General features: G+C 72.1%; 82 protein-coding genes. 53 read left to right on the top strand and 29 right to left on the bottom strand.

Going from position 1 to position 84,065, the window contains the following annotated elements:
• Both ACWDY5_RS31615 and ACWDY5_RS31620 read right to left on the bottom strand, forming a co-directional pair.
• Positions 1 to 190, bottom strand: a 190-nt coding sequence (locus ACWDY5_RS31615) for a hypothetical protein (RefSeq protein WP_449725798.1), incomplete at its 3' end; no start/stop codon positions are given.
• A gap of 82 nt (positions 191 to 272) precedes the next feature.
• Entirely contained in the window at positions 273 to 1,097 is an 825-nt protein-coding gene (locus tag ACWDY5_RS31620; RefSeq protein WP_449725799.1) for an SDR family oxidoreductase, read from the bottom strand.
• Positions 1,098 to 1,153: 56 nt separating this feature from the next.
• Here ACWDY5_RS31620 and ACWDY5_RS31625 point away from each other — a divergent pair, with 56 nt between their 5' ends.
• Positions 1,154 to 1,480, top strand: a complete 327-nt coding sequence (locus ACWDY5_RS31625) for a winged helix-turn-helix transcriptional regulator (RefSeq protein ID WP_449725800.1) — start codon at positions 1,154 to 1,156, stop codon at positions 1,478 to 1,480.
• Here ACWDY5_RS31625 and ACWDY5_RS31630 read toward each other — a convergent pair.
• Together ACWDY5_RS31630 and ACWDY5_RS31635 are read right to left on the bottom strand one after the other, a co-directional pair.
• Positions 1,434 to 2,264: an alpha/beta fold hydrolase gene (locus tag ACWDY5_RS31630; RefSeq protein WP_449725801.1), complete on the bottom strand. Its 831-nt coding sequence runs from the start codon at positions 2,262 to 2,264 to the stop codon at positions 1,434 to 1,436. The genes ACWDY5_RS31625 and ACWDY5_RS31630 overlap by 47 nt on opposite strands.
• On the bottom strand, positions 2,261 to 2,587 hold the full coding sequence (locus ACWDY5_RS31635) for an acyl carrier protein (RefSeq protein ID WP_449725802.1): 327 nt from the start codon (positions 2,585 to 2,587) through the stop codon (positions 2,261 to 2,263). The genes ACWDY5_RS31630 and ACWDY5_RS31635 overlap by 4 nt, the downstream gene beginning before the upstream one ends.
• A gap of 235 nt (positions 2,588 to 2,822) precedes the next feature.
• Between ACWDY5_RS31635 and ACWDY5_RS31640 the strand changes: the two genes are divergently transcribed.
• The 4 genes from ACWDY5_RS31640 (at position 2,823) to ACWDY5_RS31655 (ending at position 6,455) form a co-directional block, all read left to right on the top strand.
• Positions 2,823 to 4,097, top strand: a complete 1,275-nt coding sequence (locus ACWDY5_RS31640) for a DUF6801 domain-containing protein (protein ID WP_449725803.1) — start codon at positions 2,823 to 2,825, stop codon at positions 4,095 to 4,097.
• A 77-nt stretch (positions 4,098 to 4,174) separates the two neighbouring features.
• Positions 4,175 to 4,813, top strand: coding sequence for a hypothetical protein (locus ACWDY5_RS31645; protein ID WP_449725804.1), 639 nt, complete (start codon positions 4,175 to 4,177; stop codon positions 4,811 to 4,813).
• 701 nt (positions 4,814 to 5,514) lie between these two features.
• Complete coding sequence (locus ACWDY5_RS31650; protein WP_449725805.1) at positions 5,515 to 5,952, top strand: hypothetical protein; 438 nt, start codon at positions 5,515 to 5,517, stop codon at positions 5,950 to 5,952.
• Positions 5,953 to 6,080: 128 nt separating this feature from the next.
• On the top strand, positions 6,081 to 6,455 hold the full coding sequence (locus ACWDY5_RS31655) for a phage tail protein (protein WP_283659060.1): 375 nt from the start codon (positions 6,081 to 6,083) through the stop codon (positions 6,453 to 6,455).
• Positions 6,456 to 6,459: 4 nt separating this feature from the next.
• Here the strand turns inward: ACWDY5_RS31655 and ACWDY5_RS31660 are convergent, their stop codons facing one another.
• Positions 6,460 to 7,641, bottom strand: a complete 1,182-nt coding sequence (locus ACWDY5_RS31660; protein ID WP_449725806.1) for a PucR family transcriptional regulator — start codon at positions 7,639 to 7,641, stop codon at positions 6,460 to 6,462.
• Positions 7,642 to 7,877: 236 nt separating this feature from the next.
• Between ACWDY5_RS31660 and ACWDY5_RS31665 the strand changes: the two genes are divergently transcribed.
• The 15 genes from ACWDY5_RS31665 (at position 7,878) to ACWDY5_RS31735 (ending at position 23,049) form a co-directional block, all read left to right on the top strand.
• On the top strand, positions 7,878 to 9,050 hold the full coding sequence (locus ACWDY5_RS31665; RefSeq protein ID WP_449725807.1) for a lipase family protein: 1,173 nt from the start codon (positions 7,878 to 7,880) through the stop codon (positions 9,048 to 9,050).
• Between the two features lie 48 nt (positions 9,051 to 9,098).
• On the top strand, positions 9,099 to 9,716 hold the full coding sequence (locus ACWDY5_RS31670; protein WP_449725808.1) for an ArsR/SmtB family transcription factor: 618 nt from the start codon (positions 9,099 to 9,101) through the stop codon (positions 9,714 to 9,716).
• Positions 9,716 to 10,435 carry an SRPBCC family protein gene (locus tag ACWDY5_RS31675; protein ID WP_449725809.1) on the top strand — a complete coding sequence of 240 codons (720 nt, stop codon included), beginning with the start codon at positions 9,716 to 9,718 and terminating at the stop codon, positions 10,433 to 10,435. Before ACWDY5_RS31670 ends, ACWDY5_RS31675 begins: the two co-directional genes overlap by 1 nt.
• 2 nt (positions 10,436 to 10,437) lie before the next feature.
• On the top strand, positions 10,438 to 11,214 hold the full coding sequence (locus ACWDY5_RS31680) for an IclR family transcriptional regulator (RefSeq protein WP_449725810.1): 777 nt from the start codon (positions 10,438 to 10,440) through the stop codon (positions 11,212 to 11,214).
• A gap of 51 nt (positions 11,215 to 11,265) precedes the next feature.
• Positions 11,266 to 12,441 (top strand): 4-hydroxybenzoate 3-monooxygenase, encoded by a 1,176-nt coding sequence (locus ACWDY5_RS31685; RefSeq protein ID WP_449725811.1) that lies wholly within the window; start codon positions 11,266 to 11,268, stop codon positions 12,439 to 12,441.
• 17 nt (positions 12,442 to 12,458) lie between these two features.
• Positions 12,459 to 13,199, top strand: coding sequence for a protocatechuate 3,4-dioxygenase subunit beta (pcaH, locus tag ACWDY5_RS31690; RefSeq protein WP_449725812.1), 741 nt, complete (start codon positions 12,459 to 12,461; stop codon positions 13,197 to 13,199).
• Positions 13,196 to 13,747: a protocatechuate 3,4-dioxygenase subunit alpha gene (gene pcaG, locus ACWDY5_RS31695; protein WP_449725813.1), complete on the top strand. Its 552-nt coding sequence runs from the start codon at positions 13,196 to 13,198 to the stop codon at positions 13,745 to 13,747. The genes pcaH and pcaG overlap by 4 nt, the downstream gene beginning before the upstream one ends.
• A complete protein-coding gene (locus ACWDY5_RS31700; protein WP_449725814.1) occupies positions 13,740 to 15,320 on the top strand; it encodes a lyase family protein in 1,581 nt (526 codons plus the stop codon). The genes pcaG and ACWDY5_RS31700 overlap by 8 nt, the downstream gene beginning before the upstream one ends.
• Complete coding sequence (pcaD, locus tag ACWDY5_RS31705) at positions 15,317 to 16,084, top strand: 3-oxoadipate enol-lactonase (protein ID WP_449725815.1); 768 nt, start codon at positions 15,317 to 15,319, stop codon at positions 16,082 to 16,084. Before ACWDY5_RS31700 ends, pcaD begins: the two co-directional genes overlap by 4 nt.
• 165 nt (positions 16,085 to 16,249) lie before the next feature.
• Positions 16,250 to 16,630, top strand: coding sequence for a 4-carboxymuconolactone decarboxylase (pcaC, locus tag ACWDY5_RS31710; protein ID WP_449725816.1), 381 nt, complete (start codon positions 16,250 to 16,252; stop codon positions 16,628 to 16,630).
• Positions 16,631 to 16,714: 84 nt separating this feature from the next.
• A complete protein-coding gene (locus ACWDY5_RS31715) occupies positions 16,715 to 19,006 on the top strand; it encodes a M64 family metallopeptidase (RefSeq protein WP_449725817.1) in 2,292 nt (763 codons plus the stop codon).
• Positions 19,007 to 19,104: 98 nt separating this feature from the next.
• Positions 19,105 to 20,016 carry a hypothetical protein gene (locus ACWDY5_RS31720; RefSeq protein ID WP_449725818.1) on the top strand — a complete coding sequence of 304 codons (912 nt, stop codon included), beginning with the start codon at positions 19,105 to 19,107 and terminating at the stop codon, positions 20,014 to 20,016.
• 50 nt (positions 20,017 to 20,066) lie between these two features.
• Complete coding sequence (locus ACWDY5_RS31725) at positions 20,067 to 21,002, top strand: 1-phosphofructokinase family hexose kinase (protein WP_449725819.1); 936 nt, start codon at positions 20,067 to 20,069, stop codon at positions 21,000 to 21,002.
• A complete protein-coding gene (surE, locus tag ACWDY5_RS31730) occupies positions 20,999 to 21,760 on the top strand; it encodes a 5'/3'-nucleotidase SurE (protein ID WP_449725820.1) in 762 nt (253 codons plus the stop codon). The genes ACWDY5_RS31725 and surE overlap by 4 nt, the downstream gene beginning before the upstream one ends.
• 89 nt (positions 21,761 to 21,849) lie before the next feature.
• On the top strand, positions 21,850 to 23,049 hold the full coding sequence (locus tag ACWDY5_RS31735) for a WD40 repeat domain-containing protein (RefSeq protein ID WP_449725821.1): 1,200 nt from the start codon (positions 21,850 to 21,852) through the stop codon (positions 23,047 to 23,049).
• 46 nt (positions 23,050 to 23,095) lie between these two features.
• Here ACWDY5_RS31735 and ACWDY5_RS31740 read toward each other — a convergent pair whose 3' ends face one another.
• The gene (locus ACWDY5_RS31740) at positions 23,096 to 26,059 is read right to left on the bottom strand and encodes an ATP-binding protein (protein ID WP_449725822.1); all 2,964 of its coding nucleotides are present in this window, start codon (positions 26,057 to 26,059) and stop codon (positions 23,096 to 23,098) included.
• Positions 26,060 to 26,123: 64 nt separating this feature from the next.
• Here ACWDY5_RS31740 and ACWDY5_RS31745 point away from each other — a divergent pair, with 64 nt between their 5' ends.
• The 6 genes from ACWDY5_RS31745 to ACWDY5_RS31770 all read left to right on the top strand — a co-directional run bounded on the left by ACWDY5_RS31745 (position 26,124) and on the right by ACWDY5_RS31770 (position 32,963).
• A complete protein-coding gene (locus ACWDY5_RS31745; protein WP_449725876.1) occupies positions 26,124 to 27,029 on the top strand; it encodes an NAD(P)-dependent oxidoreductase in 906 nt (301 codons plus the stop codon).
• 59 nt (positions 27,030 to 27,088) lie between these two features.
• Positions 27,089 to 28,033 (top strand): zinc-binding dehydrogenase, encoded by a 945-nt coding sequence (locus tag ACWDY5_RS31750; protein WP_449725823.1) that lies wholly within the window; start codon positions 27,089 to 27,091, stop codon positions 28,031 to 28,033.
• Complete coding sequence (locus ACWDY5_RS31755; RefSeq protein WP_449725824.1) at positions 28,030 to 28,899, top strand: LLM class flavin-dependent oxidoreductase; 870 nt, start codon at positions 28,030 to 28,032, stop codon at positions 28,897 to 28,899. Before ACWDY5_RS31750 ends, ACWDY5_RS31755 begins: the two co-directional genes overlap by 4 nt.
• 28 nt (positions 28,900 to 28,927) lie before the next feature.
• The gene (locus tag ACWDY5_RS31760; RefSeq protein ID WP_449725825.1) at positions 28,928 to 29,761 is read left to right on the top strand and encodes an SDR family oxidoreductase; all 834 of its coding nucleotides are present in this window, start codon (positions 28,928 to 28,930) and stop codon (positions 29,759 to 29,761) included.
• Positions 29,762 to 29,977: 216 nt separating this feature from the next.
• Entirely contained in the window at positions 29,978 to 30,607 is a 630-nt protein-coding gene (locus ACWDY5_RS31765; RefSeq protein WP_449725826.1) for a DUF4360 domain-containing protein, read from the top strand.
• Positions 30,608 to 30,761: 154 nt separating this feature from the next.
• Positions 30,762 to 32,963 carry a heavy metal translocating P-type ATPase gene (locus ACWDY5_RS31770; RefSeq protein WP_449725827.1) on the top strand — a complete coding sequence of 734 codons (2,202 nt, stop codon included), beginning with the start codon at positions 30,762 to 30,764 and terminating at the stop codon, positions 32,961 to 32,963.
• Here the strand turns inward: ACWDY5_RS31770 and ACWDY5_RS31775 are convergent.
• Complete coding sequence (locus tag ACWDY5_RS31775) at positions 32,957 to 33,958, bottom strand: LacI family DNA-binding transcriptional regulator (protein WP_449725828.1); 1,002 nt, start codon at positions 33,956 to 33,958, stop codon at positions 32,957 to 32,959. The two genes, ACWDY5_RS31770 and ACWDY5_RS31775, sit on opposite strands and share 7 nt — an antisense overlap.
• Before the next feature lie 131 nt (positions 33,959 to 34,089).
• On the opposite strand from ACWDY5_RS31775, the gene ACWDY5_RS31780 reads away from it, so the two are divergent.
• The 3 genes from ACWDY5_RS31780 to ACWDY5_RS31790 all read left to right on the top strand — a co-directional run bounded on the left by ACWDY5_RS31780 (position 34,090) and on the right by ACWDY5_RS31790 (position 39,754).
• On the top strand, positions 34,090 to 36,990 hold the full coding sequence (locus tag ACWDY5_RS31780) for a glycosyl hydrolase (RefSeq protein ID WP_449725829.1): 2,901 nt from the start codon (positions 34,090 to 34,092) through the stop codon (positions 36,988 to 36,990).
• Positions 36,991 to 37,174: 184 nt separating this feature from the next.
• Positions 37,175 to 38,407, top strand: coding sequence for an alginate lyase family protein (locus tag ACWDY5_RS31785; protein ID WP_449725830.1), 1,233 nt, complete (start codon positions 37,175 to 37,177; stop codon positions 38,405 to 38,407).
• Positions 38,408 to 38,575: 168 nt separating this feature from the next.
• The gene (locus ACWDY5_RS31790; RefSeq protein ID WP_449725831.1) at positions 38,576 to 39,754 is read left to right on the top strand and encodes a cytochrome P450; all 1,179 of its coding nucleotides are present in this window, start codon (positions 38,576 to 38,578) and stop codon (positions 39,752 to 39,754) included.
• On the opposite strand, the gene ACWDY5_RS31795 is transcribed toward ACWDY5_RS31790, so the two are convergent.
• Genes ACWDY5_RS31795 through ACWDY5_RS31815 form a run of 5 tightly spaced genes read right to left on the bottom strand, consistent with a single transcriptional unit; the run spans position 39,744 to position 46,371 of the window.
• The gene (locus ACWDY5_RS31795; RefSeq protein ID WP_449725832.1) at positions 39,744 to 43,229 is read right to left on the bottom strand and encodes a TM0106 family RecB-like putative nuclease; all 3,486 of its coding nucleotides are present in this window, start codon (positions 43,227 to 43,229) and stop codon (positions 39,744 to 39,746) included. The two genes, ACWDY5_RS31790 and ACWDY5_RS31795, sit on opposite strands and share 11 nt — an antisense overlap.
• A gap of 17 nt (positions 43,230 to 43,246) precedes the next feature.
• Complete coding sequence (locus ACWDY5_RS31800; RefSeq protein WP_449725833.1) at positions 43,247 to 43,489, bottom strand: hypothetical protein; 243 nt, start codon at positions 43,487 to 43,489, stop codon at positions 43,247 to 43,249.
• A gap of 34 nt (positions 43,490 to 43,523) precedes the next feature.
• On the bottom strand, positions 43,524 to 44,561 hold the full coding sequence (locus ACWDY5_RS31805; RefSeq protein ID WP_449725834.1) for an ABC transporter substrate-binding protein: 1,038 nt from the start codon (positions 44,559 to 44,561) through the stop codon (positions 43,524 to 43,526).
• Positions 44,558 to 45,340, bottom strand: coding sequence for an ABC transporter ATP-binding protein (locus ACWDY5_RS31810; protein ID WP_449725835.1), 783 nt, complete (start codon positions 45,338 to 45,340; stop codon positions 44,558 to 44,560). Before ACWDY5_RS31810 ends, ACWDY5_RS31805 begins: the two co-directional genes overlap by 4 nt.
• A complete protein-coding gene (locus tag ACWDY5_RS31815; RefSeq protein ID WP_449725836.1) occupies positions 45,337 to 46,371 on the bottom strand; it encodes a FecCD family ABC transporter permease in 1,035 nt (344 codons plus the stop codon). Before ACWDY5_RS31815 ends, ACWDY5_RS31810 begins: the two co-directional genes overlap by 4 nt.
• Before the next feature lie 342 nt (positions 46,372 to 46,713).
• On the opposite strand from ACWDY5_RS31815, the gene ACWDY5_RS31820 reads away from it, so the two are divergent.
• From ACWDY5_RS31820 to ACWDY5_RS31830, 3 genes are all read left to right on the top strand, one after another.
• Positions 46,714 to 47,640: an AraC family transcriptional regulator N-terminal domain-containing protein gene (locus ACWDY5_RS31820; protein ID WP_449725837.1), complete on the top strand. Its 927-nt coding sequence runs from the start codon at positions 46,714 to 46,716 to the stop codon at positions 47,638 to 47,640.
• 118 nt (positions 47,641 to 47,758) lie between these two features.
• Entirely contained in the window at positions 47,759 to 47,911 is a 153-nt protein-coding gene (locus ACWDY5_RS31825) for a hypothetical protein (RefSeq protein ID WP_449725838.1), read from the top strand.
• Positions 47,912 to 47,985: 74 nt separating this feature from the next.
• A complete protein-coding gene (locus ACWDY5_RS31830; protein WP_449725839.1) occupies positions 47,986 to 49,014 on the top strand; it encodes an aldo/keto reductase in 1,029 nt (342 codons plus the stop codon).
• A gap of 18 nt (positions 49,015 to 49,032) precedes the next feature.
• Here the strand turns inward: ACWDY5_RS31830 and ACWDY5_RS31835 are convergent, their stop codons facing one another.
• Both ACWDY5_RS31835 and ACWDY5_RS31840 read right to left on the bottom strand, forming a co-directional pair.
• Positions 49,033 to 49,830 (bottom strand): ArsR/SmtB family transcription factor, encoded by a 798-nt coding sequence (locus tag ACWDY5_RS31835; protein ID WP_449725840.1) that lies wholly within the window; start codon positions 49,828 to 49,830, stop codon positions 49,033 to 49,035.
• A gap of 80 nt (positions 49,831 to 49,910) precedes the next feature.
• On the bottom strand, positions 49,911 to 51,668 hold the full coding sequence (locus tag ACWDY5_RS31840) for a thiamine pyrophosphate-dependent enzyme (protein ID WP_449725841.1): 1,758 nt from the start codon (positions 51,666 to 51,668) through the stop codon (positions 49,911 to 49,913).
• Between the two features lie 51 nt (positions 51,669 to 51,719).
• Between ACWDY5_RS31840 and ACWDY5_RS31845 the strand changes: the two genes are divergently transcribed.
• Positions 51,720 to 51,956 (top strand): DUF6480 family protein, encoded by a 237-nt coding sequence (locus ACWDY5_RS31845; RefSeq protein WP_449725842.1) that lies wholly within the window; start codon positions 51,720 to 51,722, stop codon positions 51,954 to 51,956.
• A gap of 6 nt (positions 51,957 to 51,962) precedes the next feature.
• Here the strand turns inward: ACWDY5_RS31845 and ligD (ACWDY5_RS31850) are convergent, their stop codons facing one another.
• A complete protein-coding gene (gene ligD / locus ACWDY5_RS31850) occupies positions 51,963 to 52,883 on the bottom strand; it encodes a non-homologous end-joining DNA ligase (RefSeq protein ID WP_449725843.1) in 921 nt (306 codons plus the stop codon).
• Between the two features lie 128 nt (positions 52,884 to 53,011).
• Here ligD (ACWDY5_RS31850) and ACWDY5_RS31855 point away from each other — a divergent pair, with 128 nt between their 5' ends.
• From ACWDY5_RS31855 to ACWDY5_RS31865, 3 genes are read left to right on the top strand one after another with little or no spacing between them, the layout of a single operon-like run.
• The gene (locus ACWDY5_RS31855; protein WP_449725844.1) at positions 53,012 to 53,353 is read left to right on the top strand and encodes a YciI family protein; all 342 of its coding nucleotides are present in this window, start codon (positions 53,012 to 53,014) and stop codon (positions 53,351 to 53,353) included.
• A gap of 5 nt (positions 53,354 to 53,358) precedes the next feature.
• The gene (locus tag ACWDY5_RS31860; protein WP_449725845.1) at positions 53,359 to 54,627 is read left to right on the top strand and encodes an RNA polymerase sigma factor; all 1,269 of its coding nucleotides are present in this window, start codon (positions 53,359 to 53,361) and stop codon (positions 54,625 to 54,627) included.
• On the top strand, positions 54,617 to 55,261 hold the full coding sequence (locus ACWDY5_RS31865; protein WP_449725846.1) for a maleylpyruvate isomerase family mycothiol-dependent enzyme: 645 nt from the start codon (positions 54,617 to 54,619) through the stop codon (positions 55,259 to 55,261). Before ACWDY5_RS31860 ends, ACWDY5_RS31865 begins: the two co-directional genes overlap by 11 nt.
• Here the strand turns inward: ACWDY5_RS31865 and ACWDY5_RS31870 are convergent.
• Genes ACWDY5_RS31870 through ku form a run of 4 tightly spaced genes read right to left on the bottom strand, consistent with a single transcriptional unit; the run spans position 55,235 to position 60,366 of the window.
• Positions 55,235 to 57,229, bottom strand: coding sequence for an ATP-binding protein (locus tag ACWDY5_RS31870; RefSeq protein WP_449725847.1), 1,995 nt, complete (start codon positions 57,227 to 57,229; stop codon positions 55,235 to 55,237). The two genes, ACWDY5_RS31865 and ACWDY5_RS31870, sit on opposite strands and share 27 nt — an antisense overlap.
• Positions 57,216 to 57,941: a class I SAM-dependent methyltransferase gene (locus ACWDY5_RS31875; RefSeq protein ID WP_449725848.1), complete on the bottom strand. Its 726-nt coding sequence runs from the start codon at positions 57,939 to 57,941 to the stop codon at positions 57,216 to 57,218. The genes ACWDY5_RS31870 and ACWDY5_RS31875 overlap by 14 nt, the downstream gene beginning before the upstream one ends.
• A 10-nt stretch (positions 57,942 to 57,951) precedes the next feature.
• Positions 57,952 to 59,379 carry a non-homologous end-joining DNA ligase gene (gene ligD / locus ACWDY5_RS31880; RefSeq protein WP_449725849.1) on the bottom strand — a complete coding sequence of 476 codons (1,428 nt, stop codon included), beginning with the start codon at positions 59,377 to 59,379 and terminating at the stop codon, positions 57,952 to 57,954.
• A 3-nt stretch (positions 59,380 to 59,382) separates the two neighbouring features.
• Positions 59,383 to 60,366 carry a non-homologous end joining protein Ku gene (gene ku / locus ACWDY5_RS31885; protein WP_449725850.1) on the bottom strand — a complete coding sequence of 328 codons (984 nt, stop codon included), beginning with the start codon at positions 60,364 to 60,366 and terminating at the stop codon, positions 59,383 to 59,385.
• A gap of 93 nt (positions 60,367 to 60,459) precedes the next feature.
• On the opposite strand from ku, the gene ACWDY5_RS31890 reads away from it, so the two are divergent.
• Genes ACWDY5_RS31890 through ACWDY5_RS31910 form a run of 5 tightly spaced genes read left to right on the top strand, consistent with a single transcriptional unit; the run spans position 60,460 to position 63,491 of the window.
• On the top strand, positions 60,460 to 61,434 hold the full coding sequence (locus ACWDY5_RS31890; RefSeq protein ID WP_449725851.1) for a TIGR03557 family F420-dependent LLM class oxidoreductase: 975 nt from the start codon (positions 60,460 to 60,462) through the stop codon (positions 61,432 to 61,434).
• 12 nt (positions 61,435 to 61,446) lie between these two features.
• Positions 61,447 to 61,875, top strand: a complete 429-nt coding sequence (locus ACWDY5_RS31895) for a hypothetical protein (protein WP_449725852.1) — start codon at positions 61,447 to 61,449, stop codon at positions 61,873 to 61,875.
• Positions 61,872 to 62,531, top strand: coding sequence for a nucleotidyltransferase family protein (locus ACWDY5_RS31900; protein ID WP_449725853.1), 660 nt, complete (start codon positions 61,872 to 61,874; stop codon positions 62,529 to 62,531). Before ACWDY5_RS31895 ends, ACWDY5_RS31900 begins: the two co-directional genes overlap by 4 nt.
• Positions 62,503 to 62,760 (top strand): BON domain-containing protein, encoded by a 258-nt coding sequence (locus ACWDY5_RS31905; RefSeq protein ID WP_449725854.1) that lies wholly within the window; start codon positions 62,503 to 62,505, stop codon positions 62,758 to 62,760. The genes ACWDY5_RS31900 and ACWDY5_RS31905 overlap by 29 nt, the downstream gene beginning before the upstream one ends.
• The gene (locus ACWDY5_RS31910) at positions 62,757 to 63,491 is read left to right on the top strand and encodes a metallophosphoesterase family protein (protein ID WP_449725855.1); all 735 of its coding nucleotides are present in this window, start codon (positions 62,757 to 62,759) and stop codon (positions 63,489 to 63,491) included. Before ACWDY5_RS31905 ends, ACWDY5_RS31910 begins: the two co-directional genes overlap by 4 nt.
• Before the next feature lie 59 nt (positions 63,492 to 63,550).
• On the opposite strand, the gene ACWDY5_RS31915 is transcribed toward ACWDY5_RS31910, so the two are convergent.
• Complete coding sequence (locus tag ACWDY5_RS31915) at positions 63,551 to 64,645, bottom strand: acetate/propionate family kinase (RefSeq protein ID WP_449725856.1); 1,095 nt, start codon at positions 64,643 to 64,645, stop codon at positions 63,551 to 63,553.
• The gene (locus ACWDY5_RS31920) at positions 64,642 to 66,960 is read right to left on the bottom strand and encodes a phosphoketolase family protein (RefSeq protein WP_449725857.1); all 2,319 of its coding nucleotides are present in this window, start codon (positions 66,958 to 66,960) and stop codon (positions 64,642 to 64,644) included. Before ACWDY5_RS31920 ends, ACWDY5_RS31915 begins: the two co-directional genes overlap by 4 nt.
• A 103-nt stretch (positions 66,961 to 67,063) precedes the next feature.
• Between ACWDY5_RS31920 and ACWDY5_RS31925 the strand changes: the two genes are divergently transcribed.
• Positions 67,064 to 67,534, top strand: a complete 471-nt coding sequence (locus tag ACWDY5_RS31925; RefSeq protein WP_449725858.1) for an SRPBCC family protein — start codon at positions 67,064 to 67,066, stop codon at positions 67,532 to 67,534.
• Positions 67,535 to 67,634: 100 nt separating this feature from the next.
• Here ACWDY5_RS31925 and ACWDY5_RS31930 read toward each other — a convergent pair whose 3' ends face one another.
• On the bottom strand, positions 67,635 to 67,994 hold the full coding sequence (locus ACWDY5_RS31930) for a MerR family transcriptional regulator (protein WP_449725859.1): 360 nt from the start codon (positions 67,992 to 67,994) through the stop codon (positions 67,635 to 67,637).
• 52 nt (positions 67,995 to 68,046) lie between these two features.
• Between ACWDY5_RS31930 and ACWDY5_RS31935 the strand changes: the two genes are divergently transcribed.
• On the top strand, positions 68,047 to 68,904 hold the full coding sequence (locus ACWDY5_RS31935; protein ID WP_449725860.1) for a polysaccharide deacetylase family protein: 858 nt from the start codon (positions 68,047 to 68,049) through the stop codon (positions 68,902 to 68,904).
• Here the strand turns inward: ACWDY5_RS31935 and ACWDY5_RS31940 are convergent.
• The 5 genes from ACWDY5_RS31940 to ACWDY5_RS31960 are packed head-to-tail and all read right to left on the bottom strand — an operon-like array spanning position 68,901 to position 75,131.
• Positions 68,901 to 70,190: a UDP-glucose dehydrogenase family protein gene (locus tag ACWDY5_RS31940; protein ID WP_449725861.1), complete on the bottom strand. Its 1,290-nt coding sequence runs from the start codon at positions 70,188 to 70,190 to the stop codon at positions 68,901 to 68,903. The genes ACWDY5_RS31935 and ACWDY5_RS31940 overlap by 4 nt on opposite strands.
• The gene (locus tag ACWDY5_RS31945; RefSeq protein ID WP_449725862.1) at positions 70,172 to 71,104 is read right to left on the bottom strand and encodes a glycosyltransferase family 9 protein; all 933 of its coding nucleotides are present in this window, start codon (positions 71,102 to 71,104) and stop codon (positions 70,172 to 70,174) included. The genes ACWDY5_RS31940 and ACWDY5_RS31945 overlap by 19 nt, the downstream gene beginning before the upstream one ends.
• Positions 71,101 to 72,510 (bottom strand): glycosyltransferase family 2 protein, encoded by a 1,410-nt coding sequence (locus ACWDY5_RS31950; protein ID WP_449725863.1) that lies wholly within the window; start codon positions 72,508 to 72,510, stop codon positions 71,101 to 71,103. The genes ACWDY5_RS31945 and ACWDY5_RS31950 overlap by 4 nt, the downstream gene beginning before the upstream one ends.
• Complete coding sequence (locus ACWDY5_RS31955; RefSeq protein ID WP_449725864.1) at positions 72,507 to 74,144, bottom strand: carbamoyltransferase family protein; 1,638 nt, start codon at positions 74,142 to 74,144, stop codon at positions 72,507 to 72,509. The genes ACWDY5_RS31950 and ACWDY5_RS31955 overlap by 4 nt, the downstream gene beginning before the upstream one ends.
• 9 nt (positions 74,145 to 74,153) lie before the next feature.
• The gene (locus ACWDY5_RS31960) at positions 74,154 to 75,131 is read right to left on the bottom strand and encodes an NAD-dependent epimerase/dehydratase family protein (protein WP_449725865.1); all 978 of its coding nucleotides are present in this window, start codon (positions 75,129 to 75,131) and stop codon (positions 74,154 to 74,156) included.
• Positions 75,132 to 75,211: 80 nt separating this feature from the next.
• Here ACWDY5_RS31960 and ACWDY5_RS31965 point away from each other — a divergent pair, with 80 nt between their 5' ends.
• Both ACWDY5_RS31965 and ACWDY5_RS31970 read left to right on the top strand, forming a co-directional pair.
• Positions 75,212 to 76,156, top strand: coding sequence for a glycosyltransferase family 2 protein (locus ACWDY5_RS31965; RefSeq protein ID WP_449725866.1), 945 nt, complete (start codon positions 75,212 to 75,214; stop codon positions 76,154 to 76,156).
• Positions 76,129 to 76,359: a hypothetical protein gene (locus ACWDY5_RS31970; RefSeq protein ID WP_252480462.1), complete on the top strand. Its 231-nt coding sequence runs from the start codon at positions 76,129 to 76,131 to the stop codon at positions 76,357 to 76,359. Before ACWDY5_RS31965 ends, ACWDY5_RS31970 begins: the two co-directional genes overlap by 28 nt.
• A gap of 89 nt (positions 76,360 to 76,448) precedes the next feature.
• Here ACWDY5_RS31970 and ACWDY5_RS31975 read toward each other — a convergent pair whose 3' ends face one another.
• Complete coding sequence (locus ACWDY5_RS31975; protein ID WP_449725867.1) at positions 76,449 to 76,922, bottom strand: SRPBCC family protein; 474 nt, start codon at positions 76,920 to 76,922, stop codon at positions 76,449 to 76,451.
• A 135-nt stretch (positions 76,923 to 77,057) separates the two neighbouring features.
• Here ACWDY5_RS31975 and ACWDY5_RS31980 point away from each other — a divergent pair, with 135 nt between their 5' ends.
• Genes ACWDY5_RS31980 through ACWDY5_RS32010 form a run of 7 tightly spaced genes read left to right on the top strand, consistent with a single transcriptional unit; the run spans position 77,058 to position 83,413 of the window.
• Positions 77,058 to 77,606, top strand: a complete 549-nt coding sequence (locus ACWDY5_RS31980; RefSeq protein WP_449725868.1) for a D-glycero-alpha-D-manno-heptose-1,7-bisphosphate 7-phosphatase — start codon at positions 77,058 to 77,060, stop codon at positions 77,604 to 77,606.
• Positions 77,603 to 78,619, top strand: a complete 1,017-nt coding sequence (locus ACWDY5_RS31985) for a glycosyltransferase family 9 protein (protein WP_449725869.1) — start codon at positions 77,603 to 77,605, stop codon at positions 78,617 to 78,619. The genes ACWDY5_RS31980 and ACWDY5_RS31985 overlap by 4 nt, the downstream gene beginning before the upstream one ends.
• Positions 78,616 to 79,575, top strand: coding sequence for a glycosyltransferase (locus ACWDY5_RS31990; RefSeq protein WP_449725870.1), 960 nt, complete (start codon positions 78,616 to 78,618; stop codon positions 79,573 to 79,575). The genes ACWDY5_RS31985 and ACWDY5_RS31990 overlap by 4 nt, the downstream gene beginning before the upstream one ends.
• The gene (locus ACWDY5_RS31995; RefSeq protein ID WP_449725871.1) at positions 79,572 to 80,792 is read left to right on the top strand and encodes a glycosyltransferase; all 1,221 of its coding nucleotides are present in this window, start codon (positions 79,572 to 79,574) and stop codon (positions 80,790 to 80,792) included. Before ACWDY5_RS31990 ends, ACWDY5_RS31995 begins: the two co-directional genes overlap by 4 nt.
• On the top strand, positions 80,789 to 81,385 hold the full coding sequence (locus tag ACWDY5_RS32000; RefSeq protein WP_449725872.1) for a D-sedoheptulose-7-phosphate isomerase: 597 nt from the start codon (positions 80,789 to 80,791) through the stop codon (positions 81,383 to 81,385). The genes ACWDY5_RS31995 and ACWDY5_RS32000 overlap by 4 nt, the downstream gene beginning before the upstream one ends.
• Complete coding sequence (gene rfaE2 / locus ACWDY5_RS32005) at positions 81,382 to 82,704, top strand: D-glycero-beta-D-manno-heptose 1-phosphate adenylyltransferase (RefSeq protein WP_449725873.1); 1,323 nt, start codon at positions 81,382 to 81,384, stop codon at positions 82,702 to 82,704. Before ACWDY5_RS32000 ends, rfaE2 begins: the two co-directional genes overlap by 4 nt.
• Positions 82,705 to 82,717: 13 nt before the next feature.
• Entirely contained in the window at positions 82,718 to 83,413 is a 696-nt protein-coding gene (locus ACWDY5_RS32010) for an SDR family oxidoreductase (protein WP_449725874.1), read from the top strand.
• 30 nt (positions 83,414 to 83,443) lie between these two features.
• Here ACWDY5_RS32010 and ACWDY5_RS32015 read toward each other — a convergent pair whose 3' ends face one another.
• Entirely contained in the window at positions 83,444 to 83,845 is a 402-nt protein-coding gene (locus ACWDY5_RS32015) for a ChaB family protein (protein ID WP_449725875.1), read from the bottom strand.
• A 74-nt stretch (positions 83,846 to 83,919) separates the two neighbouring features.
• Between ACWDY5_RS32015 and ACWDY5_RS32020 the strand changes: the two genes are divergently transcribed.
• The coding region (locus ACWDY5_RS32020; RefSeq protein WP_449725877.1) for an aldehyde dehydrogenase family protein at positions 83,920 to 84,065 on the top strand (146 nt) is incomplete at its 3' end.

Below are 84,065 nucleotides of genomic sequence, written 5' to 3' on the forward strand. Positions count from 1 at the left end.
GGTCGAGCACCTCGTTCATCCGGCGGCACAGGTCCTCGGCCACCGCGATCTGGCTGCGCAGGCGTTCGGCCAGGTCGCGCATCAGGTAGTCCGAGGCCGGGACGGCCGCGTACCAGGTCGTACGGGGTCGTTCCGGCGGTGCCGCCACCGGCGGGCTGGGCCCGGCGATCGCGTGCGAGATCCACCACACGCGGCCTCAGGACCCGCCGGACAGGTGTCTCCCGCGGCGTGAGTTCTTGCACTTCGTGATCGCGGACCCGGCGCCGGGTGCCTCAGGCCGGGACGCCCAGCTCGGTCAGCCAGGTCTGGACGGTCCGGATCCCGGTGCCCAGCAAGGCCTCGCCGCCCTGGTCAGCCGGGAAGCTCGCGCCCGGCAGGGTGGCCAGCTCGGCGTAGGCGGCGGCGATCCCGGCCGCCGCGTCCGCGCCCATCAGCGGAGCCAGCAGCTCGGCGAAGCGCTCCGGGGTCAGCTGTTCATAGCGCACCGGCCGGCCGAGGTGCGCGGTGAAGCCCTCGGCCAGCTCGGCACCGGTCAGCGGCTGGCCCAGCTGGACCAGCTCGGGCGCGTTCGCGCCGGTCAGCGCGGCGACCGCGGCCTTGGCCACGTCCAGGTGGCTGGCCCAGGCGATGACCTGGTCGGCGCGGATCGGGTAGGCCAGCACGCTCTCGGCACGCAGCCGGTCCTGGATCGGTGGCAGTAGCAGGTTCTCCCGGAAGAACCGGGGTGCCAGCACGGTGACCCGCGCCCCGCCCGCGCGCAGCCGCGCGGCCAGCCCGTGCAGCGTGGCCATGCGGTCGGCCTGGGAGGGCGCCTCGGGCACACCGCCGCTGGTGGAGATCACCATCCGGCGCACTCCGGCGGCCAGCGCGGCCGTGCCGATCGCCTCCGTCCAGCGCGCGGGGGCCGCCGGGTCGGGGGTGACCGGCAGGTGCACAAAAGCGGCATCCACGCCGGCGTAGGCGCTGGTCAGCGCGGAGGCGTCGTCGAGACTGGCGAGGGCGCGGGTGAGCGGGCGGACGTCGTGGCCGTTGGCCTTGAGCAGCTCGGCGACGGGGCCGCCCTGAGCGCCGGTGGCGCCGTGTACGAGGAAGGTCATGCCCGCTATAGTTCCGATGGGGAACCAGTTTCCTCAAATGAACTAATGGAGTTTGGATGAGTGAGCCGGACCACACTTTGCCGGAGTGCCCGATCGCCCGGTTCCTGACCGTGCTGGAGGGACCGTGGGCCACGCTGGTGGTCCGCGAGCTGCTGGCGGGCCCTCGGCGGTTCACCGAGCTGCGCGCCGCGCTGCCCGGTATCAGCCCGAAGACCCTCTCCGCGCGGTTGAAGGGGCTGGAGCGGTCCAGGCTGCTCACCCGGACCGCCTACGCCGAGGTGCCGCCCCGGGTCGAGTACGAGCTGACCGAGTCGGGCTACCGGCTGCGGCCGGTGTTCACCGCGATGGCCGAGTGGGCGGAACGGGACCTGCCGGTGCGCTGAACGCGTGCTCGTTGAGCCACTCCAGCAGTAGCGCCTTGGTCAGCGGGGTGCGCTCGATCAGCACCGAGTGCTCCTGGTCCGGGATGACCACCGTGCGGCAGCGCGGCAGCAGCCCCTCCAGCCACGGCGCCTGCACCGCCAGGTCCGAGCGGTCGCCGTAGATGCCGAACACCGGCGCCTCGATCGCGGCCACGGTGGCCTCGTCGAGCACCTGGCTGGCCGGGATGTCCTCGGCGATCGTGGTGCTGTGCAACAACTTCGCCGCGCCCTTGGCCAGCCGCGCGGTGTGCGGGTTGTACTCGGTGGCGATCCAGGCCAGCGACTCCTCGCGCACCAGCTCTCGCTTGGCCCGGGCCAGGTTGGCCGCCATCTTCGGCCGCCACGGCTCCAGCGCCGGCTCGGACTCGATGAAGGCCAGGCTGGCCACCAGCTCTGGGTTCGCCGCGGCCAGGCCGAAGGCGACCGTGCCGCCGAAGGAGTTGCCGATCAGGTGCACCGGGCGGCGTACCTGCAACCGGTCCAGCAGGTGCCGCAGGTCGCCGACGAAGCGCTCCAGCTGGTAGCCGGTGGCCGGGCGGTGGCTGCGGCCGTGCCCGCGCAGGTCGTACATCAGCACCTCGTATCCGGCGGCGGCCAGCGCCGGACCGAGGGTGAAGTAGTAGCTGGCCAGGCTGTCGGTCAGGATGCCGTGCACGCACACCACCAGCGGCGCCTCCGGGCGGTCGCCCTTGGGCAGCATCCGCTGCACGTGCGTGTCCAGGCCGCACACGGTCAACAGGGTCACCGGCGCTGCTCCGTCCCGGCGGCGCGCAGCGCGGCCACGATGTAGTCGACCAGGTGCCCGACGGTCAGCCCGATCAGCGCGTCCAGGTCCAGCCCGGCCAGGAACGCGGCCAGGTTCACCGGCTCGCCGTAGCGGTCCCGCAGCGCGGTGGCCAGCTTGACCAGGTCGATGCTCTCCAGGTCCAGGTCGTCGTGGAACCGGCACCAGCGGCCGATGGCCACGTCCTCCAGGCCGTAGTGCGCCAGCAGGGTCCGGATCATCTCGACGACGTCGGCGAGCACCTCGTCGGAGTCCACCGCGACCGGTATCGCTACTTCGGGCATGGAAATAGGCCTTTCGAATCGGTTACGGGTCCGGCGGACGTTATTGCCGCATAATCAGGTGGGTCAACACCCAAACGTCGGGCCTTTTGTGTGTGCGCACTCGATGACAATCGCGATAATCATGGATTAGCGCCCGTTGACAAGAAAAAGAAGTCCGGAAAATTTCCCGTAACCAGCCTTCTCGAATGCCGTTGGGTGGGGTGAGCCAATCCCGTGCGATGAGGAGTCAATGAAGATGAACAATCGCAGCAGGCTTGCCGGGGCACTGGCCACGGTGACCGTCGGGGCGATGCTGACCGCCGCTGGCGTGCTGGCGGGCGCGGGCACCGGCGTGGCCGCACCCCCGGCGGAGCTGACCCTGGTGTACAGCTGCCCGTTCCCGTTGATCGGCGTGAAGGACATGTCGGTCAAGATCACCGTGGTCGGCCTGCCGGACAAGCCGGTGGCCGGTCAGCCCACCCCGGAGGTCGAGGTCACCGCGGTGGCCACCGTCCCGGCCGACGCCACCGCGGGGCTGAAGCTGGTCTCCGCGGCCACCATCGAGGGCAAGGCCACCGCCGACACCAAGCTCGACAACGCAGGGCTCGCCCTGGACCTCAAGGTGCCGATGACCGTCCCGAAGACCCCGATCCCGGACGCCGGGGCCTTCGACGTGGTGGCCAAGGGCAAGGCCCCGTCCTTCGCGCTGCCCAACCCGGGCCGCACCACGATCGACGTGGGTGACTTCCTGACCACGCTGACCCCGCTCAAGGCCGACGGCACGCCGACCGGCCTGGGCACCTTCGACTCGGCCTGCACGATCAAGAAGACCGAGCCGCCGCAGAAGATCAGGCTCTACGAGGTCGACGTGCTGCCGCCCGGCGGCGGGACCACCACCACGACCAGCAGCAGCACGACCAGCAGCACCACCCCGACCACCACGTCGAGCAGCACGACCAGCCCGACCAGCACCACCACCAGCAGCACGCAGCCGACCACCACAACGTCGAACCCGCCGTCGGACCTGGAGATCAGCTACGGGCTCAACGGCACGTCCCAGATCAAGAAGCTCGGCACCGCGGTCGTGCTCGGCCCCGGCAACTTCGACGCCAAGGTCAACCTGCAGTCGGGCGCGCTCTCCGGCGAGCTGTCCCTGCCCAAGACCAAGGCCAGCTTCAAGCTCTTCGGCTTCCTGCCCACCGAGTCCGTAGTGGAGCTGGTGCCCGAGGGCAAGACCGCCGGCACGTTCACCGGCGGCGTGGTCAAGTCGAACTCGAAGGTCACCATCAAGCTGCCCGACGTGCGGGTCTGGGGCATCCCGGTGGTCATCGGCGACACCTGCAAGACGACCAAGCCCTCGGACATCGCGCTGACCTCCGGGCCGAACTTCAACCCGATGGTCGGCGGCACCCTGACCGGCGACTACGAGATCGCCAAGTTCGCCGGTTGCGGCACCTTCATCACCGACGTGGTCAGCGCCGTGACTTCCGGCCCCGGCAACTCGATCACGCTCGACCTGAAGAAGAAGTAGCCCGACTCCCGGGTGCGGACGGCGTCGCCGCCAGCCCGTCCGCGCCCGGGTCCCAACCTAGCCTGCCGGAGACCGCCATGCGTGCCACCATCCACAGCCTGCTCGCGCTGCTCGTGCTGACCGCCTGCGGCAGCCCGGCCGCCGCGCCCGGTCACCCCGACGCCGACGCCCTGTCCAGGGCCATCACCACCGCCGCCGAGAAGCAGAAGTCCGTCGCGGTGGACCTCGATCTGGGGGTGACCGGCCGGGCCGCCTGCCGCCGGGACACCACCAGCGCCCGGTGCGAGCTGACCCAGCAAGGTGGTCAGCCGGTGACGTACGCGTTCCTGCCCGACGCGTCCTTCGTCCGGATCCCCGACGACCACCGCGCACCGGGCGCCAAGCCCTGGCTCCGCCTCTCCGGTGATGGCGCTGAGCTGGCCAAACCCATGGCCGAGGTGGCCGACCGGATCCGCGACCTGTCCGACCCGCGCAAGCTCATCCCGGCCGGGGCCACCCTCGCCACGGCACAAGCCTCACCCGAAGGTGTGCGCTACGAAGTTGCCGTGCCAGCCGGTCACAGGATCCAGTTGGTCCTGGACGGAAACGACCGGCCGGTGCGGGCGTCGATCGGAACCGTCTCGGCGAGCTACCGCGACTGGGGCGCCCCGGTTGTGGTGGACCCGCCGACCCCCGACCAGCTGGCCGAGTTCCCCCAGATCCCGGCCCAGAGATGACCAGGGAGTCCTATGCCGCTCACCAGTGGCGATGGCGGTTGACCGGTCTCGCCACCGTCCTGGCCACCACAGCCGTGGTGATCACCGCCGGCGCCGCACCCGCCGAGAAGAACGCACCACTGACCACCGATCCCGGCCAGGGGAGTGGCGCTGGTCAGGCAAGCCCGTGCCTGACCAGCGCGCTCCCCGCGACGCTCCCGGCAACCCAGCCTGTGTCCCCACAGCGCCAGGCACCACTGCCTGGTGACCGGCTGACGGCCCGGTCCGCCATCGAGCCGTCGGCCACACCCACCGCGCCGATCCCGGGGTCTCCGACGGCCCCGGGGTCGGCGCGCCCGCCGCAGCCGGCCGGGCAGTCCGCGCCGTCCGGCCCCGCCCGCACCGTCACAACCCCCAGGCCCGGTTCCGCGAGCAGTCCCGGTTCCACGGCCAGTCCTGGCCCCACGGCCAGTCCTGGCCCATCGGGCAGCCCTGCTCCCACGACCAGTTCCGCTCCACCACCAGTCACCAGCCCGCCGCCCAGCCCCTCGCCCGGCCCGAGCTCGAGCCAGGTCCCGAGCCAGGTCCCGAGCCCCGGCCCCTGTCCGCCCCCGCTGATCCCCGGCGCGTCCCCGGCCGCCGACATCGAGCTCCGCCACGACGTCCGCACCACCTCCCGGATCCGCAAGCTCGGCTCCGAGCTGACCACCGCCCCCGGCGTCATGCGGACCACGGTCAACCTCGGCTCCGGCAAGCTCACCGGCACCCTGGCCATCCCGCCGAGCAGGTCCTACTTCGTCGTGCTGGGCTTCGTGCCCTCCACCGCCACCGTCGAGTTCGAGCCGGTCGGCCCCGCGGCGGGCACGCTGCCCGGCGGCAAGCTGGACATCACGGTCAACCTGCGGCTGCGCCTGCGGGACGTCCGCCAGGCCGGCGTGCCCCTCGACGTCGGCCCCGACTGCCGCACCGAGGAGCCGATGGTCATCCGGCTGGTCGGGGACCTGCCGATCCTGCCGAACACCGACTACCGCTACACCTCGGTGTTCCGGATCCCGCCGTTCACCGGGTGCGGGGTGCGGGAGGACCTCAGCCCGCTGTTCTCCGGCCTGGTGTCAGGACCGGACAACCAACTGGTCACGACGTTGCGATTGCGGAACTGAGGTCGCTTTGTGCGCCACGTCACGGCGGCGTCACGCTCCGTCGTCGCATGCTGGGGGCACTGATCTTTGTCCAGGTGAGAGGGCACCCCATGCGCGCGTCGTCCGAACTGACCACTAGGCGTCCCCCGATGCCGTCCTATCGGTTCCGGGTGGCGGTGGACGGCGATGTGATGGCGTTTGTCCGGGTCACCGGCCTGCAGACCGGGCGAGAACCGCTGGGGGCACGGCGGCACAACGTCGACTTCACGCTCACCCGGGGGGTGTGCGCGGTGCGCGGCGAACTGTGGAACTGGCTGGGCACGGCTTGGGGCGACCGGGTGGCGGAGCGGGACCTGTCGATCAGCCTGACCAACGACCCCGGCCCCGAGCTGCTGGTCACCTGGCGGGTGCGCAGCGCCTTCCCGACCCGGATCGCCGCGCCCAGCTTCGACACCCGGCACGACCAGGTCGCCATCGCCGAGCTGACCATGTCCGCGGAGTCGATGAGCGTGGAGTACCACTGACCCCTCAGGGGTGCAGCAGCCGCTCCGCCCGCAGCGCCAGCTCCAGCGCCAGCCGCTGGTCCGGGTCGGTGAGCTGGTCGCCGAAGAGCCGTTCCAGCTGGTGCAACCGGTAGCGCACGGTCTGCGGGTGCACATCGAGGTCCGCGGCGATCTCCAGGGCGTTGCGGCGGCTGCTCAGCCAGGCCAGCAGGGTGTCGGCCAGGCGGCGGCGCTGCTTCGGGGTGAGGTCGTCCAGCGGGGTCAGGCAGCGCCGGGCCAGTTCGCCGATGAGGAACTCGTCGGCGAACAGGCACAGCGTGGGCAGCTCGTCGGCGCACCAGGTCACCGGCCGGTCCGGCAGCAGTTCGCGCTGCACCAGCCGCAGGGCCCGGCGCGCGCCACGCAGTGAGATCGCCGCCTCGGCCAGCGGCACCGGCAGGCCGACCGCGGCCCGCCAGCCGTTGAGGTTGCGGGCCAGGTCGCGCAGGTGCCGTTCCGGATCGGCGGTGACCAGGCAGGGCACCTCGCCCTCCAGGTCGACCAGCACCTCGGCGGCCAGCGCGGGCGGGCTGAGCGTGTGCTGGTCGCCGCGGGGTTCCAGGGCCACCGCGACCACGGTCTCCGGCACGGTCCAGCGGGCCGCCTCGGCGTGCTGGAGCAGCACCCGCCGGGAGGGCGGCGCCTCGGCCAGGATCAGCTCCAGCAGGCGGCGGCGCCTGCGTTCCCGGCTGCCCGCGGCCCTGCGCTGGGCCTCGGTGTAGCCGTCCACCGCCAGCGCGGACAGCTCCTCGACATAGGCGAAGATCGCCTCGGCGGCGGTGAACAGCAGCTCCGGCGGCGCGCCCATGCTCTGGCCGACCGCGGAGACGTGCCGCCAGGCCACCTTGCCGCCGACCCGGTACGCGGTCTGCAGGGCGTTCGCGCTGCGGCCTTCGTGGAACTCCACCATGCCCCGGTGGCGCAGGTAGCTGGCCCACTCGTCGCTGCGGAACTTCGGGTCGCCGAGGTGGTCGATGCAGTACAGGATCGCCTTCTCGATCGCCTCGACGATGACCGCCTCGTGCTCGCTGCCCAGCAGCGCCTCGTACTCCGGCACCGCGCGCCGGATCTCCTGGATCATGTCCGCGGTCATGCGCGCCACGTGCGGACGGAACGGGCGGGCGAACTCCTTGGGGATGGTCGACCAGAGCCGACTCGCCAGACGCATACCGTGTATTAGCTTGCGCGCCGCCAATTCTGTCAAATGTGAACATTTCTCTGTCGAGAGATGTCGCCTGATCGTGTGAGGTATTCGTGGTGAAGTGCGTATTTCCGAAGGCTGTTTTGTGAGGTGATGACAAAGAATAGTACTTCGGGCGCAGTGGGGTCAGTGGTAGTTTTGCGGAGTCGGCCAGCTGGCCAATTCCCTGTTTTCGCCAAGTCGTGCGGCTCGGAGGTCGAGCGATGTCACGTTCCATTCGCCGCGTTGTGCCGGCGTTGCTCAGCGCCCTGTTGCTGGCGGCGCTGCTGCCGCCAGTGGCCCTCGCGGAGGACAGCTTCTACCAGCCGCCGGATCCGTTGCCCCCGGGCGCGCCGGGCGACATCCTCCGCTCCCGGGTCTCGGACAACCCGCCGACCAGGGCGAAGGCCAAGGCCTGGCAGGTGATGTACCTGTCCACCAACGCGCTGGGCCAGCGGCACGCGGTGACCGGCACCGTGCTGGTGCCCAAGGACGTCGACGCCGGGACCGCGCCGGTGGTGGGCCTGGCGGTGGGCACGCACGGACCGGCCTTCCGCTGCACGCCGTCGCGGATGATCGACGTCGGCGCGCTCTACGAGCAGCCCGCGGTGACCGACCTGCTGACCCGCGGCTACGCGGTGGCCATCACCGACTACGAGGGCTACCGGCCGGAGCCGCGCACCACCTACACCGTCGGGCGCTCGATGGGCACGGCCGTGCTCGACGTGGTCCGGGCGGCGCTGCGGCTGCCGGGGACCGGGTTGTCCGCCAACGCCAAGGTCGCCCTGCGCGGCTACTCCCAGGGCGGCGGCGCGGCCATGTGGGCGGGGGAGCTGCAGCCGGCCTACGCCCCGGAGCTGAACCTGGTCGGTGTGGTCGGCGGCGGCGTCCCCGCGGACCTGATCCAGGTGGCGCTGCCGCTGGACGGCAAGCGCGGCTACGGCTTGCTGGCCACCGCGCTGATGGGCCTGGACCGGGCCTATCCGGAGCTGAAGCTGGATGACTACCTCAACGACAAGGGGCGGGCGGAGTACGCGCGGATGCAGCGCGAGGCCTGCACGGTGGAGCTGCTCACCTGGTACCCCAACGGCAGACTGGCCGACCACACCACGAAAAGCCCGGTGCTGACCCCGCCCTGGCTGGCCAGGGTCAGGGAGAACAAGCTGGGCGGCAACAAGATCCAGGTCCCGGTCTTCCAATACCACGGCGACCACGACGACCTGGTGTACCCGCCGCAGGCCAGGGAGCTCTTCGCCGCCTACTGCCGGCTGGGGGTCAACGCGCGCTGGCAGGGCTACCCCAGCGACCACATCACCCTGGTCTACACCGGCAACGAGGCCGCCCACCAGTTCCTCGCCGACCGGTTCGCCGGCAAGCCCGCCACCTCCGGGTGCTGATCACCGGGAGCCCTTGACAAAAAAATTTGTCCAAGCCACGATGGCCGCATGGATGAGGTTGCGGTGATCGAGGACGCGGCCGCGGCGGAGAGCAGTCTTGATCCGCTGCGGTCGCGTCTGCTCGCCGAGCTGGCCGAGCCGGGCTCGGCGAGCTCACTGGCCGCGCGGGTGGGCGTGGCCCGGCAGAAGATCAACTACCACCTGCGGGAACTGGAGAAGCACGGCCTGGTCGAACTGGTGGAGGAACGCCGCAAGGGCAACTTCACCGAGCGGGTGCTGCGCGCGACCGCCGCCTCCTACGTCATCTCGCCCGCCGCGCTGGGCGCGGTGCAGCCCGATCCGGCGCGCTCGCCGGACCAGCTCTCCGCGCGCTGGCTGCTCGCGCTGGCCGCCCGGCTGGTCCGCGACGTCGGCCACCTGATCACCGGCAGCCGCAAGGCTGGCAAACCGGTGGCCACCTACGCCCTGGACGGCGAGATCAGGTTCGCCTCGGCGGAGCGGCGGGCCGCCTTCGCCCGTGAGCTGGCCGCTGCGGTGGCCGGGCTGGTGGGCAAGTACCACGATGAGACAGCGGCGGGCGGCCGCACGCACCGGGTGCTGGTGGCCGTGCACCCGAGCGTGCGACCGGTGCTCGCCGAAGACGACAACACTGGCAAGGAGTCCTGATGGGACGGAAGTTCGAGCTGCGCAAGGAAGTCGAGCTGGCGGCCACCCCGCAACAGGTGTGGGACGCGATCGCGACCGGACCGGGCATGGAGGCCTGGTTCATGTCCCAGCCCGCGCCGGATGCGGGCGCCTGCGAGGTGTGGCAGCCGCCCGCGCACCTGTCCATCACCACGCCGGCCGGCCCGGACGGCTCCTTCCACGCCTTCGAGTACCTGATCGAGGCCAAGGACGGCGGCAGCACCGTGCTGCGGTTCGTGCACAGCGGATTCCTCGGTGATGACTGGGACGCCGAGTACGAGGGCCTGACCAGCCGCGGCTGGGACATGTACCTGCACACCCTGGCCGAGTACTTCCGGCACTTCGCCGGACGGCCCGCGGTCTACCTCACCGCCGAGGGGCCGGAGGCCTCGGCCAAGCCGGAGGCCTGGCCGGTGCTGCTGCGCGGCCTGGGCCTTGACCACGAACCGGCCCTGGGCGAGCGGGTGCGGCTGACCCCGGCCGGGCTGCCGCCGATCGAGGGCGTGGTGGACTGGGTGGAGGAGCCCGACGGCGACTTCCTCGCGGTGCGCACCGAGGACGGGCTGTACCGCTTCCACGGCCGCGCCGCGCTGGGCATGACCATCGCAGTCGGCCACCACGTCTACACCCCGGTCGACCGGGCCGCCGCCGACGAGGCGTGGGCGCGGTGGCTGCACGGGCTGTACCCGGCGCAGGGCTGAGCGTGGCCAACTCGCCCGCCGGGGAGTCCGTGCTGGCCAGAGTGGTGCGGATCTTCGAGACCTTCGGCTCGGACACCCCGGCGCTGCGGGTCTCGGAGATCGCCCGGCGGGCCGGCCTGCCCGTGCCCACCGCCTCCCGGCTGATCGAGGAGCTGGTCGGGCACGGCTGGCTGCACCGCGAACCCGACCGCAGCGTCCGGCTGGGCCTGCGGATCTGGGAGCTGGCCTCCAGGGCCTCGCCCGCGCTGAGCCTGCGCGAGGCGGCGATGCCGTTCCTGGAGGACCTGCAGGCGGTGGTCGGCCACCACACCCAGCTCGGCGTGCTGGAGGGCCGCGAAGTTTTGTTCGTGGAGCGGCTGTCCGCCCCGGGTGCGGTAGAGAATGTCATCCGAATCGCGGGGCGGCTGCCGCTGCACGTCAACTCGGCAGGGCTGGTGCTGCTGGCGCACGCCCCGGTGGAGCTGCAGGAGTCGGTGCTGGCCGCGCCGCTGCGCGCCTACACCCGGCGCACCATCACCGATCCGGCGCGGCTGCGCGCCTTCCTCGCCGACGTGCGGCGCGGCGGGTTCGCGCTCTGCCGTGGGTTCATCGACGACGGGGTCACCGGGATCGCGGCGCCGGTGCGCGGACCGGACGGCGAGGTGGCCGCGGCGCTGGCGGTGATCGTGCCGGACGACGCCGCGGTGCCCAGCCACCTGCCCGCGCTGCAAACCGCGGCGCGCGGTATTTCGCGCGCCCTGGGAGCGCCACTAGTGTCTCATTCAATGAAAGCGAGGTAGCTGTCCGCTGTTCGCGGCGGCCAAGGTGCGTCCACGGAGAAAGGGGAGTGGATGCGCACCCAGGTGGTCATCATCGGCGCCGGGCCGGCCGGTCTGCTGCTCTCGCACCTGCTCGGCCTGGACGGCGTGGACTCGGTGCTGATCGAACGGCAGAGCGCCGAGCACGTGCAGTCGCGCATCCGGGCCGGGATCCTGGAGGCGGGCACGGTCGAGGTGCTGCGCGAGGCCGGGGTCGGCGAGCGGCTGCGGGCAGAGGCGTTGCGGCACCGCGGCATCTACCTCCAGTGGCCCGGTCACCGGGAGCACGTGGACTTCGTCGACCTGGTCGGGCGCTCGGTGTCGGTGTACGGGCAGACCGAGGTCACCAAGGACCTGATGGCCGCGCGCGAGCACGCCGGCCGGCTGGCCTTCTACGGCGCGAGCCAGGTCGAGCTGCACGAGGTGGACGGCGAGGCGCCGCACGTGACCTTCGCCGACGCCGACGGGCGCCCGCGCCGGATCGACGCGGAGGTCATCGCGGGCTGCGACGGCCACCACGGGCCCAGCCGCCGCGCGCTGCCCTCGGCCCTGCGCGAGACCTGGACCAGGGACTACCCCTTCGCCTGGCTGGGCGTGCTGGCCGAGGTGCCGCCCTCGACCGACGAGCTGATCTACGCCTGGCACACCGACGGGTTCGCCATGCACAGCATGCGCTCCAGCACGGTCAGCCGGTTCTACCTCCAGGTCCGTCCCGGCGAGGACCTGGCGGAATGGCCGGACGAGCGGATCTGGACCGAGCTGGCCACCCGCCTCGGCGCCAGTGACGGCGGCTGGCAGCTGACCACCGGCCCGATCACCGAGAAGAGCGTGCTGCCGATGCGCAGCTTCGTGGCCACCCCGCTGCGGCACGGCCGCCTGTTCCTGGCCGGCGACGCCGGGCACATCGTGCCGCCCACCGGGGCCAAGGGCCTCAACCTGGCGGTGGCCGACGTGGTGCTGCTGCACCGCGCGCTGGTGGCCTGGCTGGTGGACGGCAAGCCAGGGCTGGCCGAGTCCTATTCGGACACCGCGCTGCGCCGGGTCTGGCGGTGCACCCACTTCTCCTGGTGGATGACCACCATGCTGCACCGGCACGGCGATGACTTCGACGCCCGCCTGCAACTCGCCCAGCTCGACGCGGTGCGCACCTCCACCGCGGCCGCCACCGAGCTGGCCCAGAACTACGCCGGTCTGCCGATCGGCTGCTGAGGTCAGAAGGGGAGACGATGTCGACCACCGAGGGGCGGCGGCTCGCGCTGCCGCGCTACCGCAGGGACGCGCCGGGCACCCACCCGCCGCTGGACAGCCCGGCCTACGGCTCCACCGCGCTGCGCCACCCGAAGCAACCCCTGGTCGTGCTGCCACACCGGCTGACCGAGGTGACCGGCCCGCTGCTCGGCCCGGGCCGCCTCGGCCCGCTGGACAACGACCTGACCCGCCAGCACCCCGGCCAGCCGCACGGCCAGCGGATCATCGTGCACGGGCGGCTGCTGGACGGCGACGGCAGACCGGTGCGCAACTCGCTGATCGAGCTGTGGCAGGCCAACGCGGCCGGGCGGTACAAGCACGTGCGGGACCGCTGGCCCGCGCCGGTGGACCCGAACTTCGACGGCACCGGCCGCACGCTGACCGATGACGAGGGCCGCTACGAGTTCACCACCATCAAGCCAGGCGCCTACCCGTGGAAGAACCACGACAACGCCTGGCGGCCGGCGCACATCCACTTCTCGGTGTTCGGCACCGCGTTCACCCAGCGGCTGGTCACCCAGATGTACTTCCCGGACGATCCGCTCTTCGGCCAGGACCCCATCTTCAACTCGGTGCCCGACGAACGCGCCCGGCAGCGCATGGTCTCCCGCTTCGACCTGGACCGCACCCGGCCGGACTGGGCGCTGGCCTTCGAGTTCGACATCGTGTTGCGCGGCAGCGACTCCTCGGTGTTCGAGGACGAGGAGGAGGACGAATGAGCACGCCCTCGCAGACCGTCGGCCCCTACCTCGCCCTCGGCCTGGAGTGGCCGGACGGCCCGGACGTGATTTCGCCGAATATGCCGGATGCGGTATGGTTGCGGGGCACGGTCAGGGACGGCGCGGGCGAGCCGGTCCCCGACGCGGTGATCGAGACCTGGCAGGCCGATGCGGACGGGCGCTTCAACCACCCGGCCGATCCCCGCGGCGCGGTGGCCTCGCCGGGGTTCCGCGGCTTCGGACGCTGCACCACGGCGGCCGACGGCAGCTATGGCATCCGCACGGTGGTGCCGGGGGCGGTGCCGGCCGAGGCTGGGCTGGTGCAGGCTCCGCACATCGACGTCTCCGTGCTGGCGCGCGGGTTGCTGCACCGGGTGGTGACCCGAATCTACTTCCCGGAACACGCTGAAATGCACCGGAGCGACCCGGTGCTGTGCTCGGTGCCGGAGCACCGGCGGGCCACGCTGATCGCCGAGCGGACCGGCGACGGCTACCGGTTCGACGTGCGGTTGCAGGGCGGACAGGAGACCGTGTTCTTCGATGTCTGACCTGTTCGACGGATTGTCGGCGGCCGGCCCGGTGCGAGCTGAGGTCGAGGACCGGGCCTGGCTGCGCGCCATGCTCGCCTTCGAGCGCGCCCTGGCCACCGCCCAGGCGGAGGTTGGGCTGCTCGCGCCGGAACACGCGGCGGCCATCGCGAGGGCGTGCGATCTGGCGGCCCGGGACCCGGTAACTCGGGACTCGGTGACTCGGGACTCGGTGACTCGGGACTCGGCGGCCCGGGACCCGGCGGCCCGGGACCCGGTGACTCGGGACTCGGCGGCCCAGGATCTGGCGGCCCGGGACCCGGCGCGCGATCCGGCCGCCCGGGGCCCTGTGGCGCGCGATCCAGTTGCCGGTGATCTGGCGGCTGGTGATGTGGCGGCCGGTGATCGGGTGGAGCTTGGCCCGGCGGAGATCGACCGCGTGGAGATCGACCCGGCCGAGATCGGCGCTGCGGCCACTGGCGTGGGCAACCCCGCCGCGCCACTGGTGCGCGCGCTCACCGTCCGCGTGGACGGGGCGGCGAGCCGGTACGTGCACCAGGGCGCCACCAGCCAGGACGTGCTGGACACCGCGGCCATGCTGGTGCTGCGCGGCGCCACCCGCGCGCTGCTGTCCACTGTGGACACCGCGGGGGCACGGGCCGCGGAGCTGGCGGCTGCCTACCGGGACACGCCGCAGGCTGGGCGGACGCTGGGGCAGCAGGCGTTGCCGGTGACCTTCGGGCTCACCGCGGCGACCTGGCTGTCCGCGCTGACGGCTGCCCGGGATCGGTTGCGCGGCTTGCGGTTCGCGGCTCAGCTGGGCGGTGCGGCGGGAACGCTCGCCTCGCTGGGGCCGGGTGGGCCTGCGGTGCTCGCCGCGCTGGCTCGCGAGCTGGCACTGGATGAGCCCGTGCTGCCCTGGCACACCGAGCGTTCCCGGCTGACCGCGGTCGCCGCCGCGTTCGGCGAGGTGGCCGGGGCGGCTGGGGGCATCGCGCGCACGATCATCCTGCTCGCGCAGACCGAGGTCGGCGAGGTGTTCGAGGAGGGGCCGCCGGGCAGTGGTGGGTCCTCGACGTTGCCGCACAAGCGGAATCCGGTGGCCGCGGTGCTGGCCGCCGGGGCGGCGGCGCAGGTGCCGGGGCTCGTCGCCACGGTGTTCGCGGTGCGGCCGCAGGAGTACCAGCGGGCGGCGGGGAACTGGCATGCCGAGTGGCGGCCGCTGACCGAGCTCGCCAGGGTGACCGGGTCGGCGGTGCACTGGGTGGCGGAGAGCCTGGCGCGGTTGCGGGTGGATCCGGGGCGGATGCGGGCGAACCTGGACCGCACCGGCGGGTTGTTGCTGGCCGAGCGGGTGACCTCGGCGCTGGTGGACGAGGTGGGGCGGCTCGTGGCGCATGACGCGGTCGCCCGGTGCGCCCGGCAGGCGGTGGCGGAGGGCGGGTTTGCCGCCATCCTGGCCGCGGATCCGGTGGTGGGGGAGCACCTGTCGGCGGAGCGGATCGCGGAGTTGCTGGATCCGGCGGGATATCTGGGCAGCGCCGGCTTGTTCGTGGACCGGGCGCTGGCGGCCTGGCAGGAGGAGGACAGGTGACGATCCTTCCCGCGTACACGGTGGCGGGGCCGGTGGCCGGGCCGCCGGTGGTGCTGTCCGGGTCGCTCGGCAGCGATCGCCGGATGTGGCGGCCGCAGGTGGCGGCGCTGGCCGCGGCCGGATACCGGGTGATCACTTATGACCACCGGGGGCATGGCGAGTCGCTGACGCCACCGGGGCCCTACGACCTGGCGGCGCTGGGCGCGGATGTGGCCGCGTTGCTGGACGAGCTGGACCTGCCGGACGCGCACTTCGCCGGGTTGTCGCTGGGTGGCATGGTGGGCATGTGGCTGGGGGCGTTCCGGCCGAAGCGGGTGCGCGGGCTGGTGTTGTGCTGCACCTCGGCCGAGCTGAACCCGCGCTCCGGCTGGGCGGACCGGGCCCGGCTGGTGCGCGCCGAGGGCACGGGCGCGGTGGCCGATGCGGTGGTCGGGCGCTGGCTCACCCCGGACTACGCGCGGCGGCATCCGGAGCTGGTGGCCGAGTTGCGCGCGATGGTGGCCGCGACGCCCGCCGAGGGGTATGCCGCCTGTTGCGGGGCGATCGAGCGGATGGACCTGCTGCCCGAGCTGCCGCGGATCACCGCGCCGACGCTGGTCATCTCCGGCGCGGACGACCCGGCCACCCCGCCCGAGCAGGGCCGCCTGATCGCCGACCGGATTCCGGGCGCGCGGTTCGAGGTGGTCGAGCACGCGGCGCACCTGGGCAGCCTGGAGCGGTCCGCGGAGTTCACCCGTCTGATCCTGGAACACCTAGTGTCGTGAGTCGGACGTGCGCCAGCGGTCTCGGCGGCCCAGCTTCCCGCCGACCGCACCGCGGGAAAGCCCACGTACAACCCGGTACGAGGGCCTCCCCTCGGCACGCCCGGCGGAAAGCTGGACCGCCGATACCGCCACCGCACGTCCGACTCACGACACCAGGAGGCCGTGATGACTGACCACCGCCACACCGAGGGCATGCGGGTGCGGCGCGAGGTGCTCGGCGACGCGCACGTGGACCGGGCGGTGGCGGGCACCACCGAGTTCACCGCGCCGTTCCAGGACTACATCACCGAGTCCGCCTGGGGTTCGGTGTGGACCAGGGACGGCCTGGACCGGCGCACCCGCAGCTGCCTCACCCTGGCCCTGCTCACCGCGCTCGGCCACCACGAGGAGCTGGCCCTGCACGTGCGCGCGGCCGTCCGCAACGGGCTCACCGCGGCCGAGATCGGCGAGGTGCTGCTGCACACCGGGGTCTACGCCGGGGTGCCCGCGGCCAACGCCGCCTACGCGGTGGCCCAGCGGGTGCTGCGGGAGATCGAGGAACCCTGACCGCGCGGTTGCGCCGAGTGGTCCACTCGGCCTACGACGGTTGGCACTGCGTGCACGCCAGGACCGCGATCTAGGCTCCGGGGCATGGTGAGACGAACCGCCGCGCTGCTGGGCGCGCTGGCCCTGGCCGCGAGTGTGCTGCTGGTCGCGGGCCCGGCCCAGGCCGAGGCCACCGCGCCGCCGGGCACCGTGGTGCCCGTGCAGGTCACCGGGGACGCGGCCAAGCGGTTCAACCTGGTGATCGTGCCGGACGGCTATGCCAGCGCCGACCTGCCGAAGTTCCGCGAGCACGTGGACAAGCACCTCAACGTGCTGTGGACGATCGAGCCGTTCAAGTCCTACCGCAGCTACCTCAACGTCTACACCGTCGAGATCGCCTCCCCGGAGTCCGGCGTGAGCTGCGACCCCGACATCGGCTCGCCGCGCCGCAACACCCCGCTGCGGATGGCCTTCTGGGGCGGCTGCAACCCCAGCGGCGTGCGCCGCCTGCTCACCGTGGACAGCACCGCGGTGAACAACTACGCCAACCTGGTTCCCGGCACCACCGCCGCCAACCGCCAGATCCTGGCCATCGCCAACAGCGACACCTACGGCGGCGCCGGCGGCACCTACGCCACCGCTTCCGGCGGCAACGCGCTGTCCGCGCTGATCACCCCGCACGAGCTGGGCCACTCCCTCGGCGGCCTGCAGGACGAGTACGACTACCTCAACCGAGGGGTCCGCGGCGGCACCTACACCGGCGGCGAACCCGACTCGGCGCACCACACCCTGCTCACCGAGGCGCAGATGCGTGAGCAGCGGAAGAAGTGGTGGCGCTGGCTGGGCGAGCCGAGTGACTCCGGCGGCGTGATCGGCCGGTTCGAGGCCGGGCTGTACCACAGCAAGGGCGTGTGGCGGCCCAGCAAGCACTCCATGATGAAGACCCTCGGCTACTACTTCGACCAGCCCACCCGCGAGGTCATGGTCCAGCGCCTGTCCGCCAAGACCAGCATCCTGCAGGACGGCACGCCCAGCACCGCACCCATCGGCGCGGACCGGATCGTCTGGGTCGAACCGCTGCACCCGGTCGGCCACAGCCTCGCGGTCAGCTGGACCCTGGACGGAAAACCGTTGTCCGCCAACGGTTCCCGCTCGGTGGACCTGTCGAAGCAGAACCTCGCGCCCGGCAAGCACACCCTGGTCGCCACCGTCACCGACCCCACCGAGTTCGTCCGCGACCCGGCCATCCGCGCCTCCACCGCGCTGACCCGCACCCGCACCTGGACCGTTGACACCAGCCTCAGCACCCCGCGCCCGCAGGTCCCGGCCGAGTTCGTCAGCAGCACCCCGACCGACCGGCCGGTCGGCGCCGCCGACGTGGTCTACGTGCAGACCACCCGCCCCGCCGCCCAGGAACCCGCGGTCAGCTGGACCCTGGACGGCCGCCCGGTGAGCACCTCGGCGGACAACCGCGACCTCAACCTCAAGTCCCTCAAGCTCACCCCCGGCCGCCACACCCTGACCGCGACCACCGGCACCGCCACCCGCACCTGGACCGTGGACGCCCAGACCCCGGCCACCAGCTTCGAGCTGTCCAAGCCGCTGCTCACCCGGACCTCGCCGGCCGGCGACCCGGAGTACGTCTTCAACGCGCCGTTCACCATGCGCCTGAAGGCCACCGACGACACCAAGGGCTTCGTCGTCCCCGAGTTCCGCACCAACGGCGACGGCTGGTTCAACTACTTCGGCTGGCCCACCGACGCCGGCGCCCCGTTCCGCTTCACCCCGGACGGCACCAACATCGACGACCTGGTCTACGGCAAGCTCGGCACCCCCCGGCTCTCCCCGTGGGACGAGGTGCCCCCCGGCTACGGCCGCCACACCATCGAGTACCGCGCCATCGACCCCGCAGGGAACACCGCCACCCCCGGCCGCTTCGCCGTCACCCTGCTCCGCCAGCCCCCGGCCTGCACCGCCAAGGTCACCGGCCACCACCTCGGCCCGCTGACCATCACCACCGGCGTCACCTGCCTGGAGCCGGCCACGGTCACCGGCCCGGTCACGGTCAAGCCCGGCGCGACCCTGGTGGCCACCGAGTCCACCATCACCGGCCCGGTGACCACCGAGGGCGCGGGCGGCGTGCACCTGCTGAACTCCACCATGACCGGCCCGGTCACCCTCACCGGCACCACCGGTGACGTGACCGTGGTCGGCGGCCGGATCGTGGGGCCGCTGCAGGTCGAGGGCTCCACGGCGACCGACCGCGGCCCGGTGCTGGCCGGGGTTCAGGTGATCGGCCCGGTGCGGTGCGGCGGGAACGCGGTCTCTCCGGACAACCTGGGCGCCCCGATCACCGGAACCGGTCCGGCGACGGGCCAGTGCGCGCCGCTGCGCTAGGGGTCACGTTCCGTTGGCGCGGTGTCCCGAAGGAGACTGCCCGCGGCACCTGACGGAGTGGTTCGCCGAGAGCCGATCCTGCCTAGACTTCCCAGGTCATGGGCAGTTCCCGCAGGGCCGTGCTCGCCGCCACGCTGGGCGTGACGCTCCTCCTCTCCTCGGTGCCCGCGACCGCCGCGCCACGGGACGACTCGCCGACCGTGGCGCAGGTCCTCGACGGCGTCTTCCACGCCAGTGACGAGGAGCTGATCAAGGAGCTGGAGATCTCCTGCGAACAGGGCGAGGCCGACGAACGCTTCTGCCGGATGGACCGCGGTGAGGTGCACGGCCTGCCCCGCCAGCTGAGGCGGGCCGCGGAGGAGTTCACCGACCTGTGCCGGGATCTCCCGGAGTGCTCCCGGTCCGGGGCGCAGCCGCGCACCAGCGCGGACATCGCCAAGGCGCTGCGCGCGATCACCACGGCGAGCAAGAGCCCGGCCGTGCGCAACCTCAGTTCCCGCGTGGGCGAGTTCGCCGACTTCGCGGGCCGGGTCACCACCGGCGGTGGCGCGCTCACCGCGAACACCGACCGGCTCAAGGAGTACGCCCGGACCGCCATCTACCTCGCCGCCAGCACCGTGCCGCCCCTGGGAGACCTGATCGGGCTGGCCGAGGCCGTTGCCGTGGGCGACGTCGAACAGGGCATCACCGCGGTGATCGGCCTGGCCGCCACCGCGATCGGACTCGCCTTTCCGCCCGCGGGCGCGGCCATCGCGGCCGGTGTGGCGATCTACGGGCTGGCCAAGTTCATGTGGAACTACTACCAGGCGAAGTTCCGCAACTGGTTCACCGATCCGGTTGGCGTCGTCAACCGGATGTTCAGCTCGGGCGCGGACATCCAGTGGACCGAGCACAAGGTCGGCGACCGCACCGCCAACGTGGTGTTCGCCAAGAGCAGCATCTTCTACGTCGAGAACAGCTCCGGCGTCCGGATGCCGGTGTTCGCGCCTTTCACGGTGGGCATCGTCTGAGCCCGTCACCCGGCTGAGTGACAGACCTGATCTCCGGGTAACCCGGGCGAGTGACCGGCACCGTAGTAGTCCTCGCGCCCTCGCCCCAGCTCACCGTCACCGTCGAAGCGCTCGACGGCGTCCCCGACATCCACCTGCACCCCGGCGGCCAAGGCGTCTGGCAGGCGCGGATGATGCGCTCGCTCGGGGCTGAGGTGGTGTTGTGCGCGACCGTCGGGGGCGAGACGGGGCAGGTGTCGCGGGGATTGCTCGACCAGGGTGCGGTGGAGCTGCGGTTGCGGGGGATCGCTGGGCGGAACGGGTGTTATATCCACGACCGGCGGAGCGGGGAGCGGGAGCCGGTGGTGGAGATGCCGGCGGATCCGCTGTCCCGGCACGAGCTCGACGACCTGTACGAGCTGACCCTGACCGAGGCCCTGGCAGCCGGAACCGCGCTGCTCAGCGGGCCCAGCGACGAACGGGTGGTGCCGCACGAGCTGTACCACCGGCTGGCCGCTGACCTGACCCGCAACGGGTGCCAGGTGGTGATCGACCTGGCCGGGGAGCGGTTGGCCACCGCGTTGCGGGGCGGGCCGACCTTCGTCAAGGTGAGTCATGAGGAGCTGATCGAGGACGGGCGGGCCGCCAGTGACGAGCTGACCGAGCTGGTCGCGGCGGCGCGCGAGATCGCCGGGCACGGGCCGAGGGCCGTGGTGGTGTCCAGGGCCGCGGAGCCCGCGCTGGCGTTGCTGGACGGAGAGCTGTGCACCGTGCACGTGCCGGCGCTGAACCCGGTGGAGACGCGGGGTGGCGGCGACTCGATGACCGCGGGGTTCACCGCGGAGCTGGCCAGAGGGGAGTCGCTGGCCTCGGCGTTGCGGGTGGGGGCGGCCGCGGGGGCGTTGAACATCGCCCGGCACGGGCTGGGCACCGGGAGCGGAGAGGCCATCGCCTCGCTGGCACAGCGGGTGGAGCTCCGGCCGTGGGACGAGAAAGGGAGCGGATGAGCGCGCAGACGGCACTGATCACCAATGACGACGGCATCCTGTCACCGGGGCTGGCCGCGCTGGCCGGACTGGCCGGGCGGAGCGGGCTGACCACCGTGGTCGCCGCACCGGCCAGCGAGGCCAGCGGCACCAGCGCCGGTTTGACCGCGGCGGAGGACCGGCGGCAGGTGGCGGTGCGGCAACGCAGCCTGGAAGGCCTGGACGTGCCGGGCTACGCGGTGGCCGGGCATCCGGGACTGATCGCGTTGCTGGCGGCCCAGGGCGCGTTCGGTGGGCGGCCCGATGTGGTGCTCTCCGGGGTCAACCGGGGCGCCAACGTCGGGCGCGCGGTGCTGCACTCCGGCACCGTCGGCGCGGCGCTGACCGCGGGGATCAACGGCATCCGGGCGCTGGCGGTGTCCCTGGACGTGGGGATGCGCGCGCCGGAGGAGCACCACTGGGAGACCGCGGTGGAGGTCGCGGGCACGGTGCTGAAGCTGTTGTGGGAGCTGCCGCCGGGCAGTGTGCTGAACCTGAACGTGCCCAACGTGCCGGTGGGCAGGCTGGGGCCGTTGCGGCGGGCGAGCCTGGCCGAGCACGGGACCGTGCAGTCGCGGGTGCGGCACCTCGACGGCGGCGGGCTGGAGCTGGTGACGGTGGAGGTCGAGGGGGAGATCGAGGCCGACAGCGATGTGGCGTTGCTGGCGCAGGGGTGTCCGACGGTGACGCCGCTGTGCTCGGTGGCCGAGGACGTGGGAGTGGTGCTGCCGCTGGACTGAGCCCGGGCGGCCGCAGCAGTCGATTCAGGATGAGCCTGTCTTGGCGGGACGTGGTGCCACTAGGGTGTTCGGGGTATCGCGGTCAGGGGGTGGCGCGGGTGGCCGAAGTCCCAGCAGGAGCCAGCGAAGAGACCGGCACGCCTGTTCCCGCCGGCTCACGGGTGGACAACCAGCTGACGGTGTCGGCGAAGACGGACCTGGTGGTGCAGGCGAACACCATTTCCGGGGGCGTCCATCATCATGGGTGGCGCAGCCCGCGCGTGCTGCTGATCGGCGCGGCCGCGGGCGCGGCGCTGCTGGTGGTCGCTCTGGTCATGGTGCGCTGGCTGACCGGCAGTGGCGCGCTGCCGCTGACCGGCAACCCGCTGGCGGCACCGGCCACGGCACGCGAGATCGGCATCCTGTCGGGTCACACCGCGATGATCACGGGGGCGAAGTTCAGCGGGAACGGTCAGGTCCTCGTTACGGCGAGTGCGGACAAGACCGTTCGGTTGTGGGACGCGCGGAACCACAAGGAGGCCGGCACACTCGCCACTGGCCACGTCAACGGGATGGCGGTGAGCCAGGACGGGCGCACCGTGGCGGTCGCGCCCTCTGGCCGCGGGGTGCAGTTCTGGGATGTGGCAGGCCGCGAGCAGCTCGGCGAGTCGCTCAGCGAGACCGAAGGTATGCGCGGGCTGCCGATCATGGCCATGACCGTGGAGTTCAGCCCGGACAGTCGTCTGCTGGCCGTCGGGGAGGTCAGCGGTCAGGTGCGGTTGTGGGACGCGGCCGGCCACCGGCGGGTGGGCAAGCCGCTCGTCGGTCACACCTCCGGCGTGCTCGCCATGGCGTTCAGCGCCGACGGTCGTGTGCTGGCGACCTCGAGCGGGGACAACACGGTGCGACTGTGGGACGTCACCAGCTACCAACAGCTCGGCCAGCTTCCCCTCGAGTCGCCCGGTTTTGTGCAAAGCCTGGCGTTCAGCCCTGACGGACGCGTCCTGGCCTGCGCGGTCTCGGGCCTCACCACGCAGTTCTGGGATGTGGCCAGCCGCCAACGGCTCGGCGAGCCCATCAACAACAGCGCCGTGAGCCTCGCGTTCAGCTCGGATGGCACCCGGCTGGTCACCGCGAGCGCGGGGCAGGGGGTGCAGTTGTGGGACGTGGCCAGCCGGGAACCGCGCGGTGATCCCATCGGGCCTGGCAGTGCGGTCACCAGCGTGTCGTACAGCCCGGTTGGGCAGACGCTCGCCACCGCGATGATGGACAACTCCGTGCGCTTGTGGGACATGGCCGGTCTGGGCTGATCAGCAAGAGCAGCACTGGCCACGCCGATGGGCACACAACTGACCTCTAACGGACCGTCAGCCGGGCGGTGACGCGGTCGACGTCGCCGCGTTCCGCCGGTGGCAGCGGCGCGCCGGTGGCGGCCCGGCGCGCGGCGGCCGAGGCGAGCAGTTCCGCGGCCCGATCGTGTTCTCCGGCAAGGGAATGGGCACCGGCCAGGCCTTCCTCGGCCAGGGCGATGGCCCGGGGGTCGCCGCTGGTCTCGGCGGCGGCGCGGGCCAAGGCGTGCAAGGACATCGCCTCGCCGGGGTGGCCGCGGAGTTCGGCGATGAAGCCCAGTTCGCTGTGCGCGAGGGCCACGCCGGGGGCGTAGTTCACCTGGCGGTGCCAGGCCAGCACGCCGGTGAGCAGGGTGTGCGCGGTGGCCAGGTCGCCGGTGCGGCGGGCGCCCAGGGCCAGGCCCAGCTCGGCGTGGATGACGCCGGCCTGGTAGCCGTGTTCGGCGGCCAGGCGGCGGGCCTGGCGGTGGCGGGACTCGGCGCGGGAGTGGTTGCCGGCGAGCAGGTCCAGGCGGGCCAGGCCGGTGAGCTGGTCGGCGGCGTCGGTCCAGAACTCGTTGGCCTGGGCCAGTTCCAGCGCGGCGGTGCGCAGTTCGGTGGCCAGCGCGTAGTCGCCGGTGATCTCGGCGACGGCGGAGCGGGCGTACCCGGCCAGCGAGCGGCCCCAGGTGTCGCCGAGGTCGGTGAACAGCTCCAGGGACTCGGTGGCCTGGGTGGTGGCGGTGGCCAGGTCGCCGCGCATGACCGCCTGGAGTGCGGTGGTGGCCAGGACCGCCGCGCGTAGCCACGGGTCCGCTGTGGACAGTTCGGCCAGGCGGGTGGCGCTGGCGGCCAGGTCGCCGCCGGTGTAGTTGAGCGAGAAGGCCTGGAACCAGGTGGCTTCCGCGTCCACTGTGGACTGTTCGGTCAGCTCGCGGCGAGCGTTCGGGTCCGCGCCGCCGCGGCGGAGCAGGGTGATGCCGGTCAGCCAGGCGGAGACCGTGTCCCGCAACGGGTGTTCGCCGGGCACGGACAGGGCGAGGCGGAGCTGGCGTTCGGCATCGCTCAGCCGGCCGCGCAGGTACCAGTACCAGGCCAGCGCCCGGACCAAGCGCAGCGCGCGGTCGGTGTCGGCGTTGTGCACCGCGGTGTCCAAGGCGCGGCGCAGGTTCGCCGACTCGCGGTCCAGGCGGGGCAGCCAGTCGCGCTGGCGGTGGTCGCGGAGCTGGGCGGCTTCGGCCAGGTCCAGGTAGTGGGTGAGGTGGCGGTCGCGGAGCTGGGGGAGCTCGCCGGCGTCGGTGAGGTGGGTGCGGGCGTAGTCGGCGATGGACTCCAGCAGCCGGTAGCGCGGGCCCTCGGCGACCAGGACCAGGGAGCGGTCCACCAGGCGGGCCAGCAGGTCGAGGATCTCCGGCTCGGTGAGCGGGTCGGCGGCGGAGACCGCTTCCGCGGCGGCCAGGGTGCAGCCCTCGGCGTGGATGGCCAGGCGGCGCAACAGGATCCGCTCCGGTTCGGTGAGCAGGTGCCAGCTCCAGTCGATCACCGCGCGCAGCGTGCGCTGCCGGGGCGGGGCGATCCGGCCACCGGTGGTGAGCAGCCGGAAACGGTCGTCCACTCTGGACAGCAGCTCGGCCAGGCCCAGCACCCGCAACCGGGGTGCGGCCAGTTCCAGGGCCAGGGGCAGGCCGTCCAGGCGCAGGCACAGCGCGGCCAGGGTGTCCGGGTCGGCGGTGCTGAGGTCGGCCCCGGCGGCCTCGGCGCGCTGGGTGAGCAGGCGGACCGCGTCGGCGGGGGCCAGTGGCGGCACCGCTTCCAGGCGTTCGCCGGGGACGCCGAGGGGTTCCCGGCTGGTGGCCAGCACGCGCAGCTCAGGGGCGGCGCGCAGCAGCCGGGCGATGAGACCGGCGGCCGGGGCGAGCACGTGTTCGCAGTTGTCCAGCACCAGCAGCAGCCGCTGGTCGCGCAGCGCGGTGGCCAGGTCGGCTCCGGGGTCGGCGCGGATGTGCAGGGCGCCGGCCACCGACTCGGCGAGCTCGGCCTGCCCGGCGGTGCCGGGGTGGCCGGACAGGTCGACCAGCCACGCCCCGTCCGGGAACCCCGGTCCCGCTTCGGCGGCGGCCAGCGCGAGGCTGGTCTTGCCGACGCCGCCGGGGCCGGTCAGCGTGACCAGGCGGTGCCTGGTGAGCAGGCCGCGGACCGCGCGCACGGCGTGCTCGCGGCCGACCAGCTCGGTGAGCGCGACAGGCAGGTTGCCGCGCGGGCGGACCGCCACCCGCAGTCCCGGGTCCTGACGCAGCATCGACTCGTGCAGCGCGGCCAGCTCCGGCCCCGGGTCCGCGCCCAGCTCCTCGGCCAGCCGCTCGCGCAGCCCGGCATAGGCGGTCAGCGCCTCGGCCTGCCGACCGGCCTGGTACAGCGCGCGCAGCTGCACCGCGCGCAGCCGCTCGCGCAGCGGATGCCGGGCCACCAGGTCACCGACGACCGCCAGGGCCTCGGCGGGCTCACCCAGCGCCAGCCGCGTCTCCCCGAGCAGCTCGACCGCTTCCAGGCGGCGTTCGGCCAGGCCGTGCGCCACCGGGCGGGCGAAGTCCTCGTCGGCGAACTCGGCGAAGGCCGGTCCCCGCCACAACTCCAGCGCGCTCACCAGCAGCTCGGCCCGCTCGCGCGGCGGCGCGTCCCCGGCCGCGGCCAGCAAGGCGGTGAAGCGGTCGGCGTCGGTGTCGGCGCGCAGCCGGTACCCGGCCGGACCGGACTCCACCAGGTCCCGGCCGATGGCCCGCCGCAGCCGGGAGACCTTGGTCTGCAACGCGCCCAGCGGGTTCGCCGGGACCGCGTCGCCCCACAGGTCCAGCACCAGCCGGTCCGCCGGAACCGGACGCCCGCCGCGGGCCAGCAGCGCCGCCAGCAGCAGGCGCACCTTCGCCTCCTGAACCGGCGCCGGTGCGCCCTCCGCCGTCCACGCGGTCAGCGGACCGAGCACCCCGAATCGCACCCCGACACCCTAACCGCCAGCGAACCGCCAGCAGACCGAAAGCGCAGGCGAGCACGCTGATCACATCAACCGCAGCGAGCAAGGAGTGATCATCGTGACCAGCAGCAAGACCCCGGTCAGCATCATCGGCCTCGGCCGCCTCGGCGCGGCCATCGCGGAGACCTTCCTGGCCGCCGGGCACCCCGTGACCGTGTGGAACCGCTCGCCGGCGAAGGCCGAGGCGCTGGCGGGCAAGGGAGCAACCGTGGCGGGCTCGGTCGCCGAGGCGGTGCGGGCCAGTCCGCTGGTGCTGACCGTGGTGCTCGACCACGCCGCCGTGCGCGACCTGCTCGACCCGGTCGCCGAGGACCTGCGCGGCCGGACCCTGCTCAACATCAGCTCCAGCGCCCCCGACGAGATCCGCGCGCTGGCCGGGTGGGCCGGCGGCCACGGCGCGGACTACCTGGACGGCGCGGTGATGGCCGTGCCGGCGGCCATCGGCACCCCGGACGCCCAGGTGCTCTACAGCGGCTCGCGCGCCGCCTTCGACCGCCTCGGCGCGCAGCTCGGCGTGCTCGGCGCGGCCCGCTACGTGGCCGAGGACCCCGGGGTGGCCGAGCTCTACAGCTACGCCCTGCTCAGCGCCGGGTACGGCACCATCTTCGGCTTCCTGCACGGCGCGGCCATGCTGGACTCCGCCGGGGTGCGCCCGACCGAGTTCCTGGGCATGGCGGTGCCCTGGCTCAACGGCATGATCGCCTTCCTCAGCGACCTGGCCAGGGAGGCCGAGACCAAGGACTACGCGGGCGGCGACTCCAGCCTGGAGATCAACCTGGCCGCGCTGGCCAACATCGTGGTCACCAGCCGCGCCGCCGGGGTCGATCCCGGGCTGCACGTGCCGCTGCTGGAGCTGGTGCGCGGCCTGGTCGAGCAGGGGCACGGCGCGGACAGCGCGTCCAGTGTGTTCGAAGTCATGCGCGCCAAGGGTTGACCTCCAGTTAGCTGGAGCTTGTTTGCTCAGGTGGTAGAACCTACTGAGGGGACAAGGACATGCGTGCGGTGTGGTTGCGGGAGTTCGGCGGGCCGGAGGTGCTCGCCCTCGGCGAGGCCCCTGATCCGGTGCCCGGCGAGGGCCAGGTGCTGATCGAGGTGGCCTACGCCAACATCACCTTCGTGGAAACCCAGTTCCGGGCGGGCGGGCAGAGCCCGTTCCGGGTGGAGCTGCCGGTCATCCCGGGCAACGGCGTCGGCGGCACGGTGCTGGCCACCGGCCCCGGCGTCGACCCGGGACTGGTGGGGGCCAAGGTGATCAGCAGCCTGAGCGGGACCGGCGGGTACGCCGAGCTCGCGGTCGCCGCGGCCGACACCCTGCACCGGGTGCCGGCAGGGCTGGCACTGGACGCGGCGGTCGCGCTGCTGGCCGACGGGCGCACCGCGGCCATGCTGCTCGGCGCGGTCGCGGTCGAACCGGGGGAGCGGGTGCTGGTCGAGGCCGCCGCCGGCGGGGTCGGCTCGCTGCTGGTGCAGCTGGCCACCGCGGCCGGGGCCACCGTGGTCGCGGCCGCGGGCGGTGCGCGCAAGACCGAGCTGGCCGCCTCACTGGGCGCGGCCGAGGTGGTGGACTACCTCGAACCCGGCTGGACCGAGCGGGCAGGCCAGGTGGACGTGGTCTTCGACGGGGTGGGCGGCGAGATCGGCCGGGCCGCCTTCGAGCTGCTCGGCCCCGGCGGCCGGATGATCAGCTACGGGCTGGCCAGCGGCGAGTGGACCGGCATCCCGGAGGAGACCGCCGCCGAACACGGCGTCACGCTGGTGTCCTTGCGCCCCAACCCCGAACTGGTCCGCGAGGCCACCCGCCACGTGCTCGCCGAGGCCGCGGCCGGGCGGCTGCGACCGGTGATCGGACAGCGCTTCCCGCTGGCTGAGGCGGCTGCCGCGCACGCGGCCATCGCCGGCCGCGGCACCGTCGGCAAGACCCTGCTGGAGGTCCGGTGAAGATCGGCGTGCAACTGCCCTCCTTCGGGATCGACCCCTCGGCCACCGCGGCCGAGCACGCCCGGCACGCCGAGGGCCTCGGCCTGGAGTCGGTGTGGACCGGCGACCACCTCATCCCCGCCCTGCCCTACCTGGACAGCACCCTGGTCCAGGCCACCGTGGCCGCCAGCACCAGCAGCATCAAGCTCGGCTTCGGCGTGCTGATCCCCGCGCTGCGCGGCGCGGCCTGGGCGGCCAAGCAGATCGCCACCCTGCAACACCTCTCCGGCGACCGGCTGATCGTCGGCATCGGCAGCGGCGGCGACCCGCACGGCGACGCGGCCTGGCGCGCGGTCGGCGTGCCCTACCGCGAACGCGGCAAGCGCACCGACGCGGTGCTGGCCGTGCTGCCCGACCTGGTGGCAGGCCGGGACGCGGCCATCGACGGCGAGGTGGTCCGGCTGTCCCCGCCGGCCACCGTGCCACCGTTGCTGATCGGCGGTTCCGGGCCGGTGGCCTGGCGGCGGATCCAGCGGCTGGGCGCGGGCTGGTACCCGGCGTTCGTGCCGCCCTCGGTGGTCGCCGACGGCATCCGGCAGCTGCGCGAGCTCGGCATCGAAGCCCCGGTGACCGTGGGTGTCAGCGTCGGGCTCGGGCCGCTCGAACAGTCCATTGTGGACGATCGGGTGCGCGGGCTGGCCGACTACGGCATGGGCGAGGAGCAAGCTCGCAAGGCGCTGGTGACGGGATCCCCGGCCCAGGCAGCCGAACAGCTGGCCGCCTTCGCCGAGGCGGGCGCGGAGCGGGTGGTGGCCATGCCGTTCCCCGCCGACCGTTTCCAGCAGCGCGAGCTGCTGGCCGAGGCCGCGGCGCGGCTGGGGGCATGAGCCGGAGCTGAGCGGGTAGCCGGGGCACATGACGGAACCGCATCCCGTCGCCCCGCTGCCCGCCGCGGCCGGGCGTCCCCGCACCGCCGTGATCACCGGCTCCGACTCCGGCATCGGCCGCGCCACCGCGGTCGCGCTGGCCGGCGGTGGCCTGGACATCGGCATCACCTACCACCAGGACGAACAGGGCGCCCAGGACACCGCCCGCGAGGTCGCCGAACGCGGCGCGCGGGCGGTCATCCGGCGGCTGGACCTCGGCGACCTGCCCGCCTCGGCCGAGGCCATCGACGAGCTGGCCGAGGAGCTCGGCGGCATCGACGTGCTGGTCAACTGCGCGGGCACCGGCACCGCCGAACCCGCGCTGGAGATGGACTTCAGCACCTGGCGGCGCGTGCTCTCAGTGGACCTGGACGGCGCTTTCCTGTGCACCCAGCGGGCCGCCCGGCACATGATCGAGGCGGGCCAGGGTGGCCGGGTGATCATGGTGACCAGCGTGCACGAGCATCAGCCCAGGGTCGGCGCGGCGCCCTACTGCGCGGCCAAGGCCGGGCTCGGCATGCTGGCCAAGACCTTCGCGCTGGAACTGGCCGAGCACCACATCACGGTCAACTCGGTGGCGCCAGGGGAGATCTCCACCGCGATGACCGGCCAGGAGGACGCCGACCCGACCGAGCAGCGCAGGCCAGGGGTGCCGCTGGGGCGGACCGGCCACGCCGCGGAGGTCGCCTCGGTGATCGCGTTCCTGGCCACCCCGGCCGCCGGGTACGTCACCGGGGCCTCCTTCGTGGTCGACGGCGGACTGCTGCTGATGGGCGCGCAGGCAGGCACCGCGCTGGACTCGGACAGTTGGCGGCGCGTGTAGCCAAGTTTTCCTTGGCAGCAGAGAATGCAGTCGCATACAATGAGTCCTGAAACCATTCGCGGCTGATGGGTTCATGGGCACATGGGATCCCCAAATGTGATCTCAGTCGATCGCACTACTTTCGCGGTTGCCCCATACGGCCGCTGTTGAATACTCCCGTTTACGATATCGTGGGTCGCCGTCGTCGATAAATTGAGACGATTGGGAAGGGATTCCATGATTACCATGCTGGCCGCGGCTGGAATGGCTTTTTCCCTGCTTGCCTCTCCGGTTCCGGCGGCCGAATCAGCGCCGCCGGACAGGGTGACAGTCGAGGTGATCACGGCGAACGGATCGGGTTGCCCGCCCGGCACGTCCGCTGTGGCCGTCGCGCACGACAAGACCGCCTTTACCGTGACCTACAGCGACTATCTCGCTCAGGTCGGGGTTGGCGCGAAACCGACCGATGTTCGAAAGAACTGTCAGCTCGCCCTGCGCATCCACTACCCGCAGGGCTTCAGCTACGCGATCCAGAAAGCGGATTACCGGGGTTACGCGAATCTCCAAGCGGGGGCGCGCGGACTCCAGCGGGCGAACTACTACTTCCAGGGAATGTCGGCCACCGAGTCGCGGAGCCATTGGTTCAACGGCCCGTACTCGGACAGCTGGCAGGCGACCGACACCTCCGAAGGGCCCAACTTGGTCTACGCCCCCTGCGGCGAGACCAGGAACCTGAATGTCAACACCGAGCTGCGCGTGCAGGCGGGATCCTCGAATCCCTCGACCACGACCAGCTTTATGACGATGGACTCCACGGATGGCAGCATTCGCACCACCTACCACTTCTCCTGGAAGCGGTGCGACTAACGCATTCTAGGGTGGCTCAGGTCACAGGGGGGAACCGGGTGGACCAGATGACCGACCTGACTGGCGTGGTCGGCTCCGCTGCGGTGCGTTCGCGCACCGTCTCGCGGGGCCGGCCAGCGTCCACAGCAGACGGCGGCGTCCCCTGGAGAGTGCAGTGCAGCAGAGTGTCGCGACCGGCGCGACCGAGACCCCGGAGCGACTGAGCACGGTCGAGCTGGCCCTGTCCGGCATGACCTGTGCGGCCTGCGCGGCCCGGATCGAACGCAAGCTCAACAAGATCGACGGCGTGCACGCCGTGGTCAACTACGCCACCGAGCGTGCCTCGGTGTCCTTCCCTGCCACCATCGATGTCACCCGCCTGGTCCAGGCGGTGGCCGCCGCCGGTTACACCGCGCACGAGGTCCGCCAGACGACGGCATCGGACGGACCGGACCCGGTGCGCGCGCTGTGGCGCAGGCTGGTCGTGTCGGTGCTGCTCACCTTCCCGCTCGCCGACCTCGCACTGGCCATGGCCTGGGTGCCCTGGCTGCGGTTCCCCGGCTGGCAGTGGGTCTGCCTCGCACTCGCGGCCCCGGTGGTGCTGTGGGCGGCACTGCCCTTCCACCGGGCCGCGCTGCGCAACGCCAGGCACGGCGCGGCCTCGATGGACACGCTGGTCTCGCTGGGGGTGCTCAGCGCGTTCGGCTGGTCGACCTACGCGATGTTCAGCACCACGGTCACCGGCGGCATCTACCTGGAGGTCGCCGCCGGGGTGACCACCTTCCTGATCGCCGGCCGCTACTTCGAGGCCCGCGCGCGCCGGATGGCCGGGGACGCGCTGCGCTCGCTCTCCCTGCTCGCGGCGAAGGACGTCCTGTTGCTGCGCAAGGGGAAAGAGGTCCGGGTCCCGGTCGGGCAGTTGGTGGTCGGGGACCTGTTCGCGGTGCCGCCGGGGGAGAAGATCGCCACCGACGGGGTGGTGGAGTCCGGGCGCTCGGTGGTGGACCTGAGCATGGTCACCGGCGAGTCGGTGCCGGTGGAGGTGGAGACCGGCGCGCAGGTCATCGGCGGCACCATCTCGCACAGCGGCAGGCTCGTGGTGCGCGCCACCGGCGTCGGCGCGGACACCCAGCTGGCCAGGATGACCGCGCTGGTGGAACAGGCCCAGGCCGGCAAGTCCAGTGCGCAGCGGCTGGCCGACCGGGTGGCCGGGGTGTTCGTGCCGGTGGTGCTGGTGCTGGCCGCGCTGACCCTGGCGGCCTGGCTGCTCGCCGGCTCCGCCGCGGAGTCCGCGTTCGGGGCCGCGCTGGCCGTGCTGATCATCGCCTGCCCGTGCGCGCTGGGCCTGGCCACGCCGACCGCGCTGCTGGTGGCCACCGGCCGCGGCGCGCAGCTGGGCATCCTGCTGCGCGGGGCACAGGCCCTGGAGCAGACCAGGGCGGTGGACACCGTGCTGCTGGACAAGACCGGCACCGTCACCACCGGCCGGATGTCGCTGGCCGAGACGCACTCCACCGGCGAGCGGGCCGAGCTGCTGCGCTACGCCGGTGCGGTGGAGGCCGCCTCCGAGCACGCCATCGCCGCCGCGATCACCACCGCGGCCCGCGCGGAGCTCGGCGCCCTGCCCGAGGTCGCCGATTTCACCGCCTTGCCCGGCCTCGGCGCCACCGGCCGGGTGGACGGCGTGGAAATCCTCATCGGCCGCCCGCTGCTGTTCACCGAACGCGGCTGGACGGTCGATCCGGAATTGCGCGAGCGGTGCGCGGAATGGGAAAAGCTGGGCCGCACCGTGGTCGTGGCCGGCTGGGACGGCGCGGCCAGGGGACTGCTCGCGGTGCGGGACACGGTGAAGGAGTCCGCGCCCGCGGCGGTCCGCGCCCTCCGCGCACTGGGCCTGACCCCGGTGCTGCTCACCGGCGACAACGAGAGCACCGCCCGCGCGGTGGCCGAGGCGGTGGGCATCGAGGAGGTGCACGCCGGGGTGCTGCCGCAGGGCAAGGTGGCGGTGGTGCGCGCGCTGCAGGCGCAGGGCCGCCGGGTGGCCATGGTCGGCGATGGCGTCAACGACGGCCCCGCGCTGGCCGCGGCCGACCTGGCCATGGCCATGGGCACCGGCGCGGACGTGGCCCTGCACGCCGCCGACCTGATCCTGGTGCGGGACAACCTGATCGCGGTGCCGGATGCGATCAGGCTGGCCCGCGCCACCTTGACCACCATCCGCGGCAACCTGTGGTGGGCCTTCGGCTACAACGTGGCCGCGCTGCCGGTGGCCGCCCTCGGGCTGCTCAACCCGCTGATCGCCGGGGCCGCGATGGCGCTGTCCTCGGCGTTCGTGGTCTCCAACAGCATGCGGCTGCGCAAGTTCGGCGGTCAGTAGCCGCCGCGCCCCGGCGGCGCGGTGGAGGCGCGCACCACGAGCTCGGCGGTGAAGCTGGGCGGCTGGACCTCCACGCCGTCCAGCAGGCCCAGCACCGCGCGCGCCGCCGCCTGCCCCATCTCCCTGGCGGGCTGGCGGATCGTGGTCAGCGGCGGTACCGCGTAGCGCACGCTGGGCAGGTCGTCGAAGCCCACCAGCGACACGTCCTCGGGCACCCGCAGCCCGCGTTCGGACAGGGCCAGCCGAGCGCCCATGGCCACCTGGTCGTTGGCCGCGACCAGGGCGGTGCACCGGATCCCGTTGTCCAGCAACCGATGGGTGGCCCGGCGGCCGTCGTCCTCGTGGTAGCCGCCGGGGATGGTGCGCGGGGTCAGACCAGCGGCGGTCATGGTGTCCCGGTAGCCGTGCAGGCGTTCCTCGGTGTCGGGCTGGCCGGACTCGCCGGTGATGTGCGCGATCTCCTTGTGCCCCAGTGAGATCAGGTGTTCGGTGGCCAGGCGGGCGCCGCGCTGGTTGTCCAGGGTGATGGCCGGCTTGCCGGGGGCCGCGCGCAGCACGGTGACCAGGGGCAGGTCACCGGTGACGGCCAGCAGGTCCGCGCCGGGCAGGCGGCCGCCGAGCACGATCAGCGCGTCGGCCTGGCGCTGCACCAGGTGTTCCAGCGCGCGGCGCTCGGTCTCGGTGTGGAAGGCGCCGCTGGCGAAGAGGGCCTGGTAGCCCAGGCCGTGCAGCTCGGCCTCCACCCCGGCCATGATCAGGCCGTAGAGCGGGCTGGCCAGGTCGGGGGTGAGCACGCCGACGGTGAAGGTGCGGCCCCAGGCCAGGCCCTTGGCCATCAGGTTCGGGCGGTAGCTCAGCTCGGCCATCGCGGTCAGCACGGCGTCCCGCTTGTCCGGGGCGACCACGGCGTTGCCGGTCAGCACCCTGGACACGGTCGCTTTGGACACCCCGGCCCGCGCCGCGATGTCCGTGATCGTCGCCTTCCTGCCCGCCACCGGCCCACCCTCCCCGTTCACCGGAACGTTGACCGCCCCTGTGACGGATGTTACATTCCCGAAACCCTGTTGAAACCGGTTTCAAGCTAGGCCACCCCCATCCCAGCCCTCCACCCCTGCTCGGAGGAAAGATGAGCCTGCTCAGTCGTGGGCTGGCCGCGGCCACCGCGGTCCTCACGCTTGGTGTGTCAGTCCCGCTGGCCGTCACGGCCGGCTCCGGCCAGGCCAGCGCCGAACCCATTGGCGCCGGCAGCTACACCACCACCCTGCCTGCCGGGGCCAAGCTGCCCACCGCCTGCGGGGAGATCCCGCGCAACCCGCGCCAGTACGTCACCGGCAACGCCCCTGCCGGCGCGGTGCCGACCAACGACTGGTGGTCCTCGCTGATCTTCAAGCGGAACGACTGCGCCTACTCCGACAACCTGATGGCGCACCCGTTCTCCTTCAACACCAGCGCGAACGGCCTCGGCGTGGACTACGCCACCAACGTCACCGTCAGCGGCACGGCCACCGGCGTCGGCGAGTACCACTACCCGTACTCCACCGACTTCACCCTCGGCGTGACCGGCCTGAACTCCCCGGATGTCAAGGTGGACGGCTGGACCGACTGGACGGTCAGCCCCTACTTCAGCGACGGCGCGCGCACCCTGCGCACCACCATCGGGCACGGCCTGCCCTTCGTCTACGCCAAGGTCACCGGCGGGGACGCGCGGCTGGGCTTCGGGGCCGCGCCGATGGTGTGGTCCCACAGCGGCGCGACCATCGGGTTCAGCGTGGACGGACACGACTACGTGGCCTACGCGCCGAGCGGGGCCAGCTGGAACGTGGGCGGCAACGCCATCACGTCCTCGTTGGCGGGCAAGGGATTCTTCTCCGTGGCGGTGCTGCCGACCACCCCGGCCAGCAGTGCCGCGGACCGGCAGGCGCTGCTGAGCTCCTACGGCCGCCACGCGCACGCCCACGTCACCGGCACCAGGGTCGAGTGGGCCTACGACCAGGCGGCCAGCACGGTGCGGGCCACCTACCGGCTGACCACCCAGGCCATGGAGGGCGGCCAGACCGGCGCGGTGGTCGCGCTGTACCCGCACCAGTGGCAGAACCTCAGCGGCTCGACGCCGATCGCGCAGACCTATGTCTCACCACGGGGTCAGCTGAGGACCCTGGTCGGGGCCTCGGCGTTCACCACCGCGATCCGCTACCACGGCGTGCTGCCCGAACTGCCCCAGGTCGGCATGACCGGCGGCGACCTGGCCACGCTGAACAGCTACCTCAACGAGGCAGGCGGCGGTGACCCGTTCGCCGGGTTCAACAACGACACCTACTGGACCGGCAAGGCGCTCGGCCGGGCGGCGCGGATGATCGAGATCGCCGACCAGGCAGGCAACCTGGCGGTGCGGGACAAGCTGATCGGCGCGGTCCGCACCCGGCTGACCGACTGGTTCACCGCGCCGAACGGCAAGCACGAGCGGGTCTTCTACTACGACCGCAACTGGGGCTCGCTGGTCGGCTTCCCGGCCTCCTTCGGCTCCGACACCGACCTCAACGACCACCACTTCCACTACGGCTACTACATCGCCGCCGCGGCCACCCTGGCCAAGTTCGACCCGGCCTGGGCCTCACCCAGCCAGTACGGCGGCATGGTCAACCTGCTCATCCGGGACGCCAACGGGTTCAACCGCAACGACTCCATGTTCCCGTTCCTGCGCGACTTCGACATCTACGCCGGGCACGACTGGGCGGCCGGGCACGGCGCGTTCTTCGCCGGGAACAACCAGGAGTCCAGCTCCGAGGGTATGAACTTCGCCAACGCGGTGATCCAGTGGGGCCTGGCCACCGGGGACACCGCGGCCCGCGATGCCGGGCTGTTCATGTACACCACCCAGGGCGAGGCGATCAAGGAGTACTGGTTCGACAACCGGGACACCAACTTCCCCAGCGCCTTCCAGCACTCCACGGTGGGCATGGTGTGGGGTGACGGCGGCGCGTACTCCACCTGGTTCAGCGCCGAGCCGGAGATGATCCAGGGCATCAACATGCTGCCGATCACCGGCGGTTCCCTGTACCTGGGCCATGATCCGGCCTACATCGACCGCAACCTGCGCGAGCTGGTGACCAACAACGGCGGCCCGCCGACGGTGTGGCGGGACATCATCTGGTCCTTCCAGGCACTGTCCACACCGGACACAGCGCTGGCCGAGTTCCGGGCCGGGAGCTACACCGTGGAGGAGGGTGAGAGCAAGGCCCGCACCTTCCAGTGGCTGCGCAACCTCAGCTCGCTCGGCCAGGTCGACCGCTCGGTCACCGCGAACCACCCGCTGCACGCGGTGTTCACCCGCAACGGCGCGAAGACCTACGTGGCCGCCAACACCGGCAACCAGCCGATCACGGTGACCTTCTCCAATGGCACCACGCTCACCGTCGGCGCGGGCAAGACCGCGACCACCGGCGCGATCACCTGGAGCGGCGGCAACGGCTCCGGCGGCCAGCCCACCTCGAGCAGCACGACCACCACCACGACGACCACCGGGCCGCCGCCGGTCAAGGCCAACCGGTTCTTCGTCAACAACCCCGGCGCGCTGTCGGCCGCCGAGTCCACCGGCGCGCGTACCGACACCATCGCCGGGGCCGGTGGCGGCAACCACGACGGCGCACCGCGCAACCCGCAGACCTACACCGCCTGCGGCCTTTCCGGCACGCACGACCCGGCCCGGCAGACCGGCTTCAGCCTGTACGTCGACTCCGGCACCAGCGTGGCCAACGCGGTGCAGGCGCGGGTCTCCTACGACTTCACCGGCTCCGGGAGTTATGGCCGGGTGGAGACCTACCGCTATTTCGCCACCGACCCGGTGACCGGGTGGGAGAACTACGCCGCGGGCGCACTGCATTCCAGTTCCGGGTCATTCGCCGAACTGCGCAATGGCTGTGTCCGGCTGGAGGTGTGGAGCGCGATCGGCACCGGCTCGACCTCGTTGCGGGTCAACGCTTCGGCGAGTCAGGGCCAGCAGTCCGTGCTGACAATTCCGTTCCAGTAAAGTGACGAATCATCCCTTGGTTCAGAACTGTGAAAATTCATGGTTGTGAACCAGGGGATGCCTCTTTTCAGGTGTTTGCGAATATCGGCGTATTGACCTCAGGTGGTCTGGACCACACCATCGTTTGCGTTCACCGCGCTTCACGCCGCGACGCGCAACCGGGTATCCATCCCTGAGGAGACCGATGACAACCCTGCATCGACGCGGGATCGTCCTCACCGCGCTCGCCGCCGCCACCGCCCTGTTCGCAGGCGCTTCGCCCACCTCCGCCGATCCGGCCCCCGCGCCGGCTGCCGCCCCTGCGCCGGCAGCCGCCGCGGCCCCGCCCACCTTCACCCATCCCGGGGTGTACGTGAGCCGGGGTCAGCTGGACTTCGTGCGCGGCAAGGTGCAGGCGGGCGCACAGCCATGGAAGGCAGCCTATGACCAGATGAACGGCCACGGCCTGGCCTCGTTGTCCCGCAACCCGAAACCGCGGGCGGTGGTGGAGTGCGGTCCGTACTCCAACCCCAACCTCGGCTGCACCGATGAGCGCCAGGACGCCATCGCCGCCTTCACCAACGCGCTGAACTGGTACATCACCAGGGACCAGCGCTATGCGAACAAGGCGATCCAGCTCATGGACGCCTGGTCGGCCACCATCAGGGACCACACCAACAGCAACGCCCCGTTGCAGACCGCGTGGGCCGGGGTGTCCTGGGCCAAGGCCGCGGAGATCATCCGGCACACCGGCGGCGGCTGGCCGGCTGACGGTGTCAACCGGTTCAGCGCCATGCTGCGCACCGTCTACCTGCCCAAGGTGATCAACGGGCACGCCACCAGCAACGGTAACTGGGAGCTCACCATGATGGAGGCCGCGATCGGCATCGCGGTGTTCCTGGAGGACCGCGGGGCCTACGACCGCGCGGTGACCAAGTTCCGCCAGCGGGTGCCCGCCTTCCTCTACGTCAGCAGTGACGGCGCCTACGCCAAGGGCCCGGCAGGCAGCGGCATCGACACCCGCGAGGAGATCGTGCGGTACTGGCACAACCAGAACACCTTCGTGGACGGGCTGAGCCAGGAGACCTGCCGCGACTTCACCCACACCGGCTACGGCCTGGCCAGCATCGCCAACTTCGCCGAGACCACCCGGCACCAGGGCCAGGACCTCTACCCGGAGATCGGTGACCGGCTGCGGCACGCGCTGGGCTTGCACGCCAAGTACGAGCTGGGCGAACCCGCGCCGGGCTGGCTGTGCGGCGGCGCCATCAAGCGCGGCCTCGGCCCGGTCTCCGAGGTCGGCTACAACGCGCTGGCCAACCGGATGGGCCACAGCATGGCCAACACCCAGCGCCTGGTGGAGTCCCGGCGCCCGCACGGCACGAACATCCTCTTCGTCGCCTGGCAAACCCTCACCCACGCCAACAACCCGGCCTGAGCCGGCTTCCGCGCGCCCGGCCCTCCGCCGAGGGCCGGGCGCGCGGGGCTTGGCAACCAACGGAGTTGGCGGGAACTCGGCACAACACTCGGGAAAATCGGGCATCGCCGTCGATAACGTGAGCATCAATCGAGCGAAGCTGGTCCGCCAACCAGGAGGAATGCCGGAGTGAGCACCGCACCCGAGGTCGAGGAACTACCCCTGCTGCGTTGTCAGCGACCCGTGGTGGGCAGACTGGACCCGCTCCTGCGCGAGCTGCAGTCCCGCGCGCCGGTGCTCAAGGTGCGCACCAGGACCGGTGACCAGGCCTGGCTGGTGACCCGCTACGCCGAGCTGAAGCAGCTGCTGGTCGAGGGCAGGATGGAGAACGCGCACCCGGATCCGGCGAACCGGGCCCGCTACCTGGACAGTCCGGTGTTCGACTACAACCTGCTCGGCACCGACTTCGACGAGGCCCGCGCGCAGCACCGCGAGTTCCGCGCCGCGCTCACCCCGCTGTTCGCCGCGCGGCGGATGGCCGTGCTGCGGGAGAGCATCCGGGACCGGGTGCACCGCCTGCTGGACGGGCTGCTGGCCAAGGGCCCGGATGCCGACCTGCACAACGACTTCTCGCTGCCGCTGTCCCACGGGGTGCTCTGCGACCTGCACGGCGTGCCCGATGAGCGGACCTTCATCAGCATGTTGACCGGCATGGACGATCCGGCCAAGGTCGGCGAGGTGTTCGCCTACCTGGCCGAGGCCGTGGTGTGGCGGCAGGCCAACCCAGGGCAGGACGTGATCACCGAGCTGTCCGCGGCCGGGGTCCCGGTGGAGCAGATCGCCGGGCTGATCGCCACCATCAGCTTCCCGTTCCTGGTCACCCCCGGTGTGCAGAGCGTGGGCACCGCGCTGTTCGCGGCCCACCCCGGGCAGCGGGACCTGCTGGCGCGCGAGCCAGGGCTGATCGACAGCGCGGTGGACGAGGTGCTGCGCATGGGTCAGGTGGAGGAGTCGGTGATGCCGCGCTACGCCGCGGAGGAGATCACCATCGGCGGGGTCACCATCGGCTACGGCGACCTGGTGCTGTGCGACCACTACTCGGCCAACTACGACGAGCTGGTCTTCCCCGACCCGGAGCGCTTCGACATCACCCGCGCGCCCAACCCGCACCTGGCCTTCAGCCACGGCATCAGCCACTGCATCGGCGCGCCGCTGGCCAAGATCCAGCTGGCCGAGGTGTTCAGCGCGCTGGTGACCCGGCTGCCGGGGCTGGCGCTGACCGTGCCGGTGGATCAGATCCCGATGAGCATGGACCCGGACGCGGTGAAGCTCGGCGGCGGCATCGCCGCGCTGCCGGTCACCTGGTAGGCCAGGGGCGGGCTTCGGCGAGCAGGCCGAGCATCCCGGCCAGCAGCCGCATGTGCTCCACGTTGCGGATGTCGGCCTCCACCAGCCGCGGCGAGCAGATCAGCACGGCAAGGGCCTGCGCGCGGGACAGTGCGACGTTCAACCGGTTGCGGGAGAGCAGGAAGTCCAGGCCCCGGGGCAGGTCGCTGGCCGCCGAGCTGGTCATGGTGGCCAGCACCACCGGGGCCTCCTGGCCCTGGAACTTGTCCACCGTGCCCACCCGCACCTCCGGGTAGCCCGCGCGTTCCAGCGCGCGGCGCACCACCCGGACCTGGAGGTTGTACGGGGCCACCACCAGGATGTCGGACTGCGCCAGTGGGCGGGTCCGCTCGCCGTCGGTCCAGGTGCGGCCGATCAGCTCGCGGGTCAGCTCGACGATGACCGCGGCTTCCTCCGGCGAGGAGGCCAGGTTGTGCCGGTGGTCGACCTGGTACAGGCACAGTCCCGTTGGCACACCGTCGATCCCGCGTCCGGCGGCGGTGGGGTGGGCGTGCAGCAGCCCGGCGTAGGACAGGTTGGAGATGGGGCGGCAGACCGAGGGGTGCATGCGGCGGGACTGGTCCAGGAAGTAGCCCAGCTCCGGCGGCATCACGTCGGCCGCGCCGATCAGGTGGCCCAGCGCGGAGGCGTCCGCACCGGCCGGGTGGGTGCCCTGCACGACCTGGGGCAGCTGCTGCGGATCGCCCAGCAGCACCAGGTTCTTCGTGCACAGCGAGACCGCGAGGGCGTCGGCGAGGGCGAACTGGCCGGCCTCGTCGATGATCAGCACGTCGAAGGGCTGGGCGCGGAGCGCGGCGTTGGCGAAGGTCCACGCGGTGCCGCCGACCAGGTGCCCGCCGCCCTGCTCCGCGCGCCAGCGGGCCAGGTCGTTGTTGGACTTGGGCTGCTCCCACACGCAGTCCGGCTCGGGGTTCTTCTTGGGGCGCTTGGCCATCGGCAGCGGCACGCCAGTCGCGCGCGCGGCCTCGTGCGCGGCGCTGAGCACGTTCTCCACCGCTTTGTGGCTGTTGGAGGTCACCCCGACACTGCGCCCGTTCGCGACCAGGTGCGCGATCAGCCTGCCCGCGAGGTAGGTCTTGCCCGCGCCGGGCGGTCCCTGCACGGCCAGGGTGGAGCCGTCGAGGGCGTCCACCGCGGCGATCACGGTGGCCACCAGGTCGCCGCCGAAGTCCTGCGGGCCGGGCAGGTCCCGGCCCCCGCGGAGCCGGGGGCGGCGGCGCAGCAGGTCGATGCCGGGGTGCGCGGGCAGCACGGGCAGCGCGTCCACCGTGATCCGGGCCAGGTCGGCCACGGCCTCGTCCTTGGGGCTGGGCCGCACCGGACTGCCGGGCAGCACCGCGGCCGGGCGGCCGTCACAACCGTCCAGCTCAGCGGGTTTGGCGCTCTCCTGCACGGTGAGGCCGTCCGCGCCCGCGTCCACGACCAGCGCGTCCCTGGTCCGCTGGCCGGGGTAGAGCAGGCGCACGGTGTCGCCGGGCGCGAAGGGGTGCGGCCGGTCCGGATCGCAGTGCAGCCGAACATCGCGCTTGGCGTTGCGCACCCGCCCCGACGGCGCGGTCCAGTCCTGTGTGGACACTGACACCGGCACCGCGCAGGTGTTGTCCGACTCCAGGTCGGTCAGGGGCGCGGTGACCTGGCGGAAGAACTCCCACCAGGCCGGGTTGGTCTCCCGCCGGTGGTAGCCGACCGAGGCGGCCAGCAGCGCGCGGGTGCGGTGCTCGGCGGTGAAGGCGGCCGGGTTCTCCGGCAGGCCCTCCAGCAGTGGGTCGACCAGGGCGGCGATCTTGGCGGCCCGCTCGGCCCTGCGCTGCGCGGCCAGCTCGTCGGCCGCGGAGTCGATGGCAGCGTCCACAGTGGACGGATCGACCGGTGGCGCGGGCTCGATCCCCGCCTCGGCGCGGATGTCGAGCAGGAAGCGGTAGAGGCGGTGGGTGGAGACGCAGTCGTACTCGTTGTAGTCGGCGATCCCGCGCAGCACCTCGGCGGCGCGCTCGGTGTCGCCGACCTCGGCGAGGGTGAGGTAGTCCTCGTAGGCCTCGATGCTGGAGACCGCGTTCTGCACCTCGCCGGCCCTGGACTCCGGCATGTACAGCGGTTCCAGGTACTTGATCGAGTAGGACCGCTGGGAGACCCGGAGTCCCTTGCGCACCACGGTGTACAGGTCGATGAGCACCCCGCCGCGCAGCAGCGTGTCCACCTCCTCCTCGCGGGTGCCGTGCAGCGCGGCCAGCCGCTTGAGCGCATTGGTCTCATAGGGCGCGTAGTGGTAGACGTGCAGGTCCGGGTGCTCGGCGAGCCGGTCGGTGACGAAGTCCACGAAGGACTCGAACGCCCGTTTCTCCTGCACCCGGCTGTGCGCCCAGAACGGGGTGAACTCCTCGCCACCGGCGGGGGAGAGGGTGACCGCGCCGAAGAGGTACTCCAGGCCGTCGGAGTCCAGTGCGAACGGGTCGCCCTCCATGTCGAAGAACACGTCGCCGGGGCTGGGCTGCGGCAGCGCGGCCAGCTCCTCGGGGGCGAGGATCTCGTAGGAGACCTTGCCGACCGGGTCCTCTGGCGTGCGGGTGAGGTCCTGCTGCACCTGGAGGGTGGCCTGGGCGCGCAGGCCGGTGAAGGTGGCCACGGACAGGGTGGGCGGGCGTTCGTTCTCGGTGGCCGCGGCCAGCGCCTCGATGGTGGTCAGCCCGGCGGCGGCCAGCTTGCGGCGCTGGTCGGTGCGCATCCCGGCGACCAGGGACAGGTCGCGGGCGGTGGCGCGGCCGGTGGCGCAGTGCTTGCTGAAGCGGCAGGTGGCGCAGGCCGGGCGCTCGTCGTCCCACAGGCGTTGCGGCAGCTCGGCCGGTGCGGTGAGCTGGCCGCGCAGGCGACCGCGGAGGTGCGCCAGCAGCGGCAGGAACTCCTGCACGCGCAGGGAGTGCGCGCTGCCGTCGCCGAGCAGCAGGTGCATCAGTGGGCCCGCGGTGAACCCGGTCCTGGTCAGCGCGTCGGCGTAGGCGGTCAGCTGGAGCACCGCGGACGGGCGGGCGTGCCGGGCGAGCTTGGTGTCGTGCGGCTCGTAACCGCCCTCGGTGGCGATGAGGAAGTCGGCGCGGCCGGAGAACTCGCCGTCGTAGAACACGCCCTGGTAGACCACCGGGACCCCGGCGGCCAGCGCGGCCCTGGTGCGCTCGGCGGCCGCGGCCAGCGCGTCCGGGTGCGGGGCCGGGGTGTCGATCTCGACCACCCCGGCCCCGTGCCGCTGCTTGAGCCGCTCCAGCACGGCCTGCTCGTGCGCGAGACCGTGCTTGGCCACCAGCGCCGCCGACCCGCGTTCCGGGACGGGTGCGCCGGGCAGGCCGAGCGCCACTGCCTGGTTGAGCCTGCTGCGGTGCCCGCACTCCATCAGGTCGACCAGGTCGGTCGGGGAGTGGACGAGCCCGTGTTCGGTCCGCAGCATCCGGTCAGTCTGCCAAGTCAGGGCTTGGCGTCACCGCCCGGCTTGCCGTCCTTGTCCAGGAAACCTTCCACCTTGGTGCTGACGTTCTCGATCTTGTCGTGGTACTTGCCGCCGGTGACCTTGTCGATTCCGCCTGCCGCGGCGTCGACACCCTTGGCGGCCAGCTCGCGCGCCTTGTCCCCCGCGGGGCCCTGCGCCAGCTCGGCCGCCTTTTCCTTGGCCTGCGCCGCCAGCTCTTTCGCCTTGTCCAGGAAGCTCATGCCGACCATGGTGCCACCGGTGCGGCGGACCTGCTCAGTTCGCGACCCGGTCGTCAGACTTCGGAGTGACGCCCGAGGCCGGGACCAGTCCCCAGCCTTCCAGCGCCTTGCGCACCTGTTCGGCGGCGTCGATGTTGAGCGGCCCCGAGGTCCACAGCGCGTAGGGCAGGTTGAGGAACCGGTTCTCCCGCACCGCGGGCAGCTCGTTGATCCCGGCCCGTGCCTTGAGCAGCGCGACCTTGTCCGCGTAGCGCTGCGGCGGGTAGTCCACGAACAGGAAGGCCTCCGGTTTGGCCGCGGCCACCCGCTCCCAGGAGACCTTGGTCCAGGTGTCGTCCACATCGGAGAGCGCGTTGCGCGCCCCGGCGGCTCCGATGATCGCCTCGGGCGCGCCGAAGCGGCCGCTGGAGTAGACGCTGTCGGTGCCGGAGTCGAACAGGAACACCGTGGGCGGGGTGGCCGGTTTCGGAGCCTCGCGCAGGGTTTTCAGCCGGGTGTCCAGGTCCGCGGTGACCTGGTCCGCCTCGGCGGTGCGGCCGGTGATCTTGCCCAGGTTGCCCAGGTCCTCGCGCAGGGCCTGCCAGGGTTCGACCACGCCGCGGGCGGCCTTGCCGTCGGACTGGCGGCAGCTCTCGGTGAGCACGTAGGCGGCCACGTTCTGCTGGCGCAGGGTGGCCGGGGTGAGCTGCTTGTCCTCGGCGTAGCCGTAGCTCCAGCCGGCCACCATCACGTCCGGGCGCTGGGCCAGCACGGTTTCCCGGGACGGGTACTCCGGGGCGACCGAGTTGAGCTTGTCCACCACCTCGCCGTAGTGCCGTTTGAGGGTGGCCGCGTCGCGCTGGACGCTGGACACGGCGGCGATCTGGTCCTGCGCGCGCAGGGCCAGGGTGAGCGCGATCAGGTTGCCGTCGTTGACGAACAGCCGCTTGGCCGGGGCCGGGAAGCTGACCTGGCTGCCGCAGTTGGTGACGGTGACCGAGCTCGCGCTGGGCTGCGCGGCCGGTCCGCTGCCGCAGGCGGGCAGGGCGAGCAGCGCGACCGCGCCGATCAGCAGGGGCAGGGGACGGCTCATGGGCGCTCCAGGGTCGGGGTGAACAGCAGGTGCGGGCGGCCGGTGTCCGGGTGGGTGACCCGGGTGGCCCGGACGCCGAAGACCTCGCGCACCAGCTCCGGGGTCAGGGCTTGTTCGGGTGGCGCGGCGGGGCGGGCGTGGCCGTTGTGCAGCACGACGACCCGGTCGCAGACGTCGGCGGCCAGGTTGAGGTCGTGCAACGCGAGCAGCACGGTCCGCTCCAGTGCGCGCACCAGGTCGAGCAGCTGGAGCTGGTGGCGGATGTCGAGGTGGTTGGTGGGTTCGTCGAGCACCAGCAGCGGCGCGTCCTGGGCGATCCCCCTGGCCAGCAGGACGCGCCGCCGTTCGCCGCCGGAGAGCTGTTCCACCGGTCGGTCGATGGCGTCCGCTAAGTCCACTGTGGACAGTGCTGTGCGGACTGTGTCGAGCTCGCGCCGGTCGCCGCCGGACCAGGGGGCGCGGTGCGGGGTGAGGCCGAGGGCGACGAGTTCGCCGACCAGGAGGTCAGCAGGCAGCTCTTCTTCCTGGCCGACCACGGCGATGCGCAGGGCGCGTTGTCGTGCGGAGAGTGCGGACAGCGGCTGGTCGTCGAGCAGGACCTGCCCGGCTGCGGGTGGGCGGATTCCGGCCAGCACGCGGAGCAGGGTGGACTTGCCGCTGCCGTTGGGGCCGACGAAGCCGAGCACCTCGCCGGGCCGGACGGCGAGCTCGACCGCGCGCAGGATGGTGCGGCCGCCGATCGCGCAGTCCAGGCCGGTGGCGCGCAGGGTCGCGGTCATCCGGCGCTCCCGAAGCGGTAGCGGCGGCGGCCCAGCAGGAGCAGGAACACCGGTGCGCCGACGAGTCCGGTGACCACGCTGAGCGGCACCTCCACCGGCCGGACCAGCACCCGGGCGGCCATGTCCACGCAGAGCAGGAACAGCGCCCCGGTCAGCGCGGCCACCGGCAGCATCGCCCGGTGCCGCGCGCCGACCAGCAGCCGGGCGATGTGCGGGATCACCAGTCCGACGAACCCGATCCCGCCGGAGATCGCCACCAGCACCCCGACCAGCACCGCCAGTCCGACGAAGAGCGCGTTGCGCAGGAAGCGCACCGGAACCCCCAGGGCCGCGGCGGTGTCCGGTCCGATGGCCAGGGCGTCCAGCCAGCCGCTGCCCGCGAGCAGCAGGCCGCCCAGCAGCAGCACGGTGGCCAGTGGCAGCCCGAGCCGGTCCCAGTCCGCGCCCGCCAGGCTGCCCAGCAGCCAGAACAGCACCGACTCGGCCGCGCGGGCGTCCGCGCTGCGGAAGACGAGATAGCTGGCGACCGCGGAGAACGCCGAGCCCAGCACCGTCCCGGTGAGCACCAGCCGCAGCGGGGTCAGCCCGCCCTGGGCCACCGCGATCGCGAACACCAGCGCCGCCGCGCCGAACGCGCCGAGCAGCGCACCAGCCGACAGCGCCCAGATCCCCGTGCCCGCGAACAGGCCGGTGGTGATCACCGCGGTCGCGCCGACGCTCGCGCCGGAGGAGACGCCGAGCAGGTACGGGTCGGCCAGCGGGTTGCGGACCAGGGTCTGGATCGCCGCGCCCGCGATGGCCAGTCCCGCGCCGACCACCAGGGCGAGCAAGGTCCGGGGCAGGCGCAGGTGCCAGACGATGGTGTCGAAGGTGAGGTCGGGTCCGGGGGAGCCGGTGAGGCGGGCGGCGAGGACGTCGAGCACGGCGGGGAGGGGCAGCTGCTCAGCGCCGACCGAGGTGGAGAAGGCGGTCGTGAGCAGCGTCAACAGCGCCAGCACCAGTAAGACGGGGCCGGTCCTGGAACGACGCACGCGGTGAAACCTCCCCGGGCTGACGCGGCCCGCTAGGTGGCGGTGTGGACGGCACGGGGTCTGGCTTCACAGTGGCGCGACCGCTCCGAACAGGTCGGATTCCCGTTGCCGTCGACGAGGCGTGCGCATCGTAGGCACAGCTCCGGCGACGATCAAACTTTTTGCTCGGTAGCTCTGATGACTTCAGTGACGAGTGAAAGTAGTTTGAGTGGAGACGGGCAAAACGAAAGCGCCTGGATGGAGCGGAGAATGGGTTGATCAGGTCGATGTTAATGTCCGCGGCGTGAGCGTTTCGCGAATTCGGGTTGCCGTGGTGGCCGTGGCCGCGCGGGGCAACGACCTGTGGATCTAGCGCTGAAGGCCGTTGTCGAGGAGTTCCGCGAACTGCTGGCACGGCACGTCCGGCCGGACGGGACCACCGCGATCGAGGGCGTCCGGATCTGTCAGGCCGAGCGGAGCGGCGCGCCGCAGACCGGGATGTCCGGCACGGTGCTCGCCGTGGTCGCGCAAGGGACGAAGCGACTGGCCCTGGGTGAGCGGATCTACGAGTACGGCGTGGGCCAGTACCTGATCGCCTCGGTTGATCTTCCGGTGACGGGGCACTTCCTCGGCGAGACGCCCGGCAGCCCCTCGCTCGGCTTCGGCATGACCCTCGAACCCGCCGAGATCGCCGAACTGCTGCTCACCGGCGGGCCGGTGGAGTCGCCGCCGCACGCGGGAATCGTCCGGCCGGGCATCGCGGTGAGCGACGCGCCGGCCGAGCTGATGGAAGCGATCGTGCGGTTGCTGCGGTTGCTGGGCCAGCCCCGGGACCGGGCGGCGCTGGCCCCGCTGGTCAAACGCGAGATCCTGTGGCGCCTGCTCACCGGTGACCAGGGTGACGCGGTCCGCCAGCTCGGTCTCGCCGACAGCCGGTTGTCGCACATCCGGCGCGCGGTCCGCTGGATCCGGGAGAACTACACCCGGCCGTTCCGCGTGGAGGAGGTGGCCCAGCTCGCGGGGATGAGCGTGTCCGCGTTCCACCGGAACTTCCAGGAGCTGACCGCGATGACACCCATCCAGTTCCAGAAGCACATCCGGCTGCAGGAGGCGCGGCTGCTGCTGGCGCAGCGCCCCAAGGACGTCACCGCGGTGAGCTACCGGGTCGGTTATCAGAACCCCTCCCAGTTCAGCCGGGAGTACCGGCGTCAGTTCGGCGCGCCGCCCAGTGTCGACGCGGTGCGGCTGCGGGAAGCGCGGATTCCCGGGTCGGTCGAAGCGCTGCCGTGACGATGCCCTGCCGCGGTCGGCAGCATTGTGCAAGTACCCAAGAGGATCTCGCTGGCCGTCCGGCCGAAGCGTTGGTGTGCTGGAAGTACCAGCCCAGAACGCTACGGAGACAACGGCCATGCAGGCTGAAACCAAGCAGGAGACCCAGGAGAACGGCGGCTACGACCTCGCCGAGGCCACCCGTCGACGTGTGATCACCGAGGTGCTGGCGCTGCGGAACCGGCGCGAACTGGGCACCCAGCACGCCGGTCCCCAGGACCTCGGCCGGTAGCCGGCGCGGAGTCCGTTGGTGGAGATCGTGTTCGACGACGAGCGACTGCGCGGCCACCGCGCACAAGGAGAAGCATGAAGTACCGCACGCTGGGCCGGACCGGAATCCAGGTCAGCCCCTACTGCCTGGGCGCGATGATGTTCGGGTCCATGGGAAATCCCGACCACGAGGAGTCGATCCGGATCATTCACAAGGCGCTGGACGCCGGGATCAACTTCGTCGACACCGCTGACGCGTACTCCCTCGGCGAATCCGAGGAGATCGTCGGCAAGGCGCTCAAGGGCCGCCGGGAGAACGTCGTGCTCGCCAGTAAGGCGCACCTGCCGATGAGCGCCGATCCCAACCACCGGGGAAACTCTCGGCGCTGGCTCACGATCGCGGTCGAGAACTCCCTGCGACGCCTGGGGACCGACCACCTGGACCTGTACCAGATCCACCGCCCCGACCCGACGACCGACATCGAGGAGACGCTGTCGGCGCTGTCGGACCTGGTGCGCAGCGGCAAGGTCCGCGCCATCGGCACGTCCTCCTTCCTCGCCTCGGACATCGTGGAGGCGCAGTGGGTTGCCGAACGCCGTGGGCTGGAGCGGTTCCGGACCGAGCAGCCGCCGTACTCAATCATCAACCGCGGTATCGAGCGCGAGGTGCTGCCGGTGTGCCTTCGGTACGGCATGGGAACCCTGGTCTGGAGCCCGTTGGCGCAGGGTCTGCTCACCGGCCGGTTCCGCAAGGGTCAGCAGTCGGGCACTCACCGCTCCGGCCTGATGCCGCACCACTTCGACGTCGACCGCAAGCTTGAGGTCGTCGAGCAGCTGATCCCGCTCGCCGAACAGGCGGGTCTGCCGATGACCCACCTCGCGATGGCGTTCGCGATCGCCCATCCCGGCGTGACCTCGGCGATCATCGGGCCGCGCACGATGGAGCAGCTGGAGGACCTGTTGGCCGGGGCCGAGGTGGTCCTGGAGGAGGAGATCCTGGACCGGATTGACGAGATCGCGCCGCCCGGCACGGATGCCGGGCCGAACGAGGTCGCCTACTCGCCGCCCGCGGTCACGACCGTGGGCCTGCGTCGCCGACCGGCGGCCGAGCGGTCGGCCGCCTGACCGGTCACGGGGATCTGCTCAGGCGTTCGCGGTCTTCGGTTCCGGCAGGACCTTGCCGGTCTCCAACAGCGTCTTGAGGCTGGCGATGATGGGGATCCAGCCTTCGCTGATCATGCCGCGCAGCACCGAGTCCGGGGCGAAGCCGTCGTGCGTGACGGTCAGTTTGACCAGCTCGCCGAGGGGTTCGAGGTCGAAGGTGGCCTTGGAGCGGGGTTCGGCGGCGAGCTTGGCGACCAGGTCTTCGTCCAGGCCGACGCTGGTGCCGAAGTCCGGGGTCAAGGTGTGCCAGGTGTAGGACAGGCGGGTGTGCGGGGTGGCTTCCAGCACCACCTGGTCGGGGTCGGTGTGGGTCCAGGTGCCTTGGGTCCAGGTGATGGTGGAGCCGGGTTTCCAGTCCGATGCCAGCTCCGCGCCCCAGTACTGCTTGGTGAACTCGGGGGTGGTGAGGGCGGTCCAGAGGCGTTCGGGGGTGGTGTGGATGTAGGTGGTGTAGACGAAGGGGTTCATGGGGGTGTGCTCCAATGCGGTTTTCAGGTTGGCCAGTGCTTGCACGCGGTGCCGGTGGTAATGGGTTATCCAGCGGTCGGCGATGGCGTTGATGGGTTCGGCGTTGAGGTAGTGCAGTTTTTCCCGCCCGCGCCAGGTGGTGGTGATGAGGTGCGCTTCTTCCAGAATGGCCAGGTGTTTGCTGACTGACTGGCGGGCCATGTCCAGTTCGGCGCAAAGTTCCCGGAGGGTCTGGCCGTTGTGGTTGTTCAGGCTGTCCAGTAGTCGGCGGCGGCTGGGGTCGGCCAGCGCTTTGAACACCTCGTCCATGCGGTCCTCTCGCACATGCAGCCGGTTGGCTGCCTGAACGATAGGCAGTCAACCGGCTGCATGTCAACCGGGGCGGGAGGTCAGAGCTTCTGGATGCGGTCCTTGAACAGGGTGGTGGCGATCTGCTTGGCGCGGGGCTGGCCCTTGAGGAAGGACTGGGCGAACTTGGTGGCCTGCTCGTAGGTGATCTTGCCGGGCAGTGGGGGCTCGTCGGGGTTGACATCGACGTCGAGCAGGGCGGGGCCGGGGTGGGCCAGTGCGGCGCGGACGGCGTCCGGGAGGGCCTCGGGGGAGTCGATCTTCGCGCCGTAGGCGCCGCAGGAGCGGGCCCAGCCGCTGAAGTCGGAGCGGGGCTCGCCGAAGCGGACGCCGTGTTCGGGGTAGCCCAGGACCATCTGTTCCCAGAGGATCTGGCCGAGGGAGCCGTTGTTGTTGATGATGACCTTGACCGGCAGGTTCAGCCGGACCGCGGTGAGGAACTCGCCCATGAGCATGGCGAAGCCGCCGTCGCCGATGAAGGCGATGACCTGGCGGCCGGGGTGGGCCAGTTGCACGGCCAGGGCGTAGGGCAGGCCGCAGGCCATGGTGGCCAGGGTGGCGGAGAGGTAGAACTCGCGGGTGCCGCGGATGGTCCAGTGGCGGGCGGCCCAGGTGGTGACGGTGCCGGAGTCGCAGGTGAGGATGGCGTCGTCGGTGGCCAGGGTGTCCAGCAGGTGGGCCAGGTACTGGGGTGCGATGGGGGAGCGGTCCGGGTTCTGCTGGCTGGCCAGGTCTTGCCGCCACGTGTCCATTTTGGACTGGTACTTGCCCAGGTGGTCGTGGTCTCGCTTGTCCAGCAACGGGATCAGGCGGCGCAGTGACTCCTGGGCGTCGCCGACGACGGGGGCGGTGACGGGCAAGCGGACGCCGATGCGTTCGGGGAAGGTGTCGATCTGGGCGACGCGGACCTTGTCGGGGTCGGGCAGGTGGCGGGTGTAGGGGAAGTTGGTGCCGACCATGAGCAGGGTGTCGATGTCGTCGACGAGCTCGGCGCTGGGTGCGGTGCCGAGCAGGCCGAGGCCGCCGACGGTGTAGGGCGAGTCGTCGGGCAGGACTGCTTTGCCCGGCAGGGTTTTCAGCACCGGTGCGCCGAGGGTGTCGGCGACCTGGGTGACCTCGGCGCCCGCGCCGAGTGCGCCGGCACCGACCAGGATGGCGGGGCGGGTGCCCTCGTTGAGCAGGGTGGCCGCGGCGTGCAGCTGGATTTCGGCGGGGATGGGGCGGTGTTCGGGGAAGATCGGTGCGCCGTGGTGCGGGATGCCGGGTGCGCCGTGGCTGTAGGGGTCGGCGTCGGCCGGGGCGATCTGCACGTCGTTGGGCAGGCACAGGTGGGCCACGCCGCGGCGGGCCAGTGCGGTGCGCACGGCGCCGTCGAGGACGCCGGGGACCTGCTGGGGGTTGGTGATGAGCAGGTTGTACTCGGCGACGTCGGCGAAGACAGCGGTGAGGTCGACCTCTTGCTGGTAGCCGGAGCCGAGCAGGCCGGTTTCCTGGGCGCCGGTGAGGGCGAGCACGGGGGCGTGGTCGAGTTTGGCGTCGTAGAGGCCGTTGAGCAGGTGGATGCCGCCGGGGCCGGAGGTGGCCAGGCAGACGCCGAGGCCTCCGGTGGCCTTGGCGTGCGCGGTGGCCATGAAGGCGGCGGCTTCCTCGTGCTGGACGAGCACGAAGCGGACCTGGTCGCGGTGGCGGCGCAGGCCTTCCATGAGTCCGTTCACGCCGTCGCCGGGCAGGCCGAAGATGGTGTCCACGCCCCATTCGGCGAGGCGGCCGATGAGGCGTTGCGCGCAGATGTCACCCATGGTGGAGGGCCTACCCGGTGTGGTCGGGGGAAAACGGGTTACCCGGGTGGCATGAGTGAGCGACCGCCGCACCCCGAGCCGGAGCGAACCCCTGGTCTGGAGCCTGGTGGCGGTGTGCCGCCTGGTGAGACGCCGCCGGCGGAGGGCGGGATGTCGGGGTTGTCGCACCGGGAGCCGGAGCCCTCGGCCGCGACGGGGCGGGTCACGCTGGTGCTGGTGGGTGTGCTGACGCTGCTGGTGGTGGCGATGATCGTGGCGCAGATCGTGGGCATCATCGACGTGCTGTAGCGGGTTCTAGCGGGGCAGGTGCTGGGCCCGGCCGGGGTCGAGCAGGGCGGCCCACAGGTCGCCGTCGTCCTCGACGCGTTCGACGGCCTCGGCCGGGCTGAAGCGGAGCTGGCCGGGTTTGGTGCAGTTCTCCACCTCGGCCCAGGTGATGGGGGCGGCCACGGTGGGGGTGGGCTGGGCGCGCAGGGAGTAGGGGGCCACGGTGGTCTTGGCGGGGTTGTTCTGGCTCCAGTCGATGAGGATCTTGCCGGTGCGTTCGGACTTGGTCATGCGGGAGACGACCAGGTTGGGCAGTTGCCTGGCCAGGCGTTCGGCGATGGCCTTGGCGTAGGCGCTGGTGCGTTCGGGGGCGCTGACCCGGACCGGGACGTAGAGCTGGAGGCCTTTGCCGCCGCTGACCTTGGGGTAGGCGGTGAGGCCGTCCTCGGCGAGCACGGTGCGCAGGTGTTCGGCGACGCGGCAGCACAGGACCAGGTCGGCTGGTGCGCCGGGGTCGAGGTCGAAGACCAGGCGGTCGGGTTCCCTGATGCCGCCCCGGGGTCCGACTGTCCACTGTGGAACGTGGAGTTCGAGGGCGGCCAGGTTGGCTGCCCACATCAGGGTGGCCAGGTCGTTGACGAGCAGGTAGTGGATGCTGTCGCGGCCGCGGCTGCTGCCGGGGGTGGGGATCTCGGCGGTGCGGACCCACTCGGGGGCGTGCCGGGAGGTGTTCTTCTCGTAGAAGCTCTCGCCGGTGACGCCGTCGGGGAAGCGGCGCAGGGTGGCCGGGCGGTGGCGCAGGTGGGGCAGCAGCACCGGGGCGATGCGGGCGTAGTAGTCGATGACCTCGGACTTGGTGGTGCGGGCCTGCGGGTAGAGCACCTTGTCCAGGTTGGTCAGGCGTACCCGGCGGTCTTCGACCGCGACCGTGACGGTGTCGGCGTCCACCGGGGTGGGGTACCCACGGGTGGCTGGGACTACCGCGGTGGAGAAATTTTCGCGGGCGTGTCGATATCGGGGGTGGCCGTTCGTCGTCATGGTGTACGCCAGCACCAGAACCGACGAGAGGCCGAACTGTGAAGTACATGCTGTTGATGTTCAGTGGGGACCCGGCGCAGGAGCCGCAGTGCACGGTGGAGGACTGGGTCGCCTTTGAGAAGGAGATGAAGGCGGCCGGGATCTGGGTGTCCGGGCATGCGCTGGCCGATCTGACCACGGCGACGACGGTGCAGGTCAGCGCGTCGGGGGAGCGGACGATCATCGATGGGCCGTTCGCGGAGACCCGTGAGGTGCTGGGCGGTTACGACATCATCGACGTGCCGAACCTGGATGTGGCGCTGGAGTGGGCGGCGCGGTGTCCTGGTTCGCGGGATGGCGGGGCGGTCGTGGTGCGGCCGGTCGCGGACTTCGGGAGCTGATCGTCGTGGACGGGCGGGCGTCGTCGGCGGAGTCGGTGGAGTCGGTCTTCCGGGAGGAGCACGGCAGGCTGCTGGCCTCGCTGGTGCGGCGCTTCGGTGACCTGGATCTGGCCGAGGAGGTCGCCGCGGAGGCGATCGAGGCGGCGTTGACGCACTGGCCGGTCGACGGCGTGCCCGCGCGTCCGGGGGCGTGGCTGCTGACCACGGCGCGGCGCAAGGCGGTGGACCGGCTGCGGCGGGACCAGGTTTATGCGGCGCGGTTGGCGATCTTGCAGGTGGAGGCGGACCGGGCTGATCCGGTGCCCTCGGCTGACCTGGGGGCGGAGTTGCCGGATGAGCGGTTGCAGTTGTTCTTCACCTGCGCGCATCCGGCGTTGCCCGCGGAGGACCGGGGTGCGTTGACGCTGCGGTGCCTGGCCGGGTTGACCACGGGTGAGGTGGCGCGGGCCTATCTGGTGCCCGCGGCGACGATGGCGCAGCGGATCGTGCGGGCGAAGAAGAAGATCCGGGAGGCGCGGATCCCGTTCCGGGTGCCGGGGGCCGATGAGTTGCCGGAGCGGTTGCCGGGGGTGCTCTCGGTGTTGTACTCGATCTTCACCGAGGGGTATGCGGCCAGTTCGGGTCCGCGGTTGCAGCGGCTGGACCTGGCTGAGGAGGCGATCCGGTTGGCGCGGATCCTGCACCGGCTGTTGCCGGGTCAGCGGGAGGTGACCGGGTTGCTGGCGTTGATGCTGCTGGTGCATGCCCGGCGGGCGGCGCGCACCGGGCCGGCTGGTGAGGTGGTGTTGCTGGCCGATCAGGACCGGAGCCGCTGGGACCAGGTGATGATCGAGGAGGGTCAGCATCTGGTGGTGGCGGCGCTGACCGGTGGTCCGGCCGGGCAGTTCGGGGTGCAGGCGGCGATCGCGGCGTTGCACGATGAGGCCGCTGATGTGGAAAGCACTGACTGGCCGCAGATCGTGGCTCTCTACGACGTGTTGTTGAAGATCGCTCCGTCGCCGGTGGTGGCGTTGAACCGGGCGGCGGCGGTGGCGATGCGGGATGGTCCGGCCGTGGGGCTGGCGCTGCTGGACGGGCTGGCGGCGGAGCCGAAGTTGCGTGGCTATCACCTGTATCCGCTGGCCCGTGCGGATCTGCTGGAGCGGCTTGGCCGCCTGGTGGAGGCCGCGGATGCCTACCGGCAGGCGCTGAAGCTGGTGGGAAATGAAACCGAGCGTGCGCACCTGCGCCATCGACTTGTTGCTGTGGAAGGAAAGATTGACCATGGACCGTGAGCAGATCCTCGCCTGGACCCACGCCGAGCGTCTTGACCTGGCGGAGTTCCTGGAGACGTTGAGCGAGCCGGACTTCCGGGTCCAGTCGTTGTGTGCGGAGTGGACGGTGCACGAGGTGGTGGCGCACCTGACCGTGGCCACCCGGATGTCGCTGGGGGCCACGGTGTGGGCGGCGATCCGGGCGCGGGGCAGTTTTGACCGGATGGAGACGAACCTGGCGCGGGAGCGTTCGGCGCGGTTCTCTCCGGCGGAGCTGATCGCGCAGTACCGGGAGACCGCGGGCTCGGCGAAGCGGACGCCGGGGTCGGGGGTGCTGGATCCGCTGACGGACACGTTGGTGCACGGGCAGGACATCGCGCGGCCGCTGGGCCGGGTGCGGGTGATGCCGGTGGAGCGGGCGCTGGCGGCGCTGGAGCACGTGCTGGGCAGTGCGTTCTACGGGGCGCGCAAGCGGTTCGCGGGGCTGCGGCTGGTGGCCACTGACGTCGACTTCTCCTCCGGTGAGGGTGCGGAGGTGCGTGGTCCGGTGGATGAGCTGCTGATGCTGGCCACCGGGCGGCCCTCGGGTTTGGCGGGGTTGTCGGGGCCGGGTGTGGGGCGGCTGGTGTCAGGTTTCGCCGAGGCGGGCAAGTAGCCAGTCGGCCTGGGGGTGGCGGTGCTGGGCGCGGTAGAGCTCCAGCGCCTGCCGCCAGGCCGTGCTGGCTTGTTCGGGCTGGTCGAGGGCGGTGTGGGCGAGGCCGAGGCGGCGCAGGATGTCGGCCTGTTCGTAGTGGTCGCCGAGTTCGCGGTAGCGGTCCAGGGCTTGGCTGAGGTAGTCGATGGCCTGCTGGTGGCGGCCGAGTCGCAGGCCGATGCTGCCGATGCTGTGCAAGGCGCCGGCCTCCCCGTCCCGGTAGTGGTGTACGCGGGAGAGTTCCAAGGCGGTCATGAAGTAGTCCAGGGCTTTGAGCTGGAGCCCGAGGTTGGCCAGGTGCCAGCCGTAGCCCTTGAGCGCCTTGGCCCGCCATTCGGGGGCGTCGAGCTGTTCGAAGGCGTCCAGAGCGTGGGTGGCGTGGGTGAGGGCGCGTTGGTGCTCGCCCAGTTCCTGCCAGGCCAGGGCCAGTGCCCGTTCGGCGTGGGCGCGTCCGGCCAGGTCGCCTGCCGCGACGGACTGCTCGACGGCGCGGGTGAGCTGGTCGAGGGCCTCCTGGGGGCGGTTCAGGCGCAGGTTGGCGCGGCCGAGCAGGCGCAGGGCGGTGTAGCGGGCCTCGGGGTGGTCGAGCTCTTCGGCGGCGGCCAGGCCGAGGGTCCAGGTCTCGTGGTGTTCGAGCCGGTGGCCGCGGCGCTGGTGGAAGGTGGTCATAGCCCAGGCCAGCTGCCAGGTCAGGGTGGCATCGCCCAGGGGCAGGGTGGCCAGCAGGCAGGCGTGTTCGGCGTCGAACCAGGCCAGTGCGGCGCGTTCGTCCGGCAGCTCCAGGGGCGGGGTGCGGGGTGGGTCGAGCGGCAGGGGGAGCTGGTGCAGCCGGTCGAGGTGGTGGCGGGCGCGCAGGGCGGTGTGCCGGTAGAAGTCGGTGAGGCGGCTCAGGTCGGCGTCGGTGGCCTGGGTGGCGGCGAAGTCGCGGACCAGGTCGTGCATGCGCCAGCGGCCGGTGGCGTCGCGGTGCAGGAGTGAGGCTTGTTCGAGGGCGCGCAGGGTGCGGCGGCTGCCGGGTGAGCCGAGCAGGGCGGTGGCGGCGGCGGTGCTGATGTCCGGGCCGGGGGCGATGCCGAGCAGGCCGAAGGCCCTGGCTTGTTCGATGGTCAGCGCGCGGTGGGACCAGGACAGCACGGCGGTGATGCTGGCGGTCGGGTCGTCCTCGTCCAGGCCGGTCTCGCGGAGTTCGGCGACCACCTCGGCCAGTGGCAGGTGGGGCTGGGTCTGGGCTCGGCCGGCGACGATGTTGAGGGCCAGCGGGAGTCCGCCGCAGAGCGCGGCGAGTTCGTCCAGGGCGGCGGGGTCGGTGGCGCCCAAACGCTGGGTCAGCAGGTCGTGGGACTCCGGGCCGGGCAGGACGTCAAGAGGCACGTGGTGGGCGTGTTGGGTGCTGACCAGGCCGGGCAGGTGGTTGCGGCTGGTCACCAGGACGGTGCAGGCAGGGCTGCCGGGCAGCAGGGGCAGGACCTGGGCGGTGTCGGCGGCGTTGTCCAGCACGATGAGCAGCTGCTTGCCCGCGACCAGGCTGCGGTAGTGGGCGAAGGGGTCGGCCGGCAGGTGGGAGGGGTCCTGGCCGAGGGCGTCGAGGAAGCCGCGGACGGCGGCGGCCGGGGTCAGCGGTTCGGTTTCGGGGCTGAAGCCGCGCAGGTCGACGAAGAGCTGTCCGTCGGGGAAGGCGTCCAGGCGCTGGTGTGCCCAGTGCAGGGCGAGTGCGGTTTTGCCGATGCCGCCGGTGCCGGCCAGTGCGGTGATCGGCGCGCGGCCCAGTGCGTCCAGTTCCGGGGTGCGGCCGACGAAGGCGGGTGGGGCCGGTGGCAGTTGGCGGGGGATGGGCGGTGGCGGGGCGTGCAGGTGGATGTCGCCGGTGATGGAGCCGGCTTGGATGAGGTGTCCGGCGACGTCGCCGGTGTGCTGGTTAGACGGGTGCACGGAACAGGGCCGTCCACAGGAAGGACTCGCCGAAGGCGGGGTCCTCGGCGGGCTGGGGGCGCATGCGGCGCAGTTCGACCTCGGTGAGCTCGTGGAAGATCCAGCGCAGTTCTTCGTCGGTGTAGGCCAGTCCGCCGAAGAGGCTGGCTTCGCGGTAGAGCTCGGCGTCGGGGACCTCGGAGCCCATGCCGCCGGTGGCGAAGCAGGTCAGCGCGAAGTGCCCGCCGGGGGCGAGCAGGCGGGTGAGCAGGTCGAGGTAGCTGATCCGGCGGTGCGGGGGCAGGTGGTGGAAGCAGCCGGAGTCGTAGATCAGGTCGTAGCGGCCGTCCAGGTCGAGCTGGAAGGCATCGCCCTGGTGGAAGCGGATGTCCGCGTCCGCTTGGCCGGCGCGTTCGCGGGCCCAGGTGATCGCGGTGGGGGAGAGGTCGACGGCGTCCACGGTGAAGCCCGCTTTGGCCAGGTGGATGGCGTTGCGGCCGGCGCCGCAGCCCAGGTCCAGAACCCGGCAGGGGGTGAGCAGGCCGCGGTGGAGCCAGTCGAGCAGGCTCTCGTCCGGTTTGGCCACGAAGAACGGGACCGGCTTGTCCCGGTCGGCGTAGAAGCGGTCCCACCAGGCGGCGCCGCCGTCGCTGGTCCAGCGGTCAGCTTCGCGGGCGAAGAGGCCGTCGAGCAGCCGGAGCACGTCTTCCACGCTGCGGATGTTGCGGTCCACGCAGGCGATCCTAGGCCGTGATCTCTTCTGGGCGGCGATCTGGCCGCAAGCCGCGCCAGGAGGGTGTGCGCAGCTTCCCCTCCGGTGTCCATTCCCGGAAGGAGACCTCGCCGACCAGGGACGGGGTGACCCAGTGGGTGGTGCGGGCGCGGTCGGCGGGGACGCGGTCGAGGAAGGGGGAGCTCTTGCGGGCCAGTGCGGTCAGGCGGCGGGTGAGCAGGCGCAGCATCTCCTGGGTGAAGCCGGTGCCGACCTGGCCGACGTAGCGCAGGCCGCCCTGGGCGGGGATGCCGAGCATGAGGGAGCCGAGCAGGCCTTCGCGGCGGCCGTGGCCGGTGCGCCAGCCGCCGATGACCACCTCTTGGGTGCGCAGGTCGGTGATCTTGATCCAGTCGGGGCTGCGGTGGCCGGGGTGGTAGCGGGAGTCCCGGCGTTTGGCGAGCACGCCTTCCAGTCCGGCGTCCTGGGCGGCGCGCAGCACGGCGGCACCGGCGCCGGGGTAGGCCGGTGGGGTGAGCCAGCGGGGGCCGCTGAGGGCGAGCTCGTCGAGCAGGCGGCGGCGCTCGGCGTAACGTAAGTCCACTGTGGACTGTCCGTCGAGGTGCAGCAGGTCGAAGATGAGGTAGTGCACCGGCTGGGACTCGGTCAGGCGGCGCACGGTGGCGGCGTCGCCGACGTGCATGCGGCGTTGCAGGGCGGTGAAGCTGGGTTTGCCGTCGCGGAAGGCCACGATCTCGCCGTCCAGGAGGGTCTGGGTGCTGCCGAGCTGGTCGCCGAGGCCGCGGATCTCCGGGTAGGTGGCGGTGATCTCGCCGCCTGCGCGGGAGTGCAGGGTCAGCCGGCCGCCGTCGACGCGGGCGATCGCGCGGACCCCGTCCCATTTGAACTCATAGGACCACAGCTCGTCCTGCTCGGCCGGGGGCAGCACACCGGGGGAGGCGAGCATGGGCGGGACGGCTTCGGGCAGGGGCACCCAGTCCGGGTTGCCGGGGGCGTCCAGGCGGTGCACCAGCCAGTTCTCGCCCTTGCGGGAGAACAGGAACCGGCCGTTGGCGCGTTGGCCGTGCAGGACGACCTCGACCCTGGCCCTGGTCCACTGGATGGTCTCGTAGTGCCCGGCGTCCCAGATGGTCATGGTGCCCGCGCCGTACTCCCCGCGCGGGATCTCCCCGGCGAAGGCGGCGTAGGAGAGCGGGTGGTCCTCGGTGTGCACGGCCAGGCGGGGCACGCCGGGTTCGGTGGGCAGTCCTTTGGGCACGGCCCAGGAGACCAGGACCCCGGCGCGTTCGAGGCGGACGTCCCAGTGCAGGCGGCGGGCGTGGTGTTCCTGGATGACGAAGGTGTCGTCCTGGCCGCGGGGCAGCGGTCCGGGTCCGGGCACCGGCTCGGGGGTGCGGGCGGGGTCCCGTTTGCGGCGGTACTCGGTGAGATCGCCCACGGGCTAGGCGGATCGTTTGGGGGTGCGGGGTTTGGCGGTGCCCGACTTGGCCGTGCTCCGGCTGCTGGAGGTCTTGGCACCACTGGCCTTGGCCGTGCTGGACTTGGTGGTGCCGGTCTTGGCGGTTGTCTTCGTGCCGCCGGTGCGGGCGCGGGTGGTGGTCTTCTCCGCGGCGGGCTTGGCGCGACTGGTGGTCTTGCGCTTGGCGGGCTCGCCCTTGCCGCCGGCGGCTTCCACGCTGCGCTGCAACGCGGTCATGAGGTCGACGACCTCGGCGTGCTGTTCCTGTTCGCCGCGTGCCGGTGGGGCCGCGCCCTCGGCCTTGGCCTCGATCAGCTCCTGCAGCGCCACCCGGTAGTCATCGCCGAACTCCTCGGGGTGGAAGTCCCCGGACATGCTCTCCACCAGCGAGCCTGCCATCTGCAGCTCCTGGCGGCGGACCTCGGTGTCCTCGTGCAGGAACGGGAACTCCGGAACCCGGATCTCATCCGGCCACATCATGGTGTGCAGCACCAGCACGTCCTCGCGGGCGCGCAGCATCGCCAGGGTCTCCCGCTGCCGCAGGGTGATCTTCACAACGGCCAGCCGGTCGGCCTGTTCCAGGGCGGTGCGCAGCAGCACGTAGGGGCGGACCGCGGCCTTGTCGGGTTCCAGGTAGTAGCTCTTCTGGAAGTAGATCGGGTCGATCTGCTCGGCGGAGACGAACTCCACCACGTCGATGGCCCGGTCGGTGGTGATGGGCAGGGAGTCGAAGTCCTCCTTGGTCAGGGTGACCAGGCGGCCGTCCTCCAGCTCGTAGCCGCGGTCGATCTCGGCGTAGTCGACCTCCTCGCCGCAGGCTGAGCAGACGCGCTTGTACCGGATGCGGCCGCCGTCGGCGCGGTGCACCTGGTGGAAGCGGAAGTCGTGCTCCTCGGTGGCCGCGTACAGCTTCACCGCGATGGTGACCAACCCGAAGGAGATCGCGCCCCGCCACATCGCTCTCATGCCACCCGGGTTACCCAGACACGCGCGCGTATACACCTGTTTCGCCCGGTAGTGGCGGTGTGTGAGGTGGGCGGCGTTGGGTAACCGGGCGTCATGGTCAGCATCGGATACTTCCTGTCCTGCGAGGAGCACGGCCCACGGGAGCTGGTCCGCCAGGCCCGGCTGGCCGAGCAGGCCGGGTTCGAGCGGCTGTGGATCTCCGACCACTTCCACCCGTGGAACGGCGAGCAGGGCCAGAGCCCGTTCGTGTGGTCGGTGATCGGCGCGCTCTCAGAGGCCACCCGGCTGCCCATCACCACCGCGGTCACCTGCCCCACCGTGCGCACCCACCCGGCGGTCATCGCCCAGGCCGCGGCCACCGCGGCCGTGCAGTGCGAGGGCCGGTTCACCCTCGGGGTGGGCAGCGGCGAGGCGCTCAACGAACACATCCTCGGCGACCCGTGGCCCTCCGCCGACGTCCGGCTGCGCATGCTGGAAGAGGCGATCGAGGTCATCCGGGCACTGCACACCGGCAAGCAGGTCGACCACGACGGCGAGTTCTACACCGTGCAAAACGCCCGCATCTACACCCTGCCCGAGCAGCCGGTGCCCATCTACTTCTCCGCCTTCGGCCCCAAGGCCGCCAAGCTGGCCGGGCGGGTCGCCGACGGGTTCATGAGCACCCAACCCGACGCCGAGACCCTCGGAATCTTCCGCGAGCACGGCGGGGCGGGCAAACCGGCCCAGGGCGGGTTCAAGGTGTGCTGGGCCGAGACCGAGGAGCAGGCCGCGCAGACCGTGCACCGGTTGTGGCCCAACGAGTCCCTGCCCGGCGAACTGGCCCAGGTGCTGCCCGCGCCCCGGCACTTCGAGCAGGCCGCCGAACTGGTCACCCCGGAGATGAGCAGGCAGGCAGTGCCCTGCGGCCCGGACGTCGACGCCCACCTTGCCGCGCTGCGGTCCTATGTGGACGCCGGGTTCGACGAGGTCTACGTGCAGCAGATCGGCCCCGACCAAGAGGAGTTCTTCCGCAACTGGGCCGAGCACGTGCTGCCCAGGGCCAAGCAGACCGCGACCGCACTGGCCTGAGGAGGGAGAGACATGACGTCGCACGAGTACAGCCCGCCGCCCCCGGACGAGCTCGGCACCACCGAGCACACCCCCGAGGACCCGGCGAACCTGACCGCCGCCGAGGACCTGGACGAGGACCGCATCGGCATGGACCCCCTTGAGGAAGGGATCGAGCCGCCGGAGGACTGGGCGGAGGCCAACCGGCACGGCACCACCGCCCGCGAGCAGTCCGAGGGCGAACCCCTGGCCGACCGGCTGGCCGAGGAAGTTCCCGACCAGCAACCTGAGCTGCCACCGGAGCCTCCGTTGGGAGCCACCCCCGACGAGGAGCTGGACGAGACCATCGACGAGGCCCCGCCAGAAGCCGACCCCGAGCTCGGCGAGATCGAACCGGGCGAGGAGCAGGTCCCGGAGCGTGGCGGCCCGGAACAGCGGGCGATGCGAATCGAGCGCGGATGAGCGAGGAACTGGCCCCGTTACCGCTGGAAGAGCCCCCGCAGGAGCCGCCGACGGCGGACCCGGACGCGCTGCTGCGCACCCTGGTCAAAGTGGTGACCACCTTGCGCGCCAAGGACATCCCCTTCGCCGTCACCGGCGGCGCGGCGGTCTACGCGCGCGGCGGGGCGGCCTCCGACCACGACATCGACCTGCTGGTCACCGGCGAGGACGCCCGCCGCGCGGTGCAAGCCTTGGTGGACAACGGGATGCGCGGCGCCCAGCCACCGGAGGACTGGCTGCTCAAGGCCTACGACGGGGACCGGCTGATCGACCTGATCTTCCGCCCCAACGACCGGCCGGTCACCCACGAGCAGCTGGCACGGGCCGAGGACCTGCGGATCGGCTCGGTCACCGCGCCGGTGGCCCGCGCCACCGACCTGGTGGTGGACAAGCTGCTGGTGCTCGGGCCGCACCGCTGCGACTTCACCGAACTGCTGCCGATGGCCCGCGCCCTGCGCGAGCAGGTCGATTGGGAGCGGGTCGCCACCGACACCGCCGACTCCCCGTACGCCGAGGCTTTCCTGTTGCTGCTCAAGCGGTTGCGGATCGCCCCGGCGCTGGGCGCGGTCGGCCATCGAGGAGGACAGGGTGAACGAAGCACGAACGCCGCAGTATGAGGTGGGCCGGTTGCGCCGCGCGCTGGTGGAGGACCCCCGCACCGCCGAGCAGGGGGTCAAGGTCACCGTGCGCGGTGAGCACGTCTTCCTCTCCGGCGAGGTCGCCAGCGAGCAGCGGCGGCGCAACCTGGATGAGGTGATCGGCGAACTGGCGCCGGACCTGGTGGTGCACAACGAGACCCACGTGGTCGAGGCCGGTGCGCCGACTGGACGGGAGGAGCTACGGTGATCCGGATAGCCGCGGTCGGCGACGTCCACCTGGGACCGGACGCCGCCGGACACCTGCGACCCGCCCTTGAGGAGCTCGGCGACTGCGCCGACGTGCTGCTGCTGGCGGGAGATTTGACCAAGCACGGCAGCCTGGACGAGGCCAAGGTGGTCGCCGAGGAGTTCTCCGGCCTGCCGGTGCCGGTGCTGGCGGTGCTGGGCAACCACGACCACCACGCCGACATCCCCGATCAGGTCGCCGGCCTGCTCACCGAGCACGGCATCACCGTGCTGGAAGGCAACGGCGTCACCCTGGAGATCGGCAAGTGCACCCTGGGCGTGGCCGGGGTGAAGGGCTTCGGCGGCGGCTTCGCGGGCAAGTGCGGAAGCTCCTTCGGCGAACGGGAGATGAAGGCCTTCATCGACCACACCACCGAGGTCTCCGGCCAGCTCGCCGACGCGCTCAACGGCCTGGAGTGCGACATCAAGGTCGCGCTGACCCACTACTCGCCGGTCAACGACACCCTCAAGGGCGAACCCCCGGAGATCTACCCGTTCCTGGGTTCCTACCTGCTGGCCGAGGCCATCGACAGCACGGGCACCGACCTGGCCCTGCACGGCCACGCCCACTTCGGCACCGAGCACGGCAGCACCCCCGGCGGGGTCCGGGTCCGCAACGTGGCCCAGCCGGTGATCAAGGCCGCCTACCAGATCTACTGCCTCGAACCGGCGGTGGTGGCCACCTCGGCTTAGCCGATCGTGTGGCGGGCTCTCGCTGAGCTTCCCTCAGCGAGAGCCCGCGCACCCAGGGCCTAGACCACCGTCAGCGCGTCCCGGCACAGCTGGAGCTCCTCGCGTGGCTTGACGACCAGCACCGGCACCCCCTCGGTGTGCACCGGCCCGTCGTCCTCCCGGTTGTCCGCCACTGCGGGCCGGATGCCCAGCTGCCCCAGCCGCGCGGTGATCGCCTCCCGCAGCTCCGGCTGGTCCCAGCCGATCTCCCCGGTGAAGACCAGCGCGTCCACCCGGTACAGGCTGGTGGCCGCGGCGGCCAGCTCGCGGGCCACCCGGTGGGCGAAGACCCGCAATGCCAGGTCCGCCGCCGGGTCACCGTCCCTGGCCGCGGCCACCAGCTCACGGGTGTCGCCGGAGCGGCCGTCGGACAGGCCCAGCAGACCGGAATGGCGGTACAGGCCCTCGGAAAGCTGCTCGGGGGTGAGGCCCTTCTCGAGCAGGTGCAGCAGCAGACCGGGGTCGATGGAGCCGGAACGCTTGGACATGGGCACCCCTTCCAGCGGGGTGAAGCCCATGGAGGTGTCCACGCTGCGGCCGTCCCGGTAGGCGCACACCGAACAGCCGCCGCCCAGGTGCGCGATCAGCAAGCTCAGCTTGTCCGCCGCCACCCCGGTCATCGCGGACACCCGGCGCACCGCGTGCGCGTAGGACAGGCCGTGGAAACCGTAGCGCCGCAACCCGAACCGCTGCCGCCACTGCGCGGGCAGCGGGTAGGTCCAGGCCAGGTCGGACAGTCCATTGTGGAACGCGGTGTCCGGGCACAGCACGTGCGGCACCCCGGAGAGCTGCCCGCGCAGCTTCACCAGCAGGGCCAGCGTCCGCGGCACGTGCAGTGGGGCCAGCGCGGCCACCGGGTCCAGGGCGCGCACCAGCTCTTCGGTGACCACGGCCGGGGTGCGCACCACCTCGCCGCCGTGCACCAGCCGGTGCGCCACCGCGGTCAGCTCCCGGTCGCCCACCCGGAACAGCAGCTTGCGCAGCTCCGCCGCGGCTTCCTCGGAGTCCGGCGGGGCTTCCACGTGCATCTGGTCCAGCACGCGTTCGGTGTCCCCGGAGACCAGGTGCGCTTGCAGGCTGGAGGATCCGGGGTTGATCGTCAGCACGGTGCTCATGCGGGCCAGCTCCAGTCGGTGATCTCCGTGGCGTCCACACCCTCGCGGTAGGCGTGCGCGCGCAGCTCGTCGCGTTCGGCGAGCAGCCGCTGGGCCAGGCCGCCACCGGCGCTGGCCCAGCCGCCCGCCCGGCGCAGTGCGTCGGCGGCCAGGTCGTAGCGGCTCATCCGGTTGCTCACCAGCAGGTCGAACGGTGTGGTCGTGGTGCCTTCCTCCAGGTAGCCGTGCACGTGGAAGCGCGTGGGGTCGGGGCGGCCGTGCAGCACCTCGTGCACCGCGGAGGGGTAGCCGTGGAAGGCGAAGACCACCGGCAGGCCGCGGCCGAAGCAGGCCTCGAAGGCGCGTTCGTCCATGCCGTGCGGGTGCCGGCGCGGGGTGGACAGGCTGAGCAGGTCGACCACGTTGACCACCCGCACCATCAGATCCGGTGCGTGCCGCCGCAACAGGTCGGCCGCGGCCAGGGTCTCCACCGTGGGCACCCCGCCCGCGCAGGCCAGCACCACCTCCGGCTGGTCGCGGTGCTGCTCGGTGCCCGCCCAGTCCCACACCCCGGCGCCCGCCCGGCAGTGCCGGGCCGCCTCCTCGGCGGAAAGCCATTGGGCGGCAGGGTGTTTGCCGGCGATGACCAGGTTGATCCGGTCGGTGGAGGACAGGCAGTGGTGCAGGGTGTGCAGCAGGGTGTTGGCATCCGGCGGGAAGTAGATCCGGCTGACCGAGGACTTCTTGCTGAGCAGGTTGTTGATGAAGCCGGGGCCCTGGTGGCTGTAGCCGTTGTGCTCCTGCCGCCAGCCCTCGCTGGTGAGCAGGTAGTTGAGGCTGGCCACCGGGCTCCGCCACGGCGTCTCGCCGGCCATCTTGAGGAACTTGGCGTACTGGTTGACCATACTGTCCACAATGGAGGCGAAGGCCTCGTAGCAGGGGAACAGGCCGTGCCGCCCGGTGAGCAGGTAGCCCTGCAACCAGCCCTGGCACAGGTGTTCCGACAGCACCTCCATCACCCGGCCGTGCCGCCCGAGGTGTTCGGCCGGGCTGCCCGGCGGCCAGGCGAAGACCCGGTCGGTGGCGGTCAGGGTGGCGTCGAGCTTGTTGGAGGCCAGCTCGTCCGGGCACATGATCCGGAAGTTCCGGCTGTCCTCGGTGCGCCGCAACAACTCCGCCAGGTACTCACCCGCGGTCTCCGTCGGACTGGCCTGGGCCGCACCGGGTTTGCTCACCGGCACGGCGAACTCGGCCGGGTCGGGCAGGGGCAGCTCGCGGCGCAGGTCGCCGCCGTTGGCCTGCGGCACCCGCCCCAGGCGCAGCTCCTCCGGTGGCAGCAGGTCGAGCAGGTCCGGCTGGGGTGCGCCGTTCCTGGTGAACAGCTCTTCCGGACGGTAGGAGCGCAGCCAGCGTTCCAGCAGTTCCAGGTTGTCCGCCTCGATCGGCACCTGGTGGGCGTGGAAGCTGCCCTCCAGGGGGGTGCCCTCGGCGTCGAAGGCGGGCAGGCCCCAGCCCTTGGGGCTGCGCAACAGGATCATCGGCCAGCGCGGCCGATCCGGTTGGCGGTCGCGGATGCCGGTGATCTCGGTGCGGGCCAGGGTGAGTGTGCTGGCCAGCAGCTCCTCCGGCTCGGCGGTCGTGGTGACATCGACCAGGTGCGGGGTCCAGCCGGCGCCGTGGAAGTAGGCGGCCAGCTCGTCGTCGTCCATCGAGGCGTACACCGTCGGCGAGGAGATCTTGGCTCCGTTGAGGTGCAGGATCGGCAGCACCGCGCCGTCGTGCGCCGGATCGAGGAACTTGCCGCCGTGCCAGGACCCCGCGGTCGGCCCGGTCTCGGCCTCCCCGTCGCCGACCAGGCAGGCCACCAGCAGCTCCGGATCATCCAGCGCCGCCCCGAACGCGGTGGCCAGGGCGTAGCCGAGCTCGCCACCCTCGTGGATGACCCCCGGCACCTCGGGGGAGAGGTGGCTGGGAAACCCGCCGGGCCAGGAGAAACGGCGCACCAGCTCGGTCAGTCCGGTCTCATCCAGAGTCAGTGCCGGGTCGTGCCGGGCGTGCGTGCCCTCCAGCCACAGGTTGGCGTGCACCGCGGGCGCGCCGTGACCGGGCCCGACCACGAACAACGTGCGCTGGCCGGTGGCCTTGGCCAGCGCGTTGAGTCCACTGTAGACAAACGTGATACCTGGACAGGTGCCCCAGTGCCCGAGCAGCCGGGGTTTGAGGTGCTGCGGGCGTAGCGGCTCGCGCAACAGCACGTTGTCCCGCAGGTAGATCATGGCGGCGGCCAGGTAGTCAGCGGCTCGGCGGTAGCGGCGGGCGGCCGCGGTGTCGATCACAGAAACCGGGTTTCCCGAATTCCTCGCTCGCCACACGTTTCCGCCCGGACGCGGTGGGTAGCCGAAGAGTGCGTGACCGACACAGAAAGGAGATGGTTGGACAGTGAGCGTTATCGAGGAACGCGTGGAAGTCCATGCGCCGGTACGCGCCGTCTATGACCAGTGGACCCAGTTCGAGACCTTCCCGGAGTTCATGAAGGGTGTCGAGCAGGTCGACCAGGTGTCGAACACGCTGACCCACTGGAAGACCAGCATCGCCGGTGTGGAACGCGAGTTCGACGCCGAGATCATGCACCAGGTCCCCGACGAGCGGATCTCCTGGACCGTCGTGTCCGGGCCGAAGCACCGGGGGACCGTGTCCTTCACCCCGCAGGGCACCGAGACCAAGGTGTCGCTGCGGATCGAGTTCGAGCCCGAAGGCGCGGCCGAGAAGATCGGCGACACCCTCGGCCTCGTGCAGACCAGGGTCCGTGGTGACCTGGGCCGGTTCAAGGAGTTCATCGAGCGACGCGGCCACGAGACCGGTGGCTGGCGCGGCCAGGTCCGACCGGTCGACGACCCGACCAACAGATAGAAGAGCGCGCGAGCGGGAAGCAGGGCCCGCCTCGCCGCACGGAAAAAAAGACTGTGCCGCCCCCATTCGCCACCGGGGGGCGGCACAGTCCTTTCCGGCGTCAGGGCTTCGCGGCGGCGTTGATGACCTCTTCCAGGAGGTCGCGGGAGCTGGCCAGCTCCTTCATGGTGCGCTCGATGCGGGCCTTCTCCTCGGTCAGCTCGGCCACCAGCTTCGGCGTGGCCCGCGCGGAGGGGCCGCCGTCGGCATCGCGCATGCAGGGCAGCAGCCGGGCGATCTTCCTGCTGTGCAGGCCCGCGGCGAACAGCTCCTGGATGCGGATCACCCGGTCCACCGCGAACTCCGGGTACTCCCGCTGCCCGCCAGGGGTGCGATCGGGGATCAGCAGGCCCTGTTCCTCGTAGTAGCGCAGCGACCGCTCGCTGACCCCGGTCCGGCGCGCCAGCTCCCCGATCCGCATCGGCCCTCCGCGACTTGAACTTCACACTGGTGTCAGGTTCTACCGTACCGGTATGACGAACCCGCCTTACGCGTACAGCCCGATCGTCGACCGTCCGCCCTTGCACTGGCCGCAGGGCAAGCGGATCGCCGTCTACGTCGGCCTCAACATCGAGCACTTCCTGCCCGGCCACCCCTCCACCAGCATCTGGCCCGGCACCGCCGAGCTCACCCCCGACCCGCTCAACCACGGCTGGCGCGACTACGGCAACCGGGTCGGCATCTGGCGGATCGCCGACATCCTGGACCGCCACGGCCTGCGCGCCAGCGTGCTGCTCAACTCCACGGTGCCCGAGCACTATCCGCAGATCATCGAGGCCGGCAACGCCCGCGACTGGGCCTGGCTGGCCCACGGCAGCACCAACTCGATCCTGCACACCGGCCTGGACCTCGAGGAGGAACGCCGGGTCCTCACCGACATCGTGCACACCATCACCACCGCCACCGGCAAGTCCCCGCGCGGCTGGATGGGTCCCGGCCTCACCGAAACCGCCAACACCCCGGCCCTGCTGGCCGAACTGGGCCTGAGCTACGTGCTGGACTGGACCAACGACGACCAGCCCTACCCGCTGACCGTGCCCGGCATGCTCAGCGTGCCTTACACGGTGGAGCTCAACGACCTGATGGTCTTCGCCAAGCACACCGGCCCGGAGTTCACCCGCATGGTGCGAGACACCTATGAGGTGCTGCACGCCGAGTCCGAGCACAGCGGCCGGGTGCTGCCACTGGCCCTGCACCCGTTCGTGGTCGGCCAGCCGTTCCGGGCCAAGTACCTGGACGAGGCGCTGGGTTTCCTGGCCGCGCAACCGGATGTGTGGCTGACCACCAGCGACGAGATCGCCGAGCACTACCGGGCGAGCATGCTCGGCTAGCTCGCGTGTCCCAGCCGGTGGTGGCGGAAGCCCGCGGCGGCCAGCACCTTCACCGGCAGGTGGTCGCGGGTGTCCACCAGCACGGGGGTGCGCATGCGCGCGGCCAGGTCGGGGAAGTTCAGCTCGGTGAACTCCGGCCACTCGGTCAGCAGCAGCACCGCGTCCGCGTCCTCGGCCGCCAGCGCCGCCCGGGAGACCAGGGAGACCGGTCCGAGCCTGCCCCGCTCGGCGGGCACGCACGGGTCGTAGCCGCGCAGGCCCGCGCCCGCCTCGGCCAGCGCCTGGGCCACCGCCAGCGCGGGGGAGTCGCGCAGGTCGTCGGTGCCCGCCTTGAAGGTCAGGCCCAGCAGGCCGATCCGGGCGCCGCGCAGCGGGCGGGCCAGCACCCCTTCCAGGGCCTCGATGATCCGGGCCGGTTGGCGGTCGTTGGTCTCGATCGCGGCCGAGAGCAGCGGGAACTCCACCTCGGCCTGCCGGGCGGTGTGCAGCAGCGCCCTGGTGTCCTTGGGCAGGCAGGACCCGCCCCAGCCCGGCCCAGGGGCCAGGAAGGCCGGGCCGATGCGCTCGTCCTGGCCGAGGCCCTCGGTGACCGCGGCGATGTCGGCGCCGGTGCGCTCGCACAGCTCGGCCAGGGTGTTGACGTAGGAGAGCTTCATGGCCAGGAAGCTGTTGCTGGCGTACTTGACCAGCTCGGCGCTGGCCGGGTCGGTGACCAGGGTCGGCGCGCCGGTGTCCCGGTAGAGGGCGAGCACCCGGCGCGCGGTGGCCTGCTCGCTCGCGCCGACCACCACCCGCTGCGGGTGCAGGAAGTCGGCCACCGCGTGCCCCTCGCGCAGGAACTCCGGGTTGCCGGCCACCGCGACGTCGGCGCGGCCGAGCCTGGCCCGCAGGTCCTCGGTGGTGCCCGGGGGCACGGTGGACTTGACCACCAGCACACTGCCGGGCCGCAGCTCGGGGCCGATCTGGGTCAGCACGGCGTGCACCGCGCCCAGGTCGGCGGCCCCGGACTCGGCGGCGGGGGTGGGCAGGCACAGGAAGACGAACTCCGCGCCGCGCACCGCGGCCAGGTTGTCGGTGGTGAAGTCCAGGGTGCCCTCGGCCAGGCCCGTCGCGACGAGCTCGGCCAGTCCTGGCTCGTGCAGGCCGACCACACCGTGCCGCAGATCGTCCACAGTGGACTGATCGACGTCCGAGCAGACCACCCGGTGTCCCAGCTGGGACAGGCAGGCCGAGGTGGTGAGCCCGACATAACCGGCGCCGATGACGCCTATCCGCTGCGCGCCCATGCCAGGGAGCCCTTTCCGGGAAGCAGCCGCCGGGCCGCGTCGAGCACCTCGTCCACCGAGATGCGCAACAGGCCAGGGGCTGGGGTGTCGGCGAAGGTGTCACTGCTGATCCCGGCCCACAGCGCCAGGTGTTCCGGCCGCTCCGGCGGCGGGCCCCAGAGCTCGGGGGAGACCGGGCCGAACAGCACCACCGAGGGGGTGCCGTAGGCGGTGGCCAGGTGCGCCACCCCGGTGTCGCCGCAGATGACCAGCCGTGCGGTGGCCACCAGCGGGGCCAGCTCGGCCAGCGAGGTGTGCCCGGCCAGCACCCGCTCCGGCGGCAGCCCGGCCAGTTCCGCGACCTCCTTGGCGCGCGGGCGTTCCGGCAGGCTGCCGGTGAGCACCACGTGCCCGGGCAGCCGCCGGGCCAGCTCGGCGAAGCGGTCCACCGGCCAGCGCCGGGACCCGTGGCTGGCGCCGATGTGCACCACTACCGCCCCGCGCACCGGCGCCGGACACCACGGCTTGGGCAGCCGCAGGTCGGTCGGATCCGCCGGGATGCCGTGTTCGGTGAGCAACCGGCACCAGCGGTGCACCTCGTGCTCCTGCTCGCGCCAGCTGTCCCGGTCGAAGGTGATCAGTCGTCGCGGTTCGAGTGCGCGCAGCAGCGCGGTGCTCTGCGGCCCGTGGCCGTGCAGGTTGACCGCGAGATCCGGCGGTCGGGCCGCCCAGCGCAGTGGCTGGTCCAGGCCGTCGGTGGTGAGCAGCCGGTCCACCGCGCCGATGTCGCCGACCAGCTCGGCCAGCCACTCCGGCGCGGCCAGGGTGATCCGGGCGTCGAAGTGCGCCCGGCGCAGCGCGCGCAGCGCGGGCACCGCGGTGAGCAGGTCGCCCAGTCCCAGCGCGCGCAGCACCAGGACCTCAGGGGCGCTCACCGGCGCACCCGCCAGAACCGGAGTTCACCCCGCAGCCGGTGCAGACAGGCCATGGGCGGGATGATGACGCTGGTCACGACCATGCGGGCGATCTCATCCGGGGTGCGCGGACCGGGCCGGATCCGCCGGGCGGCGAACTCAGCGGTCAGCCCCGCCCACACCAGCCCCGCGACCAGCGCCGCCCGCCGCGGCCAGGTGGGGTTTGCCACCCCGGCCGCCGTCCGGCGACTGGCGAGCGCCCCAGCGAGCGCCGCGGCGCGCCGCCGGGCGTGTGCACCAGCTCGCGGCCCGGCGACCGCCTTGGTCAGCTGCCCGGCGACCGCTCCGGCCCGCTTGCCGACGAACGCCGTGGCTCGTGTCCCGCTGAGTGCTCCGGCCCGCTTGCCGAGTAACGCCGTGGCCCGCGTCCCGCCGAGCGCTCCGGCCCGCTTGCCGGCGAGCGTCATGGCTCGTGTCCCGCTGAGCACTCCGGCCCGCTTGCCGGCGAGCGTCATGGCTCGTGTCCCGCTGAGTGCTCCGGCCCGCTTGCCGGCAAACGCCGTGGCTCGCGTCCCGCCGAGCGCTCCGGACCGCAGCCCGGCGAGCGCCCCCGCCCGCCGTCCCACCAGCGACCCAGCACCAGTCCTGCCCCGCCGCAACCCGGCCAGCCCGAACCCCACCGCCGCCACCAGCGCCCCGGTGGTCACCACGTGCCACCGCAACCGCCCCGGCTGCCCGCCGATCCGCTCCCGCCACCTGGCCCCGACCAGGTGCCGCAGCAGCGCGTCATCGGCGTTCCCGCGCTGGGCCCGCACACTGGCCAGGAATCCTTGCTCGCGCACGGGGTGAGTGGTCGACCGCTCACCCTCGGTCAGTTCCAGTCCCTGGTCCAGCACCCGCAGCGCCAGCTCGGCGTCCTCCCGGTACGCCCGGGGAAACCGCTCGTCGAAGCCGCCGACCTCGGCCAGCGCCGAACGCCGGTAGGCCATGTCCGCGGTGATCCACTCCGCCTGGGCCAGGCCCGCGGTGCCCAGCTCGGCATCCGTGGGCGCCCGGTCGGTCGGCAGGGGCACCGTGATGCGGGCCTTGCTGGCGGCGACCTTCGCATCCAACCGGGCCAGGTCCGCCGCCAGCCGCTCCGGCCAGTCCGGGCTGACCACCACATCGTCGTCCAGGAAGGCGATCCACTCGCACTCGGTGGCCCGCCAGCCCACGTTGCGCGCCGCGGCCGGACCGCGGCCGCCGGAGGTGAGCACCCGCACCGGAATCGGCGTCGGGCCCAGGGGTACGGGGTCGGGGCGGTCGTCGACCACGATCACCTCGACCGGCTGCGGGCCGTGGGCGTTGGCCAGGGAGTTGAGCAGCCGCCACAGGCTGTCCCGGCCGATCGTGGGCACCACCACGGCGTAGTCCACTGTGGAGGTCATCGGGACAGTCCCTTTCTGCGCAGCGCGACCGGGCCGATGGCGAGCAGGTCGATCGGCGCGGAACCGAAGCACTCCAAGGCATCCCGCGGATCGTCGACCATCGGGCGACCGGCGGTGTTGAGGCTGGTGTTGACCACCACCGGCAGTCCGGTGCGGGCGGCGAACTCGCGCAACACCCGGCCCATCAACGGATCCTGCTCCGGGTCCACGGTCTGGATCCGGGCGGTGCCGTCCACGTGCACCACCGCCGGGATCCGCTCCCGCCACTCCGGGCGCACGTCGTGCACGAAGAGCATGTGCGGGCTGGGGATCGGGCCGCGCTCGAACAGCTCGGCCGCGCGGTCGGCCAGCACCATCGGCGCGACCGGCCGGAACTGCTCGCGGCCCTTGACGTCGTTGAGCCGGGCCAGGTTCTCCGCCCGGCCGGGGTGGGCCAGCAGCGAGCGGCGGCCCAGCGCGCGCGGACCGTACTCGGCGCGGCCCTGGAACCAGGCCACCACCTGGTCATCGGCCAGCGCTTCGGCCACCGTCACGGCGATGTCGGCCGGCTCGGTGTAGACCAGGTTCGCGGTGTCCAGGCACTGCCGGATCTCCTGCACGGAGAACTCCCGGCCCAGGTCCGCGCCCGGCATCGGCGCGGCGGGGGAGTCCTCGGTGGCGGTGACGTGCAGGGCCGCGCCCAGCGCGGTGCCCGCGTCGCCCGCGGCCGGCTGCACCCAGACCTCCTCGAACGGGCCCTCGGCGTGGATCCTGGTGTTGGCCACGCAGTTCAGCGCCACCCCGCCGGCCATGGTGAGCCGCCGGTGGCCGGTGGCCTCGTGCAGCCAGCGGGCCAGCTCCAGCAGCACCTCCTCCACCCGCAGCTGCACGCTGGCGGCCAGGTCGGCGTGCTCGGGGCCGAGCTCGCCGGACTCGCGGCGCTTGGCCAGTGCGTTCCAGTCGATGGGCTCGATGTGGAAGCCGCCCTCCTCGGTGGTGCGCACCAGCTCGCGGAAGAGGCCGGCGTGCGCCGGGGTGCCGTAGGAGGCCAGGGCCATCACCTTGTACTCGTCGCTGGAGCGCAGGAAGCCCAGGTGCTCGGTCAGCGACTCGTACATCAGCCCGAGTGAGTGCGGAAGACGTTGCGAGGCCAGCACTTCCAGCTGCCCGTCGCGGTAGCTGCCGCCCAGGTGGGAGGCGCACTCGCCGCGGCCGTCGGCCACCAGCACCGCGGAGTCCGCGCCGAAGGGAGCGGCCAGCCCCGCGGAGGCGGCGTGTGCCATGTGGTGCGGCACGAAGCGCACGATGCCGGGGTCCAGGCCCGGCAACGCGGTGGCCAGGAACCGAGGGGCGCGCCGCGCATAGTTGGTGCGCAGCTCCTCCCAGTCGCCGTCCAGGCCCTGCTGGCCGGGCTCGACCAGGCCGGGGTCGTAGGAGTAGGCCACCGCGTCCAGATCGGACGGGGCGAGCCCAGCCTTGGCCAGGCACCAGCGGGCCGACTGCTCGGGCAGCTCCCACGCGGAGAAGGGCACCGGCCGCTTGCCGTGCTTGCGGCGGCTGAACCGCTCCTCCTCCGCCGCGGCGACGACCCGGCCATCCACCACCAGTGCGGCGGCGGGGTCGTGGAAGATGGCGTTGATTCCCAGGACGCGCATGGCGATCGGCTACCCGGCGACCCGGTGGGCAAACGAGGCGGCGGCGAAGTGGTCCACGGTTCGCCGCAACCCTTCGGTCAGCGAGACCTCCGGGCCCCAGTCCAGTTCCCGCGCGGCCACGGTGATGTCCGGGCAGCGGCGGCGCGGGTCGTCGGTCATCGCCTGCTCGTGCACCACCGGCGCGGTGCTGCCGGTGAGCTCCCGGATCCGCTCGGCGATCCAGGCCACCGGGTGCTCCTCGGGGCTGCCGATGTTGACCGGGCCGGGAATCCCGCTGCGGGCCAAGGTGATCAGGCCGCGGACGGTGTCGCTGACGTAGCACAGCGACCGGGTCTGCGCGCCGTCGCCGAAGACGGTGATCGGCTCCCCGGCCAGGCCCTGGCGGATGAAGGTGGGGATCATCCGGCCGTCCTCGGGCCGCATCCGCGGGCCGTAGCTGTTGAAGATCCGGGCGATCGAGGCGCGCAGCCCGTACTGGCCGCGGTAGGCGGTGGTCAGTGCCTCGCTGAAGCGTTTGGACTCGTCGTAGACACTGCGCGGGCCCACCGGGTTGACGTTGCCCCAGTAGTCCTCGGTCTGCGGGTGCCGCAGCGGATCGCCGTAGACCTCGCTGGTGGAGGCCAGCAGGAACCGGGACTGGTGCGCCCTGGCCAGCTCCAGCGCGTGCAGCGTGCCCAGCGAGCCGGTGCGCATGGTCCGCACCGGCTCGCGCAGGTAGTCCGCGGGCGAGGCCGGGCAGGCCAGGTGCAGCACCGCGTCCACCGGGCCGGGCACCCGCAGCGGCTCGGTGATGTCGGCGTGCTGGAAGTGGAAGCGCGGATGCTCCGCCACACTGTCCACATTGGACAGACGTCCGGTGGACAGGTCGTCGACGCACACCACCGACACCCCGGCGAACACCAGCTCCTCGCACACGTAGGACCCGAGGAAGCCCGCGCCCCCGGTGACCACCACCCGTTCGAACCGCATCGCGAGCCCCTTTCTCATCCGTTCCACCCCGGCGGCTACCCGGGGCCTGGCCGGGGAAACGTCGGTGTCGGCCGCGCCAGGGCGGGTAGCTCGAAGGCATGACGAGCGCGCGCACCACCGTGGTGATCGCCACCAGGGACCGCTGGGACGAGCTGCGGCACACCCTGCACCGGCTCACCGAGCTAGACCCGCCACCGCCGGTCGTGGTGGTGGACAACGGTTCCAGTGACGGCACCCGCGATCGGGTGGCCGCGGAGTTCCCTCAGGTGCGGCTGATCGCCCTGGCCGGCAACCGGGGCGCTACCGCGCGTAACCACGGGGTGGCGGTCGCCCGCACCCCGTACGTGGCCTTCAGCGACGACGACTCCTGGTGGGCGCCGGGCTCCCTCCAGCAGGCCGAGCGGCTCTTCGACGCCTGCCCCCGGCTGGGGCTGGTCTCCGCCCGCACCCTGGTCGGCCCGGAGCAGCGGCTGGACCCGCTCAGCGCCGAACTGGCCGCCAGCCCGCTGGGCCGGGAACCGGATCTGCCGGGGGTGTCGGTGCTGGGTTTCCTGGCCTGCGCGGCGATCGTGCGCCGGGAGGCGTTCCTGGCCTGCGGCGGGTTCTCCCCGGTGCTGTTCTTCCCCGGCGAGGAGCAGCTGCTGTCCTGGGACCTGGCCGCCGCGGGCTGGGCCCAGTGCCACGTGCCCGAGCTGGTCTCCCACCACCACCCCTCGCGGATCCGGCCGCCCTCGGCGGCCCGGCGGCGCCTCCAGGCCCGCAACGCCCTGCTCACCGTGTGGCTGCGCAGGCCGTGGCCGGAGATCGCCGCGGCCACCTGGGCCCAGCTGCACGCCGGAGAACTCCGGGTGCTGCTGGCGGCGCTGGCCCGGCTGCCCGGGGTGCTGCGCGCCCGGCGGCGCCTGCCCGCCGAGGTGGAACAACGGCTGGCGCTACTCCAACGCCAGGCATGGAGCGCGCCAGGCCGGGTAGGCCCACAGGGAACCACGACACCACAGACAGTGGAGGAGGATCCGTGTCCACCACCGAAACCGGCTCCGTGACCGGAACCCGGGACAAGGACTACAACATCATCTGGTTCACCGAGGCCTGCCTGTCCAACGTGCTGCGCCTGGAGACCTACATCCAGGACGCGGAGAAGGCAGGCGACAGCGAGCTGGCCGAGTTCTTCCGCAAGGCCCAGAACGAGAGCCGCAAGGGCGCCGAGCAGGCCAAGGCCATGCTCGCGCAGCGACTGAGCGGCTGAGCAAGCGCACGAACAGGGCCGGGCGCCTGGGGTGCCCGGCCCTGTTCGTGCGCGGGCTACCAGGTGCCCGGCCCTGGCCGCACGTTCGGCTACAGCTCGCCCTGCTGCGGCGAGCGGCCCACATCACCGCGCCAGGCGCCGGTCTCCGCGCCGCGCTGCTCGATGAACTCCTTGAACCGCTTCAGGTCCCCGGAGACCCGGTGCTCCACCACACCCAGCGCCGCGCCCGCCTTCTCGGCCAGCGACTCCGGCTGGTACTCCATCTGCAGGCTGACCCTGGTGGTCTTGTCGTCGAGCCGGTGGAAGGTCACCACCCCGCCGTGCGGCGGACCGTCGATGGTCTTCCACGCCACTCGCTCATCCGGGTGTTGTTCGGTGATCTCGGCGTCGAACTCCCGTTCCACGCCACCGATCTTGGTGTGCCAGTGCGTCCGGGTCGGGGTGACCTGGGTAATGCGCTCCACGCCCTCCATGAACCGGGGGAAGGTCTCGAACTGGGTCCACTGGTTGTACGCGGTGCTCACCGGCACCTGGACGTCCACCGACTTCTCGATCGTGGTCACGCCGCCTCCTCGCAAAATGGGGTGTTCGCAGTTGGTGTACCCGGGTCCGACCGCGCTACACGCCCCCCGATGTCACGCTGAGTAGCGTTTCTCCGAGAAGTGTTTAGTACTTCTTCGCCCGGCAAGCCTCGCCAGGTGAGCGGAATCGTGCACTCCGCCTGGCCCGGTCTGGTGCTCTTCGACCGGGACGGCACTCTCGTCCGGGATGTCCCGTACAACGGGGATCCCGAGTTGGTGACGACCATGCCCGGCGCCGCCGAGGCAGTGGCCGCACTGCGCGCCAGGGGCGTGCGCACCGGGGTGGTGACCAACCAGTCCGGTGTCGCACGTGGGCTGTTGTCCCTGGCGCAGGTCGCGGCCGTGCACCGGCGAATCGTGGAGCTGCTGGGGCCCTTCGACACCTGGCAGGTCTGTCCACACGGGCCACTGGAGGGCTGCCGCTGCCGGAAGCCACGGCCGGGCATGATCCTGGCGGCCTGCGCCGAGCTCGGCGTGCCGCCCTGCGCCACCGTGGTGATCGGCGACATCGGCTCCGATGTGCAGGCCGCGCAAGCCGCTGGGGCACACGGGATCCTGGTGCCCACCCCGGTCACCCTGCCGCATGAGATCCGCAACGCCCCGGTGGTCGCACCGGACCTGACCGCCGCGCTGGACCTGCTGCTGCCCGCGGAGGTCCGGCGATGAACAGGGTGCTGGTGTGCCGGTTGGACAGTGAGGGCGACGTCCTGCTGGCCGGACCGGCGATCAGGGCGATCGCGCACACCGCGGAGGTGGCCCTGCTGTGCGGACCGCGCGGCGCCCAGGCCGCCGGCCTGCTGCCGGGAGTGTCCACTGTGCTCACCTGGCACTGCCCGTGGATCGACGCCGAGCCAGAACCCGTGCGCCCCAAGGACTTCACCGCGCTGGTGGAGGCCGTGCGCGGACTCGGCTGCGACCGCGCCGTCATCCTGACCTCCTTCCACCAGTCGCCGCTGCCCACCGCGCTGGCCTTGCGGCTGGCCGGGATCGCACACCTGACCGCCGCCTCGGTGGACTATCCCGGCTCACTGCTGGACGTTCGCCTGCGCCCTGGCCAGGACCTGGCCGAGGACCAGCCGGAGGCCGACCGCGCGCTGGCCATCGCCGCCGCGGCCGGATTCCCGCTGCCGCCAGGCGATGACGGCCGGCTGGCCATCACCGGCTACCCGGACACCCGCGCGCTGACCGGCCCGCCCGGCTACGTCGTGCTGCACCCCGGCGCGTCCGTGCCCGCCCGCAGCTGGCCACCCAGCCGCTGCGCCGAGGCCGTGGCCGAGCTCGTCCGCGGCGGCCACCGGGTGGTGGTCACCGGCGGACCCGGCGAGACCGCCTTGACCGCCGAGGTCGCCGGGGCGCACGCGGTGGACCTGGGCGGGCGCACCAGCTTCGCCGAACTGGCCGGAGTGCTGGCCCGCGCGGCCGCGGTCGTGGTCGGCAACACCGGGCCCGCGCACCTGGCCGCCGCCGTCGGCACCCCGGTGGTGTCGCTGTTCGCGCCAGTGGTGCCCGCGATCCGCTGGGCCCCGCACGGCCCGCACGTGCTGCTGGGCGACCAGTGGGCGCCCTGCCGGGACAGCAGGGCCAAGCTCTGCCCGGTGCCCGGCCACCCCTGCCTGAACACCGTGCCGGCCACCGCGGTGGCCGAGGCCGTGCGCAGCCTGCTGGAGGTCGCGGCATGAGAGTCCTGGTCTGGCACGTGCACGGCGGCTGGCTGAACTCCTTCGTGCGCGGCGAGCACGACTACCTCATCCCGCGCCTGCCCGTCGGCGGCGAATGGGGACTGGGCCTGGCCGGCCGCGACTGGCCACGCGCCACCGAGGTCCCGGTGCAGGAGCTGATCAACACCGAGGTCGACGTGGTCGTCCTGCAACGGGCCGAGGAGATCGAGCTGGTCAGCCGCTGGCTGGGCCGCACCCCCGGCAAGGACCTGCCCGCGATCTACGTCGAGCACAACACCCCGCCGATGGCCGTGCGCGAGGCCCGGCACCCGCTGGCCGACCACCCGGAACTGCTGCTGGCGCACGTCACCCACTTCAACGACCTGGTCTGGGACTGCGGCCGCACCCCGACCGTGGTCATCGAGCACGGCGTGCCCGACCCCGGCCACCGCTACACCGGCGAGCTCCCGCACGCCGGGGTGGTGGTCAACGAACCCATCCGGCGCGGCCGGGTGGCCGGCACCGACCTGTTGCCCCGCTTCGCCGCCGCCGCGCCGCTGGACGTCTTCGGCATGGGCCTGGACGGCCTCGGCGACCACCTCGGCCTCGGCCCCGACCGGCTCACCGCCTGCGGCGACCTGGCCACCGCGGACCTGCACGCCCAGCTCGCCCGGCGCCGGGTCTACCTGCACCCCTACCGCTGGACCTCACTGGGCCTGGCGATGCTGGAGGCGATGCACCTCGGCCTGCCGGTGCTCGCCCTGGCCGTGACCGAGGCGCCGCGCGCGGTGCCACCTACCGCGGGGGTGCTCTCCACCAGGGTCGAGGACCTGGTGGCCGCCCTGCGCGCGCTGAGCGCCGACCCGGCGATGGCTCGCGAGCTCGGCGCGGGCGCGCGCGAACACGTTCTGGCACACCACGGGTTGACGGCCTTCGTCGACCACTGGGACCGAATCCTGACGGAGGTGACCCGATGAAGATCGCCATGATCTCCGAGCACGCCAGCCCGCTGGCCGCACTCGGTGAAGTCGACGCGGGCGGTCAGAACCTGCATGTGGCCGAACTCTCGGCCGCACTGACCCGGCGCGGGCATGACGTGAGCGTCTACACCCGCCGCGACGCTGCGGACCTGCCCGAGCGGGTCGAGGTCGAACCCGGCTACACCGTGGTGCACATCGACGCCGGGCCGGCCCGCCAGCTGCCCAAAGACGAGCTGCTGCCGCACATGGGCGATTTCGCCAGGCGACTGCGCGGACACTGGGCCCGCGAACGGCCCGAGGTGGCGCACGCGCACTTCTGGATGTCCGGCCTGGCCGGTGAGCTGGCCGCCCGCGACCTGAAGCTGCCGCTGGCCCAGACCTTCCACGCCCTCGGCGTGGTCAAGCGCCGCCACCAGGGCAGCGCCGACACCAGCCCGCCGGAACGCATCGGCATCGAACGCGTGGTCGGCCGTGCCGCCGACCGGGTCATCGCCACCTGCTCGGATGAGGTCTTCGAGCTGGTCCGCCTCGGCGTGCCCAGGGCCCGGATCTCGGTGGTGCCCTGCGGGGTCGACCTGGACGTGTTCGACCAGTTCGGCCCGGCCGCCCCGCGCAACCACCGCAAACGCCTGGTCTCGGTCGGCAGGCTGGTGCCGCGCAAGGGTTTTGACCTCATCATCAGCGCGCTGGCGGCCACCCCCGACGTCGAGCTGGTCATCGCCGGCGGTCCCGCCGAGGGCGACCTGGACCACGACGCGGAGGCCAGGCGGCTGCGCGCGCACGCGCAACGGCACGGCGTGGCCGACCGCGTGGTGCTGCTGGGGCAGGTGGCGCGCAAGGACATGCCGCCGCTGCTGCGCTCGGCCGACGCCGTGGTCTGCGCGCCCTGGTACGAGCCCTTCGGCATCGTGCCCCTGGAAGCGATGAGCTGCGCCCGGCCGGTGATCGCCACCGCGGTCGGCGGTCTCACCGACACCGTGGTCGACGGCGTCACCGGCGTGCTGGTGCCACCCCGCGATCCCGAGGCGCTGGCCAAGGCGATCCGCCAGGTCACCGGCGATCCCGCCTTCGCCCAGGCCCTCGGCGTGGCAGGCAACGACCGGGTCGCCGCCCGCTACGGCTGGGACCGGATCGCCGCCGACACCGAGCGCGCCTACCAGCGGATCGCCAGGGTCGGCGCGGCCGAGGGCGCGGCCGTGGGGGAGGGGCGATGAGCGGCGAGCTGATCGGCGGCCACCTCGACGGCCTGCACCAGACCCTGGAGAACCTGCGGCGGCACGAACCGCTGCTGCGCCGCTGGGGCCGGGTGCTGGCGCACCGGCTCAGCGGCGGGCACCGGCTGCTGGCCGCGGGCAACGGCGGCTCGGCGGCTGAGGCCCAGCACCTCACCGCCGAGCTGGTCGGCCGCTTCCGCGAGGACCGCAGGCCCTTCTCCGCGATCGCGCTGTGCGCGGAGTCCTCCTCGGTCACCGCCATCGGCAACGACTACGGCTATGACGAGGTCTTCGCCCGCCAGGTGCGCGCGCACGCCGGGCCACTGGACATCGTGGTGCTGCTGTCCACCAGCGGCCGCAGCCCCAACCTGCTGCGCGCCGCCGAAGCCGCCCGCGAGGCAGGCGCCACCAGCTGGGCCTGCACCGGCCCCGCGCCCAACCCGCTGGCCGAGATCGCCGATGAGACCCTGGCCCTGAACGGGCCCAGCCCCAACGTGCAGGAAGCCCAGCTGGTGCTGGTGCACCTGCTGTGCACCGCCTTCGAAGCCGAACTGTCCACAATGGACACACTTGCGGGCAGGAGGGTGTCATGAGCCTGGTCGTGGTCGGCGACTCGCTGCTGGACGTGGACCTCGACGGCAAGGCCGACCGGCTCTGCCCCGACGCCCCCGCACCCGTGCTCGACCTGGACGGCCGCCGCGACCGCCCTGGCGGCGCGGCACTGGCCGCCAGCCTGGCCGCCGCCGACGGCGAACCGGTCACCCTGGTCACCGCGCTGGCCCGCGACGCCGAGGCCGACCGGCTGCGCGCCGCACTGCGCGGAGTGTCCACAGTGGCCGGTGAACTGCCGGGAACCACCACGGTCAAAGCCAGACTGCGCGCCGACGGCCGCTCACTGGCCCGCCTGGACTACGGCCACAGCGCCCGGCCGGAGGTGACCGAGGAGATGCTGGACGCGGTCGCCGGGGCCACCGCCGTGCTGGTCTCCGACTACGGCCGAGGCCTGGCCGCCGATGAACGCCTGCGCGACCTGCTGACCAGCCGCGCCACCCGCGTCCCGGTGGTCTGGGACCCGCACCCGCGCGGCCCGGACCCGGTGCCCGGCGTCCGCCTGGCCACCCCCAACCGGGCCGAGGCCCTGGCCGCCACCGGCGCGCCCGATGAGTACACCGCGGCCGCGCTGCTGCGCCAACGCTGGCAGGCCGGTGCGGTGGTGGTCACCCTCGGCTCCGGTGGCGCGCTGCTGGAGCACGGCGGCACCCCGGTCGCCGTGCCCGCCCCCGAGATCACCGCACTGGACCCCTGTGGCGCGGGCGACCGCTTCGCCGTCACCGCCGCCTGCGCGCTCCGGCGCGGCGCCGCGGTGGACGAGGCGGTGGCCGCCGCGGTCGAGCAGGCCGCGGACTTCCTGGCCAGGGGCGGCGCCGCCGGGTTCGGCAACCCGCCGCCGGACCGCGAGTCCACTGTGGACGGACTGCTGCGCTCGGTACGGGCCAAGGGCGGCACCGTGGTGGCCACCGGCGGCTGCTTCGACCTGCTGCACGCCGGACACGTGCGCATGCTCGCCGCCGCCCGCCGCCTCGGCGACTGCCTGGTGGTGTGCCTGAACTCCGATGAGTCGGTGCGCCGCCTCAAGGGCTCCGGCCGCCCGGTCAACCCGGCCAGGGAACGCGCCGAGCTGCTGCGCGCACTCTCCAGTGTGGACGCCGTGGTGGTCTTCGAGGAGAACACCCCGGAGACCGCGCTGCGGCGGCTGCGCCCCGACATCTGGGTCAAGGGCGCCGACTACAACGCCGACACCCTGCCCGAGGCCGGGCTGCTGCGCGAGTGGGGCGGCCGCACCGTGGTCGTGCCCTACCACCCCGGCCGCTCCACCAGCAGGCTGGTAACCGCCCTGGACCGACTGAGCTGAGAAGGAGAAGGCAGTGAACGAGGTAGGCGTCATCCTGGTCACCGGCGGCGCGTCCGGACTCGGCGCGGCCGTGGTGCACGCCGTGCACGAGGCCGGGGGCACCGCGCTGGTGCTGGACAAGGACACCCCGGCCGCGGACATCCCGGCCAAGGACGCCCTGACCGTGGACCTGACCGACACCGCGGCCGCCGAGCACGCCGTGGCCCAGCTCGCCGAACGCGCGGGCGGACTCGACGGGGTGGTCACCGCCGCGGGCATCGACAGCTGCGGCCCGCTCGACCAGGTGTCCACAATGGACTGGGAAAGGGTGGTGCGGGTCAACCTGTTCGGCACCGCGGCCGTGGTGCGCGCGGCCCTGCCCTACCTCAAGGTGAGCCGGGGCCGGGTGGTCACCGTGGCCTCCACCCTCGGCCTGCGGGTCGCGGGCGATGCCACCGCCTACTGCGCCTCGAAGTTCGGTGTGGTCGGCTTCACCCGCGCACTGGCCATGGAGACCGCGGGCCAGGTCGGGGTGACCCTGCTGGTGCCCGGCGGCATGCGCACCCGGTTCTTCGACTCCCGCACCGAGCAGTACCGCCCGGCCGATGACAGCAAGCTCAACCCGCCGGAACGGGTCGCCGACACCGTGCTGTTCGCGCTGCGCCAGCCTGCGGGCTGCCAGCTGCGCGAACTGGTGGTGTGCCACGAGGAGGAACCGTCCTGGCCGTGACGGTTCCTCCTCCTTCGCGCAAGGCCCGGGTCAGTCGCCCCGGGCCTTGGCGGTTTTGCGGTTGTTGGCCTTCTTGATCGCCTCGACCAGCTGCGGCTTGGACATGCTGGAGCGGCCGGCGATGTCCAGCTTCTTCGCCACCGAGTACAGGTGTTCCTTGCTGGCGTTGGCATCCACGCCTTCGTGCGTGCCCACGCTCTTCGCACCGGCCTTGCGCTTGGCCTGCCGGTCCGAGGGGCCCTTCTGCTTCTTGGGCTCCCAGTGGTCGCCGACCTTCTCGAAGGAGTGCTTCAGCGCCGAGAACGCGGTGCGATGCGCCCGCTCTCCCTCGCCGTAGGTCTGCACCGCCGAGTCGTGCGCCTTGATCCAGGTCTCCTGGGCCTTCTTCGGCGATCGCGCCAGCGTGCTGGGCAGCTCCTGCCTGCCGGGCATGATCATCACCTCCGCCCTGGGGATTCCCCTCCCCGTGCAGGTGAAACAGCCGCTCGGCCGGGTAACCGGGGCGCATGACCCCGCCCCAGCTGAGCATCCACAGCCCCTTGGACGGCGCCCTCGTCGGCACCCTGCCCGCCGCCGATGCCCGGCAGGTCGCCGAGGCGGTCGCCGCGGCCCGCACCGCCCAGCACGCCTGGGCCCGCACCAGCCCGGCCGA

Source organism: Crossiella sp. NPDC003009 (assembly GCF_053591555.1).

Excerpts from the sequence above, each read along its gene's own strand:
- ACWDY5_RS31620 (WP_449725799.1), bottom strand. The coding sequence starts at position 1,097 with ATGACCTTCCTCGTACACGGCGCCACCGGCGCTCAGGGCGGCCCCGTC.
- ACWDY5_RS31625 (WP_449725800.1), top strand. The coding sequence starts at position 1,154 with ATGAGTGAGCCGGACCACACTTTGCCGGAGTGCCCGATCGCCCGGTTC.
- ACWDY5_RS31635 (WP_449725802.1), bottom strand. The coding sequence starts at position 2,587 with ATGCCCGAAGTAGCGATACCGGTCGCGGTGGACTCCGACGAGGTGCTC.
- ACWDY5_RS31640 (WP_449725803.1), top strand. The coding sequence starts at position 2,823 with ATGAACAATCGCAGCAGGCTTGCCGGGGCACTGGCCACGGTGACCGTC.
- ACWDY5_RS31645 (WP_449725804.1), top strand. The coding sequence starts at position 4,175 with ATGCGTGCCACCATCCACAGCCTGCTCGCGCTGCTCGTGCTGACCGCC.
- ACWDY5_RS31650 (WP_449725805.1), top strand. The coding sequence starts at position 5,515 with ATGCGGACCACGGTCAACCTCGGCTCCGGCAAGCTCACCGGCACCCTG.
- ACWDY5_RS31655 (WP_283659060.1), top strand. The coding sequence starts at position 6,081 with ATGCCGTCCTATCGGTTCCGGGTGGCGGTGGACGGCGATGTGATGGCG.
- ACWDY5_RS31660 (WP_449725806.1), bottom strand. The coding sequence starts at position 7,641 with ATGCGTCTGGCGAGTCGGCTCTGGTCGACCATCCCCAAGGAGTTCGCC.
- ACWDY5_RS31665 (WP_449725807.1), top strand. The coding sequence starts at position 7,878 with ATGTCACGTTCCATTCGCCGCGTTGTGCCGGCGTTGCTCAGCGCCCTG.
- ACWDY5_RS31670 (WP_449725808.1), top strand. The coding sequence starts at position 9,099 with ATGGATGAGGTTGCGGTGATCGAGGACGCGGCCGCGGCGGAGAGCAGT.
- ACWDY5_RS31675 (WP_449725809.1), top strand. The coding sequence starts at position 9,716 with ATGGGACGGAAGTTCGAGCTGCGCAAGGAAGTCGAGCTGGCGGCCACC.
- ACWDY5_RS31685 (WP_449725811.1), top strand. The coding sequence starts at position 11,266 with ATGCGCACCCAGGTGGTCATCATCGGCGCCGGGCCGGCCGGTCTGCTG.
- pcaH (WP_449725812.1), top strand. The coding sequence starts at position 12,459 with ATGTCGACCACCGAGGGGCGGCGGCTCGCGCTGCCGCGCTACCGCAGG.
- pcaG (WP_449725813.1), top strand. The coding sequence starts at position 13,196 with ATGAGCACGCCCTCGCAGACCGTCGGCCCCTACCTCGCCCTCGGCCTG.
- ACWDY5_RS31700 (WP_449725814.1), top strand. The coding sequence starts at position 13,740 with ATGTCTGACCTGTTCGACGGATTGTCGGCGGCCGGCCCGGTGCGAGCT.
- pcaC (WP_449725816.1), top strand. The coding sequence starts at position 16,250 with ATGACTGACCACCGCCACACCGAGGGCATGCGGGTGCGGCGCGAGGTG.
- ACWDY5_RS31715 (WP_449725817.1), top strand. The coding sequence starts at position 16,715 with ATGGTGAGACGAACCGCCGCGCTGCTGGGCGCGCTGGCCCTGGCCGCG.
- ACWDY5_RS31720 (WP_449725818.1), top strand. The coding sequence starts at position 19,105 with ATGGGCAGTTCCCGCAGGGCCGTGCTCGCCGCCACGCTGGGCGTGACG.
- surE (WP_449725820.1), top strand. The coding sequence starts at position 20,999 with ATGAGCGCGCAGACGGCACTGATCACCAATGACGACGGCATCCTGTCA.
- ACWDY5_RS31750 (WP_449725823.1), top strand. The coding sequence starts at position 27,089 with ATGCGTGCGGTGTGGTTGCGGGAGTTCGGCGGGCCGGAGGTGCTCGCC.
- ACWDY5_RS31760 (WP_449725825.1), top strand. The coding sequence starts at position 28,928 with ATGACGGAACCGCATCCCGTCGCCCCGCTGCCCGCCGCGGCCGGGCGT.
- ACWDY5_RS31765 (WP_449725826.1), top strand. The coding sequence starts at position 29,978 with ATGATTACCATGCTGGCCGCGGCTGGAATGGCTTTTTCCCTGCTTGCC.
- ACWDY5_RS31780 (WP_449725829.1), top strand. The coding sequence starts at position 34,090 with ATGAGCCTGCTCAGTCGTGGGCTGGCCGCGGCCACCGCGGTCCTCACG.
- ACWDY5_RS31785 (WP_449725830.1), top strand. The coding sequence starts at position 37,175 with ATGACAACCCTGCATCGACGCGGGATCGTCCTCACCGCGCTCGCCGCC.
- ACWDY5_RS31795 (WP_449725832.1), bottom strand. The coding sequence starts at position 43,229 with ATGCTGCGGACCGAACACGGGCTCGTCCACTCCCCGACCGACCTGGTC.
- ACWDY5_RS31800 (WP_449725833.1), bottom strand. The coding sequence starts at position 43,489 with ATGAGCTTCCTGGACAAGGCGAAAGAGCTGGCGGCGCAGGCCAAGGAA.
- ACWDY5_RS31805 (WP_449725834.1), bottom strand. The coding sequence starts at position 44,561 with ATGAGCCGTCCCCTGCCCCTGCTGATCGGCGCGGTCGCGCTGCTCGCC.
- ACWDY5_RS31810 (WP_449725835.1), bottom strand. The coding sequence starts at position 45,340 with ATGACCGCGACCCTGCGCGCCACCGGCCTGGACTGCGCGATCGGCGGC.
- ACWDY5_RS31825 (WP_449725838.1), top strand. The coding sequence starts at position 47,759 with ATGCAGGCTGAAACCAAGCAGGAGACCCAGGAGAACGGCGGCTACGAC.
- ACWDY5_RS31830 (WP_449725839.1), top strand. The coding sequence starts at position 47,986 with ATGAAGTACCGCACGCTGGGCCGGACCGGAATCCAGGTCAGCCCCTAC.
- ACWDY5_RS31835 (WP_449725840.1), bottom strand. The coding sequence starts at position 49,830 with ATGGACGAGGTGTTCAAAGCGCTGGCCGACCCCAGCCGCCGCCGACTA.
- ACWDY5_RS31840 (WP_449725841.1), bottom strand. The coding sequence starts at position 51,668 with ATGGGTGACATCTGCGCGCAACGCCTCATCGGCCGCCTCGCCGAATGG.
- ACWDY5_RS31845 (WP_449725842.1), top strand. The coding sequence starts at position 51,720 with ATGAGTGAGCGACCGCCGCACCCCGAGCCGGAGCGAACCCCTGGTCTG.
- ACWDY5_RS31865 (WP_449725846.1), top strand. The coding sequence starts at position 54,617 with ATGGACCGTGAGCAGATCCTCGCCTGGACCCACGCCGAGCGTCTTGAC.
- ku (WP_449725850.1), bottom strand. The coding sequence starts at position 60,366 with ATGAGAGCGATGTGGCGGGGCGCGATCTCCTTCGGGTTGGTCACCATC.
- ACWDY5_RS31890 (WP_449725851.1), top strand. The coding sequence starts at position 60,460 with ATGGTCAGCATCGGATACTTCCTGTCCTGCGAGGAGCACGGCCCACGG.
- ACWDY5_RS31895 (WP_449725852.1), top strand. The coding sequence starts at position 61,447 with ATGACGTCGCACGAGTACAGCCCGCCGCCCCCGGACGAGCTCGGCACC.
- ACWDY5_RS31900 (WP_449725853.1), top strand. The coding sequence starts at position 61,872 with ATGAGCGAGGAACTGGCCCCGTTACCGCTGGAAGAGCCCCCGCAGGAG.
- ACWDY5_RS31915 (WP_449725856.1), bottom strand. The coding sequence starts at position 64,645 with ATGAGCACCGTGCTGACGATCAACCCCGGATCCTCCAGCCTGCAAGCG.
- ACWDY5_RS31930 (WP_449725859.1), bottom strand. The coding sequence starts at position 67,994 with ATGCGGATCGGGGAGCTGGCGCGCCGGACCGGGGTCAGCGAGCGGTCG.
- ACWDY5_RS31935 (WP_449725860.1), top strand. The coding sequence starts at position 68,047 with ATGACGAACCCGCCTTACGCGTACAGCCCGATCGTCGACCGTCCGCCC.
- ACWDY5_RS31940 (WP_449725861.1), bottom strand. The coding sequence starts at position 70,190 with ATGGGCGCGCAGCGGATAGGCGTCATCGGCGCCGGTTATGTCGGGCTC.
- ACWDY5_RS31950 (WP_449725863.1), bottom strand. The coding sequence starts at position 72,510 with ATGACCTCCACAGTGGACTACGCCGTGGTGGTGCCCACGATCGGCCGG.
- ACWDY5_RS31955 (WP_449725864.1), bottom strand. The coding sequence starts at position 74,144 with ATGCGCGTCCTGGGAATCAACGCCATCTTCCACGACCCCGCCGCCGCA.
- ACWDY5_RS31960 (WP_449725865.1), bottom strand. The coding sequence starts at position 75,131 with ATGAGAAAGGGGCTCGCGATGCGGTTCGAACGGGTGGTGGTCACCGGG.
- ACWDY5_RS31965 (WP_449725866.1), top strand. The coding sequence starts at position 75,212 with ATGACGAGCGCGCGCACCACCGTGGTGATCGCCACCAGGGACCGCTGG.
- ACWDY5_RS31985 (WP_449725869.1), top strand. The coding sequence starts at position 77,603 with ATGAACAGGGTGCTGGTGTGCCGGTTGGACAGTGAGGGCGACGTCCTG.
- ACWDY5_RS31990 (WP_449725870.1), top strand. The coding sequence starts at position 78,616 with ATGAGAGTCCTGGTCTGGCACGTGCACGGCGGCTGGCTGAACTCCTTC.
- ACWDY5_RS31995 (WP_449725871.1), top strand. The coding sequence starts at position 79,572 with ATGAAGATCGCCATGATCTCCGAGCACGCCAGCCCGCTGGCCGCACTC.
- ACWDY5_RS32000 (WP_449725872.1), top strand. The coding sequence starts at position 80,789 with ATGAGCGGCGAGCTGATCGGCGGCCACCTCGACGGCCTGCACCAGACC.
- rfaE2 (WP_449725873.1), top strand. The coding sequence starts at position 81,382 with ATGAGCCTGGTCGTGGTCGGCGACTCGCTGCTGGACGTGGACCTCGAC.
- ACWDY5_RS32015 (WP_449725875.1), bottom strand. The coding sequence starts at position 83,845 with ATGCCCGGCAGGCAGGAGCTGCCCAGCACGCTGGCGCGATCGCCGAAG.